The sequence below is a fragment of the Oceanisphaera sp. IT1-181 genome (assembly GCF_033807535.1).
In the GTDB taxonomy this organism is placed as follows: domain Bacteria; phylum Pseudomonadota; class Gammaproteobacteria; order Enterobacterales; family Aeromonadaceae; genus Oceanimonas.
The window spans coordinates 1421209-1536551 of record NZ_CP136856.1; the positions used below are offsets into that span (position 1 = coordinate 1421209).

Below are 115343 nucleotides of genomic sequence, written 5' to 3' on the forward strand. Positions count from 1 at the left end.
CGTTTTAGCCTTCTACGTATGTATTGGTAGTTCAAGGAATTGGGTAAAAACGGCAGGGTGAGAGCGTGAACATATTGTTCTTAGCATACTAAGTTAGTCGTGTATAAAAAATAATCAATTTTGTATAGTGAGGTCATCTTTGTTTATTTTTTGCCCAACACAGTAAATCCAGCAACTAATATTTTATCCAAGTAAGCACAACTCATACTCGCCATTTTTTGCTTTCGACGAACACTGGCTTTCCTTGATGTCTCAGAGCGTATCATGTTGAGTGCTAAGTGACGGATGCTCGCCAGCACTTCAGCCCCATTCTCACGGTAAATGGGGCAGGCATCTTCTTTCATTGACACATCCAACACCCAATGCAGGCTATTTTCGATACCCCAATGCCCACGGACTGCCTTGCCGAAACGGATACTATCGAGCTCTGCTGAGCTGATATAGTAACGATACTCAAGCGAGGATTTACCTGATTTTTCACGACGATAGCCAATAGCCACCCCGATAGTTTTTAGGCCTTTCCAGTCAGGAAACTGGTGCGCTAAATCGCCTGCTGGCAATACATGATATTCTCGGATCTCAGTACGACCGTGCCCCTGCTCAATGTTGATCTTATCGGGGTTTGTGGAGACAGCTATGCTCGCTGATAGGGTTGTTCGCACCGCTTTAAACAACAACTCTTGATTACCTTTTACTGCCAGTAAATAGTCGCCACCTTGGTTGATAATAGTCTTGGCAATGTTGGTCTGACAGCCCATGGCATCAATAGAAATCAAGCATCCCTTGATATCCAACAACTTGAGCAGCGCTGGAATAGCGGTAATTTCGTTCGACTTGGCATTGGTTTTTAATTGGCCCATGACCACGCCATTAGCGGAGGAAAAAGCGCTGACCATATGGATGGTCGATTGTCTATTCTCTCTATCGTAAGAGCCGCGTAGTACCTTGCCATCAATGGCGATAAGCTCACCATCAGTACGGTGTGTTATCGACTGAACCCAGCGAATAAAGCATTGCTGAAACTGAACGGGATCGAGGCGGGAAATCACCCTAGCGATAGTATCGTGAACTGGCACTCCCTCTGGAAATAAGCCCTTTTTTTGAAACCAATTCAGGTGAGCACTCCCAAAGTCTTCGATGTCTTCCCAACCCTCAGCACCAGCGATGACAGCACAAATGGTGAGGAACAATACATCGAATAGCGGATAGATAATTTTGGCTGGTTGGCGAGGGTCGTCTATCTCACCAAAATACTGTGTAAAAGCATCCGTGTTCATCTAGGCTCTCCCAAAAGAGAGTATAAGATCACACTGAGGCGAGCAGGTCAAATATAGCTGAGTTGGCTAAAAAACGTTCGAGATCTTGCCCTGGTAAAAACGGCGAATCATCACTATCAAAAAGAAACAACATTTTCGACAAGTCGCCGATGTAATCATTCACTTTCGTTACTTGATAACAAGCGCGTATCGCTTTTTTTACTCGTGAGAGTAAGTATTCTTCAGCGTCAGTCCAACTCACACTTGAGATTGTTTTACGAGGATTAGTCCCGCCTCTATAAGTGAGAGAGTTGGGGTTGGAAACCTGAAAACTTTTTCCTTTTAATGCTGCAATAGCCTTCGCCCCTGCTTGAATCGTTGACTTACTTGGTTCACCAGACTCAAGACAAATTATTCTTCCCAGGTCATATTGATTAAGAGCCTGACCGCGCAGATACTCAATCTTAGCAGGGAGATATAATTTGTTTGGATACATCTGATACCATTCGATTAGCATTCTCGAACGAGCGCCATATTTCTTGACTTTTTCAATACAATAATGAAAAACATCAATCATAAATTGGAGAACTGGTTTTGCTCCCCACTCAGCACCTTTGCTTCCTTTCTGGGTGATTATCAGCATCTGGTGAACTTTGCTTAGAGCTACAGTTACCTTTTCATCTACGTGAGCACCTACATAATCTTCTACGGTGATATAGTCATCAATACTCATCAACAAAACTTCATTGATCCGTGATGGTGCACAAAGGCTAATGGCAACTACACAGATTGCGAGCTCATCACCGGCGGTCAGTACAGGGGTTCCGTCTTGGTAAGACATATTACCGATCATGGCGTTAAAAGCCTCATTGAAAGCTTCTATCTGATGATCAAGTATCTCTGCTTTGGCATTACTGAGTTCTATGTGTCTCGCATTAATAATAGCGGAAAGTTCAGCTTTAAATTGTGCTTTTCGGAAAAAACCTAAAGTCGTGGTCACTCCTTTTCGGGATAGTAAATGGACGGTCTTTTCTAGTGAGGCTGCATAACGCATAGCACCAGAGGCCCTAACTGGGTTATTTTTAACCATATCGAGCAAGATTTGCTCAAATTGTGCTAGATCTCGGATACCTAGATTAAAGATAGGTTGCGAAAATTCTTTAGCGAATACTCTAAAAGACATGCAAGGGCCATGCATAATTTTAGGCTTCCCAGCCAACACGTACTCAGCTACTAGGCAACGGAAAGTTTCTCGATAGCTCCTATCACAGTTTACTAAATCTGCGAGATGCTCTTTGAAATAGAAGTCGTTCTGAGCGGTTCCATAAAGCTTTTTGATCTGCCACGAATCTGAGTTAAATCTGACCTTCGGAAATCGGAAAGCCATTCGTTTTTTGCAATCATCGAGCCACTCATTGAGTGCCTTGCGCCTTTGAAAACTATCGATCGCGATCAGCGTGTTCATGTCTGCTCCCCTGTATTCATCACTTCTCGATATCGATCAATGGCATTCATCACAACAACGATATGGTTTTTAGCTATCTTTGCTCTCTCAACCATGTGTTGGAATGGTTTGCCGAGCTTACTCATATATTCAATTTCTTGCTCAACGAATCGCAAGTTGATGCCGTGATCAGCGTCCCAGCAGGGATTAAATCTAAAGCAGCTGTAGCATACAATAGGGGCGTTTTCGCAGACAATTTCTTTACCGCATTCGCCAACATCTTCCCACTGATTGCTTTTTGTATCTTCCGTCGTTATGCGCTTCTCTATTATGACTGAATCTGACTTAGACCTAAAATTTAGAAAAGTTGGAAGATGCTCTGTAAAAGCGGGTTGCATCGCTTCTGACAACTCAAACATTAAGCCGTGAAAAGCGATGTCAACATAGTGCTTGCACGTCGTATCGGTTGCGTGTTTAAGCACTGCTTGAATGGTTTTGGCGGAAGCTCCGGTTTGAGCTAGCAGTGTCCCCAGCGTGTGTCTGAGAGTAAAGTTGCCTAAAGTTATCCTACCTCCTAATTTTTTGGCAATTGCCGCCCCATAACCTTGGCCGAATTGTACGGCTCCTCTGTACATGCCAAAATTCTCAATAGCGTATGTATGTCTCCAACTTCCATCTTTATTAAGCTGACGGGCAGGAAAGAGAGCCATTTTTTCCGTATCTCCTTCGGCAACGAGATAACTGTATTTTTCTATCACATGCTGCCGCTGTTTGACTAGCAGCAAGCCCACAGTATCGCTGAGTTTATATCGCGCTTTGTTCGGAATATACTGTCTCGTTTTAGCTGTAACGATATCAATAAAATACTGCTGATGAGTCTCATCAAACTTTAGGTCACTGAGAGTTATCTGACGGTAACTTTCATTACGAGCAAACACCGAAAACGCAAGGTTTACAAACGAGTAGTGCCCGATATCTATCTTCCCCTCTGCATAAGCTGTGTCTAAGCAGTCGAGAGTGTAAGCAACTGCCGCACGATTCATTGCTTTACTTAATATTCGATCAGTGGCCTCTCCATTGCGTCCTTTTTTTGGTCTATGAGTTGGAAAGTCGTCTCTATGCAACCCTCTTGCAAAAATTGGTGAAAAGGGGTTTGAATTAAACATTTGCTTGAGATACCGCAAATGTAAAGTTGAAACCTGTCCTTTAACAGCAGAAAGACAGAGCAAAAACGTTTCGTCGATGATTCCAATTTTGGACTCGAAGTCTGCAGTTTCCATTACTTGTCGGAGACACTTCTGGACACTCCTAGCTTCCGTAGGGATCGTAATTATCTTTACTTGGTTGCAACGTTCAATAATGAAATCTCTCAAATTTATCAAGAAATTATCTGTGTAGCCGCTTGTTAGTTCACTGAAGTCGACATAGGCAGATGTTTTCTTTCGATTTTTAGCTGGGCCTGTCTCACCATGGAAAGTAACTCTAAGGGGGACCTCGGGATCCCACTCAACGACAGTGTTACCGATAATTCTATGCATCATGTTGTCGGTTCGCTTTTTTCTGTTTTAGCTTATCAACTTCGTCCATCAGGCTTTGATGAAACTCAGAAAGCACAACTTGAGCATGATCAGACAACGCTCTGGCGGCATATAGCTCAGGCATATTGCTGTTCATAGTCCACCCAAAACGAAGCTTCATCAGATCCTTGATACGATCGGGTACTTCCATGTATTGACTCGGTTTACTAGCACCACGCTCTTGGGCAAACTCCGAACATTTCTGTGCAAGAAAAAAACTAGCTGCAGAGTGACGCAGAACATATGAGTAAAAGTCGTACTTAGGCTGGTCATGAAAGTATGGGTCGTCATCGACATCTAGTAAGCCCTGCAATGCCAATCGTTTGCCCAGTTTGTTAAAATTTTCTGTAATAGTTGAGCGGTGTTTGATCGGTTCCCCTGTTTGATTGATAAACAAAAAACCTAAGCTCTTATTGGCTAAGCCTTTTATCAAAATCTCCGAACGTTCAGTGTTAATGTAATCCTGAATTGCGCGCACAGTGAAAGGCCACAGTGAAATCATTGTTTCACTAGCGTGGTTGACTTGTGTGCTGGCACCCATTTTTAGCTTCGGTGTGCTGGTGTTTATGCGCTCTGTTCGCTTGTTTCTATTATCTTTGATAACAAGGTGGCCTGAATTCTGTCGGAAGTCAGAAAGCACAATGTTCCCCAATGCACCTGGTCGCAGTCCCTCACATGAAAGCAGAGTCATAGCGCGATCTCTCATAATTGTTCTGGAAGTTTTTCCCTTTTCACTTTGAAAAAGCATCTCAGGGTTAACAAAAACGGCCTCGATAATTTTGAGGTATTTCTCTGTTGGAAGACTTTTAATGGCTAAATGATGATTCTGCTTAGTTCCCCGAACGGCTTTTCTAAGTTGATTAGCTATTTTTTGGTATTCGTATCTCAACTGGTCACGCAAAGCACTCGAGCACACATTTGGATCAAGGAATACCTCAAAGTAGAAGATGAGGTAATTAGCTATATTGTTGAGCCGTTTCTGCGCAGTATTAGGTTCAACCGAATTAGGTAACTCGCTTGGACCTTTTCCAATTTTGGAACTTGAAATAAAAACCAGCTTTTTATTCGTCATAGACTCGATTTCACCAAGGGGTCGGAAACTGAGGTCTATGAGACTCCTGACTTCTCTGTATGTGAGAGCTCTCCCCTCAATTGCTCGGCTGAGCAACTCAATTTTATGTGCAATACAAAATCGATAGAGTATTCGCAGCCCTTGAGCCACTAACTCTCTTGTGTGTGGGTTCGAAAAACAATCAGTCAGATATCTAGTGAACGGATAATGAATAGTCCCGTCATCATGGATTAGAACATAGCTTTTTTTGGCTAAGACAGATCGCATAAAGCACCATAAATGCAAACACCTGAAACCAGTATTAACCACATTTTAAAAAATACAATTTTAAAAATGATAAATTTTAAACTTTCTTAATTAACAAATACTTATGTTATAAAGAGACATTTAGGGGGTAAATGACGTCATTCCATTTCGTATCTATTAAGTTAATTCCATGATCTACGGCCATATCCAGCTGTGCATGGGCATCCGCTTCGGTATTTTGTTCGCCCCAGGTCATGGTGCCTAAGCCAATCAGGCTGACTTTGAGGTCGGTTTGGCCCAGCGGTCGATATTGCATAATGAGTCCTTGTGAGTAAGTAATATTGCATAGTTTATCTGAATTGCGTTGCAAGTTTATCCTTAGAGATTCAAGAATTTTTGCCACGCAAGAACACAGAACCCACGGAAAAATAGTGATCAGATCTGAAAGTTAAGGGCAGCGCCGAGCGCCCGGCGCCCAGCACCAAGCTAAACAAAGAGCGGTGTTTATCTTTATGTCGTCATCCTGACGCACGTCAGGATCTCGATTTAGGTCTTAGTAACTAAAACTCATTAGCAACGGAAGAACACGGAAAAATAGTGATCAGAACTGAAAGTGAAGGGCATAAACACCAAGCTGAACAAAAGGCGGCGTTTATATGTTAGCTCGGCGCTTAGCGCTGTTATTGCTTGTCGCACGTGAACTGCGCCCGTGACTCTCGTAAACAAAGAGTGCTTTTTTCCGTAGCAAAAAAAGTTCTGTTCCACATCAGTTATACCGTTCTACTTAAGAGCTAATTGTATGGTGTGTGCACCTCCCCATTCCCCATTCCCTTTGCCTTATTGCTCTGCGTCCGTGTATTCCGTGGCAAAAATAGGTTTAGGTTAAGAAGTTATGCTTGCTGCCGATACCTTAATAAGCGCAGCTTTAGGCTGCTCACACTTTTTTATGATAGATCACTTCAGATAGGAGTTGGATCATGGCAGTACTTCCCATTACTGGTAGTCAGGCGTCGGCAGCGGTGCGTGTGGATGCTAAGCAAGTGCAGGCCAAAGACAAGCCAGAGCAGAAAGAGCAAAAAGCTGAGTTCACGGCGTCTCGTAGTGAGATGAAAGCGCAATCGAATAAAAATATAGTGGAAGCTATGTTTGGTGGCGGCAAGCAGGGCGATGATAAAGCCATGAATATTCTCTATAGCGAGATCATGAGCACCATTAACGCCGAGTTAGGTGCAGAGCACGCCATTACGCCTAATAAAGTTGCCGGCCAGAGTGATGATTATTGGTCACCAGAAAATACCGCAGGGCGAATTGTGGACGGCGCCTTAGGCTTTTTTGAGACTTTTCAGCGACAAAACAGCAGCATGGGTGAGGAAGAGCAGGTAGAGAAGTTTCTATCGGTGATCACCAAGTCGATTGATAAAGGTTACGGCGAAGCCACCAAGGTATTGGATGGGTTAAAGATATTTGATGGCAGCATTAAAGATAATGCCGAGGCCACCCGCAGCTTAATTGATGACAAGCTAGCGGCCTTTCGTGAAGCCAAGTTAGGCAAAGCAGAGGCTGAGTAAGTAAGACAGGTGAGGGTGAGGCGTAAAGAGTAATAGCGCTAAGCGCCCTGCGCCCAGCTAAAAGGAAACACCGAGATCCTGATGTTCATTAGGAAGACGGCTTAAAAGCAGTGAAGGGTGAAAAATGAGTGGTTAGATTTATCCCTTCACCCTTCACTCTTCACCTTTAGCGTCAGGTGCCGATTATGCCGCCGTCTTGGCGGGTGATCACCATCACGCTGGAGCGGGGCGTATGGCTGCCACCGAGCGGAAAGTGTGAGCCTGCTAAGTCTTCACCTGGGTGTTGTACGCCGACAAATAACGTTTTTTGATCCGGGGTAAAGGCAAGGCCTGTGATCTCACAGGCGATGGGCCCAGTTAAAAAACGCCGCACTTCGCCTGTGGTGGGGTCTGCACATAGCATTTGGTTATTGCCTTGGCCGACAAAATCCCCTTCATTGGAATAATTACCGTCGGTCTGGATCCACAAGCGTCCTGCTTTATCAAAGCCAATGCCATCTGGACTATTAAACATATTGTCGGCGTTAATATTGGCGGAGCCCGCATACAAGTTATCTTGATGAAGAGTCGGGTTGCCGGCCAGCAAGAACAGATCCCAATTAAAGGTGTCATCCGTATGTTGGCCTGAGGTTGGTTGCCAGCGCACAATTTGGCCGTAATGATTTTCGGCTCTGGGGTTAGGGCCGTTGAGTGCTTGATTATCGGCTACGCCGCGATTTTTATTGTTGGTGAGCGTACAAAAAACCATGGGCTCGGTGGGATGCACCGCCACCCATTCTGGTCGGTCCATGGTGGTTGCACCCACTTGGGTGGCCGCTAAACGGGCATGAATTAACACCTCGGCTTGGCTGGTAAAACCGTTTTCGGGCGTAAGACCATGTTCGCCAAAAATAAGCGGTAGCCACTCGCCATCGCCTGCCAGCTCGCCATCTTTATTTTCGCCGCTGTTAAAGCGTGCTACGTATAAGGTGCCTTCATCCAGTAGGTGACGGTTAGCCGCTGCATCATCAGGATTGTATTTATCGCGGCTCACAAAGCGATAGATATGCTCACCGCGTTCGTCATCGCCTAAATACACCACTACATGACCACTTTTATCTATCACCAGCTCGGCGTTTTCGTGTTTGAAACGGCCCAAGGCGGTGCGCTTGACTGGCGTTGAAGTGGGGTCATTAGGGTCAATCTCAACTACCCAACCAAAGCGGTGACACTCGTTAGGGTGTTTGGCGAGATCGAAGCGATCGTCAAACTGATGCCATTGCCAGCCGGCGTCTTTTAGGCCTATACCATAGCGCGCTTGGGCGGGCGTGACAGTGGTGGATGCTGTGCTGCCAAAATAGCCGTTAAAGTTTTCTTCACAGGTTAAATAAGTGCCCCAGGGGGTGAGGCCATTGGCGCAGTTATTAAAGGTGCCGAGCACGCGCTCGCCCTTAGGGTCGGCCTCTGTTTTTAACAGAGCATGGCCTTTGGCGGGGCCATTAATGGCCATGGGCGTATTGGCATGAATGCGGCGATTATATTGGCCGTCTTTTTCAAACTGCCAGCCTTTAGCGCTGTTCTTCAAGGTGAGCACAGAGACGCCTTGTGCCGCTTGGGCTTTTTGTACATCAAGGGCCGTCATCTGTTTGCCAAGGTGTTCAAACATCAATTCGTAATTACAGTATTCGTTATTAACGGCGAGCAGGGCGGTATTTTCGTCAATCGGGAAAAAGCTCATGCCATCGTTATTATCGCCAAACTGACCCAGCTGCTCGGCGGCGCTATTACCACCGCCATCAATAAACTCCGCGACGTTAGAAAACAAAGGATCACCCCAAGAGATCAAGCGCTCAGCTTGATAACCACTGGGCACCACAAAGGTATCGGCGGTGCTGGCTGCCACGGCGCTAAAGCCTAACAAGGGGCTGCTACCGGTCGCGGCGGCGATAGCACGAGACACAGGGGAGACACTAAAGAAGGCGGCGGCACTTAAGGCCGCGGCACCACCTAAAAAGCGGCGGCGACTGAGACTTTTCTCCACCATTTTAGTGAACTCAGGTACCTGTGGCCGAGGGTGGTTTTGTTCATCCTGGTGTTCAAATTGACTCATGATTAATTATCCTTACTGTGCCTGTAAACAGCGTTGAAGTTGTGTACAGGCTAGTCAGCCTTCATGGCAGTTTAATCTCAATTTGATGACAGTTATTTGAAGGTGGTCGTCTCTTAGGTAAAACGTATAAGGCAGGGTTTGGTGTTTTTGTAGTGTGCCCACTTGTTCGGCACGGTCTTGCTGTTGATTTTGATAATTTAAAAATATCCAGCTACGCTGGCCCGGCGAAGTCCTCTTTACCAAAGAGACGGCCGGCTACAGAGACTATTTAGCCTTGGGTTTTGTAGTGTTCGCCTATTGTAGGCAAAGAGTATTCGCCACGGTTTTGATATAGAGCTACATCAGCCACGATAAAACCGCCATAAAAAAGCCCACCCCAACAGTGTTGGGGTGGGCTGGTTAGCTTGAGCTAAGAGGGGATTAATCGTCCCAGTCGTGCTTGCGCCAATGTTTATTACGGTGCTTTTTGTGGTGTTTACGGTCGTAATTACGTTTGTCATGACCATCACCCGTGCGCGCGCCTATGGCCGCACCTGCGCCGCCACCCACACCTGCACCAATTAACTGACCGGTGTGGCCACCCACTTCTTTACCTAGGGCTGCGCCACCTAAGGCACCCACGGCACCGCCTAGCGCGGATTCGTTTTTATTGCCACGATTGGCAGTAGCAGCACCACCCGCAGCACCGCCTAAAGCAGCACCCACTAAGGCACCGGTATCGCCGCCCATTTGGCGACCAATTAAGGTGCCGGCTGCACCGCCCGCACCGCCACCTAAAATGGTGTTTAAATCTTCACCGGCAAATACTGGTGTGGTAGCCAATATAAACGGCAATAAGCCAAAGCTGATAATTTTTTTGTTTAACATAATTCAGTCTCTCTCAGGCTGTTTAACTACCCTCACTATACAAACAGAGTGCGTACTAAAGAAAGCGAATTAAGTGAATGTGCTCTCTCTTTAATGCGAGGTGTTTCTAGTTAAATAATTGTTTTGTATGTGTTTAATGTTGTTTTTAACTGGTTTGGCCACTGTTTCTCACCGTCAGAATTTGACCGCAGCTCATCACTTAATCGCCGACGGCAAATAGTGAGTGCAAATAAGGCGAGATAGGGCTGAGATTTTTACCCCAAAAGCAGCACCTTGGTTTATGTGATGATCCACAAAACTCAGCTATGTTTCAGTGATTTTGGTGTCAATAAATGCAATGAGTTATAGAGCAGGTGGTATTTTAACTACTTATATTGAGGTAAAAACCAGTCTTGCTTTGGTTGCCCATCGCGTAGTACCTACTAGGGTCTGCATAATGGTTGAGGTTCATAAGTAATCAGGAAACCCTAAAATGAGATCCTGACTTTCGTCAGGATGACGGCGTAAAGATAAACGCCAGCCCCGTCCTTACTATAAAAAGTACTTTCAGATCTGATTACTATTTTCCGTGGGTTTCGTGGGTTTCGCGGGTTTCGTTGCAAAAGGCCTTGATCAGTTAGTTTTCCAGATTGGTATAAGCAAAGCAGGAAATGTGGCACAGATTAGCAGCAAGGGCAGGAGAGGTAATCGTAGAATCAATAGCAGTTAGCTTGAGTAAGGTGGGAGTAAGAGCCGTGAACAAATTGAGCTGGGCTAGAAGAGTCGTCCCTGACTCCTGCATGTGGGCGCGATTCGCTTAATCATCCCAGCGTTCGTGGCGCTTTACCCAGTTTTGGCGGCGTTTATGTTCTTGTTTGCGCAAGCGTTGTTGATGCTTAATTTCTTGTTTGCGCATTTTATAATAGTGCTTGCGCTCCGCTTCTCTGCGCTTTCGGTCGTATTTACTTTCGTAACGGTCGTTGTAATAGCGATCGTCATAACGGTCATCATAATCTCGGTCGTTATAACGATCGTAATTCACGTTCTGGCTTTTATGAGTATCACCGGTTCTAGCACCTAAGGCAGAGCCTGCGCCACCGCCCACACCCGCGCCAATCAGCTGACCATTTTGGCCACCCACTTCTTTACCAAGAGCTGCACCACTGATGGCACCCACTGCACCGCCTAACGCGGCTTCATTTTTATTGCCGCGGTTGGCTGTGGCACCGCCGCCTGCAGCGCCACCTATAGCTGCACCTACTAAGGCGCCGGTATCACCGCCCATTTGGCGACCAATAAGGGCACCCGCTGCACCGCCGGCACCGCCACCTAAGATGGTTTTAAGGTCTTCGCCAGCCATTACCGGAGTAGTGGCTAATAGGAAGGGCAATAATGCATAACCAATAATACGTTTTTTCATAATGACAGTCTCTCGGCTGTGTATCTTGAATTCACTATACGAAATTTGGGGGGCAAAGAAAGGGAGAGCCGCCGCTGTAAGCCGACCTGAGAAGCGTCGTTAATCACTAAGTGTTTGATCTTTATAGAACTCAGACTCTATTTAGGCTGTTTTTTATGCGATTAAGCCCGACAGATGCTGACCGTTGCTGAGCGACTTTGCTCAAAACAGTGCCACAGGTAGCGCCTTGCAGCGGTGCCGATATCTCATATTGCAGCAAAGCTATTGCTTTGCGGTAGTCGCGCGCTTTGAGCGCGAAAACCTGCAGAGCAGGTTCTGGTGCACAAGTTCAACCCGATGCGATTCTCTCATTTCTACGTTCAGCGGCCATCAGTGCCGCTGCGCAGCACCAACCAGCTAAAGCAGATTTCTACAAAAGAGGGGAATTTTGTTGAACTTAGAGTTTCCCTCGTTCCCATGCGCAGCAACGCAATGCAGATCCGGTCGCTCTGCGGCGAAGGCTTTAAAAGACAGCTTTTTGTAACTGAAAACCTATCACTTAAATCTTGAACACCCACACTAATGCGCGCAATCCCTGACGGCCATAGCGGGCTAAACGGTCAAAACGGCTTCGCTCTATCGGTAAATATTGTTTATCGACCGCACTTTCGCCGGTGGCTTCGTCAATATCCGGATCGTGAATATAGACAAACTCTTTATCGATGGCGCACACCAATACCCAGTGGGGCGCTTTGCGGCCATCAAGGTGATAGGTACTGATCAGCACCAAGGGTAGGCCACCTTGGTGCAAGCCTTGCTCCAGCTGTTTAAGCGTAAAGTGGTCATAGTTCAGTTCGATATCGGCTTTGGCTATTTGTGCCAAAAACTGCTGATGCACCCGTTCTAAAATCAGTTTCTTTTCGGGGGTGCGTACGCTGTCCACAAACAAGGGGCTGGTTTGATTGAGGATCAATCGTGCTTTAAAGCCGCGCCTAAATGCGGCCAGCGCCAAACCATGGGGGCCACAGCCACCGTGGCCACTGGTCATAAAGATAGTGGTGGCCTCGCGCCACAGCTGCAGCTCTTCGTCTATTTCTGGCTCATAGTCGGGGTTAAGGGCACTAATGGCCATCATTAAGGAGGCGGGGCCACAGCTAAAGTCGGTGGTTTGTCGGTAATAAGGGACACCTTTAGTGCCACTCGCCGGATGATACAGATGCACCCTTTTTTGATAACGCAGGGCCACTTGCAAGTCTTCGTAATAGTTGTGATAAACGCCAAACTGGCGATAGCCCAAGCGCTGATACAGATTTTGCGCCCAAATATTATCGGCTCGCACCTCTAGGCGCATAAACACCGCCCCTTGCTCTTGTGCCGCCAGCTCTGCGGCCTCTACCAGCGCTTGGCCTAAGCCTAAACCACGGGCGTGGGGCGACACGGCAATGGAATAAATACGCGCTAAGCGGGTGTTGCGCCGAAACAGCACTAAAATATAGCCGAGTAATTGCTGGTCTTGCTCGGCGACGAGTAGCTTGTCTTGGGGATGCTCAATAAAGCGTTGAAAACTGCGTCGGCTCATGCGGTCATGCTCAAAGCACAGCTCTTCGAGAGCCACGAGCTCATTGAGTTCGGTTTTTAGTGCGGGGCGGATCTGGGTTGCAGGCATAAGCGCAGACATAAGGCACTCAAAGCATGTGGCGAGTAATTTAAGGTACGATAATTTAGCCTTGTCCGCGAGAATATTTCACTGTGCGGGCAGATATTTATCTATAAAGTCAATTGTTGTTACTTGCGGCATGACGATCAGCCAGCGGCATAGCTTGTGCGGCATAACTAGCGGATGGAATAATGGCTCAACTTATTTTGGTGGTCGATGATGTTAGCGCCTGGGCGCCGTATTTCCCCAGCGAAAATCTGCTGGATTTTGAAAGCTATCTTAAGCAAGCGCCCTTGAAAAATGCACCGCGCACGCGGGTCATTAATCTCTGTAAAAATAACAAGTATTTATCCAATGGTTACTACTGCTCGCTGCTCGCCGAGGCGCGCGATCAAACCGTGATCCCCTCGGTGGCCACCTTAAATAACCTGCGTAACAGCGCGCTGTTTGCCTTTGGCTTTGATGGCGTAAGTGAAGCGCTGTCGGCATTTACCGCAGAGAATGGAAGTAAAAGTGAAGGTAAGAATAAAGGTGAGGGCGAAGGTAAGGATGAGCCGAAAAAGCTGAAGTTTAAAAGCTACTTTGGCCGCAGTCCGTTGCCGGAGTTAGAAGCCTTATGCCGAGAGTTATTTGAACGCCTGCCGTGCCCGGTGCTAGAGCTGACCTTTAAAAAGCGCAGCCGGTGGGAACTGACGGGGCTGGCGACCTTGTCACCCCGCGAGCTAAGTGGCGAGGAAGAAGACCGCTTTGCCGAGGCGCTAGAAGCCTATTCGCGCATTATGTGGCGCAAGCCTAAATCCGTGAAGCGCTATCGCTATGACTTAGCCATGTTAGTGAACCCAGACGAGGCACTGCCGCCCTCAGATGCCAAAGCATTGGCGCGGTTTGTGAAAGCCGGCGAACGATTAGACGTGAATGTGGAGCTTATTACCCGCAAAGATTATCAGCGCTTAGCCGAATACGACGGCCTATTTATTCGCGAAACTACCGCCATCGATCATCATACTTTTCGCTTTGCCCAAAAAGCCGAGCATGAAGGCTTAGTGGTGATGGACTCGCCTACATCGATTCTACGCTGTGCCAATAAAGTATTTTTGGCCGAAAGCTTTACCAAACATGGGGTGCCCATCCCTAAAACGCTGATGGTGAACCCTAAAAATAAAGAGACACCGGCCTTGCTGGAACAAGAATTAGGCTATCCGTTAGTGCTTAAAATACCGGACGGCGCTTTTTCGCGCGGTATTTATAAGGTAGCGGACCGAGCGGCACTCATTGATACCTTGGCTATCTTACGCAATGCTTCGGCCTTGGTATTGGCGCAAGAATTCTTTTTTACCGAGTTTGATTGGCGCATTGGCGTGCTTAACCATCAGGCCATTTTCGCTTGTAAGTATTTTATGGTTAAAGGTCACTGGCAGATTTATCGCCATCACGACAGTGGCAAAGAAGCAGACTCGGGCGGCTTTGTCACCCTGCCCACCTACGAAGCACCCAAGGCAGTATTGAACGCGGCGCTAAAGGCGGTGAAACCCATCGGCGACGGCTTATATGGGGTAGACATTAAAGAAGGCAACGGCCGGGTGGCGGTAATAGAGGTGAACGATAACCCCAATATCGATCACGGCGTAGAAGACGTATTTTTAAAAGATAAGCTCTACGACATCGTTATCGCCGACTTTGTGCGCCGCTTTGAGGCGAGGTGAGGGAAAACAGACGCCTTACGCCGACCGTCTAGTTGTTTGTCGTCCAGCGTTTTAGCCACGAGTCCCGTCCTAGTGAGATTACTTAAATCACCTTGCCATGTTTCATAAAAAAAGCGCCGACTTGCAAAGGTCGGCGCTTTTTATACGTACGGCGTATGGCTTAAAGCGTACGGCTAACCCGCAGGGTTACAAACACTCCCGCTCGCCCCTTTGTAGGGGATCGGGTTTGGTGTCACCTAACTCACAAAAATCCAGCGAGGCGGAATTTAAGCAATAGCGCAAGCCGGTGGGGGCGGGTCCATCGGGGAACACGTGGCCCATGTGGCTGTTGCAGCGCTGGCAGCAAATTTCAACGCGGCGCATGCCGTGGGTCACATCCGTGTACTCGACGATATGATCCGGGTGATAAGGCGCATAAAAGCTGGGCCAGCCGGTGCCGGACTCAAACTTACAGGCCGAAGAAAACAACGGCAAGGCGCACAATTTACACAGATAACTGCCGTCTTTTTCATTGTCGAGCAGGCCACCACAAAAGGGCGCTTCTGTGCCGTGCTGGCGCAAAATACGTTGCTCATCTGGGCTTAATGCGGCAGTGAGTGTGGCAACTTGCTCATCGCTAGGTGGGCTTAAGTCATAAGGGCTTGGAATAATGGCCATGATTACAGATCCTTTTTCAGCCGATGTTTAAAATAATGCTGTACCTTGGCCACTTTTGGCTGGGCAACGGCGGCAATGTAGGGCTGATTTGGGTTTGCCGCTGCATAGTTTTGATGAATGTGCTCGGCCAGATAAAATACAGATAAAGGCTCAAGGCAGGTCACGATAGGGGCACGCACCACGCCGTTGTCTTCCAGCAAGCGAATATAATCCGCAACTAACTGCTGCTCGGCACCACTTTGATAAAATACCGCCGAGCGATACTGGCGGCCCATATCATTGCCTTGCCGATTGAGCTGGGTGGGATCGTGGGCGATACCAAAAAAGACTTTTAATAAGGTGCCTGGGCCTATGATATTACTGTCGTATTTAATGCTGATGGCTTCTGCATGGTCGGTAGCACCACTGCATACCGCATCATAGTTGGCAGTATCTGGGCTACCACCTGCGTAACCGGCGGTGACCTCCAGTACACCTTTGAGCTGGCGATACACGGCTTCTGTGCACCAAAAACAGCCACCGGCTAACACCAAGGTTTGCGGGCCCAAGTTTAAAAATGCGCCATCTTCCGCATCCGGAAAATCATTAGGTAATAGGTTTAGTACCGGATCCGTCATCACATTTCTCCTCATCAAAGTTTAACTACGTTAACATAGCCGCCGCTAGGTCTAAATGGCCTTAAGCCAGAAGCCGCCTGATATTAATAAAGACCGCCTGATGAGCGGCTAAGTTCAGCTTAAGATAAATCGCACTATAAGCAGGCCATGCAAAGACGCTATTTATTGGCTGAAAATAGGGCTTTTGACTGCAAGTTAATTGTTTTGTGAGGCGCATCGGCTGGTCGGTGGCAGTTTATCTGTTTCAAACGGCTCTCTGCTGCTAGGCTAGGCGCATTTTATGCTAAGGATATAAACGTAATGGAACTAGAAATCACCACCTTAGCGCTGCTGGCCGTGGCGGCGCTGTTAGCGGGCTTTATTGATGCGATTGCTGGCGGCGGCGGCTTAATTACCGTACCCGCCTTATTGGCCACCGGCATGCCGCCCACCATGGCACTGGCCACCAATAAACTGCAAAGCTGCTTTGGCTCGTTTTCGGCCACCTTTTATTATTTTCGACGCGGCTTGCTAGATTGGCGCACCATGAAATGGGCGATTGTCTGTACCTTTATTGGCAGCGTGCTGGGCACCATAGGGGTGCAATTGATTGATGCCTCCATTTTACAAAAAGTGCTGCCCTTTTTATTAGGGGCCTTTGCCTTGTACTTTTTGTGCTCGCCAAGGGTAGGGGATGAAGATCGTCAGCAGCGCTTGAGCATAATCCCGTTTGCCTTATTAATCGGCACCGGCATTGGCTTTTATGATGGTTTTTTTGGGCCCGGTACCGGCTCGTTTTTTGCGCTGGCCTTTGTGGCACTGGCCGGATTTAGCCTGAGCAAGGCCACGGCGCACACCAAGTTATTAAATTTCACCTCTAATATTGCCTCGTTATTGTTTTTTATCTTAGGCGGACAAGTGGTGTGGGTGGCCGGTTTATCCATGGCTCTCGGGCAATTTATTGGCGCACGCTTAGGCTCAAAAATGGTGGTGACCCAAGGTACGCGCATTATTAAACCCATGCTGGTGACCGTGTCTTTAGTAATGTCGGTGCACTTGTTATGGCAGCAATACCCTGCTTGGTTTAGCTGGATTAATTTTTAAGCCGTTATTTAGACGTTCATTTTTACATTCATACTTAGGTTCATACATAAGCACTGATATTGAGAGGTCATAAGGGTGACAAATGCTGGCAGCATTAATTAAGCAGCAAAAACGTAAATATCATCTTTGGCTATTCGCGCTCACGGTGGCGCTATTAGGCGCGATTTTACTGAGCCTGCAGCTGGGCGCGGTGGGCGTGGGCATAGAGGCGCTATGGCGACCGGTATCGGCATTGGAGCAACAAGTATTTTGGCAACTCAGACTGCCGCGCACCTTATTGGCGGTGTTAGTGGGCGCCAGTTTGGCGCTGTGCGGTGCTGTGCTGCAGGTGTTACTGCATAATCCTTTGGCGGAGCCGGGCTTAATTGGTATCTCCAGTGGGGCCAGTCTGGCGGCGGTATTAACGCTGTCGTTGTCGGCCTCAATGGGCGTTAGCTTGCCTTATTGGAGCCTATCGCTGGCGGCCTTTGTTGGTGCTTTAATCGTAACTATGTTGCTACTGGCGCTAGCAAGGCGGCGCTTAGGGCCGGGCGCGTTATTATTATTTGGCGTGGCGATTGGTATTTTGGCCAATGCGATCCTGACTTGGCTGTTGTATTTGGCCGACGATGCCTCACTGCGCAGTTTTTTATTTTGGATGATGGGCAGTTTAGGCCATGGCCAGCCGTTATCTTGGTTGTGGTGGTTGCCGGCCATCGGCACCTTGTTGTGGTTAGTGCGCCAAGGTCGGCATTTAGATTTATTGGCGCTGGGTGAGCACAGGGCGCGCTTGTTGGGCTTAAATGTGCGCCGCTTGCAGCCTAAGTTGGTGTTGGCGGTGTGCTTGCTGACCGCTTTTAGCGTAGCCATGGCCGGGCCCATTGGTTTTGTGGGCTTAGTTGTGCCGCATTTATTACGCCTATTGGCGGGTGGCAAACAAGACTTCTTATTACCGGCTTCCATGTTGGCGGGCGCGACTGTGTTGACCTTGGCCGATGTATTGGCGCGCAATCTATTGAGTGTGGGCGAAGTGCCCATAGGGGCGGTGACGGCGACCTTAGGGGCGCCGATTTTTATTTGGTTATTGGTGCGTCGTTATGCTGCTCATTGAACAATTTTCACTGCCCAATCGCGTCGGGCCCATTAGCGGCGAATTTAGCCCTGGGCGCCTAACACTGTTAATTGGCCCCAATGGCAGTGGTAAGTCGAGCTTGCTCGGCGCCATGGCCGGTTTATATCAAGGCGCGGGCGAGATAACACTGGAAGGTGAGCGCTTAAGTGACGTTAGCATTCATGAATTGGCGCGCTATCGCGCCATGTTGGCCCAAGATACGGTATTGCCCCACGGCTTGCTGGGCTATGAGTTATTAGCGCTCGGTGCTGAGCCGGTCGGGGGCGTGACCGAGGCAGTGTGTCTTGTGCTGGCCAAATTAGCCGTGCCGCTGGGCTTAAACAGTTTGTATCAACGCCAATTGAATACGCTGTCTGGCGGTGAGCAACAGCGCTTGCTGATTGCCAGCACCTTATTGCAAGTAGACCCCAGCGTTAATCCCGAGGGCAAGTTGCTGTTATTGGATGAGCCGCTCGCCGGATTAGACTGGCACCATCAGCTGGCGACGTTGCGCTTATTGCGTGAATACGCAGCGCTGGGGCTAACGGTGGTGGCCTCCATTCACGACATAAATCTCGCCTGCCAATATGCGGATGATATTTGGTGTTTGCACCAAGGAACATTAGCGGCACAGGGCGTGCCCGAGGTGATCACCCCAGAGCTGATTGCACAGGTTTTTGAGGTAAAAGTGCGCTTGATAGAGCAAGAGGGCTATCGGTTGCTTTTGGCAGAATAAACTCTCCGTATAATTCTCTGTTTAACAACAGTGGCAGCTACCCAAGACCAAGCTTTTGCAGTCTGCCGCTGTGCTATTCCATCGTTTCATACAGTTTGGCCAGCAGCAGTTGCGTATCAGACCAGCCGAGGCAGGCGTCGGTAATACTTTGACCAAACATCGGCGCTTTACCCTTAACCACGGCTTGTTGGCCGGCTTCGATAAAACTTTCCACCATGATACCGGCAATATGACGGCTACCCGCGCGTAATTGCTGGCAAATATCGTCCACTACTAACAGCTGGCGCTGATGCTGCTTTAGGCTGTTACCATGGCTTACATCCACCACCAAGCGCGCCGGTTTATCGATGTTGGTGAGCGCTTGTGCCGCGTGGGCTAAGCTTGCTGCATCATAATTAGGCGTTTTTCCACCGCGTAAAATTACATGGCCAAAAGGGTTACCGGCGGTTTGATAAATGGTCATTTGGCCGTTTTTATCGGGAGAATAAAAAATATGCCGGTGACTGGCGGCGCGCACCGCATCTAAGGCAATTTGAATATTACCGTCAGTGCCGTTTTTAAATCCTACCGGGCAGGATAAAGCAGACGCCATTTCGCGGTGTATCTGCGATTCGGTAGTGCGCGCGCCAATGGCGCCCCAGCTTATTAAGTCGGCAATATACTGGCCGGTCACCATATCTAAAAACTCGGTGGCAGCGGGCAGCCCCAGCGCGTTAATGTCGCACAATAGCTGGCGCGCCAGTTTAAGGCCGGCATTAACATCAAAGCTGCCATTAAGATGTGGATCGTTGATCAGGCCTTTCCAGCCCACTATGGTGCGCGGCTTTTCAAAGTAGGTGCGCATCACTATGCATAATTTATCGGCGTAGCGTTCGCGCAAGGGCGCCAATTTTTGGGCATAGGCGAGGCCGGCCGCGGGGTCGTGAATAGAGCATGGGCCAATGATCACCAGCAGCTTAGCGCTATCACCGGTTAAAATGGCGGCGATTTCCGTGCGGGCATTAAGCACCGTTTGTGCCATGGCGTCGGTTAGCGGGCAGGCTTGATTGAGCTGTTGTGGGGTGATGAGGGTTGCTAACGCTTGGCTTCTTAGCTCATCGGTCACGGAGGCATTAGGTAAAGGAGTAGGTAAGGACATAGTCTGCTCTGCTGCAAAGTGGGGTGCGTAAGCACTATGTTCTTAACATAACGCAAAGCCGCGGTGCGTTACACCACGGCTTTGCAAAAATTAAGGTCTTGTTGACCTCAAGTCTCTATCCCATTAAGGGTTAGTAAAGCGCTGGCCGGAAATATCAGGGTGATAAATTGGCTGGATAACGTTACCTGCAGGATCCGTAATGTGGAAGCTGCGCGCGCCATCACCGTGGTCGTGGGGGCGGTCCAGCATGGTCACGCCTTGGCTTTTTAGATACAAAAACCACTGCTCCAGCTGCTCTTTGGTGTCGACGATAAAGCCAAAATGATCCAAGCTCTGCACACCACTGGCGGGCACGTCTGAACGGCCTAAAGATAAGTTATCGTTACCACAGGTGAGGTATACCAAGTCTGCGTGGGCGCGGCGCAGCAGCTGCATGCCCATAATGTCGGTATAAAAACGCTCACACTCTTCGAGATTGGGCATGGTGAAAGCGATATGACGCATGCCGTTAAAAGGGCTGGGTCTTTCCATGGCGGGGCTCCTTGTGAGTCAGCTTATGATGGCTGACTTGTCTATTACGGGAAGGTTTGTGTACTATTTGTTGAAATTAAATCACCGAACGGAGTTTACAATGTATTCAATTATTGTCAAAACCAAGCTGAAGCCGGGCAAAACCGATGAATTCTTAGCTGCCATGTTACCCAACGCCGCCGCCTCAGTGCGTGACGAACCCGGCTGTCATACCTTTGATGTGCTGCAAGACCGAGAAGATCCTGAGCTGTTTTGGCTGTATGAAATCTATCAAGACGAAGCCGCACTCGCCGAGCACAAGCTCACTCCGCATTACAAAGCCAGCCGCGCCGTGGTCACCGACCTCATTGCCGAGCAATCTGTGATCCGCGCCGATGTACTAGCGGTAAATCCAAAGCGCTAGGTAAGTGGTGAGGACGTTTAATGTAGAGGCCGCTTGAGCCGGCCGGTTTTGCATAGCAAAACGTCTTAAAAGGTTGCGCCGAAAACCAAACCGAAATTAAATTTAAGTGCCGCTTCGCGCCACCAGCCAGCGGTCGCGGCTTCTACAAATTACCAAGCTTGTAGGTTTGGTTACTTCACTTAACTAATTCCGCCAGCAGGCTTAGACTGTGGTGACGGGCGTTTTGCTCGTAGACATCTGTTACTACCATTAGCTCGTTGGCGCCGGTTTGGGCTAATAGAGCGTTAAGTTTAGCTTTAACTTGTTCTGGCGCACCGATGGCGGCGGCAGATAAAAACTGCTCTACGCCTTGTTGCTCATGGGGCAACCAATGGCCGTCCATGCTAGTGACCGGCGGCACCAAGCTTAAAGACTGGCCTCTAAACAGCGCCAAAATTTTCTGCTGACCGGAAGTGGCTAACAGCTGGGCTTCTTGCTCGGTGTCGGCCACCACTACCGGTACGCCAATAATCACATACGGCTCGGCCAATGTAGCAGAAGGGCGGAAGTTGTTTTTATACAAGTTCACAGCTTCAAGCATCATGCGCGGTGCAAAGTGGGAAGCAAAGGCATAGGGCAGGCCCATTTGTGCGGCCAGTTGGGCGCTAAACAAGCTCGAACCCAGTAGCCAAATGGGCACATTGGTGTCGGCACCGGGAATGGCTTTGAGCTTTTGACCGTGCTGCATGGGCCCCAATAATTGCTGCAGTTGTTCGACTTGCTGAGGAAAGTCTTCTGCATCTTCGGGGCGGCGGTGTAGGGCGCGCATGGTGGCTTGATCACTGCCCGGTGCTCGGCCTAGGCCTAAGTCGATGCGATCTGGATACATAGTGGCCAAGGTGCCAAACTGTTCGGCCACCACTAACGGCGGATGGTTGGGCAACATGATGCCGCCTGAGCCGACTCGAATACTCTGGGTATGACCGGCAATATGGCCGATTAATACCGCAGTGGCAGAGCTGGCAATACCTTCAATATTATGATGTTCGGCCAGCCAAAAGCGCTCAAAACCCAGTTGCTCCACATGTTGCGCCACCGCCACCGATTCACGAATGGCGTCTGCGGTGCTGTATCCTGTGCGGGTGGGCACTAAATCCAACATGGATAACTTGATACCAGAAAGTAAAGATGTACCAGAGAGTAAAGACGGGGTGGGTAAAGACTCAGTAGATGACATGCTAGCCTCGTGTTTGTGCTTATTGGTGATAGTCGATGTTAAGATAGCTACATGTTAGATAACAACATGTTTGACTGCACTTGGCCAATATTGATTGTCTAATATACTGCTGGTATAAAGTAAGGTGCATCTAATATACGGTCTTGCTGATTTTAAAGAGAATAAAAACCATGGATATACTAGCGCAGTTAGCGAGTTGGCAGATAACGCCACCCTTGATTGAACACCCACCTTTATTTACCTGCGATGAAGCGGATAATCTGTTACTGGAACGCCCGGGTACTCGCCTTAAAAATCTATTTTTACGCGATAATTACGGTCGTCGTCATGCGCTTTTATTAACCACACCGCATAAGCAAGTAGACTTAAAAGCGTTATCAAAGCAGCTGGGTTGGTCGCGCATTGGCTTTGCTTCCGCTGAACGTCTAGACAAGTATTTAGGCGTGGAGCCGGGCCATGTGTCTGTGCTGGCCTTAGTGAACGATGCGGGTAATCAAGACGTAGAGCTGTGGTTAGATAATGACTTGGTTGAAGGCGATGACTTTCATTGTCATCCACTGCGCAACACCGCTACCGTTTTGCTCAGTAAAACCGATCTCGCGCACTTTGCCGCGCAAACCGGCCACACGCCGCAGTGGATTGAGGTGCCAGAAAGAGACGAGCGATAGCGTTAAGTTTAACGAGCTCTCGCTCCCGGCTCAGCTGGGAGCGTGTTGAGCGGCTTCATGTTTACCTACCAGACACGTACCTACCAGACACAGGCTTCTCGCAACGGTTTAATGGCTTCGTCTAACCCTGCAATATTAAAAACGGCGGTAGAGGGTTTTTGATTAAAAGGCGTGATCTGAGCCACCATTTTATCCGTCGTTAGCATGGCTTTTAGGGTGTTGATGGGTGACTTGTTAAACGACTTTTGTCTATCAGAGGAGAGGGTCCACTTTGATTTTTTTGCATCATCGTCGCCGATTCTAAGCGTTACCTTGGCTTCGCTGCCTAGGTATATTTGCCAGTCTATGAACATTTCTGTTTTTTCTGAATCGCAGCGTGCCACCAACATGATGGGTTTGCCAAATCGAGAGTTGCCAGAGTCTGCTATCAAAAATATATTGACCGTTTTTGTGTCGTCAATAGGGTCTGTTTTTTTCTCAACCGTCCATTGTCCTATGCCGCCCATTTGAGCTTGATCTGGGTGCGAGCCGCTAAGGTTGTGCGTCTTGGCTAGTTGGTCATAGCATTTGAGTCGGGCGAGATTGCTTTCAATCACTGCGCACTGCTCAATGGCGCTTGAGGGTATTTGCTGGGCCATTGCTGGCGCTGATATGGTGAGTGCTAGCGCGGTCAATATTAGTTTTTTCACTATGTGACTCCTTTTCGTTAAAATTCAGCAGTTTAGAATTTAAGAGTATCACTTCTGTCTAATCGTCACAGCATCACACCTGACAAGCAAGAATAACCGCAGCACATAATGCAACTTAGCGCCGAGCAGCTTACGGCTTTAAACTTAACGCTGCCTACAAGGCCCTTATTTACGCCTGCGGCGTAATGCGAGAACAAGTGTTCGCCTACAAAACTCAACCTGAGATCCTGACGTACGTCAGGATGACGGCTTAACCGCGCGCTCTAATCCTGATTTTACCCATAATGTTTTTTCAGAACTGCGCACTGTTTTTCCGTGTATTCTGCGTTCTTCCGTTGCAAAATAGGGTTGGCCTTATCTCGTTAATTCCCCTCGTAAGTTTTTACCCATTAGGCTGCGTACTTCATCAGGCGTGAGGTTTTTACTGAGTAAATAATGCAGCTTGGTGAGGGCGGCTTCTGTGGTCATATCAAAACCGGACACCACACCGGCGGCTGCCAGTGCTCGGCCAGGGGCATACTCGTGCATATTCACGCTGCCGCGCTGGCACTGAGTAAGGTTAACAATAATCACGCCGCGCGCGCTAGCTTCGGACAATAACTTGAGCATGGCGGGATTTTGGGGGGCATTGCCCACGCCGTAAGACAACAGCAGCAGCGCTTTTACCGGCGGCTGCAATTGGTTGGCCAGCACTTGCGGGCTGATGCCCGGATACAAGGTAACCATAGTGATGGGTTGGTGGGTGATCGCGCTCACGGTCAGAGGTTTGCCGCCGGCTTGGCCCAGTTTTCCGGCCTCTAAGCTGATATTAATACCGGCGTTAAGTAAGGGCGGGAAGTTGGGGGAGTCAAAAGCCTCAAAGCCGTCTGCATGCTCTTTGCTGGCGCGATTGCCGCGGTATAAGCGGTTATTAAAAAATAATCCCACTTCGTTAATGGGAAAGTGTGCCGCTATATAGAGTGCATTTAATAAGTTAGGGCGACCGTCTGTTCTGAGCTTCACCAGCGGAATTTGTGAGCCCGTTACGATCACCGGTTTATCCAAGTCTTCGAGCATAAAAGACAGCGCAGAGGCGGTGAAGGCCATGGTATCTGTGCCATGTAACACCACGAAGCCGTCGTAATCTTGATAGTTGGTTTGAATGTCGTCAGCAATGTGTTGCCAATCGGCGGGAGTCATGTCGGCGGAGTCCATCAGTGGCTGGTATTCGTGCACATGAAAGGCCGGCATTTCTTGATAATGAAACTCGGGCATAGCAGCCAAGCGCTTGGCCATAAAACCCGCCACCGGCGCATAGCCTCTAGGGGATTGTTGCATGCCAATAGTACCGCCAGTGTAGGCGATATAGATGTTCTTTTTCGCCATTAACGTTTACCTCAAGACTAAAGGCTTTTCTGCCACGACTATTTATTATAAGCACGGAAGAACACGAGCGAAGAGCGATGAAAACAGTCAAGGATGAAGAGGACGAAACAAGCCTTAAAAATAGACATGTTTCAGCCCTTATCAATAACATCCCTGTTAGATTTGATTTCTGTTTCCGTGCTGCTCGTAAATAGGTTTAGGGTGAGGGTTTATCTCGTTCTCTTCACCCTAAACCCTTCACCCATTACGACTCGCACCTCACGCTTAGAATCCCTGACACGGCACGCACAATACATACTGACCGCGCACATCGCTAAATTGCCCTAAGCTGCTGACTTCTTGTTGTACAAGCAGGGCTGCTGGGCGCAACGCTTGCGGCAGGGCGGCCATGGCGATGTCGCTAAGAACGGTGGAATCACCCATAAATTGCGCCAGTAACTTGTCTTTCGCAGACATGGGTAGCTTCACCGGCTTAACGTCAAACTCGCCTAAGTTAGCCAGTAATGCGGCCCCCACTAGCGCATCGTCTATACTACCGAGCTCATCTACTAAGCCGAGCTCTAAGGCCATTTGGCCGGTCCACACGTGGCCTTGGGCGACGCGCTCAACTTCGGCTGGCTGCATATCCCGACCCTTGGCCACTATGCTGACAAACTGGCCATAAGTATGCTCAACGCTCATTTGAATCATGTCTTTCACGTGATCCGGCAAGCCGGTGGTGATGCCCGCGCCCACAAAGTCGGTGGTGCCCACACCGTCGGTATTCAGGCCCACTTTTTGCAGTGCTTCTTCAAAGGTTAAAAATAAGCCAAATACGCCAATGGAGCCGGTCAGCGTGGTGGGCGAGGCGTAAATTTTGTCGGCGTCCGCCGCTATCCAATAGCCTCCAGACGCGGCTGTGCTGCCCATAGAAATAACCAGCGGTTTACCGCTTGCTTTAAAGTTAAGCAGGGAGCTGCGAATTTGCTCCGCGGCAAAGGCGCTGCCACCTGGGCTGTCTATGCGCAGCACTAAGGCCTTAATTTGGTCGTCTAAGCGCGCTTCATTAATGAGCTGAGTTAAATGCTCATCATTAATGCTATTGGGCGTGGCAGTCTCCGCAGACATAATGGCGCCGCTGGCGGTGATAATGCCCACCGCAGGAATGGTGCTCGCGGTTTGTTTGGTCGAGATCTGGTGATGATTCAAATAGCTGAGCACGTCTAAGCTCATATATTGATTGGTTTGCTTGTTCCAACCCACTTGCTCGGCCACGGTTTGCAGCATGTCGGAGCGGGTGGCTAAGCGGTCGACCAAACCTTGCTCAAGTGCATATTGTGCAGGATCGCCGTTAACCTTGGCGAAGCGGCTCAGCATTTGCTCTTTGGTAGGGCTAATGTGATCGGTGGGAATATTACGCAGCTTGGCGATATTATCTTGATAATGCTGCCATAGCTGGCCGAGCCATAATTGGGTGTCTTCGCGGCTTTCTTCCGACATATCATCACGAATATAAGGCTCAACAAACGACTTATAAGTGCCAACGCGAAATACATGGGGGGTAATATTAAAGCGCTCAAAGGCGGACTTGTAATGCAGGCGATAGACACCTAAGCCTTGAATAGACACACCACCGGCGGGATTAAGTAAAATCTCATCCGCATGGGCGGCTAAATAATATTGACCTTGAGTGTAGTAATCACCAAGGGCATATACGGTTTTGCCGGAGGTTTTAAATTTTTGTATGGCCGCACCGACTTCATCGAGTTTTGTAATGCTCGACTCCGTCATATTTTGTAATTGCAGCACCAGTGCTTGGATGCGGTCGTCGGTGCGGGCCATATCGAGCGCGGTTTTAATTTGGCTTAAGGTCATGGGCGGGGGAGTGTTATCGCCAGACAGCCATTTTTCAGCCATACGTTTAGGAGAGGCTTGGGCTTCTTGCTCTAGCACAGGTCCGGATAAGGCAAGTGTTAGCGCGGCTTTATCGGGTAAGGGCTGAGTGTTTTCATCGGAGCCAAACAGTATGAATCCAAAGCTGACGATGATTAACAGTAATAAGGTGGTAATCAGTACTCGGATCACATTGAACACTTTGACCAGTGCTCGGAACAGCCATTTAATTTTAGCCCACATAATAATGCCCTAAACGGAATGTTATTTAATTTCAACCATTATGACGGCTGCAGCGCCACAATACTATGCACAAACGCACGCACTACGTACGTACTAAAAGCGCCGCGAATTGGCAATAGCTCTGAGAGTCAGGCGCTATTTTGACGTTTATGGCTCATTTAAAACAAATGTTTGAAAGGCGCGCGGCGATGCATTAGCCTCAAAGAGCCAAATCGGTGCTAGCAGCGGAGGCCGCATGAGTCAGTATCCCCATTTATTAGCTCCCTTAGAGTTAGGTTTTACTCGCCTAAAAAATCGCGTGATCATGGGCTCAATGCACACCGGTCTTGAAGAAGAAAAGGGCGGTTTTCAAAAGTTGGCGGCATTTTATCGGGAACGAGCCCAAGGCGGCGTAGGGCTCATTATTACCGGCGGCATTGCGCCTAATTTTCGTGGCCGCTTAGCGCCTAAAGCCAGCCAACTCAGTTTTAGCTGGCAAGTGAAACGCCACCGCCTATTAACGCAAGCGGTACAGGAAGCGGGCGGTAAAATTGCGCTGCAAATCTTGCATGCGGGGCGCTATGCTTTTCATCCGTTTTCGGTGGCACCCAGCGCCGTCGCTTCTCCCATTACCCCGTTTGCGCCCAGTGCCATGAGTGAACGCCAAATTCGCGGCTGCATTAAAGACTTTGCTCACACTGCTAAATTGGCTCAACAAGCCGGCTACGATGGCGTGGAGATCATGGGCTCTGAAGGTTATCTGATTAACCAATTTATTTGTAACCGAACCAACCAGCGCCCTGATGTTTGGGGCGGCGACAACGAAGGTCGCCAGCGGTTTGCCCTTGAGATAGTGCGCGCAGTGCGAGCCAAGGTGGGGGAGCGGTTTATTATTATCTTTCGTCTATCGATGCTGGATTTAGTGGAAAACGGCTCTACGTTGGATGAAGTGATAATGCTGGGCCAAGCCCTAGAAAAAGCCGGCGTGACCATTATTAATACCGGCATTGGTTGGCATGAATCGCGCATTCCCACCATTGCCACTAGCGTGCCACGCGGCGCCTTTAGTTGGGTGACCGAGCGGGTGAAGCAATCGCTTAGCGTGCCTGTGGTGGCCACGAACCGTATTAATACACCAGAGGTGGCTGAGCATATTTTGTCCTCCGGCCAAGCAGACTTAGTGTGTATGGCGCGGCCTTTTTTAGCGGATGCTGAGTTTGTTAACAAAGCAGCCGTAAACCAAAGCGAGCTGATTAATACCTGTATTGCCTGTAATCAGGCCTGTTTAGACCATGTATTTGCCCAAAAACGCGCCACTTGCTTAGTGAACCCCAGAGCCTGTTATGAAACCGAGTTGGTGGTCACGCCTACTCCTGCGGCCAAGCGCTTAGCGGTAGTGGGGGCGGGCATGGCGGGCTTAAGCTTTGCTTGCCAAGCCGCTGAGCGTGGCCATCAGGTGACCTTGTTTGAGCGAGGGACTGAGATTGGCGGCCAGTTTAATTACGCCAAACAAATCCCCGGTAAAGAAGAATTTGGCGAAACGCTGCGCTATTTTCGCCATCGACTAGCTCAAGCGGGCGTGGAGTTGCGGCTAAATTGCGCGGCAGAGGCTAAAGATTTAACCGACTTTGATGAAGTGATCTTGGCCGCCGGCATAGTGCCGCGCACGCCCAATATTGAAGGCATTGAGCACCCTAAGGTGTTGAGCTATTTGGATGTGTTATGGAGCCAGGCTGCTGTAGGCGATACGGTGGTAGGAAAAAAGATTTTAGGTGAAAAAGTGGCCATTATTGGCGCCGGCGGCATTGGCTTTGATGTGGCGGAGTTTTTAGTGGCCAAGCCAGCATACGAGCAAAAGCAAGAGCAATCACAAGGTTTGCCGCAATGGCTGGCCGAGTGGGGTATAGATACCGATTATCGTAATGCAGGCGGCTTAATGGCACCGCACACTATTACCCCCAGCCGTGAAGTCTGGTTATTACAACGCAAGGCAGATAAACCGGGCAAAGGTTTGGGCAAAACCACCGGTTGGATCCACAGAGCCAGCTTACGGCACCACGGCGTGCATGTGTGGGCAGGCGTTAACTATCTGCGCATCGACGATACGGGCTTGCATATAGAGCGCGATGGCCAAGTACTGTGTTTACCGGTAGATAATGTGATTATTTGTGCCGGTCAGCAGTCTAATCGTGAGCTATTAGGTCCGCTTGAGGCGCTGGGTAAAAAGGTGCATATCATAGGTGGCGCAGACGTCGCCGTAGAGCTAGATGCCAAACGCGCCATTCGCCAAGGCATGGAGTTGGCGTTGGTGATTTAAGTGCGGCTAGCATTAATTTTTGTGTTGTCTTTTGTAGGCGTAAATTTATTCGCGCATTACGCCGCAGGCGTAAATCTTTAAACCCGCCAGCTATGCTGGCCCGCCGAAGTCCTCTTTACCAAAGAGACGGGCGGCTACATAAGACACCAAGTCGAATACTCTTTGTTAAATATGGCGGCTACAAGGGGCGGTGTTTTGCTGAGTGCTTGGCGCTCGGTGCTCGGCGCTGTTATGGTATTGCCTTCAATAATTTTGCTTAAATTTCAAAAGGTGTACACATGGATGCTTTGCAACTGCTATTAAACCGCCACTCTAATCCACGCTTGAATGCACCCGCGCCGGCAGGTGAGCAGTTAGAAAACATATTTAAGGCGGGCCTTCGCGCGCCGGATCATGCGGGTTTAACACCCTGGGAATTTATCGTGTTTGAGGGCGAGCAACGTGCCTTGTTGGGCGAGATTTTAGCCGCCGCCACTCAAGCCAAGGGCGAAGATGCAGACACCATCGACAATGCCCGCCAAGCGCCACTGCGCGCACCCATGGTGATTACCGTGGTGGCCAAAGTGAAACCCCACGATAAGGTGCCGGCGTTAGAGCAACACTTGTCGGCGGGCTGTGCGCTTATGGCCATGCAAATGGCGGCCCAGGCTACGGGCTTTAATGGTGTGTGGCGCACTGGCTGGTTTGCTTTTGATCGCGGCGTACATACGGCGCTGGGGTTGAGCGAGCAAGACCAAATTGTCGGCTTCTTATACTTAGGCACGCCGCAAGTGGCGGTGCGTAAGGTACCTGAGCGCGAAACAGCGCCCTTTGTGCGTTATTTTGGCCAGTAATTAATTGTGAAGGGTGAAAAGTAAATGGTTAAGGGGTAAACATAACACTGAGATGAGATCTTAAAGACTAAAGATTTCTTCGCCACGGAATACACAGCATTCACTGAAAAAACTCGTGAGAGCAATCAACTTAGCTGATGGTTGAGGGCTTCCAAAAAAGATGTGATTTTTCACTCTTATCTTGTCGCTCTACTTCCGTGTATTCCGTGGCAAAAATAGGTTCAGGGTTTGGTGCTCTGTCGTCCTCTTCGCTCTTCACAGGGCTTTTTCTTACTTATGGCTTACTGCTGTCAGTTCCCGCTTATCCCAATAGATAAAAGCGTAGGCTCCCGTCATGCCAAACAGTACGCCTAATAGGCTGCTGGCCAAGATATCGATGGGCCAATGCAAACCTAACAGCAAGCGCGAATAGCATACACCCACCGCCCACACGCTTAAACCGGCAATTAACCACCGAGAGCGGCGGCGATAGGCGAAGAGCAGGCAATAAAAGCTGGCAATGGTCATGGCGGCAATGGAATGACCAGAGGGAAAGGAGTAACTGATTTCATCTTGCCAGTGTAATTTCAACCAATTAGGTATTTCTTCTTCTGAAAAGTCACTCAAACTGTCGGACAGCCACTGTTCACGCGTTAAAGGTAACAGGGCATAAAAACTCTTGCTGTCGGTCAAGCGGCCTTGTTCGGCTAACCAAATCACATAGGGTCGTGGCTCTTTAAAGTATTGCTTAGCCACAGATTTAGTGACGAAGGCACTGCCGAGGGCGGCCATTAAGCAAAAAAAGAACACCACATATTGCCCAGATCGTGGGCGCCAGCCGTATAACGCCACCACGCTTAAGGCGCACAAAATAATGGCAATGCCAATTTTATCGAGGGATAAAGTCATCAGGTAGGCTAACAAAGCCGGAGCTTCATCTAAGTCGAGTAACGGAAACCAATGCCAGTGCCATTGATAACCGAGACTAGCGATAGCCACTGGCAAGATTAATAGCAGCGGTACCAAAAGTAATAAGCGGGGATTCATAAAGTGATTACTACGAAAAAGATTAAGAAGGTTCGGCGATACTAACAAAACCGCGGGGCAATGATAGCTGAAACTTATTTCATTAACGGCTAAAATACCGAGAAAACACCCCGTCACCGAAGAGGACGTCTATGAAATTGCTTGCCGATGAGAATATGCCTTATGTGCAAGAATTGTTTGGTGATTGGGCAGACATTACTACCTGCCCAGGTCGAGACTTGAGCCCTGAACAGTTAATCGATGTGGACGTGTTGTTAGTGCGCTCCATTACGCAGGTAAAAAAGGCGCTGCTGGCCAAAGCGAATCGACTGCGCTTTGTGGGCACCGCTACTATCGGTTGTGACCATATAGACACTGAATTCTTGACGGAGCGCGGCATTGCCTTTGCCAGTGCGCCGGGCTGTAACAAGGTGGCGGTGGGCGATTATGTGTTGGCCGCCTTACTCAAAGTGGCGGCGCATAAAAACTGGCAGCTTAAAGATAAAACGCTGGCGGTGGTGGGCGTGGGCAATACTGGCTCGCAAGTAGTACAGCGAGCGAGAGCGCTGGGTATGAAAGTGCTGTTGTGCGACCCATTTAAAGCGCTGCGCTGTGCTCAAAGCAGTCCGACAGATTTTGTCGATTTGAATCAAGCACTCACCGCCGACATCGTCAGTTTTCATGTGCCGATCACCCGTGGTGGTGCGCATCCCACTTGGCACCTGTTAGATAAAACCCACATTGCCGAGCTTAAGGGCGAGCAAGTGCTGATTAACGCATGTCGCGGCGAAGTGTGGGATAATGCTGCGCTGTTAACTCGCCAGCTGAGTAATGCGCCATTAACGCTGGTGATGGATGTGTGGGAAGATGAGCCAAACGTACTGGCGCCTTTAGTGCCTCATGTGTTGTTGGCCACGCCACATATCGCCGGTTACAGCTTAGAGGGCAAGGCGCGGGGTACTTTTGCCTTATATCAGGCCTTGGCTGAGCTTGAACAGTTAACGCCGACACATTCGTTGTCGCAATTACTGCCAGTACCCGCGTTTACACGCGTTGAGCTAGCAGCCTGCTTGGATCAGTCTTTGCTGGCGCGTTTGGTGGGGCTGGTATACGACATTAGCGTAGATGACGCGGCATTTCGGTCAGCCCTCGGTCAGCCCGGCTTTTTTGACCGCTTGCGTAAGCAGTATCCGGAGCGCCGTGAGTTGGCCTCATTACAATTAGTCTCAGATTCTAAAACCGCAGACACGGCACAGGCGCAGGGATTAGGTTTTAAAGTATAAACGCCTCTAAAGTATAAAAATCGTTAGCGGATCGCGTAAGCTTGAGCATTCAAGCAGTAAATGGCTGAGGCTCTGTTCCTCTTGGCACTGTTTTTTCTACACTCGTTAATATACGTAGGCCATGATGACCCTTAAAGGTGCGGGCACAGCGTCAGGACAAAGGACATAATAAACGTGATAAAACGACTTAAACCCTATCTTGGTGTTGGCTTGGCGGCTTGGGTAGCCAGTAGCGCCGTGTTGGCTCAAGGCGACTTTTATATTGAGCTGCGCGGGCCTGAGTCTGCAGACAGCGCGCAAACCCGTGAGCCGGATCGTCCTGCCGCCGTACCACAAGCCAGCCCGGCTCAGCAAACTCGCCCTATTCAACAAATTGGCACTATACCCGCCCCGGCTGCCACAGCGGCGGGCCAATATGGGCCGGTGCGCAGTACAGATACGCTGTGGACCATAGCCGAAAAATATACGCGCTCGCCGGTAACGGTGCAGCAAACCATGGTGGCCTTGTATCACCTTAATCCGCGCGCCTTTGTGCGTGGTAATATCAATAACTTACAGCGCGGCGTGCAATTACGTCTGCCCACCGCGAGTCAAGCACGCCAGCGTTCGGCCGGCGAAGCGCAAACAGAATTTAGCCGTTTAACGCGCCAAGGCAATCGCCGCGTCGTGCAAGGGGCTACAGCACCAGCCAGACCTCAAGTTGCCGTGGCACAAGTTAGCTCTGTGACGCCTAAACCAGCACCTAAACCGACAGTTCAGCCAGCAGCGCAACCGATAGCCAGTACTAACACGGCGGCACCCACGGCCGCGCGGCCTCCGGTGACTGAGCCCACGCCTGCTGCTAATGGCTTAACTGAGCCTAAGGCGGCGACCAATGGCTTAACTGCGCCCAAAGCGGCACCGATAATCGCCGCAAACAATACCCCCGCCACGCCTGAACAAGCAGAAGATATGGCGTTAAATCGTCTACAGCTGCAATTGATGGACGAGCTGCGTGAGCAGGTGTCCATGTCTAATGAGCAGTTAGCCAGTTTGGCGGATAATAATCAGGCGTTACGCCAACATTTGGCGCAATTAAGCGCCGAAGTGGCCGCGCTTAAAGCCAATACCGATGAGCGATCGAGTCAAGATGTGGCCCCAGAGGCCGAGCCTAAAGGTTGGTTACAAGAGTTGCTGAATAACCCCATTAACTTGGCGCTGATCCTCATCTTACCGGCCTTGTTGTTGCTGGCCTTGTTTACCTTGTGGTGGCGCAATCGTGAGCGTCGCGATCTCGCCGCCCAAGAGCAAGCATTAACTGAAAACAGCATGATAATGGACGATGAGCGGGATGAGTTTGACGACTTGTTTGCCACGGCTGATGACAGTCTCGACGATGAAGCCGATGCCTTTGCCAGCCCTGAGCCCATTGCTGAGCAAGACATAGATGAAGATGCGTTTGCGCGCTTCTTAGAAGAACAGCAACAATTAGAAGAAGCGGAAGCCGGTCGGCAAGTAGAGGTCGAGGCACCACAGCCGGTTGTTGAACCTGAACTCATTCCTGAGCCAGAGCTAACCCCCGAGCTTGAGCCTGAAGTGGATGAAGATCCGTTATTCGAAGATACCTTGTTTGAAGATGAGCAGTTTGAAGATCAAGAATTCGAAGACGAGCCGTTGGAAGATGACATACCTAAAGATATACCGCTTGAAGATCAGCTCTTTGAAGACGAAATACCATTAACGACCACCACTGACTCGCTCAGTAATGAAGAGCTGGACGATTTATTTAATCCGCCCACGACTGCCGAAGCAGCCCCACTAACGGCAGACGTTGCGGAGCAAGCGCCAATTGAGCAGGATGAGCCGCCGGCCCGTTTGGTTGACGACTGGCCCGCTGAATCAATCGCCGACATGGAATCTGAGCTTGAGTCAGCGCCGGATCCTGAACCTTATGTGTCTGTCGACGAGCTGATGGCCGATGCGGAGCGGGGCGAAGGCCCAGATCCAGATCGCGAGCGTAAATTAGATCTGGAGCTAGACGATTATGCCAGCGTGATTGGTCAAGGGCAGGGCGTAGACATTGATATTGATGAAGGTGGCATGAGCGGCCAACTCGACTTGGCCCGCGCTTATCTGGAAATTGACGATATCGACAGCGCCCGTGACCTGCTTAATGAAGCGCTTGAACGCGGCAACGCTGAGCAACAGCGTGATGCGAAGAAGCTATTACAGCGGCTCGATAAACGCGGTTGATGCTCACCGACCCCATTTATGGGGTCGGTATTCAATTTTGTAGATTAACGAGTATAATCGCTCCCTTTAATCCCCTTGGAACTAATTTATGCGCATTGCCCTTGGCATCGAGTATGACGGCAGTCAGTATTTTGGCTGGCAACGGCAACGAGACGTGACCAGTGTGCAAGCTGAGGTAGAAAAAGCCCTATCTAAAGTTGCTAATCATCCAGTGTTGGTACAATGCGCGGGCCGTACCGATACCGGCGTGCATGGCCTCGGCCAAGTGGTGCATTTTGACACCCATGCGGATCGCCAAGCCAGTGCTTGGACCTTAGGCATGAATGCCAATTTACCCAAAGACATTGCCGTGCGCTGGGCTAAGCCCATGCCTGATGATTTTCATGCGCGCTTCAGTGCTACCGCGCGCCGTTATCGCTACATTATTTATAACCACAATATGCGGCCTGCCATTTTGCACAGTGGCGTCAGCCATTATGTGGGCGAGTTAGATGCAGACAAAATGCACGCTGCGGGCCAGTGTTTAGTGGGTGAACACGACTTTACCTCGTTTCGTGCCCTGCAATGCCAATCGCACAGCCCGCACCGCACCATTTTGCATTTAAATGTGCAGCGTTATGGGCATTACGTGGTGTTAGATGTGAAAGCCAATGCGTTTGTACACCATATGGTACGTAACATTGCCGGCACCTTAATTAAGGTGGGCTTAGGTGATGCAGACGAGGCGTGGGTGGGTGAAGTATTGGCGGTGCGCGATCGTAGATTGGCGGGGCACACGGCTAAGGCCGGCGGTTTATATATGGTGGCTGTGGATTATCCTGATGCCTTTGAGGTGCCTAAGCCTGCAGCTGGGCCCTTATGGCTACCAGAGTCCTTGCGCTAAGGCGCAGGGCTTAAGTAGCAGGCCAAGTACACTCAGGGCAAAGGGTACAGTGACACGCGAACAAAACAATTGAGCGGTATAGAGAGCCAAGCTGAGTCGTATAGAAAACTAAACAGCGTCTCTAACCGTCTTCGAAGTGAACTTTTTTACTCACCTTTTTATCAACCTAAAGGCTGATATATGGTTTAATGCCCGCCATCAGATGGTGGGCAGTTGCTGGGAATAAGAAACGCCGGCAACAGTAAGCCAACAGCCTATAGATTAATGATGCAATCAAGCTAAGGATTTCCATGAGCTGGCTAGACAAAATTCTTCCTAAGAATAAAAACATTGGTATTCGTCGTCAGAGCGTCCCAGAAGGGGTGTGGAGCAAATGTGGCAGCTGTGAGCAAGTTTTATACCGTGCCGAGCTCGAACGCCAATTAGAAGTGTGCCCTAAGTGTAATCACCACATGCGCATTGGCGCGCGTTTACGCTTGGATAAATTCCTCGATGCGCAGAACCGCGTAGAATTGGGCGTGGAGTTTGAGCCACAAGATATCTTGAAGTTTAAAGACTCTAAGCGCTATAAAGACCGCATTAGTGCGGCCCAAAAAGCCAGCAATGAAAAAGACGCACTGGTTGCCATGACGGGTACCTTAAAAGGCCTGCCTGTAGCCGTGTGTGCTTTTGAATTCTCCTTTATGGGTGGATCCATGGCATCGGTGGTGGGTGCTCGCTTTATTGAAGCGGTAAATGCCTGTATCGAAGATCGCCGCGCCTTGGTGTGCTTCTCTTCATCTGGCGGCGCGCGCATGCAAGAAGCCTTGTTCTCCTTGATGCAAATGGCCAAAACCAGTGCTGCCTTAAATCGTTTATCAGCAGCAGGTTTGCCATTTATTTCCGTATTAACCGACCCGACCATGGGCGGCGTGTCCGCCAGTTTGGCCATGCTAGGCGACATTAATATTGGCGAGCCTAAAGCGTTAATCGGTTTTGCCGGCCCGCGGGTAATTGAGCAAACCGTACGTGAAAAATTGCCTGAAGGCTTCCAGCGCAGTGAGTTCTTGCTGGAGCACGGTGCCATCGACATGATTGTGGATCGTCGTGAAATGCGCGATACCGTGGCCGGTTTAGTGGGTAAACTGATGAATCTTGAGGCTGCTGAAAGCAAGCCATTAGATCATGAGGCGGTAAAAGTCTAATGAGCCGCATGGTTGAGCCTGAGTCTGTATCTAAGCTTGAGCAGCAGCGCACCTTAGCGGACTGGTTAGTGGTGCTGGAAGGGCTCAATATGGCTCATATTGAGCTGGGTTTAGCGCGCATGTCATTGCTGGCTGAGCGCTTAAACTTGCTCAGTTTGCCAAGCCATGTGATAACCGTTGGTGGCACCAATGGCAAAGGCACCACCTGTGCCTTGCTGGAGTCCATGCTGCGTGCGGGTGGCGTGAGTGTGGGCGTATATTCCTCGCCTCACTTAGTCGATTATCGTGAGCGGGTGCGCATTAACGGTAACAGCCCTGCAGCCGCGGATTTTTGTGACGCCTTTGCAGCGGTAGAAGCAGCGCGGCTTGATGATGAGGGTCGTGAAACGGCACTCACGTATTTTGAGTTCACGACACTGGCGGCACTGTGGCTATTTCGCGCCGCTGCACCCAAGGTGGTGTTATTAGAGGTCGGCTTAGGCGGGCGGTTAGATGCCACTAATGTGGTGGCCTCTGAACAAGCCGTGGTCACCACTATTTCTTTGGATCACACAGACTGGCTAGGCGATGACCGCGAGAGTGTCGGTTTTGAAAAAGCCGGCATTTTTCGACGCGCGAAACCGGCAGTGTGCGGCGATGCCAATCCACCGGCCTCGTTGTTGGCCCATGCGGCCAGCCTTGATACGCCACTGTTTTGCACTGGGCGTGACTACACTTGGTCGTTAGCAGACAAACAGGGGCAAGTTGCCGGCACGACTTGGTCGTTTCATGGCTTAGGCTTGGCATTGGACGATTTGCCCACACCTGCGCTACCGGTGATGAATGCGGCCACCGCTCTTGCGGCGCTGGCCTTATCGCCGTTTGTACTGAGCGAGCAAGCTATTCGTAACGGCTTGATGCAGGCCCAATTAACTGGGCGTTTACAGCAACTTAGCGCACAGTTGTGGGTAGATGTGGCCCATAATCCTGAGTCTGCTGAGTATCTTGCGAGCCAACTCAGCCGCATTAGAAAGTCTGGGCGTTTATTAGGCGTGGTAGGTATGCTTAAAGATAAAGACATTGAACACAGCTTAGCGCCGTTAGCGGACCAACTTGATGGCTGGTATTTAGCCAGCTTGGGGGGGCCACGCGGCGCCAGTGCGGCTGAATTAGCGCAGTGGCAAGCCGGTGCCTGTTTTGATTCTGTGGCTGAGGCTTTGGCTGCGGCAGAAATCGATGCTAATGAGCAAGATGTGATTATTGCGTTCGGCTCTTTTTTTACGGTTGCCGACATTTTGGCGAGCAAAGAGTGGCAATGAAAACGTCAGCAAATAATTAGTTAGCAAACCATGAGTTAGAAATAAGTCAGTTAGTAAAAAAATCGGTGGCAAACAAGCCATAAATTATGCCGGTAGCGGCGTTTAGTGAAGGAGCGGGCTTTGGCCACACAGTTTCAGCAGCGATTAATCGGTACCGTGATCATAGTGGCCATTGGGGTAATTTTTTTACCGGACTTACTGAGCGGTAAAAAACAGCTCGTGCCTGACGAAGCCGTAACCATACCGCTGCGCCCGCAGCTTGATGCGCCTTTGCAAGCCATTACTCCACCGCCTCGCCCAGGCACAGAAGCGGCCGGTAGAGCGGCAGAAGCTGCGCAACAAGTGGCAGCGGCAGCGGAGCAACTGGCGGCTCAGCAAGCGGCTGCACAACAGGCGGGTTTACAGCAATCTGCCCCACAGCAAGCAGCGCCAGCTCAGCCGGTCGCTGAAGTGTGGACCATAGAGCAAACGCAAGAAGCGCCGCCGGTCGCGCCTAAACCCGCACCGCAACCTCAAGCTGTGGTTCAGGCACCGGCACCGCAGCCTAAACCTGCGCCTGTCCCGCAGCCAGCGCCACAGCCAGTGACTAAGCCTGCCCCGCAGCCAGTAGCTCAGCCACGGCTGGTAGCAGGGCAAATACAGCAAATTGAGCCCAGAGTCGTGACGCCACAGCCACAAACTCAACAAGCGGCGCCTCAAGCTCCCGCACAGCCAGCTGGTGCTGCACAAGGTCAATTTGTGGTGCAACTGGGTGCGTTTCGTAATGCGGCAAACGTGAACGCCTTAGTGCAGAAGCTAAGAGCGGCGGGCTATAACGCACAAACTACGCCCAGTACCCCCCGCGAAGGCGAGCTAAACCGCGTTTGGGTGGGTCCTGCGAGTAAGGCTAGCTTAGACCAACAACTGCCCGCATTGCAGCGCCTCACTGGCCTCAATGGCAGTGTAAGGCCTAAGTAGCCAACAGCGCCGAGCGCCAAGCACCAAGAAAAATAAAACCCGAGTCTGTGACACAGACTCGGGTTTTTTGTTTCTGTCGACCAGCGTAGCTGGATGAGTTTAAATATTTACTACAGAAGGACGATATTTTGTAGCCGCCCGTCTCTTTGGTAAAGAGGACTTCGGCGGGCCAGCGTAGCTGGATGTGTTGAAACAACGAGCAAGACAGTGGCGAATACTCTTTAAATAAAACAGGGCCACACTACAAGCTATTTATCTATAACAGGGCACCGATAAAGCGGTGCCTGTCTTTAGCTTGGTGCTAGGCGCTCGGTGTACTTTTAGGGATCTGCTGAGTGATGCAGTGGATATTACCGCCGCCGAGTAAAATCTCGCGCGCTGCTATACCCACGACTTCAAGCTCGGGGAAGATAGTTTCCAGCATGGCTTGGGCTGCACCGTCCGTCTTAGGGTCGAGCAACGGAAAGATTAACCGCTGATTGGTGATTAAAAAATTCACGTAAGAGCCGGCCATGCGCTCACCGGCCACCCTGGGTATGGCGGATCCAGTTTGCACACCGGCGGCTTCTTGCTCTGTGATGTACAAGGGGCCTGGCTGGGGAAGCTTCCAGATTTTAAGCGCACGGCCCTGCGCATCTCGTGCTTCACTCAGCACTTTATACGCGGCTTGTGAACGGGCGTATTGCGGGTCGGCGGCATCGTCCGTCCAGTGCAGTATCACTTCACCGGGGCGGGCAAAGCAGGCCATGTTATCGATGTGACCGTCGGTTTCATCCAGATGCACTCCTAATGGCAGCCAGATAAAATGGGTCACGCCCAAAGACTCAGCCAATACTTGCTCGATGTCGGCTTGGCTTAAATCCGGATTACGGTTTTGATTGAGTAAGCACTCAGCCGTGGTGAGCAGGGTGCCTTCACCGTCCACATGAATCGAGCCGCCTTCTAAGATCAAGGCGTTATCTTGTTGGGTGATGCCAAGCTCACGCAACATGGCACTGGCCATGAGTTGGTCTTGGTCCCATGACTCATACAAGCCTTCTTGCTCGCCACCCCAAGCGTTAAACACCCAGCTAATGCCAGCACGCTCGCCTTGGTTATTCAGCACCACGGTGGGGCCTGTATCCCGAGCCCAAGCATCATCACTGTCGATGGCCACGAGTTTGACGTGTGCGGGCATTATCGCCTTGGCCTTAGGCATGTCTTGCTCAGGCACTGCCATATACACAGGTGTCGCGACCGCTATGGCCTCAGCCAATTTGGCAAAGGTGGCCTGTGCGGGTGCGGCTTGCTCACGCCAGTTATCGGGGCGATGGGGCCAAATCATCCACACCGCCTCTTGTGCTGCCCATTCGCCGGGCATGTAAAAGTTAGCCATTATCGGCCACCTTCGCGTTTGCCGTCTGAGGTCTGCACAGTGTGATACATAGCAGGGCGACGGTCGCGGAACAATCCCCAACTGGCGCGGGTATTCGCAATCTGCTCTAAGTCGAAGCTGTGGACGATAACGCCGCTAGTGGTTTTATCGGCTTGTTGCACCAAGGCGCCTAGTTCGTCGGTAATAAAGGAGGAGCCGTAAAAGGTGGTTTCAAGGCCCTCGATAAACTTACTGTGCTCGGTGCCAATGCGGTTGGACGCTATTACCGGCACCAAATTGGCGGCGGCGTGGCCTTGTTGAGTACGCGTCCAATGCGGCTGGCTGTCGATACTGGCATCTTGGGGCTCGGTGCCAATAGCGGTGGGGAAGAACATTAGTTCTGCACCCATTAACGCCATACTGCGGGCAGTTTCAGGAAACCACTGATCCCAACAAATGGCCACGCCAATTTTGGCATAACGGGTTTGCCAAACTTTAAAGCCGGTGTCGCCGGGCGTGAAAAACTGCTTTTCTTGATAGCCAGGGCCATTCGGAATATGCGTTTTTCGATACAGATCCAACACGCTGCCATCAGCATCGATCACCACCAGTGAGTTATAAAAGGCGGTACCGGCGCGCTCAAAAAAGCTCAATGGCAACACCACGGCCAGCTCTTTAGCCAGCGCTTGAAAATGGCGGATCAGCGGGCTGTTATCCACTTCTTGGGCCAGCGCAAAATGCTCTGGACTTTGGTCGATACAAAAGTAGGGTGCGGCAAAGAGCTCTTGAATAAGAATAATCTGTGCGCCTTGAGCGGCGGCGTCGCGCACTAACTGTTCGGCACGCGCGATATTGTCATCTTGATCCCAGCTACAAGCCATCTGGGTGGCGGCGACACTAACCATTGCCATGTTTAATTCCTCAACGTAATAAATGTGGGCGAGTCGACAAGGAACTTGAAGGCGTTATCACTCCCACCATGGGCGGCCAAGCCATTCCTTTTATTACAACTCAATTTTAAGGCCGCAGTGTGCCTTTAAGGTTGGCATCTCGCAATTAGATAATGCGATTTTTTTGAGTTCAATGGCGAACCAAACCCTCAACATCAAGAAAAAACATCGAACCTAAAGCAGCGTATAGTTTTGCTATTGGGTAAAGGCCGCTTCAGTTGGCCGATCTTGCGTCGCAGAACTAAGAACCTAAAAACAACACTGATATTAAACTTGGTGTTGGTTGATGGTTTCTTGTGCCGCTGCGCGCCACCGGCCAGCTAAAGCGGCCTCTACGGTGCACCAGCGCTCCCCAGTGCTATGCCTTTCTCTAACCAAAAAAGCCGCCAACCCCATGTGGGTTGACGGCTTTTTATATTTTATGTTTAACGGATAGCGTAAAACGTAAAACGTAAGGCGTACAGCTAGCAGTTAAAGCACCATAGCCGCAAACCAACCAAAGGCAATTAAGGGAATGTTGTAATGAATAAAGGTCGGTACGACTGAATCCCAAATATGGTCGTGTTGGCCATCGGCGTTTAAGCCAGAGGTGGGGCCGAGCGTGGAGTCAGAGGCCGGAGAGCCTGCATCGCCCAGCGCGCCTGCCGTGCCAATAATGGCCAATGCCGCCAAGGGCGAAAAGCCCAGCGCCAGACACAAAGGTGCATAAATAGGCGCAATGATGGGAATGGTCGAAAACGAAGAGCCAATGCCCATGGTGATCAGCAAGCCTACGATCAGCATCATTAACGCGGCCAACGGCTTATTGTCGCCCATACTCATTTCCACGGCTTGCACCAAGCTGCCAATACCATCGGTTTCTTTAATCACGGCGGAAAAGCCGGCGGCGGCAATCATAATAAAGCCGATCAACGACATCATCTTCACGCCTTGGGTGAAGGCATCTTGGCTTTCTTTGTATTTAACGACGCCGCCTAGGGTGAATATCACAAAGCCAACCATGGCACCTAAGATAATGGAGTTACTATAAAGCTGTAGGCTCAGGGCACTTAAGATGGCAATGGCGGCCACGAATAAGTGCGGCACGTGAATTTGGATATGCTCTGGTTCGACGGCAACAATTTTGCTTTCGTCGTAGTGGCGTGGTTTGCGGTAGGTAAAAAACAAGGCCACTAACAGGCCTAAAAACATGCCAAATACCGGGATGCCCATGGCAATCGGCAGCATGGACTTAGTCACTTCTACGCCATTTTCCAGCATGTTGGCTAACAATACGGTGTGCAGAAAAATACCGCCAAAGCCCACCGGCAACATCATATAAGTAGCGGTTAAACCAAAGGTCAGCACACAGGCTACGGCGCGGCGGTCAAGCTTGAGCTTCGCCATTACATGCAGCAGCGGCGGGATCAAAATCGGAATAAAGGCGATATGAACCGGCACCAAGTTTTGCGAGGAAACTGCGACCAAGAGTATGGTCGCCAATAGCAAGGCTTTGATCCACAGCATGCGGCCCGCACTGGCGTTTTGACCGAGCGCTTTGATAATTTTAAAGGCCAGCAAGTCGGTAATGCCGGAGCGCGCAATGGCCACGGCAAAAGCGCCCAACATGGCATAGCTCAGGGCGATAGTGGCGCCCCCGCCTAAGCCACCGGCAAAGATATTGGCGGACTCTGTGAGTGATAAACCGCCCACCATGCCGCCGACGATGGCACTTAAGGTAATGGCGATTACCACGTTGATGCGCAGCAAGCTGAGGACCAGCATCAAGCTAACGGCGATAACAACAGGATTCATTGTTTATCCTTAGGGTTTTGTAATTAAAAAGAGATTTAGGGAGCTAGTTTGCGAATTTAGCACTGAATGTCGAGCTTTTTACGCATTTATTGCTTAAATTCGGTGAGAGCCTGTTTAATAGCCGCGTTAACCGTCTAGTTTGTTCGTATTTATGTCCCAATAAGGCTAACCAAATCTCAACACGCACTTTGTTAATGGTACTTTCCTGAAGTGCAGGTATAGCGACATGCTTAGCTTAACGTGCAGCTATGGATCAGTAAATTGCTGATATATTGTGCAAACAAACACTTGTCGTGACTTCTCGTCGTCTCTGCCCTTGGGTTTTGCGTACCGCGCCCATATATTAACTAGTTGAACGACGAGGTTTGTGGCAACTCTATTGCGGCAAATCCATAAGTATATGTACTCACCAAGGAGATAGACATGAGCGTATTGGTAGGCCGTCAGGCCCCTGACTTTACCGCTGCAGCTGTACTGGGCAATGGCGAAATCGTAGAAAACTTCAACCTGAAAGAATTCACCAAAGGCAAAGCGGCGGTATTGTTTTTCTACCCGCTGGACTTTACCTTTGTGTGCCCTTCAGAACTGATCGCCTTTGACGATCGTTTTGAAGAGTTCCAAAAGCGCGGTGTTGAAGTGATCGGCGTGTCCATTGACTCTCAGTTCAGCCACAACGCATGGCGTAACACCAGCGTTGAAAACGGCGGTATTGGCCAGGTTAAATACCCACTGGTTGCCGACATTAAGCACGAAATCTGTAAGGCTTACGACGTTGAGCACCCAGAAGCAGGCGTGGCTTTCCGTGGTTCTTTCTTGATCGATAACAATGGCCAGGTTCGTCACCAAGTAGTGAACGATCTGCCACTGGGTCGTAACATCGACGAAATGCTGCGCATGGTTGACGCACTGCAGTTCCACGAAGAGCACGGCGAAGTGTGCCCGGCACAGTGGGAAAAAGGCAAGCAAGGTATGGAAGCATCTACCGAAGGTGTTGCTAAGTACCTGAGCCAGCACTCGGCTGATCTTAAGCGTTAATTAACGCTTAATGAGCAAGTTTGCTCATTATAAAAAATAAAAATGCCGGCAATGAATTGCCGGCATTTTTGTGTCCGTTATTCAGTTAGTTATTCTTTCCCGCCTCACTAAGCCATTGCTGGCGCGCGCAGCAGCGTCAACAAAGACTGTGCATGCAGGCAAGCATCACGGCCTAGGTCGGTTAAATAGCCGCCGTCATTTAAGGTAATTAAGCCTTTGTCATATAAAGATTTCGCGGCAGCCACCACAGTAGGCTCCGCATCTTTATGCACCTTAATACCCTGTTGTGTGGTGTCTAAGTCAAAATTCAGCAACAAATTAAGTTCGTGTAATGATGAAGACTCATAGCGCATAGGGCATCCCTTAATTTAAGAAAGATTACACCTTAACGTTAGCCTGTTCTTATGGTGACGGCTGCGCTCTGGCTCACAGTTAGCCGTTTATCACTTTCTTTCTCCTGTGACTTGCATCACAGGCTAGAGATGTTGATGATAGGATTTTTCTTTAAACTGACCGAAAAGGACGTTTGTCTTCTATGACCGCTATTTCTAATGCCGCTATTTGTATTGATAGTGCCGAGTTTGCTATTAGTGACCAGCATCAATTGACTATTTCTCAGCTCGAGGTGCAGTCAGGCCAATGTTGGAGCTTTGTGGGGGCGAATGGCAGCGGTAAAACCGCCTTGGCGCGCGCCTTGGCTGGTGAACTCACCTTGCTCAATGGAACGCTGCACAATAGTTTTAACGCCATAGAATGGGTGTCGTTTGAACAGTTGCAAGCCTTGGCGGACAGAGAGCGCGAGCAAGATGAAAGTGACTTGCTGGATTATCAAGACCCTGGGCACACGGCGCGCCAAATAATGCAAGAGCTGGGTGGTGATGCCGAGCAATTAAACACACTGGCCGCGCGCTTTGGTATTAGCGACTTGTTAGATCGCAGCTTTCGACTACTCTCGACCGGCGAAACCCGTAAAGTGCTGTTGTGCCGCGCTTTGTTACAAAACCCGGAGTTGCTGATTTTAGATGAACCCTTCGACGGCTTAGACGTGGACGCCCACGCCGGTTTAATGAGCTTGTTGCAAGAGTTAGTCAGCGCAGGCCAGACCTTGGTACTGATTGTAAACCGCTTAGAAGAGCTGCCGGACTTTAGCGATCAGCTCGGCATTCTCACCGAGTGCGATCTCAGCGTCACGGGCCCACGCACTGAAGTTAGTGCCTCCTTAGAGCTCAGCCAATTGCGCCATTTGGCAAGCCTAGAGGCGACCCAGCAAGCATTGCCACCGGCAGATCCCGATGCAGTACGCCGCCAGCTAGATGCAGACACGCCGCGGATCCAGATGCGAAATATGCAAGTCAGCTATGGGGATAAGCAGATTTTAACCGGCTTAAACTGGCAGGTAGACCCCGGCCAACACTGGCAAGTAATTGGCCCGAACGGCGCCGGTAAATCCACGTTGCTGAGTTTGGTGACCGGCGACCATCCGCAAGGTTACAGCAACGATTTGACCTTATTTGGCCGTCGGCGCGGCAGTGGCGAAAGCATCTGGGACATTAAGCAGCACATCGGTTATGTCAGCACCAGTATGCAGCAAGATTACCGCGTTACGGCCACCCCCAAGGCGGTGATTTTATCCGGATTTTTTGACTCCATTGGCGTGTATCAACAGCCCGTCAGCACTCAATTAGCACTGGCCGAACAATGGCTTAATTTGCTCGGCATGAGACATTTAGCCAATGAGCCGTTTCGCCATCTCTCATATGGCCAGCAGCGCTTGTTATTGATTGCGCGCGCCATGGTAAAGCACCCGCCGATTTTAATTTTGGATGAGCCATTGCAAGGCTTAGACAGCTTTAATCGCCATTGGGTAAAGCGCTGGATTGATTTACTGGTAGCTGAAGGTGGCACTCAACTGTTGTTTGTCTCTCACCATCAGCAAGATGCGCCCAGCTGCATCAGCCATCGTCTCACCTTCGTGCCCGACGGCGACGGTTATCGGTATGATATTACCGAAGCGTAAAGCCGTAAGCGACAAAACCATCAACATCTAAAACTACTTTTTGCCACGGAATACACGGAACGCACGGAACGCACGGAAAAATAGAGATAATAGCGAAAGAGACTAAAAGGTAAGGTTAAAGGTCATTGCTCTTGAGCTGGCTCTCGTAGCAAAAAGTGGTGTGGCAAGGGAGCCTTTAGTTTCGGTTTTGTTATTAGCTGATCGCTTGGTGCTGGGCGCCGAGCGCTGCTTTTCAGGCTTGACCCACAGGCGCGGGCAGGGGAGTATGAGCCACCCTCGTCTGTCGGGACATGAACCGATGTTAAATATGAATTTCTTAGAATCCCTTTCCCTGCCTTATCACGCCGATCACTGGCAACCTTCGCCGGCGAACGGTGTGTGGCGTTATCCCCTTGAGCGAGAGCAAGCTGAAAGTGGCCATGTCACCAGCCTAGTACGCTTTGAGGCCGGCGCGCGCTTTCCTGAGCACCTGCATCCTTTGGGTGAAGAGTTTTGGGTGTTAGAGGGCGTGTTTTCCGACGAAAATGGCGATTATCCAGCCGGCACTTATGCGCGCCATCCACCGGGCAGTCGCCATGGCTCCTTTACAGAGCATGGCTGTACCATTTTTGTCAAACTCAATCAGTTTGCTATTGATGATAACAAGTGGCTAACAGTGTTACCGGAGCAGCAGTTATGGATCAGCGGTTCTGCCGGTTATCGGCGTTTACCGCTCCATCACTATAATGGCGTGCATACCAGCGTGCTGCACTTTCCAGAAGGCGGCACCTTTCCGGCTTGTTGTTATAAAGGTGGATTAGAGCTATTAGTATTAACGGGGAGCCTGACCAACACTGCGTTAGCTGTAAGTGATACGCAAGACTGCACTGAAACCAGTCTTGAAGCTAGCACTGAAAAAAATGACACTTACGAGCGCTTAAGCTGGCTGCGCTTTGCGCCCGGCAGTCAACCGCACTTACAAGTAGCGGCGGATACCCAATTGTGGGTAAGAACGGGGCATCTTTCGCCCGACTAACGTGCTTGGATACAAGGAGCGTGCTCGGCTGAGCCAGCAATAGCTAACAAGATACTTGCAGTTAACCATATACCGAGCATAAAAAAGCCGCAGATTCCTATTGAGTGTGCGGCTTTTTCTTTAACATACTTTTCTGTTGCCTGCTGAGCAGGGCTTATGGCATGCCGTGCTTAGCAAGAGTCTACAGCGACTCGTTATCTTGAGCCGCCGCGGCTGTTGGCGGTTGCGTTACTGCTTCTGCTTCTGTTACTTCAGCGCCGACGGTATCGGTTTCTATGGGGGCCAATGGCCAGCCGCCAAGGGCTTTCCAGCGGTTGACGATTAAGCAAAATAACTCAGTGGTTTTTTGCGTGTCATAGAGTGCGCTGTGTGCTTCTTTACCATCAAATTTCATGCCCGCCGCTTTACAGGCTTTCGCCAGTACGGTTTGTCCCAGAGCCAAACCTGCCAGAGCAGCAGTGTCAAAAGTGGCAAAAGGGTGAAAAGGATTGCGCTTTATATCAGCACGCTCGGCGGCCGCCATCACAAAACCATGATCAAAAGAGGCGTTGTGCGCCACCATAATGGCGCGCTGGCAATTATTGGCTTTTAAACCTTTGCGAATCCCTTTAAAAATTTGATCCAGTGCTTCACGCTCACTCACAGCACCGCGTAGTGCACTGTGCGGATCTATGCCGGTAAAGGCGAGGGCGGCGGGCTCTAGGTTGGCACCTTCAAAGGGAGCTACATGAAAATGAAACGTTTGATCCGGCACTAACCAGCCATTTTTATCCATTTTTAGGGTAATAGCGGCAATTTCAAGCAAGGCATCGGTTTTGGCGTTAAAGCCACCGGTTTCCACGTCGATCACTACCGGGTAGTAGCCACGAAAGCGTTCGTTAAGCTGCGTTAAAGTTGCTGTTGCCGTCATTATTGTCCTAATTCGCCTTAAAACTGGGCCGCTATTATGCCAGATTCGGTGACCATCGTCGCCTATCTCGCCTTAAGTACCCGACTATTAGCGCTAAAATAGCCAAAGTGATGGATAAGTGCGCAAACGATTCACTTTCATTAAAAAAAGATTGCACCCAGCGCGTCGCTTGCCTACTATACGCCTCGCTGAACGGGCAAAGCTTGTTACAGCAGGATTATGAAGAGTGAACATAACACTCTTAAATAAAAATGAGTTATCAGTAAACGATGAGTGAACATGACACTCTTAAATAAAATATGAAATAAAAATTTGGTGAGGTGTCCGAGTGGCTGAAGGAGCTCGCCTGGAAAGCGTGTATACGGCAACGTATCGTGGGTTCGAATCCCACCCTCACCGCCAAATTTATCGAGAAAGCCCCTGTTAGCTAACAGGGGCTTTTTTGTGCCCGCTATTCGCCAATACCCCATTTAAATGACGAGATTGGCAGTAGGTTATTAGGCTGAATATTCGCGTTCAGCGTTATCCGGCGCGCGTGAGCTGGCGACATAGCTGCGTAATAAGGTCACAAACTCCCCGGCTTCGCGATCCAGTGATGACTCGTGGATTAATAAGTCATAACCGTACAAGTCCCGTAAATGGCCCATGCGATGGCCGAGCATGGCGGTAACGCCTTGGTAGTGTTGGCCGTTAAGCGAGCGATACTGACTGTCTTCGATTAACCAATCTTGCAGTTCATGGCGCTCAATGGCGCCATAACGCAGTGCCATCGATAATAAAGGCCGTTGTTCGGTGAGTAAGTGCACCGCTAAGCGGGGCGTCATCAAGGGCAAAAACTCATCATAATCACGAATTTTAAGGCCGATATAAGGCAAGTCGACTAAGTCCAGCCCGCGTGACAGCCTAGGTTGATCAACGCGTACTACATTACTCCAATGTAGGCTCCAACCGCCCACTTTATGATGAAAATGCAGATGCTCCGAGCTCAATGAAAAACTAAATTCGGGCTCGCGCAATTTCAGCACCCCCAGTAAAGCCATGATCATGCCGGCTAAAAACAAAAACACCATCACCAATTGCGCGCGACCATCCAGCCAATAGCCCACGGCCAGCACCGAGGGCATTAACACTAACCCCGCAGCCGTTAACGCCACGCCATTATGTCGAGACATGGGTGCTATGTGTTGCGTTTCACGCCCCTGTTTTGCCACTCGTTCTTCCATCCGCTGTGTTATTAAACTCATGATACACAAGGCTAAGCATATACATAGGCCCTGTGATGGGGAATCTCTGGGCTGCGTGATGATAGTGGAGCTTATGTGAATTAGGGCTTAAGAGATGGGGGGTTGGCAACGACGGCCAGCGCATAACAGTAAGGAGAGTTAAGGCGCTACATTAAGGCTCGGTAGGATTTTTATCGGACAGCTTGATCACTAAGAGATCACAGCCGTCTATGTCGAGAAAACCACTAGAATTAGAAAACAGATGGCCGAAAAAAGGGCGTTCTTGCTGTCGTCCACAAATTAATAAGTCGGCCCCTTGCTGTTTAACGGCGTTTTGTACGGCTTGGCGAATATCGCCATTGGGCAGAGAAATGCTGCTAGCGTTAAACGCCTCTTTTTTCAGCATCTGCATGATCTCATAGCCATTTTCAAGGCGAAGCTTATTTTTAAGCTGGCGTAAGTCCAAGCTTAAACTGCCGGTATAAATGCTGCCAAGCTCGGGCGAGACATGAATAATGTGCAGCTTAGCCTGATGACTTTCGGCCAGTTCTAGCGCCCGCTTTAACAGCGGCTTTTCGCGGGCGTTAAGCTCCAGTGCCAGCAATATATTACGATAGGGCATCATGACCTCCTTGGTTTGGGCGGTCATGTGACCACCGGCTTATAACCAGGTTGTTGCTAACAGAATCACTATTAGGCCTGTCACCATTAAATGCAAGAACAGTATTGCCCCAACACCATGTGTTTCCAGCCTACAGATTTTAATTCACTTAAGTGGCTGCTTAAACCAAAGCCGCTATGGCCAGTGGGCTAATAACACTAAGCGACGCTAGCATCATCACGCGGGTGAGCTTAGTGATCACCGCATTTTGCGCCACTTAGGAGTATGGTCGCGCCCGTATAAATGCCCCTAGCTTCTGGACTGAGGCACCAATTTTTTTGATTAAGATGGTAGATGATAGCGCTGAACTCAGCATAAAAACCGTGTTAATATTGGCCAATATTGGAGACTATTTTATGATTTTCATGCTAATCCTCGCCGGCTTAACGTGTGGCGGGCTCTGTTATGTAGGCGCACTTTACAGTGCATTACCGCCACGGCGTTGGGCGTTATTGGGCGCGGTATTTGGTCCAACTATTTTTCCGCTATTGATGGCTAAGCGGCGCTGGTCACTGGTGAGTGTCCGGGGCTTGAATGACGACTTATTTCTTGCGTAATTTACGCTTGAAGTTCTAAGCACAGTAGCCTTAAGCACTCGTAGTCTTAGGTATGAATGCGTTGAGTTAATACGTGCTTCGCAAATATTGGGGTAGCTGGCGGATGGAAATAGTACAAGAAGTCTTCTGGGAATTACTGGGCGATTTGGCCACTCCCGCACTGTTTGTGGCAGGCTTTATCGGCTTGGCAGTGGTGAGCTGTGTGGTGCTGATGAAGCTTGAAAAAAAGCGCCATAACTAATTTGATCTTCGCATTCTTTGATTGAGATCATAAAACTAGCCAAGTAAAGGGCGTAGGCTGAACTTGCTTTGCGATGGTTCAGCGTCGCTGACGGTGTTTTCAGCTAGGCCGCTGTATTTTTAATTAAGTATCGGGCTGAGCCTTAAACAGTTTTATGTTATGCACCTAATATGAGTTTTTAACTGGCCGCTTGGCCAGTTTTTTTTGCTTTATTTCTTGCTGCGCGACTAAGTCGTAACCAAATCGAAACCCAAGAGTCACCAAAGCGTCACATCACTATTCTAGAATATTGTTCCCCTTTACGCAGACGAGTCTGGCTATACTGCTAACTATACTAAAGAGTCACTGAAGCTTGTCATGCACCCTTGATGTCGCTGTGGGCTTTGGCATAGCGAGCTTTGGCATAATGAACTTATTTCGTTAGGTCGATAAATTTTTTTGTAGTGTTTTTTCAGTGTTTTTTGCAGCAATTTCGGGAGCTTGGCCGCCAGAGCAGACTCAATGAGCCGCAAACCGTGAGCCAGCTCCTTGAGCCAAACCCGATGCGGGGGTATGATGCCCGCCGTTGAAAAGGCGGGTTCGCCGGAAAGTGAGGTGGAGATGAATATCTTTGTCATGCGCCATGGTCAAGCAGCGCCAGAAGCATCTACTGATGCGTTACGATCGCTGACCGAGCAAGGAAGAGACGAAGTTAGTTTAATGGCGCACTGGTTAGCGCCCCAAGTCACACTGTTCGATCTGGTACTGGTCAGTCCTTATGTGCGTGCCCAGCAAACGTGGCTGCAGTTATCGAAAGACATACCGAGCTTGCACGTAGAAACCTGCGACCAGCTGACACCCAGTTGCGACGCGGACTTGGCTGCTAGCCTAATACTGGCTTACGGTGACAGGTATCCAAACGGCAATATCTTGATCGTCAGCCATATGCCCTTGGTGGGGTATTTAGTCGAAAGCCTGTGCAGTGGCATAATGGCGCCTATTTTCGTGACCTCAGGCATCGCCAAAGTGACGGTAAATAAAGGTGCGGGCGGCATGCTGGCGTGGCTAGAAGGCCCACACAATATTCAGGCTCATTACAGGCCCACTTTTCAAGCATTGAGATCATTAGGATAGCCGCAGGATTAGCGGTAGCAGACACCTCATCGCAACAGCAAGGAGTGCTAAATGCGTATATTTCAGAAGTATCAGCCGTTATTAGTGGCGAAACATGTAAAGGGATTTTTCAGCGGGCGGGTATATATTCAGGGCCGCGGCGATTTTAGTTACGCCAAAGGCATGCTCATTATGCCGGACGACGCTAAGCCAGAGCACCAAGACACGGTGCAGGAAATCAACCAGCTGATCGCCGAACTGCAAGCCAACGCCATGGCAGCTTAGCCCCAGCGTTACGCCGTACGCGATAGACTGAAGCCGTTAACACCAAACACCAAACACCGAGCCTGAGCTCGGTGTTTTTGTATCTGTACGCCACAAATCAATACGTCATAAATAAAAACGAACAGGATTAAGGGCGAGATCCTGACGTGCGTCAGGAAGACAGCGGGAAAGAAAGTTTTACGTAGCAAAACTAAAACAAGCTGCCGTGCCTTAATCTCTCTATCTTAAACACGGGCATCTACAAACATAGCCTAAATCAGAGCCGCTACGCGCCACCAGCCAGCTAAAGCGGCTTCTACAAAAAACAGCGCCTGTGTTTAGGTTGCCGAGCCTGCATAATTGGATGATTTAACGCACTACATGAGAAAGTGGCGTATTTTATCTTATTCTTGGCGCTTAATTGTTAAATCTCTATCCTTAACAGCACCAGCAAAGCGGCATCGCCGCCCCAGGCGCGGGTGGCTTGGTGAAACGCCAATACTTGCGGGTGCTGCACCAACCACATGGGCAGGCGTTGTTTTAAAATATTCTTACCGTGGCCATGCATGATGGACACACACTGCACGTGCTGGCGCTTAGCAGCCAACAATAGCGCTGATAACTCGTTTTTGGCTTGTTCTTGCGTTAAGCCGTGTAAGTCTAAAAAAAACTCAGGCACATAGTCGCCTCGGCGCAGTTTTTTTAGCTCATAGGCTGAGGTATCGGGCTCGCGATAGCGCGTGGGGCCTTCTTGATCTAAATAAGGTTCATAAACATCAGAAAAAGGGTGCGCTTGCGCCCTGTCTTTGCGTACCATTTGTCGCTGGGCTTTTACCTTGACCGGTGCCCGATGCGGAATTATGGTATCCTGCTTTATTTTGCGGACACCCTGCACCGCTGCTTTAAAGAGCGCTTGATCGTCGTCTTCTGGGAAAGGAGAGGGGGTCATGGTAATTGGTTCCGTGGTCTCTGAATATTTAAAAATAGCTATCTTAGCGAGGCGGAGGGGTTTTGGACACGCTTATTAATGAAGAAGCGCTCATAGAGCTGCATACAATAGGGGACTGGCTACGTTTTTCCGTCAGCCATTTTCAACAAGCCGGCTTGTTTTATGGCCACGGCACCGACAACGATTGGGACGAAGCCGTACAGCTGATACTGCCTTTGTTGCACCTGCCACAAGGTTGCCCGCCACAAATCCAAAATGCCCGCTTACTGACCAGTGAGCGCAAACTACTGCTGGACGCACTAAAAGTGCGAGTCGAGCAGCGCATTCCTACGCCTTATATTACCCATACCGCTTGGTTTGCAGGTTTCGAGTTTTATGTGGATGAGCGGGTGTTGATCCCTCGCTCGCCCATTGCAGAACTGATCGATGGCCGTTTTGCGCCTTGGTTGGCCCTAGAGCCTAAGCGTATTTTAGATATGTGTACCGGCTCTGGCTGTATTGCCATCGCCTTGGCGCACAGTTTCCCGGATGCAGAAGTGGATGCACTGGATATTTCTCGCGATGCACTGGATGTGGCGGAAATCAATATCCAAAACCACGGCCTTGAGCAGCAAGTGACGCCTATTGAGTCCGACATTTTCTCGGCACTGCCTAAAGGCGATAAATACGACTTGATGGTGGTGAATCCGCCCTACGTCGACGAAGAAGACATGAGCGACTTGCCGGAAGAGTTTCAGCATGAGCCGGAATTGGCGTTGGCCTCTGGCTTTGATGGTTTGGACTTTACTCGCCGTTTATTGGCCGAGGCCTGCGACTTCTTATCAGAAGATGGCCTGCTCGTGCTGGAAGTGGGCAACAGCCAAATCCATATGGAAGAGGCGTATCCTGAGTTGCCGCTCACCTGGATAGAGTTTGAAAAGGGTGGCCATGGCGTGTGCGTGATCAGCCGCCGCGATCTGGTGCCTTTTCAAGCGCAGTTTTAATAATTATTAAAGGAAATCACTATGGCAGGGAACAGTATTGGTACTCTTTTTCGCGTTTCAACCTTTGGTGAAAGCCACGGGATTGCCTTAGGCGCAGTCGTGGACGGTGTACCGCCCGGTATTGAACTATGCGAAGCGGACTTACAGCAAGATCTCGACCGTCGTAAGCCCGGCACCTCGCGCTTTACCACCCAAAGACGTGAAGCCGACGAAGTGCGCATTTTAAGCGGCGTATTTGAAGGCAAAACCACCGGCACTTCGATTGGCCTCTTGATTGAAAATACCGATCAGCGCTCTAAAGATTATTCCGATATTAAAGACCTGTTTCGCCCGGGGCACGCGGACTATACCTATCACCAAAAATACGGCATTCGTGATTATCGCGGTGGCGGTCGCTCCTCGGCTCGCGAAACCGCGATGCGCGTGGCGGCCGGTGCTATCGCTAAAAAGGTGTTGGCGAAATACGGCGTGTCCATTTTTGGTCATCTTACGCAGCTCGGCCCGATTAACGCCGAAGCCTTCGATAAAAGCGTGATTGAAACTAATCCGTTCTTTTTTGCCGATGCGGGCAAACTGGAAGAGCTAGATCAGTACATGCGCGACTTGAAAAAAGAAGGCAACTCCATTGGTGCCAAAATTCAGGTGGTGGCGCAAGGCGTACCCGTTGGGTTAGGCGAGCCGGTATTTGACCGCTTAGATGCAGACATTGCCCATGCGTTAATGAGCATTAACGCGGTAAAAGGCGTCGAAATTGGGGATGGTTTTGCAGTAGTCGAGCAAAAAGGCTCTGAGCACCGTGACGAAATGCAGCCCGATGGTTTTGCTAGCAACCATGCCGGCGGCATCTTGGGTGGCATTTCTAGCGGCCAAGACATAGTGGCCAGCATAGCGCTGAAACCCACTTCCAGCATTATGGTGCCCGGCAATACCATTAACACTACCGGCGAAGCGGCCGAATTAGTGACCCGTGGCCGCCACGATCCGTGTGTGGGTATTCGTGCGGTACCTATCGCCGAAGCCATGTTGGCCATCGTATTACTGGATCATCTGTTGATGCACCGCGGCCAAAACGCCGAAGTGTTTACACTGACGCCTAAGCTCACTTAAAACAGACGCCCAAGCTCACTTAAAACAAGAGTGAACTTAGTGAGTGTCATCCGTTATCAACGGAGCTAGATTGGCTTAACCCAAGCGGCAGGGTAGAATAACGGTCCTTAATTGAGGGCCGTTTTTTTTATGTCATTTTGCTACTCTGATCTCATTTCCCTGTTTAACCAATGTTTTGCCGCCAGTTACAATACGCGCCTTGAGTTGAGCGACGGCGAGCCTATTTATTTGCCAGCCGACAGCCAGATTGATCATCACCGCATCTTGTTTGCTCATGGCTTTTTTGCCAGTGCGCTGCATGAAGTAGCGCACTGGCTGTTAGCCGGTGACGCACGTCGCTTACAAGAAGATTATGGCTACTGGTATTGCCCCGATGGTCGAGATGGCGAGCAACAAAGCCAGTTTGAAGGCGTAGAAGTGAAGCCCCAAGCCATTGAATGGGCATTATCACTGTGTTGCGGCTTTAATTTTAATGTCAGCTGCGACAACTTAAACGGCAGCGTTGAGCCAGACCGCCATGCCTTTAAAGTGCGAGTGCAAGAGCAAGCGCTGCATTATGTAAAGCTGGGCTTTCCCGAGCGCGTCCAGACCTTAATGCAGGCATTAGCGAAGCACTATGGTCAAGCTTTACCAACGGCGGCCAGTTTTAGCTTGTGAGTGGTGGGTAAAGACGGGAACAGATTGGAATGGGGTACTCCTCACATCTTACTCTTCACCCCTCACGTTTAGTTTTCAACGAGGCATATGTTCAAAATTGGCTTGATTATCAATCCGCTGGCGGGGCTCGGCGGCAGTGTTGGCCTTAAGGGCAGCGACGACTTGGCCGCTCAAGCGCTCGCTTTGGGTGCCGAGCCGCGGGCCTTGCAACGCACAGCGTTGGCGCTGGCCGAGCTCGCGGCAGTGCATGAACACTTTACGGTGTTAACCGCAGCCGGCGACATGGGCGAAACCGTCTGCCAGGCGCTGAATTTATCCTATCAAGTGTGTTATCACCCCGAAAGCGGACTTACTACGGCAAACGATACAAAAGCGGCCGTGAACCAGCTAGTTGCGCAGGACATAGATTTATTGTTGTTTGCCGGAGGAGATGGCACGGCACGGGATGTGTGTGCCGTAGTACCTAAAAATCTGTGCGTGTTAGGCATACCGGCAGGTGTTAAAATTCACTCCGGTGTGTATGGCGTGACGCCGGCGGCCACCGGTCGCTTACTGGCCAAGCTTATTGCGGGCGAACCGGTGAGCTTACGGTCCGCTGAGGTGATGGACATAGACGAAACGGCGTTTCGAGCAGGTCTAGTGCAGGCCAAACGCTACGGTGACATGCTGGTACCCAATGATTTAAGCTATGTGCAGGCGGTAAAAGCGTCGGGCGTGGAGTCTGATGAACTGGTGCTGCTTGATATTGCCGATGACATTGTCGAGCGTATGCAAGAAGCGCCGGACCATTACTATATTATGGGCTCAGGCAGCACGGTGGCGGCAGTGATGGCTCGACTTGGGCTACCTAATACCTTGCTTGGTGTGGATCTCGTGCATCAGCAGCAGGTAGTGGCGAGTGATTTGGATGCACAGCGTTTATATCAACTGATCCATGATAAGCCTACTAAATTGGTGATCACCTTAATTGGAGGTCAGGGTCATATTTTTGGCCGAGGCAATCAACAGCTTAGCCCACAGGTGATACGTGCCGTAGGGCAAGAGAATATCTGGCTATTGGCGACTAAACGTAAGCTTAATGCGCTGCAAGGTCGCCCGTTGCGAGTAGACACGAACGATCCACAATTAGACCAAGCATTGAGCGGGTTAATGCGTGTGATCACAGGCTTTAATGATGAAGTTTTGGTGCGGGTGGCAAACCCGGAATTTGAGGCGTAATAAATGAATATTTTTGAATTTGAACGACAGCTGTTAGCTGAAATTGACGACAATATCGCCACCGCAACCGACGATCAGCTGTTTGCCGGCGGTTACTTGCGCGGCCACATTACCTTATCGGTGGCTGAGTGTGACATTGACGGTCGCACCCATTTGCGTGACGTTAAAGCGCGCGTAAATCGCAGCCTGCATGATGCCATCATGGCCGGCGAGCTGAATGAACAAGATCAAGCGCTGGTAGAAGGATTTTGGGCGGATCTTATCAGCAAAGTTGAAACGACCAGCATGGCGCAATAATCGCCTTCGGGTAGTGTAGACTGATCAGCTATCAAAAAAGCACCGGACCATTAGGCTCGGTGCTTTTTTTGTTTTTCTGTGTGGCTTTAGCGGCCCTCATGTTTCCACGTGAATTTTAAAGAAATCCTGCTTCGCTAACAATAAAAAGGAGCCCTTCGGCTCCTTTGTCTTTTACGGTTCAGGGCTGATATTACTTAGCCGTGAATAATGCCACGCTTACGTAACTCGCTGATGACTAAGTCTGCTGCTGCGTCAGCACTCAGATTAGCTGCATCCAAGTGGATTTCTGGCGCTGCTGGGCGCTCATAAGCGGAGTCGATGCCGGTGAAGTTCTTTAACTCGCCGCTACGGGCTTTCTTATACAAGCCTTTCACGTCGCGCTCTTCAGCCACGGCTAACGGGGTATCGACAAACACTTCGATAAACTCGCCTTCCGCCAACTGCTCACGCGCCATACGGCGCTCGGCGGTAAAGGGCGAGATAAAGGCGGTGAGTACGATTAAGCCTGCATCCACCATCAACTTAGACACTTCGCCAATACGGCGAATGTTCTCTACGCGATCTGCATCGGTAAAGCCCAAGTCTTTGTTTAAGCCGTGACGCACGTTATCGCCGTCCAGCAGGTAGGTGTGACTACCCAGAGCATGCAGCTTTTTCTCTACCAAGTTGGCAATGGTCGACTTGCCGGCACCGGATAAACCGGTAAACCACAACACACTCGGCGTTTGGCCTTTGGCCTGCGCACGCACTGCTTTATTCACATCCACATGCTGATAGTGAATGTTTTGGCTGCGGCGCAGTGCAAAGTGCAGCATGCCGGCGGCCACGGTGGTGTTGTTTAAGCGGTCGATTAAGATAAAACCGCCGGTGTCTTTGTTGGTCTGGTAATCATCAAAGGCAATGGCGCGGTCTAAGTTGATATTACAGACCGCAATGCCGTTCAGCTCCAGCTGCTTGGCCGCCGTGTGCTCCAGGGTATTGACGTTGACCTGATATTTGATATCGGTCACGCTGGCGGTCACGGTTTGGGTGCCAATTTTCAGCAGGTAAGGGCGGCCCGGTAGCAGGGCGTCTTCACTCATCCACACTATGGTGCTTTCAAACTGATCGGCAGTCTCGGCTGGTGCCTCGGCGATGGAGATCACGTCGCCGCGCGAGATATCAATTTCATCTTTTAGCGTTAAGGTAATGGACTGGCCGGCGACGGCTTGCTCAAGATCGCCAGAATAAGTCACGATACGTGTCACTTCACTTTCTTTGCCCGAAGGCTGCACCCGAATACGATCACCCGGCTTAACGACGCCACTGGTAATGGTGCCGGAGAAACCGCGAAAGTCTAAGTTAGGGCGGTTTACCCACTGCACGGGTAAGCGAAACGGTGCCTGTTGCATACGGGTGTCATCAATTTCGACCGTCTCTAAGAAATTCATTAGAGACTCACCATGATACTGAGGCTTAGCGTACCAAGTCATGCGTGGGCTGGCTTCAACTATGTTATCGCCTTTAAACGCTGACAACGGAATATAGGTGACGTTCTGCAAGCCCAGTTGCTCAGCAAAAGCGGCGTATTCGGCTTGGATCTCATCAAAGCGTGCTTGAGAATAATCCACCAAGTCCATCTTGTTGATGGCGACGATAATATGGCGAATACCCAAAAGCGACATCAAATAACTGTGACGGCGGGTTTGCGTCAAAATGCCTTTACGGGCATCGACCATTAGAATGGCGGCGTCTGCGGTAGACGCGCCGGTCACCATGTTACGGGTGTATTGCTCGTGGCCGGGGGTATCAGCGACGATAAACTTACGCTTATCGGTGGAGAAGAAGCGATACGCCACGTCTATGGTAATGCCTTGCTCACGCTCGGCGGCTAAGCCATCCACTAACAGTGCGAAGTCGATGTCTTCGCCTTGGGTACCCCATTTCTTGGAGTCCGCTTCCATGGCCGCTAACTGGTCTTCAAACAGCATCTTGGATTCAAACAGCAAGCGCCCAATCAGGGTACTCTTACCGTCGTCCACACTGCCGCAGGTGATAAAGCGCAACAAACTCTTTTGCTCGTGCGCCTTCAAATATTCTTCAATATCCGTTTCAATCAGAGATGATAAATTCATGTTTTTTCCTTCGGAGCGGTACGCTGTACGCCGTAAGCCGACCGTTTTAAAAGCTAACTGTCGGTGCTCTGTTCATTGTCTAAACTCGTAATTAGACCGTGTAACATGGCCGAAATATCACGAGTTTCTTGTAACCATTGCCGGCCTGATAGCTCGTTGATGTACCCAACATCTATACCTATATAAATTTGGGTGCGCAATTCGGCGCATGAGCCACGAGCTATTACCAGAAAATGGCGTTTGTCTTTATATGAGAAGCGAGACATCCCTTCCGCAATATTACTGGGTATGGAGAGTCCAGAACGGGTTATTTGGCTATGAAAACCAAAGTCCTTCAATTCTCTTAATCCCTTATATAGCTCTGCCGATAATCGCGCAGAAAGCTTCCATACTCGTAACTTCTCAAAATTCATACTGTTCTCCCGAACTGCTTTACGTATAGCGTAAAGCGTAGGGCTTACAGCGGGTTATTTCGTGTTTAGAAATAACCTTCTTGTTTTTTCTTCTCCATGGACGCAGCAGAGTCGTGATCTATCATGCGGCCTTGGCGCTCTGAGGTTTTAGTCAGTAGCATTTCTTGAATAATTTCCGGCAAGGTGGTGGCTTCTGACTCCACAGCTCCCGTTAACGGATAACAGCCTAGGGTTCTAAAGCGCACATTCTTGATCATGGGCACTTCGCCTTCTTTTAACGGCATGCGCTCGTCATCAACCATGATCAAGGTACCGTCGCGCTCTACTACCGGGCGGGGGGCCGCAAGGTACAAAGGCACAATCGGAATGTTTTCTAAATGGATGTACTGCCAGATGTCCAGCTCGGTCCAGTTTGAAATTGGGAATACGCGAATCGACTCACCTTTGTGCTTACGCGCGTTATAGAGCTTCCACAATTCAGGGCGCTGATTTTTCGGATCCCAACGATGTTGCTCGGTACGGAATGAGAAAATACGCTCTTTAGCACGAGATTTTTCTTCATCACGGCGTGCACCACCAAAGGCGGCATCAAAACCATACTGATCTAACGCCTGCTTTAAGCCTTCGGTTTTGGTGATATCCGTATGGATAGCCGAGCCGTGGGTGAAAGGGTTAATGTCTTTCTCAATCGCTTCTGGGTTGATGTGCGTCAGCAACTCAAGGCCGAGCTTCTCTACCATTTGGTCACGAAAGGTATACATTTCGCGAAACTTCCAGCGCGTATCCACATGTAGCAAAGGAAAAGGCGGCAAAGAAGGATAAAAGGCTTTCATCGCCAAGTGCAGCATAACGGCGCTGTCTTTGCCGATGGAATACAACATTACAGGATTGTCGGCCTCAGCCACCACTTCCCGCATAATGTGAATACTTTCGGCTTCAAGCCGTTGTAGGTGCGTTAGATTCATTAGTGATTCCGCTCTCAATTATGGATTATGCTAATAACCAAATGTTATAGATGATCTATGTATCAAGTTTATTTGATATATAGGTACAATGATAGCCCTGCTAAAGAGCGAGTGGTTATATATGACAGCATATTGGGTATTAGCATCGATTGGCGTGCTGTTGGCTTTGCTGATCCAAGGTCGCGTGGCGCCTGCAGTCTTGTTTACATCGTGGGCGGTCGGTTTCGTACTGCTCGGCATTACCGAGCAGCAAGCCTTGCTTAATAGTTTCTCGAATTCCGCACTCATGACCTTAGTGGTATTGATGCTGGTGTCTTTGGCGCTGGAGCGCTCGCCGCTGCTAGACCGACTTTCTGATGCCTTATTAAAAGGCCGCGAGTCCATGGCCAGCCTGCGCTTAATGGGTGTGACCGCTTTTATGTCGGCGTTTTTAAATAACACCGCAGTGGTGGGCTCTTTGCTGGGCGTGATCTCTCGCCAGCGCTATATCCCTGCTTCACGCTTACTGATCCCGCTCTCTTATGCGTCTATTCTTGGCGGCATTACTACTTTGGTGGGCACCTCCACTAATTTGGTAGTGAATTCCTTTGTGATCAACGCTGGATTGCCGCCATTGGGCATGTTCCAGTTTACGTTAGTCGGACTGCCGGTGGCGCTAATTTGTATTGTTGGGTTGATGTTTAGCGCGCGTTTATTACCGAAGAACCGGGTGCTGGATCAAGAGATAGCGCAGTCTTACTTTCTAGAAGCACAGGTGATGGCAGGCTCGTCATTGATTGGCAATAGTATTGAAGATAACCAACTGCGTAACTTGGATGGCTTGTTCTTGCTGGAAATCGTGCGTCACGACCGCTTATTAAGCCCTGTCACCCCAGAAGAAGTGATTGAAGAGAATGATGTGCTGGTGTTTACCGGTGAAGTAGAAAAGGTACAAACGCTGCAGCGATTTTCCGGTCTGCAACTGTTTGGTACTCAAGCCGACCGTTTACTGGCATCAAACTTAGTGGAAGTGGTAATAAGCCATGAGTCGGAGTTGCCAAAACGGACCTTGCGGGAAGTGGACTTTAGAACCTTGTTTAATGCCGGTGTGGTGGGCATTCGTCGTGGTAAGCGCCGCTTAACCGGTCAATTGGGTCACATACCGCTGCGCGTGGGTGATAGCTTATTATTAGCCGTGGGCCCTGATTTTAAAGAACAGCGCAACATAGACCGTAACTTTCACATCCTCAGTGGCAGCTTACAAAGACCTAAGCTCGCCATCCAACAAAGCTTATTGGCTTTTATTGGTTTTGGCGCTGTGATTGCATTATCAGCCTTCAATCTAGTGCCGTTACTAAATGGCCTGCTGATGCTGCTGGCGCTATTACTGGTGACTAAAGTGCTGACGCTCAGCGAGTTACGCCGGCGCTTTCCGTTTGAATTGTGGCTGATTATTGGCTCGGCGCTCACCGTGGCCAAGGCATTAGAAAGTTCAGGCGGAGCGCAATTGGTGGCCGATGCGGTGCGCAGTGTGTGCAGTGGCTATGGAGTGTACGGTGCTTTTATTGGCGTGTTTTTTATCACCCTTATTTTAACGGAAGTGGTGACCAATAATGCGGCGGCGGCCTTGGTGTTTCCTATCGGCTTATCCACCGCAACCGCCTTTGGTGCCGATCCCATGCCCTTTATTATGGCGGTGGCCTTTGGTGCCAGCGCCTGTTTTATTATTCCGATTGGTTATCAAACACACTTGATGGTGTATTCACCTGGGCGTTACCGTATGGTAGATTACTTTAAAGTCGGCTTGCCGGTGAGCATCTTGTACTCAGCGAGTGTGCTTACGCTGGTGCCCATGGTATTCCCGTTCTAATGCTTAAATGTGCCCATGAGACCGGTATTTGGTCTCATTATTTGCTGGTTGATTAATAAAGCCGCAATCAGTTTACAGGGCATTGCAATCAGGCCCAGCTTTGGTAAACTGGCTTTTCTATGGTGACCCCGTTGGTCCTCTCGCATCAGAATCTTGTTTACTAGGCCAGGCCCGGAAGGGAGCAACCAAAGCAGGAACCTCCGAGTGCCGGGATGTGGCTGGCGGGCGTCACCACCCAAATTTAGTTTTTTTTGTCGCTTTCACCATAAGTTGACATATCTTCAGTAATATCTGACATAAATTGCATCATAAGCTGACATAGCCTACCTTTGTAGTAACAAAACTACATCCAAGGTGGTTTTTATGTATCGGCGTCGATTGAAGCACTCACGAGTCAAAAATCTTTTTCGCTTCGCAAGCGGCTATGTTTGAGTTAATCGTTGAAAGCTATACTTGAATCAGTCACCTCGTGGGAGGCAAAAAGATGAAAAGTACAGGTTTCGCCAAACTTAAACGCCAACTGACTGAACTCCAGCCTCGGCAGCGGCATGAACTGCTGATACTGCTTCAGCAACCAGACTCGTTTCCCGAGCTCATTGCTCGACTAGAAGAACTCACTGCTTCACACCCAACATGCCCTCATTGCCGCGATGATGCTCCCTATAAGTGGGGAAGCATGAATGGTAGACAGCGTTACCGCTGCCGGGCTTGCAAGAAGACATTTACCTCTCTGACCGGCACGCCACTTGCTGGGCTTCGAATGGCTGAGCGGTGGTTGGAATATGCGGAGCAGATGATGGAATCCACAACACTTCGCAAAGCCGCCAAAAAGTGTCAGATAAACTTAGGTACATCATTCAGGTGGCGACACCGCTTTCTGCAACTGGTTGATTATACTAAGTCTTCTGAGCTGGGCGGTATCGTCGAAGCCGATGAAACGTTTATACGTGAATCCTTCAAAGGCAAGCGGGATCTCAGTAAGAGAAAACCTCGCCGCCGTGGTAGCGATAAGAAAAACATTAAGTGGGTCAAAGTGATGGTACTGCGCGACCGCAACCACAACGAAGCCGACTTTGTAATGAAACGCTTTACGCTCAGAAAGCTGGAACGCTGCCTGCTGCCGCGATTACGGTCTGGCGCTGTGCTCTGTAGCGATGGCCATCTTAACTACGAGGCGTTGGCAGCCAAACATCACTTGCTTCACAAGCCGGTTAACAGCAGTGTCGGTCAGCGGGTACGTGAAGAGATATTCCATATCCAGGGTGTGAATGCTTATCACAGTCGACTAAAGCAATGGATAATGCGTTTTCATGGTGTCGCCACCAAGTACCTTCATCGTTACCTTGGTTGGTTCAGGTGGTTTGAGCATACTAGGAAAGCTGATGCTCAACCTATTGATTTTATATGGCAATGTGCGGTTCAGCCGCGTTTTCAACAACTAAAGCGAACATAGCCGGATAGGCAGCTGAGAAAACGAAGAGTGCCTGATAGAAAGTAGGCGTTAAGTGTACTGCCGGATAGGCAGCTGAGAAATTAGTATCGGTCAATACTGGCACTGAAAACCCGTGTACTGCCGGATAGGCAGCTGAGAAATTAACCGGAAAGTGGAGTACCCGAGTCATAACGTGTACTGCCGAATAGGCAGTTGAGATTAGGTCAGGAAGAGAACAACCAAAACAAGAAGTAAAACTCTGCCGAAAAAGGCAGTCGCCCCTAAAGAGTCCAGTTTGAATTGGATTCTTTAGGGGCTTTTTTATGAAGTAAAATATTCTATCACTTGATGTACTGTAGTATATCTACACTGCAACATCACAACTTAAAAATTATATCTGCTAGAAACAATGCGTTACTCAGTGTATTTTTCTGGTTTGTGTGTACGTGCATTCTGTGGATGACATGACGCAACTTCCTATTAAAATGAGGAATTCTCTAAGATAAAAAACATGATGATTCTGCTTTCTGAGTTAATCTTCGTGTCGCGATTCGCGCCAACCAGAACGATAAATTGGATAGTACTGCTCGCCAAAAATCCGAGAAAATGTCTTGTTTGTCGCTACCATTTCTGATTTTGCATTCATTAACAAGTGCGTGGGTTAGTCTTGTTTAATACCACAATATGCATAATTTGTTTTACTTGGCCACCAAACATCGTCACGGTGGTTACGGCATCTTTTGCCGCACATCCTCAATTGCTTGAACATTGAAGAGATTACGAGCTGCATTTGAATTTTTTCACTGGCTTTTTTTCGATATGCTCTTAAGAAGCTCATCTTTATATTTTTTTCATCCCATTGAAATTATACTGAATGTCCCCATATATCGTAATCGATTCTGTGGAGGCACTATGGGCGACTCTAAAAAACAATTCAAAATATTATCTCTAAACGGTGGTGGGGTCCGAGGTTTATTTTCGGTTACCATTCTAGCGGAATTGGAGCGAGTTCTGGCTGAACGGCACAATAATCCAGATTTAGCCATCGGTAACTACTTTGACATGATCACCGGTGTCTCAATTGGAGGGATAATTGCTGTTGCTTTGGCTGATGGTCAGAAGGCGAGAGACTTGCAAATCAAGTTCCACAATGCAGCTCCAAATATTTTTCCGCGCCGGAGTTGGGTACCTAATTATGCTCGCAGCATATACCAGTTAGGTAGATTATTGCTGAAGCCCCTCTACAAGGCTAACGACCTAGAAAACGCAGTAGCTGATATCGTTGGAACCGGTAAGACGGTGAGGTCGCTAAAGCGACGGCTACTCATCCCGACGGTTAATCTGAGTACAGGTCGTCCTTTGTTCATCAAAACCTGCCATAACTCCCAGTTCACCCGTGATGATCGATTCACTTTGATAGATGTAGCCATGGCTACATCTGCTGCCCCTACCTACTTCTTGCCTCATTACATTGAGTGGCAAAGTGCTTACTTTGCCGATGGTGGCTTATTGGCAAACAACCCATCATTCGTCGCCTACCATGAAGCGCTGAACTATCTTGATGACGAGGAGTTTAAGGACATAACACCAAGTGATATCAAAATCCTTAATATAGGAACTCTCTCCAACGATTTTTGTGTTAATCCCAATAATATTTCTAGATGGTTCCCTGGATATTTTGGCCTGTGGGGGGGCGGGAAAGCGCTCATTGAGACCGTGATGTCTTCCTCGCAGAAAATGCATGGATTCATGGCTAGTAAAGCGCTGAATCGCGAAGGCATGCGTCCCTGTTATTTCTCGCTAGATGAAACCGTGCCAGATCAACAGGCACGAGTCATCTCGCTAGACAATGCTAGCGAAGAGTCATTGAAAGCACTTGTCGCTTGGGGAAATTCTGTGGCCACTACTGCTACCGGTAACAAAACTCTTATCGATACCTTCTTTAGTATGGAGGCTCCAGCCTTCATTCACCCTGCCGACAGTAAGGAAGCGTTAGAATGAAATGGTCAGCACATTTATATCTTACTAATACCAATGATGGGCTCATGAAAAGGTTGGAGCCTACTCGTACCGACAATAGCTCTCTCGAGAAGTTTAAGACGATGATCAGAATGCGGACAAAGGCCGTATTTACAGAAGCACAAGAGATCGTCAAAACGCTGAGCAGTAGTTCTCGGAGTTCTATGAGTATCCAATTCGTAGAAAGTGAAGTTAGGAAAACCCGCCTGAGCTACCTTGACAGTGAGGATGTCCAGCGAATAGTGACACTGCTCTTTGACATGAGTGATGACGCACGCAGAGCTTTCTTAGATACAGAGCCAAGGTTTTGGGTTCAAGGAAGCTATAAGTATAAGACACTAAATAAGCCATACCATACGCCTCCACAGCAGATGGATATTGATGACGGCACATACATGCCTATGGAAATGTTCAAAGAACAACCGCTAGTCGGCCATGAACTTCTCTTGCTGCTGGTCGATGCATCATTAGCATCTTTGGCAGGAGAAAATTCCGGGTGGAAAGCATTGAAGAAGCCTACTTGTGGCCGCATTGTCATTGAAGAAATGAATTTGCACGTAGACGTTCCTATGTATGCGATTCCAAAAGAGAAATTTTTAACACGCGAAGTGGCGAAAAGTTTAACAATGGACTCTGTGGTTGGGATTGAAAGTATTTTCACAGAGTCAGCCAAACAGGAACTTGATGATGATAGCGTCTACTTAGCTGTCAGAGGGAACGATAAATGGATGAAATCAGACCCAGAAACCGTTGCACATTGGTTTAAGCTCGCGGTAAAACGGCACAAGGAACCGATGCGGCAGATCTGTCGCTACCTGAAGGCGTGGAGAGATGTGCAGTGGAAATCCCCTGAGTTATCCTCCATTGCTCTTATGAAATGTGTTGTTGACATCTTTGATAATACGGCCATGCCGGACACAGAAGATCATGGGGAGTTTTTGTTGACGGTTACAGAACAGTTGGCCACTAAGTTGAAGGAAGGAATCGCGAGTCCTGACACCTCCGATCAGGGGCGCTTGCTGTTTCCTAAAGAGAACATGGATAAAGACACTGTTCAGAACATTATCGCGACAGCAGATAACCTGCATAAAGATTTCGATCGAGCTCTTAAAAGGGCTTCTACAAAGAGTGAAGTACTGAAAATTCTAAACGGACTTTTCGGTGACAGCGTTGTGAGTGAGGATCTTATTAAGCCTTGGGTTTCTATGCCGGCATACCAAAAACCACGGCAGCTGCAACGGGAAATTCAAATGAATGATTCAATGACGAGTGCTTGACTGTGTCTATCCATAATTTGTTACTACGCAGCGGCTTTCGATATGTCGAGAGCCGCTACATTACAGGCTTGCCTATTACCCTGCCGAAAGAATGTACTGTCTATACCAAGACTTACAAGACACAGGCCGGTGCATTTGATATTGCCGTTGTAGGGCCAGGAGAGGATCTCAGCTGTTTGCCGGAGACGTACGTTATCAAGCGACCTGTACACTTGATCGGCTTAGCCCTACCTCACATCAGTAGTTTTCAAAGGTTATGCTTAGTGAACCAAGACACTGCCGATTGGGATCCTCAATATCCACCCGCAGTGATTTCCTTGTTAGACAGCCTTATCCAGAAAGCATTAGACAATGCTGTAACCGTTGGTTATCAACGACAAGCAGAGTTTCAGACCGAGTTTGTGAATTACTGGAGTGGAGCCGTAGATGCTTATATCTATGCCGATGCCGGCGGGCTTCTAGGGTCAAAACTCTCATACAGGTTGCTGAAAGCGGTAACTTCGGCTGATGGACGAACAGATAACGAATATGTGGTCTTTAGCGATGTTACACAAAGGGATAACTGGTTTAGGCTACGAGGGGAAGACCCAGCTTTGGGGAGCGATGGCGATGTTACCATTGTCAGAGTTAATAACACTAAGATAGCACCAAATAAATGGCCACCTCAATCTCTTAGTGAGGTCTTTGACTGGTTAAAATCTGCAGATCTCCCTGCTCATGACTCGTTGGCCAAGGGAATACTCACCAACCTCACCAAGGACAGGCAAATGGTGTTGTTCGATATATCGAACGAAGGCATCATCGGCTTTGAAGTCCGCTTTAGCTCAGTCACCAAGAAGGCTTTGAAACACCATGCTATAAAACGCCCCAATTCTGGGGGAAGTAAACACAAGCAGAAGCAGAAGCAGAAGCTTAGTTCTACACTCCCGATGCTAAGATCAAAATCCGCAACGACTGCATTCTTCCGTTTTAACGTCAGCTCGATAAGTAACCAAGAGCTTCAACGACGTAACCGGCCTGTTTCCATTGATCTTGAGAACAAGAAAATCTTAATAATTGGCTGCGGTACCGTAGGTGGCTTTGCCTCTCAGTTGCTTATTAAGGCAGGTGCAGGGCGTGGTAATATCGGTAGGCTAGTTTTCTGTGACGGTGATTTTCTGTCGCCAAGCAATCTGAGTCGGCATGCTCTCCCGGCTACCTATATCGGCTGGAACAAAGCCGAGGCTTTAAGCGACCTAATAAAACGTGACTGTTTGGACAGCCCAAAGATTGATGTCAAACCATATCGTTTAGAAATGAATGAAGGTAATATTTGTGGTTATGATATTGTGATTGACGCTACTGGTCATGCACCAACAGGCAAAATGCTCAGTTACTTGGCGCGGGCCTCGACTCAACGTCCTCCTTTCATTATCCACGGCTATAACGATGCTTATGGGCAGGCATCTGTTGTTATGATCGATAACGGGCTAGCCTGCTATGAATGCGCTAAGCGCCTCGTGACTCTGAACGAAACCGATAGACCTATCGCTCCCCATCGTATTTCGTGCGGTAGCATTTTTACCCCCTATGATGCTAGCGTCAGCATGATTACAGCCGCACTCATTCAAGAGGCAGCACTGAGTACACTTCAGGAAAGACTCCCTTGGACCTATGCTCAGCACTCGACAGGTAATGCCATACATCATAAGCGCCGAAGGCTTAGTAAATTTGGAGAATGTCGTGTTTGTACCTGACGCCAAGGCAGAATTGATCTTGAGCAATCCAGCCGGTGGATTAATTGTCGTTGAGACTGCCGTACTCCAAACCTTACATAAATACCGGCAATTACACCATAGACAGTCTGAACAAGGAGGAGTGTTTGTTGGAGAGGTGCGGTCACCTCACATTATAATAACTCATGTTTCTGAACCAGGTCCCTACGACCGAGCATCGCGCTTTGGCTTCGTTCGTAAGAAGCAACATCACCAAACCATGGTTGACCAACTTTGGCGAACATCAGGAGGCTATCTTACCTATTTAGGTGAGTGGCACACCCATCCTGAATCTAATCCTTTGCCTTCTGCCACAGACCTTTCAAGTTGGCACAAGGGCTTATCTCATACCAGACCCTCCATTGTAGCTATCATTGGTCAGAATACTGACTGGTGGGGCTACTGTGAAAATGGCTGCTGTGAAGCATTGAAGAGCGAATCACTTTAAGGGAAGGAGTGGTATCTAAAAAATGATTTAGTTTTAGTGGGCGTTGTTTCCTAAATAAGGGAACTATCTGACTCTCCCGTGATCCGATCTCTCAAGAGACGGACTCAGGAGCAGACAGATGGGTAAGGCGCGACACAACATCAGCAATTGGCGGCAGTACAATCGGGCCTTAATTAATCGTGGCTCACTCACTTTTTGGGTGGATGAACAGGCCATCCAGCAGTGGTATAGCGAACATCATGGCCGTCGAGGCCGCAGTTTCCACTACAGCGACAGCGCTATCGAAACTGCGTTAATGCTCAAAACCTTCTTTGGCTTGCCGTTTCGAGCACTAGAAGGCTTTATCAATTCCATTTTTCAGTTGATGGATGTCCCGCTCACCTCGCCAGGATACAGCTGTCTTTGCAAGCGAGCGCAAACCGTGGAGATACACTATCGCTTACCGAGCAAAGGGGCCGTCACGCATCTGGTCATCGACTCGACTGGCCTCAAAGTCTGTGGTGAAGGCGAATGGAAACAGCGCAAGCATGGCAAGAGTCAACGCCGTATCTGGCGTAAGTTACACCTCGCGGTCGATGCGCATACTCACGAAATCATTGCCGCCGAAGTGAGTCTGGAAAGTGTGGCTGATAGCGAAGTACTGCCCACCTTACTCAATCCACTGCGTCGCCGTTTACATCAAGTGTCTGCCGATGGTGCTTATGACACGCGTAATTGCCATCGATTTCTGCTCAGAAAAGGCAGCATTGCCACCATTCCACCGCGTAAAAATGCCGGTTACTGGGAGGATGGTCATCCAAGAAATGATGCCGTTGCTGCGCTGAAATCAGGTCAACTGGCGGAGTGGAAAGCGGCATCAGGCTACCATCAACGTTCATTATCAGAGACAGCGATGTCTCGATACAAACAGCTACTGAGCCCGACCCTGAGCCTACGTAAATACAACGGCCAAGTCGGTGAGGTCTTGGCCGGAGTCAAGGTAATGAACAAAGTCATCGGGCTAGGTATGCCTGTTCGTCAGCCCCTCAGTTAAAGCAGCGAAGCCTTGGGAGAGTAGTTACCTTTACTCTGATTTAGGAAACAACGCCGTTTCAGTGCCAACTCTAGTGGACCTGCAGAGCCAATTTGGTGCTCCTGTAATAGAATACTATCTGTACAGATTGGCAAAAGTTAACTTTATACTGATACATTATGTCAGCTTATGCTGTAATTCTATGTCACTTTATGCTGAAAAGTCCTCTGTAACTTACTAATTTTTGGATCTACTTTATGTCAACTTATGGTGAAAGCGACATTTTTCGGCTCTGCCTGGGAAAAGCTCTGCAATATCAATTAGTTACCATCTTTTTAAAAAGCATCCCTAGTTTATGCAAGCGATAGCAACTCAAGCTATACCCTAACGCTCGTTCTATAAAAATCTTGATATGTTATCCCGACCAGCACCACTCTTCTAATATACATGCGCTCACTCGCGATAACGGGAGCAGTGCTAAAATCTCAACACTTCTCCCTGTTTACTGCAGACTATCAGCTCGCAGCACAGTCACATCCAGCATGACTGCAGCCTTTGCCTTCGGAGCACTCTTGACAACAAAATATGCCGGTTGCTGTTTTGAAATGGGTTTCATCATCGGCAACTTTGCAGTTGCATCCTTCAGCTGCGCACTGATAGGTGCCATCGGCACTGACATTAGCCATATTTGTTACTCCGCTTGTTTGTAAATCGTAAGTTGCAACCTATGATATGAGCAGCGTCATACTGTTTTTATAGCGACAGCAAACTTATCGATTAAATAACTAACTTAAAATGAGTCTCTAAAAAGGCCCAGTAGGGCCTTTTAGTTTTACAGGGGCGAGCTACCACTTATATTTATGGGTCTTTTCCCAGTCGGAAACTTGCTTTTCAGCTTCATCTTGAGCAATGCCAACACGCTCTTGTACTTTGCCTACCAGCTGTTCGCGTTTTCCGTCAATGACATCAATGTCATCATCGGTTAGTTTTCCCCATTGCTCTTTCACTTTTCCTTTAAACTGCTTCCAGTTGCCTTTAGCGATGTCTTCGTTCATAACAAGATCCTCTGAAAGGGGAGTGAGTGCCGTAGCACAGATAAAAGTATAGTTATGTTTCTGGGAAAAACATTGCCGTATTAAATCTCTTCATCAAGGTGGCTGCAGACCCGCATCCGGAACCCACATCCAAGCGCATTCCTTGCGCACTACTAAAAACTCAAACCCTCTCCAATGGTTATGCCATAGGCTAGATGTTGCTCGCTCAACGTTTTTTCGTCACTTCCTCAGTGATGCAGGCAACTCCCGTCGCGGCGGTCAGCGCTGTTCTTGAATTTCATCCTTTCTTCTACTTGAATACAGATAAACGATGCGCTGTTTTAGGGCTGTAGTCAGTTTTAGAGGTGCGAGCTGACTCGGATTTCTACATTAGAATCAATGATGATTAGGTCATGCAGAATAAAATGTACGCGTTCGTGAGGTGAGTCTAAACTTAAATTATTTTAGTATATGGCTGATCATTGTTAGGGAGGAGAAGACATACAGGTACTCATTTACACCTTAGGTAATAGGAAATATTAGCAAGAGGTTAATTTCTTTGATAAGAATTATCTTATGTTAAAAAGGAGACTACCATGCGCTCAATTCTTCTCTGGTTAATCGGAATTCCGATCCCCATCATTATTCTTTTAGCGATATTTCTGAATTAAGTGGGATGTGTACCTAACATCCTGATGCCTAAAAAACAAACTAACAACGGAGCTTGCCATGCTTAAAAGCGAACTTGTATCAGACAACACTTTACAGCCTCATCTGATTGGGGAGTCACCGCGCTCGGCAGTATCTTGGGGTGCAATTATAGCCGGGACTCTGATTGGGGCAGCGTTAACCATAACACTCGTCACTGGAGGTACAGGTTTAGGTCTCTTATCCATATCACCTTGGAAAAACGATGGGGCATCAGGCAGTGCTCTCGCCATAAGCACCATTATCTGGCTGCTTGTTACGCAAGTTATCGCTTACGGCGTTGCCGGCTATGTGACAGGGCGCTTAAGAACGAAGTGGACCAATGTGATAGGTGATGAGGTTTATTTTAGAGATACGGCGCATGGATTCACGATGTGGGCACTAAGCTCGGTGGTGGGCTTTGTGTTATTAAGCTCCGCTGCCGCTTCTCTCGTTTCTGGTACCGCACAAACGGGTGCCACATTAGCGGGGGCAGGCGCAGGCGCCGCCACTGCAGTAGCGGGAGCGGCGGCGAATAACAATGATGACATGTTATCTTTAGACTATTTTACCGACACTTTGTTACGACCTAAAGAGCCCGCGTTGTCTTACAGTCAAAACGATAACCGTAAAGAAATCACTACCATCTTGACCCGTAGCTTTGCGCAAGGCGAGATGACAACGGATGATGAAAACTACGTAGTGGGTGTTATTGCACAGCGTGCTGGCATCAGTGAAATGGAGGCCAGAGAGCGCTTACAGCAAGTAACAGAAAATGCTAAACAAGCGGCAGCAGAGCTAGAAGCTCAAGTGCGTGAAGCGGCCGATGAAGCACGAAAAGCCGCTGCAATATTTTCACTGTGGGCCTTTGCTTCTCTGTTATTGGGAGCCTTTGTCGCCAGCTACGCAGCGACCCTTGGCGGTAGATCAAGATACTGATAAGTTAAACCTTACTAAAATACGAGAATCTTGATTAAACGCTGCTTATGAAATAAGCAGCGTTTTTTTTGGTTAAGGTAGCTGTAGTTGGATGTTCTTACCGTGCAGTACAGCTTGAATAACACTTTAGTGTTAACCATTTAGTAACCTCTTGCCGTCACCATTGATAACAGGTTTGCCAGAATAGATGAGGCGCTCGCTGGCGCACCTAATCCTGCCCCTGATCCTTATGAAACGAGCTACCTATGTAGCTGCCTAAATTATCTAAGTAACTAAGCGTCCGTGATGCTCTGCAGGCAGAGTTGTAGGGCTATGGCTGTGTCTTCGGCCTAGAAATGACGGTATTTGCTTCGGAAAGGGTTAGCTAGCACGTTCCTAATCGGAGGTAATAGTTGCTGGAATAAATGCTACCCAAGTCACACTTCTCACCATCAAGACAAACACTTAGCTAACAAGCCGTTGACATGGTTAGGCCGTTTCTCTATAAATGTTACCTAACATGTTAGTTGGCATGTTTGATTGTGTGGTGTTTAGTTACTCCGAATTTAACACTCGAATTTAACAAGGAATGGTCATATGAAGCACATCAATAAAGCTATTTTTACAATCTCTGCCCTTGCTGTTTCAGTGTCTGCTCACTCTTTAGAGTTGCGCCTAGGACATACCGGAGCGCCGACGCATCATTATCAAACGATAAGTGAAGAGTTCGCAAAAGAAGTGAATGATAAAACGAATGGAGAGCTCACCGTAGTTGTATATCCATCAGATCAATTAGGGAATCAATTGGAGTCAACCGAAGGTGTGATGATCGGAACACACGATATGGTGCTGTCTTCAGATACAGTGCTTTCTAACTGGTTCCCTGATATGGCGGTTTTGAATCTGCCATTTCTACTTAATTCAGGCTCTGATTACCTCAAGGTTGTTAATAGTGAAGTAGGGAAGCATCTAGAAAGCCAAGTAGAAACTCAGGGTGCAGTGGTTCTTGGTTGGTGGGAAAATGGCATCCGTCATGTAACAAACTCTAAAAAGCCAATTGAAAAGCCTGAAGATTTAAAAGGTCTTAAGATCCGAGTTCCAGAAGGTGAGATCTATGTTGATACCTTTAAAGCATTAGGTGCGGGTCCTACTGTCCTATCTTTTGGTGAGCTTTATTCGGCACTGCAATTAAAAACTGTAGATGGTCAAGAGAACCCGGTTGCGCATATCGTTACGCAAAATTTTAATGAAGTACAAGATTATGCTTCTAAAACTGGGCATATTCATATGGGCTCTCCATTGCTTATCAATAAAGGTCTGTTAGAGAGAATACCTGAAGAACACAGAAATACACTTGTTGAAGTCGCCCGTAGTTTTGGCCAAAAACACGTAACACTCGTAGAAGAACTTGAAGCTAAGCAGTGGAAAGAGCTTGAAGAGAAAGGCATGAAAATTAATGAAGTTGATACCGCTCCTTTTAGAATGAGTGTGCAAAGTGTATATGACAAAACAGAAAGTAAAGTTACGCCTGGTCTAATCAGTAAAGTTGAAGCGTTACTCGGTAATTAAATTTACTAAGGCTGCTCGTTGTGCAGCCTTACTTTTACATGGAAGCTTATTATGTCAAAGCGCAACGTTGTAGATATTTTTTTTGAATGGGTGACTATACTCGCCATTGCTTTAGTTATGTTTTTAGTGTTACTACAGGTTTTTTACCGCTATGCATTAAATGATCCTATCGGTTGGACGCAAGAAATATCCGTGTTTTGTACCATGATTGTGGTTATGCTGGGTGCGGCAATCGCATTCAAGCGCGGCGATCATATATCAATTTCATTTTTCGTAGAGCTGTTTCCTGTTAAAGTTCAAAAAGTAATAACAATCATCGCTAATTTGATAACAATTATATTCTTAGGAACCTTGTCCTATCAAAGTTGGTTGTTATCTAAAAGAGCCATGATGCAAGTTTCACCGACCTCAGGCATACCTCTGGGATATATTATCCTTTTCGTTACTGTTGGCACTGCTTTATCTGCCTTTTATTTGATACCTCAATTGTTTAATCCGAAGTTACATAGAACAGAAGATGAAGCCTTGTCTGAAATTAATATAGAAAAGTAAATATATATAAAATAAGGGTATTTATATGCTAACAATACTAGGCTTGAGTCTGTTAGGGTTTTTGTTAATTGGGGTTCCGGTTGCAATTGCATTGGGTGCTTCTTCAATGCTGGCGGTTGCGTTGGCAAGTCATGTACCGCTGCTAGTTATCGCTCAAAAAGTATTCCAAGGAATGAATAACTTTTCATTTTTAGCTATACCGTTGTTTTTACTTGCGGGAAGCTTAATGTCTGAAGCTAAAATTTCAGAACGATTAGTCGCATTAGCAAACTTGATGCTTGGGCGCTATCCCGGAGGGCTTGCAAACGTAGCGACCACTTCATCTGCTTTTTTTGGTTCTATTTCTGGCTCGGCCCCCGCTACTACAGCGGCGGTTGGCTCAGTAATGATCCCATCAATGGTCAAACGTGGTTATCGGCCAGAAGATGCGGCCGCAACGGTAGCTGCATCAGGGGCGTTAGGTTTAATAATACCCCCAAGCTTAACCATGGTTATTTATGGAGTAATATCAGGCGTCTCCATTGGTCAGTTGTTTATTAATGGCATACTGCCTGGCATCATGCTTACTTGTGCATTGATGAGCTTAAACTACTTCTTAGCTAAGCGTAAGCATCGTAAAAACAATACCGTACAGGAAGTGGTTGAAGACAAAGGGAAAGCTAAAGAAATTATACGCAGCAGTTTATTGGCTTTGTTAATGCCAGTAATTATTGTGGTAGGTATTTACTCTGGGGTCTTTACAGCAACTGAATCTGCTGCAGTTGCATGTTTGTATGGTCTGTTATTAGGTGTGTTTGTTTATCGCACCTTATCTTGGAAAGGCTTGTTCAAAGCATTTAAAAGCACAGTAACTAATACGGCTGTTATTATGTTCTTAATGGCTTGTGCTAATGCACTGGCTTACGTTATTACTGCTGAAAGAGTGCCACAACAATTTGCAATGTGGATAGTAGGCGTGACGGATAACCCTGCTTATGTAATGTTACTTATGCTGTGTTTGTTATTGGTCGTGGGTACCTTTTTAGACAACGTATCAGCACTTGTGCTGCTAGTGCCGACACTGATGAGTATCACAGCTGCGGTTAATATAGATCCGTTATACTTTGGTGTATTTGCAATTATCGCGTTAGCGGTAGGTCAGTTTACGCCCCCGGTAGGACTAAATTTATTTATAGCCGCTAATATAGCGAAACAAAAAGTTGAAACAGTCTCCATAGCCGTTTTACCTTACTTGTTTGTCTATATCGCCATGCTGTTACTGTTTGTTTTTGTACCTAGTCTACTTGTATTTACACAATGGTTTTAAAGGTGATTTATGACGAATAATATAAAGTTACTCTCAACAGGTGGAACGATAGCGAGTACCCAATCTGAGGACAACAGAAGTAAATCTGGCGAGTTAACAGGGCAAGACTTAGTCGGTAAGCTATGTTTGCCAAGCACTATCAATGTGCATACGGAATCTGTGTTTCAAAAGCCAAGTAATGCTTTGACCTTTAATGATATATTGTCGTTAAGAGAAAAAATAATAGCGATAGATAAAGATAAGAAGCATACAGGTATAGTGATCACACATGGTACAGATACTCTAGAAGATACGGCTTTTTTTCTACAAGCGAGTTTGCCACCTTTAGATACGGTTGTGGTCATTACCGGCTCACAAAGAGCACCACAATTAGAAGGAACGGATGCCTATAAGAACTTAATGGCAGCTATTATCGCTGCCTCATCAGAAAAGTTAAAAAAGCTAGGTGTGTTGGTTGTATTTAATGACTCCATATACAGCGCTAATCATATTAGAAAGGTGAATAGTTTTCAGGTGAATGGCTTTGATAGTCCTGGCTTTGGTCATTTAGGCTACGTGAGTGAAAATAATGTGCACTTATTACAACGCCCTGAATTACCGAAGCCGTTTACACCCGTAACCGCATTACCGAGGGTCGATATTATAGTTGGTTGCCTAGAAGCCAGTCCTCAGCAGCTGATCAGCTCAGCTGAGTCTGGAGCTAGCGGAATAATTTTAGAGGGTATAGGTAAAGGTCACGTACCTCCTAGCTGGATCCCGGTAGTTGAGAAGCTTGTTAAAGAGGGAATAAAGTTTGTTGTGGTAACAGGATCATTAATGGGCTCTTTAGAGCCAACCTATGATTTTGATGGTTGCCTCAAAGACTTACTCGATTTAGGCGTGATCCCTGTATCAGACATGTCAGCTCGAAAAGCACGGATAAGATTAATGTTAGCGCTAGCATCAGAAGATGTGGAGCAATCACTATTAACCATGGAAATAAGTCGCTAATAAGACTAAGTGATCACTGTAAAATTAGAACGTTAATTTTAGGGAGTGCATATTTTTAATACTATGATCGGGAATAAGGTGAACCCTAACTGGTTCCTGATCATAGTAAACCTGCGGATGTAAAGTTTATTATTTAACCATGCACATGAACAGCAAATTAATGCAGAGCTATTTTTGATAGTTAAACATCTCATTGCTTAGTTATTTGGCATCTTCTCTCAATATTTTTATAATCTCATTTGTGTAAAAGATGCACGATAAATCTGACCTTGAGTACAGATTTTTTGATTGTTGATACTACGGATGATCAGCTTCTCAATTTGTGAGTCAGAGTACATGAAAAAGGTACGGCAAAGTTTTTCATTATGCTATGATCCTAAGTCTGATGTTACAGTTTAGGGTGAAGATAAAGCTAAGTATGATTTGGCTTGTCAATATATTATGAAAATAACCGCTGCTACTTCTTTAAATGGATTTAAAACGGTAAATGAGCCTGATACGATTAGTTTATTTCGGTATCGGCCAACTGTTGAGATGGCTCCTATTCTTATCGAGTTTTTGATGGTTTATCACTATGACTGAAAAACCTACCTCACTTGCTGATCAGGCCTTTAATTCCATCCGAGAATTATTGCGCGATAATATCATTAAAGCTGGTCAACTTATCTCCATGTCATTCTTGTCTGAATTGATTGGCCTTCCTTTAGCTCCAGTACGAGAAGCGGTACAAAAGGCCTCTGCACTAGGGTTAATGAAATCAATCCCTAAAAGAGGGGTTCTTATCATAGATGCCGATAGTGATCATGTTGTAGAGTGCCTAGTTATTAGACAGATTTGGGATAAAGAAGGTGCCAGAGTCTTAACTCGAACACCAGATAAAGAGTATATAAAAAAACTTATTGTTAGGCATCAAGCTGTTATAGAGCAAGCGATTAATTCTGAAATAAGTTTAGCGTTACAAAAAGAAGCGACATCTCTTGATTGGGAGATGCATGAGCTTCTATCCTCTAGTATTAATAATGCTGAAATAGACAGGCTCTATGCGATCAATAGAGATAGAATTACCATAATGTTCAATGCAAAGCCGATACACCCAGTACGCTTGGTCCCTGCTTTTAATGAGCATATAGCCATAATGTTAGCGATAATAGAAGAAGATGAACAAAAGGTAATGGACCTACTGGATTACCATTACCAACAAATATTCAGATGGCTTGAAATATAATATTTCTGTATTAATACTGTGCAGTTTTAAGTTTGAGATATGTTTGTATAAAGTAGGAGCAGTATCAAGGTGCAGGGAGCGATAAAGAATAAGGGCTGCTTTTTATCCACTGTGTTATTCATTAATAAACCATTGCGTTGTGCTTGGCTGGTCGGCGCTGTTATTTTATTAACCGGCTGTGCCAGCATGAGCAAGCAAGAGTGTTTAACGGCCAACTGGCTAGACCAAGGTTTTCGTGATGGCCGCAGCGGCCAGCCTTTAACTCGCATTGTTGATCATCGCCAAGCTTGCACCAAAGTCGGCGTAATACCCAAGGATACGCTTTATTTTCAGGGTCGTGACCAAGGCATTGTACATTATTGTACGTCTGAAAATGGGCTAGCAGTAGGGCGCCAAGGTCACCCTTATCGCAATGCTTGTCCTGCCGCATTAGAGCACAAATTTTTAGTCTCTTATAAGCAAGGAAAGCAACTTTATGAGGCAGAGCAGCGTATAGAAGCACTCAGCCAAGACACGCATCAGTTAGAGCTGTTATTAAGAGATGAAGACGACCGAGAGCAGCGTCGCTACTTACGCCATCATATCCGAGGTCTGGACTGGGAACTGCAACGCGCCCGTGATGAGCAGCGCTATCTTGAGCGAAACTTAGAGAGGGACGTAGACAGCAACCTAGAACGAAATGTGGGTTACTGAATCAGTAGGGCGCCTGTGGGCGCTGTTGCAGTTCTTGAGCGTGAGGGCTAGATTGTCTACAATAGTTCACTTTTTACTTATGGCAGATCAAACATGAACGACACTACCTCGCTCCCCGCTTTACCGGATCGTCTTTCGGGTAACCCTCGTAGCCCACACCATGTGGCAGAGATTTTTGAGCACAACATCGGTATTCGGATCAACGGCAAAGAGCGTACGGATGTCGAAGAATATTGCATCAGTGAAGGCTGGGTCAAAATATCTTCGTCTAAAGCATTAGACCGTCGCGGCCAACCTTTGTTGATAACGTTAAAAGGCACGGTTGAAGCTTATTATCTTTAAGCTGTCTTAATGATTATTGCTGCTTAGCGAGGGACAGCCTACTGCCGAATTGGTGTATGATTTGGCGTATGAGCTGTCGCATGAGTTAGTGTAATAGTTGAATAATTTCAACGCAATTCACGCCCTCTCCCTAAAAAATAAAGCTCAACAGGGTCTAGATAAATCTAGGCCGGTATCGGTTTCTGACCAAAAGTTGATGTTAAATTGAGCATCATCACTTAACTCTACACGGTGCCAATATTGGGGCGGACTAACAGCAAACTGCCCCGCGTGGATCACCACCGTTTTTTCGGGCGCTGTGGTGGCTTCATTGGCGAATCCGTAAAAGGTGACCGTGCCTTGCATCACACAAATTTGACCAAACACGCATTGGTATCAATGAACCCAATACTGATTGATGATGAGTTTGTATTCTGCACCGTGCCAGGCAGTTTGGCTCAGTATTTGGAGTTAGCCCCAGTGGCGAGCTTTGTTGAAGCTGAAGGACTCACGCTGGTGGTTAGCAAAGCTGCTGCGCTAAAAGCGGATTTAAGCTTTGACAGCTCGTTTCGCCAAATTACGCTCACGGTGCACTCCAGTTTAGCTGCGGTGGGGCTAACGGCTGCGGTATCTACCCAACTCGCATCTAAGGGCATCAGTGCCAATGTGATAGCGGCCTTTTATCACGATCATATCTTTGTTCCCGCCGCGAGCGCAGAGGCGGCGTTGTCAGCAATCCAAGAGCTCAGCGCCTAGCTATTTTTCATCAGGCGAAAATAAGCTCCAAATGAGTTATTTAGTTATTGCTTCGAGCGCCGAGCTTGAACCTGAGTTGTTATTGGCGACAGAAAACCACTGAAATTGGCAGTTATCTTGCTGCTAACCATGTAGAATGCGCCGTTCAATGATCATTCAGCCGTTGAGTGCTGAATGCAGCGTTATAGCAAATCCCAGTAGGAACTCCATGAAAAAGACATTCGCTTTAGCTCACCCTAAATTACCACTTGCGCGCAGGGTAGACTCTATTAAGCATGAAATAAAAAAATACCTTAAGAGAGAGCGTAACAAGACCCTGCCTAGCGGCATGAACTACTGGGCGTTTGATTGCCGTTTTGGTGCATCAGCTGAGACTGCGACTGATGTTTTCCCTTCTGAAATCAATAAGCACATTGATACAGTAGTGGCGCAAGAGTTGCCTGAGTTCTATGTAGAGATACTGGCCAGAGCCTGTAAGCATGACCCTCGCTCGATTGCGACCTCTGCGGATGACCAAGCGTAAGTAGCAGGCTCATGCCTGATTACGTCATGCTTAGTGAGTTAATGCTTGAGCAAGGCTGAGTGTGACTGCTTGTGAACGGTGTAAAACGGCGTAAGAAGAGCTCTGTTTCTCTTTCGCCGTTTTTGCTCACTGCTTGCCGTGAGTGATTGAATATCCTTGACCTGCAATTTTATCCCCCCACGGCGGTTTTCAACCCAGTTAAATCTTTATACAGCTAAAAATAGCATTGCCAGAAGACCTATCCCACGGCACTATTTTTTCATAATCATGCTCAAAAATATGAACCTCGAAGTATGGCGTTAATAGTGCGGTTAGCTCATCGAAGCTCACGGCTACCATGGGGTGCTCGTTATGCCACACTTGCGCTTCTTCGCCGGTGGTTTTGCCAATGCTAAGCTGCAGTGATTGTTTGTCGCCAGTTCCGGGATAATGCCACCCCGAACGAAACGTAAAGACACTGGTGTCTTGGGTTGCTGTGTGACTTACAAAGAGTTCGTTATCAATTTTGTGCTTGTCGACCACGTTAAAGCAGAATACGCCCTGTGTTTTTAACGCGCTATGTACACTGGCTATGCATTGTTTGAGTTTATTAATACCATCGTTGTAATGAATGGAATATAAGAAGCAGGTAATCAGGTCTACCGGCTCCGCAATCTTAAACTCACTCATGTTTTGCAAAGAAAATTGTGCTTCAGGGCAGCGCAGTTGTGCGATATCTAACATAGGTTGGTTAAGGTCAAGACCATTGCTTTGATAACCAAAATCAATGAAATGCCGCACGTGTGGGCCCGTACCACAAGCTAAATCCAGATGGGTGTTACCCCCGTTGCCAAAAATTTGCTGCAGCCGATTAATGCTGCTGCTTTGTGCCCGATAATCGATATCGAGACACATTAAATCGTAATAACCTGACAAGTCGGTATAGAGTGCGTTGGCGGACATCTTGGCCTATTTTTTGCAAAGATATTTTGGGGTGGCGCATAGTAAACTAATCGGCCTGCTTTGCAAGATACATAGGGGCTGGCGCAAGTTTTGAAGATGAGGAAACAGATGCGTTTAAGATCAAAGGCATCGCTGACATCATTGATGTGTGGGATCCTTATTAAGTGGCATAAAGGTCAACAGACTCTAGGCCGAATGGCGAGGTTGAAGGTTCGCAGTTGAGTCATCACTGCCCTTAATCGTCAAAAGTGATATCCTGTTTCACACAAATACCAGATACAGACAGAGCGTACTCGTAAAAATTATGATTGATAACCAACACTACTTAGCAGGTAGCCTGTGAAGACACCCAAACGCCTACAACCTCTCGTTGAAGAGGGGTTGATCGATGAAGTTATTAGCCGCCTCATGAGCGGCAAAGAAGCCGATGTGTTCGTGGTCCGCTGTGGTGAGCATATTCGCTGTGCGAAAGTGTATAAAGATGCGATAAAGCGCAGCTTTAAAAAAGCGGCGCAATACCAAGAAGGGCGCCAAGTGCGCAGCGGCCGTGAAGCCCGCGCTATGGCCAAGCGTTCAAAATTTGGCCGTGAGCAAGAAGAAAAGATTTGGCAAAATGCCGAAGTGGATGCGCTGTCTCGTTTAGCCCGCGCCGGTGTGCGCGTACCTGAAACCTTTGGCTGCATCGATGGCGTCTTGCTGATGGAGCTGGTGACCGACGACACCGGCGATGTGGCACCACGGCTTAATGACGTGAGCATGTCACAAGAGCAAGCGATGGAAGATCACGGCGTTATGATGCACTACATCAAGCTAATGCTGTGTGAGGGCATTATTCACGGTGATTTGTCAGAATTTAATGTGCTGGTGGATGCCTATGGTCCGGTAGTCATTGACTTACCCCAGGCGGTGAATGCGGCCGCCAATAACAGTGCCAAAGCCATGTTTTTGCGGGATGTGAATAACATGCGCCGCTATTACGGAGACTTTGTACCCGCCTTAATGCATACCCAATATGGCAAAGAGATGTGGGCGCTGTATGAAGAGGGTAATTTAACGCCTAACTCAACGCTGAGTGGCGAATTTGAAGACTCAGGTGATGATGCGGACGTGGGCTCAGTGCTTGATGAAATCAATGCGGCCATGGAAGAGGAGTTTGAGCGCCGTGATCGGGTACGAGACGCTGAACAAGGCGACTAGTGAGTCCAAGTTAAAATGCTTAAGTTACAAATGCTTAAGTTAAGGCGCTCAAGATAAGATGCGTCTGGCTGGGCCTTAATCGTACCCAGCCATAGGGCATAACGTTAAATCATGTCACTGATGAGTCACTATGTTTAATGAGTTCAGGTTTAAAAGAGTCTTGCTTGGCGCCATGGCCATCTTCGCGTTAGCGGCCTGTAAAGAGCCGGCCGCAGCCAAAGAGCAGGCTATTAACATCGACCAAGAGCAGCTTTGCGAAGTGCAGAACTGGCAGAAAGACGCCACGGCTTTAGCCTGTAAAGCGGGCCAAAAAGTCCTGTTTCTGCCTTCCACCTTCGGTAATGAACAACTGCCGGTCTTGTTTGCAGCGGTCAATTGCGACCATCGCTTTAGCATTGCCCTGACTCAGGGCGGCGTTGCTTGTATTTATACCCCGCTCAAGATGACGGCAGCAGAAGCGCGAGACGCCATCGGTAAAGATGAAATTATTAAATAAGTGCTTGTCCGAAACATATTTTATTTAACGCGCCTTATTTTTAATAAGTAATGCTGCGGAACTAACGTGGATTTTGTCGTTACAGGCTCTTAAAGATTCAATACTCCTTGGCCACTGTCTTAGCGCTTGGTTTTGACCTTGTAGATACTCTGTTGGGCGTCAATAATTTATATCCAGCTACGCTGGTCCGGCAAATAAATTTCCGACTACTAAGTGCCTATCTTTTGTAGGGTGGCCGTCTCTTCGGCGAAGAGGACTTCGCCACGGTTTTCTATGTGCCCTTAAAACATCCTGCTTCGCAGGACCGGCGAATAAATTCCCGGCTACAAAGTGCCTATCTTTTGTAGGTGCAAATTTATTCAGCACGGTTTGTATTATCCCTAAACCTTAAAAATAACCAGCTACGCTGGCCCGGCGAAGTCCTCTTTACCAAAGAGACGGCCGGCTATAAGGTCTGCCGAAGGGCTAAGTTACAGATTTTTCGTTTTAATAATGTAGTGATTGCGTTGGTGTCTGGGCACCTGTGAACTGGGCAGCGCCGTGGGGCTAACGGTAATGCCAAGTTGCTGCATTTTTTGACGCGAGCCTGCCAATAACGGATGCCAACTCGCTAATGGCTCGCCTTTATGCAGGCGGCGATAGGCGCAGGAGTCGGGTAGCCAACTATATTCAGCAACATTTTCTGCGGTTAGCGGATGACAGTGGGGCACTTTGCTAAGGCGATGCTCATAATCACTGCAACGACTGCTGCTGACATCCAACAATTCACAGCTGATATTAAAGACAGTCACTTGATGCTCATCCACGTGGCGCACTAAGCAGCACTGACCGCAGCCATCGCATAAGGCTTCCCATTCTTTAGTGTTTAATTCAGCTAGCTTATAGCGCTCCCAAAACTTTTCCCGCACGTTTTGACTCTTTTATCTGCTTAATGGTTCGCCTATTAAACGATACTTGGCGAAGTTAAGCCAATTTTCGGGAGTTACCGCCATTTTTACGGCCGTTTGGCGATGTTCTCTCCGAAAGATGTGCAAATGCCTCACTTATTCGAAGACATTAACGCTCAGTGCCTTCATGGCTTTCTGCACTTACCTGTTGGCTAGGGATGGCGGGCTTAACCCCTGGGAAGCGTGCTGATGCATAACGCACCACGAGCACGGCGATGGCTAATAATAAAATAGCGCCAGAGATATATACCACACCCATATCGGGGGCATCGTGGTGTGAAATATCTGAAATCATCATTCTTGTTAAGGCGGTAATGGCCACGTAAATCAAAAAACGCACTGGCATATGGTTGGTTTTAAAGTAAATGCCTACCATGGCGCCTAACTCAAGATAGATAAACAGTAATAAAATATCATCGATGGAGGCGGATCCTTTAGCCAGCATATCGAGAGCGGCCAGCGTACCGGCCCATGCTGTCATGCCGCCGATGGCAAATAGCGCCAGATAGTGAAAAATTTCAACCAAGAGGTTGCCTGTTGACTCGGCATGCTGGTGTATATTGCTGCGCCATCTATTCGCTTGGCTTTGTTTCATGGTAAAAAGTCCTAAAGGTATGTGCTGCGTCTTTTAGCGGCGCGTACTGGCTGCCATTATTGGGTTGTCCACTATGAGATTTTACGAGAGTGTCACTGCTTTATATTTAAGCGCTAATGTTATCACTCTTACCACCTTTAATTGCGTTGGAGCTGAAACAGATTGAAGATAAGTCACCGTCATTATTAAGTATTCACAGGTTTAGAGAAAGGAACAAGCCAATGAACAGCAGCAAACGAGTAACAATGGCCGGGGCACTGCTGGCGCTAACGCTCACTGCCTGTGGCCACCCACCCACGGCAGAAGAGCAATTGGCGGTGGCCCTTGCGGAGTTTACCGAGCAAGCTGATCTTGAATATCAGCATGCCTTTATGGACTTAAATCATGATGGTGTAGAGGATGCGCTGGTGTTATTAGCGGGCAGTGACTGGTGTGGCTCAGGGGGATGCGCGCTGTTGGTGTTAAAGGGCCAAGTGCTGGGACAACAAGCCGAAGGGTCAAGCTTTGAAGTTATCTCGAGAAGCACGGTGACGCGCCCACCCATTCGTGTTGGAAAATCCGAAAGTGAAGGCTGGCAGAACTTAATCGTGCACAGTGACGGCGCCGAAAAATTACTGCAGTTTGATGGCAATCGTTATCCGCCCAATCCGTCGATGCAGCCGAGTGCTACTCCCGAACAACTGGATGGCGCTAATATTCTATTGCCGTAAACAGGTAGTGCCGTAAATATGCGCTGCCGCAAATGTGTATTATTAGATGGCAGCCAGTGAGCAGTCAGCTAGATGCGCTTTTTACAAGGATGAATAATAAATGAACACCACCGCTTTGCTTAATAAAGACACAGCTAGTACAGATGCCGTATTAAGGGCCATCGCGCATATGCCCACCGCCAGTCTTGAAGTCTTAATGGATAACGAGTTTGCGCGCAGCTTAACTGATGCAGACTTTATGCGCATTGCCGTGTTTTTGGCACAAAAAAGCCTGCTGGAAGGCGGCTGCCCAATAGGTGCGGTAATAGTCAATAATGCGACCAAGCAGATAGTTGGCAAAGGGCACAATACCTTGGTGCAAGACAACCACCCCTATAACCACGGTGAAACGGCCGCGATCAAAGATGCGGGGCGCCTCGATTTTAGCCAGACTACGCTCTACACCAGCCTAAGCCCTTGTGTGGTGTGTGCGACCTTGCTTTATATGCGTGGCTTTAGCCGCGTGGTGGTGGGCGACATGACCAATGCCTCGGGTACGGAAACCGTGTTGCAAGAAAAAGGCGTGAAAGTAGAGGTATTAGAAGACGCTGACGGGGTGGCCCAATACGCGCGCTTTCGCCAAGAGAATCCCGAGCAAGACTTAGAAGACTGGCAAGGGCTGAGTGCGGTGCCACACCTTCCTTAGTTTTCAAGACACTGATGAGTAATCGGCTACAGTCTTAGCTAAGGGCTGTGGCTTATTATTGACGATAAAGCTCTTTGCCCATCCGCGCTATTGACTCTAGAAGCGAATGACTTATGGCCAGCGAAGAAGCTAAGTTTACCGTGCTGCTCAAATATGGCAGTTTTGAGGTACGCGAGTATGCACCGCATGTGGTGGCAAAAACATGGGTTGAGGGCGAATTCAGTAATATCGGCAGGCAAGCCTTTGGCCGCTTATTTAAGTATATTTCTGGCCATAATCACTACTTGCAAAAAATTCCCATGACCTCGCCAGTGGTCCAGCAAGCAGAAAACCAGCACTCAGAAAGCCAGCCAGTAAATGGCATTTGGCAGGTGAGCTTTATGATGCCTGCGGGTTCGCGCCTCGACACTTTGCCAGTACCGAAAGATCATCACGTTCTCTTACAGCCAGTCTCGGCACAAAAAATGGCTGCGGTGCGCTATTCGGGCTCTTGGTCTGAACAAGCCTATCTTGAGCATAAACAGTCGTTACAAGCATGGTTGCAAACGCAAGTCTACCAAACAACGGGTGAGGCCATGTGGGCCCGTTATAACCCACCTTTTACGCTGTGGTTTTTGCGCCGCAACGAAGTGTTAATCCCCATTACTCGACTCTGTGAATAAGCTCGCGATTCTGTTTTCATTCAGATGGGCTTAAACCATGACCTGCACGTCAGCCGAGTTTGGCATAAAGAGTTGGCCGTTAACCATGACCTACACTGGTACAGAGCTATGCATTGCCGATGTTATTTTCTATTCCCGATAGAGATGATGCTGTAGCAATAACCACACTTTTAACAATGCACGCTGGGTAGAGCAGAAGAGCGGTTGACGAACTGCTACTGGGTAAGGAGCTCCGTTGTTGGTCATGGGCTGAATATAAAATGGAATTTATTAAAGCGAGGTATGCCATGAAATTAATATGCAGTTGGCTGTTATCCACGTCAATCGCACTCTCCAGCAGCCTAGCTTGGGCAGAGGGTAAAACCATGATAGTGCTGGATGCGTCTGGCTCTATGTGGGGCCAAATTAACGGCCAGCCTAAGTTGCAGATTGCCCGTGATGCTTTGGCCATCGTGCTCGGTGATGTGCCTGCTGATATGGAATTGGGCTTAATCCCCTACGGCCACCGAGAAAAAGGCAACTGTAACGATATTGAAGTGGTAGTCAAGCCTGCTGCAGGAACGGGGCCGGCCATTAATCTGGCTGCGGCTAACATGAAGTTTCTTGGTAAAACACCCTTGTCTGCGGCGGTGCTCAAAGCGGCAGAAGAGCTAGCTTACACCGAAGAAAAAGCCACCGTGATCTTGATTACCGATGGCCTAGAAAATTGCCAAGCCGACCCCTGTGCCGTGGGCGCCGAGTTAGCCAAGCAAGGCATTGATTTTACCGCACACGTGGTGGGATTTGATTTAACCGATGCCCAAGGTAAGCAGGTGGCGTGTTTAGCAGAAAATACCGGTGGTCGATATTTCGCTGCCACTAATGCAGATGAGCTACGCGATGCACTGTTAAATACCGTCGTGGTCACGCCCGAAAAAACAGCCGAGGTAGCGCCGCTGGTATTACCGGAGGCAAGCTTGGATCCTGATAAGAGCGTGGCCATAGGGGCAGATATCACTGTGAGTTGGACAGGGCCCAATGGCGAGCATGATTATATTGACTTGGTGCCACTGGATTATAAAAAGACCCACGGTGAACTGGCATATACCTATACCAAAGCAGGCTCGCCGCTCACCGTGCGCGCGGCGGGTAAACCGGGCGCTTATCAAGTGCGCTATCTTTGGCGGGGCGTTGATAATCAACGCCATGTGTTGGCAACCGAAACCCTTGAGCTTACCGATACGGATGTGGCCTTAATTGCGCCAGATAACGTGCAAGCCGGTGGCAGTATTCCTATCCAATGGAAGGGGCCTGCGCATAAAGATGATTACCTCGATTTGGTACCGGATGGTGTCACGCGCACCAGCGGTGAGCTTGCTTATGTGTATGTTACCGCTGAATCTGAGCCAGAGCTTGAGTTACGCGCGCCTACCAAACCTGGCGTTTATCACATTCGCTATATCCTCAAAGGCTCAGATAAAAAACGGGTCTTGCACAGTATTCCCATTACCGTGCTGCCCGCCCAGGCGAGCGTCTCGGCGCCGAAGCAGGTAACTGCGGGCTCGATATTGCCGATTTTTTGGACCGGGCCTGCCGGTAAAGATGACTATGTAGATATAGTCGCGAGTGATCATAAGCGTATAGGCGGCGAGATCACCTATTTTTATACCCGAGACTCAGCAGATGGTGAGTCTCATGAGCTTAAGGTGCCGACCAAAGCGGGTGATTATTTAGTGCGTTATATCTTGCGCGGTGCGGGTGCCGACAGTGTGTTGGCCAAGCAACCCTTTAGTGTGACAGCCGCTGAGGCCAAAGTGTCAGTGCCCTTAAGCGTGGCCGCAGGCTCAGTCATAGCCGTGGACTGGGCCGGGCCCGCCGGTAAAGATGACTATGTAGACATAGTACCGAGCGATCATAAGCGTATAGGCGGGGAGCTGACGTATTTTTATACGCGGGATGCAGTAGATGATGAGCCGAGTGAGCTTAAGGCGCCGTCTAAAGCCGGAGAGTATCAAGTGCGCTATATTTTGCGTGGCTCCGGCAGCGGCGTGGTACTGGCCAAACAAGCTTTTAGCGTTACTAAGCCAGACGCGACTGTGGCCGTATCCCGCAGTGTACTTGCGGGTTCTACTCTTGACGTGACATGGACCGGCCCTGCTGGCCATGACGATTATGTAGATATAGTGGCCATTGACCATAAACGCATTGGCGGAGAATTGGCGTATTTTTATACACGAGATGCGGTGGATGATGAGCCGGGCCAGCTTAAAGCCCCAGCTAAAGCGGGAGAGTACCAAGTGCGTTATATCTTACGCGGATCCGGCAGTGGTGTGGTACTGGCCAAGCAAGCGTTTACGGTGGTAGATAACTGATTCGTTCCTGATTACCCACAAAGCTCAGCCATGTTTCAGTGAATTCAGTACCAATGAACTCAATAGGTTACAGGGAGATACCCGTCTCTTCGGCGAAGAGGGCTTCGGCACGGCTTTGGTTTTATTCCTAAACCACACAAACAGCCAGCGGAGCTGGCCAGCCGAATAAATTGGCTGCTACAAGTGCCAGACCCTTGGCCTTGGAGCCAACCGGGCAGTGAGAAACGAACAAACCGAAACAGGGTGCATTATGGCTGAGGTTCATACGTAATCAGGTATTCGTTTGAGGGGTGCTTTGCGTTGTTGAGGGTAACAAACTTATTTGTTTGAACTTAAGCATTAAAAAAGGGGCAGCCAAGTGGCTGCCCCTGTTCATTATCTACTGATTTAAATCTGGATATAAGCTTACTGTTTCTGGACCAGCGCCGTACCCACGCCGTGGCGCTTAGACTCACTGACTGCGGTTACAGTACCGTCAGCGTTAAAGACGATGCCATTGGCGGCGCCTATTTGGTCGGTCTCGGTAAATTTATGGCCCTTGGCTGCTAGCGCCTTGGCTTGCTCGCTATTAGGAAAGGCCAACATAGTTTCTACCAAAGTAGTGTCGCCATTGCGCTGGCTTAAGCGCGGCGCGTCTACGGCTTCACTCAGTGACATGCCTAAATCAATGTGATTGACCATGGTTTGCAGCACGGTAGTGATAATAGTGGAGCCACCGGGTGAGCCGATGGTAAAGGCGGGTTTGTTGTCTTTCAGCACTATAGTGGGGCTCATGCTGGAGCGAGGGCGCTTAAAGGCTTCTGCCACGTTAGGGTGGGGCGCACTAAAGTCAAAGTCGGTCATCTCGTTATTCAGCAAGAAGCCGCGTCCGGGCACCACTATGCCGCTGCCACCCCAATCTTCGATGGTAAAGGTATAGGCCACCACATTACCCTCGCGGTCTGAAACAGCTAAGTGTGTGGTATGCAAGGTCTCTGGGCTTAAAGTGGCGCTCGCTGGGCGCAGTGGCACAGAGGGGTCTTCTTGATACACAAAAGGATCCCCGGGCTCGCTCTTGTTCAGCGCTTGACCGCTCATCAACTTGGCGCGGTGCTTGGCATAGTCTTTAGACAGCAAACCTAGGGTAGGTACATCCGTATATTCACTGTCGGCGACATACGCATTGCGATCCGCAAAGGCGAGGCGAGAGGCTTGTAAATATAAGTGCTCCACCTCTGCCCGTGGCAGGTTAGCTAAATCAAAGGTCTCCAGCATATTAAGCGCTTGGGCGATGGCAATACCCCCACTGGAGGGCGGCGCCATACCGTACACATCATAACCGCGGTAGGTGGAGTGAATGGGTTGGCGGATCCGCACTTCGTAATCTTTAAGATCGTTCAAGCTCATTTTGCCTGAGAGCACTTGCGTACCCTCGGTCACCGGCGGTTGATTAACGGCGGCTACTATCTCTTGGGCTATATCCCCTTCATAAAATGCCTTAGCGCCGCCCTTGGTCAGTAGTCGATAAGTATTGGCTAAGTCTGGGTTACTGAAGTGGGTGCCAACGGCATGGGCTTTACCGTCAGTTAAATACAGCTTTTTGGCGCTCTCAAAGCGAGCAAATTTTTTCTCGTTAATTTGGCTGATGCGGTGAAAGTTTTCGCTGACGGCAAAGCCGTCGTTGGCCACCTTGATGGCGGGTGCTAATAGCTGCTCAAAATTCATGGTGCCATAGCGAGTGAGGGCTTCTTGCCAGCCTAATACTGTGCCGGGCACGCCCACTGAAATGCCATTGGGCACTGCTGCTTCCCATTCCAGCGCCACACCATCGGCTAAAAATACCGAAGGGTTAAAGTAGGCGGGCGCGGTTTCTCGGTGATCGATGCTGATCACCTTGTCGTCTTTAGCGGAGTAAATCAGCATAAAGCCGCCACCGCCGATGCCGCAACTAAAGGGGTCGGTAACGCCCAGTGTGGCGGCTGCTGCCACTGCTGCATCGATGGCGTTGCCACCTTTATCTAAAATCTGCAGTGCGGCCTGGCTGGCTTGTTCCGATACGGTGGCCACAGCACCGCCATGGCCGGTACTCACGGCGGGGGCGGCATATAACTGAAAACAACTGAGTAACAAAGCCGTTGCGAGGGCGGGTCGAAAGTCCTTTTTCATGTTTAACTCTCCTTGAACTATCAGCTGAACGCACACCTTTGCATGCGCTACATGAGTCATAACGTGTCACGCGTCTATCAGCGCCAAGCCTAATAATGAGTGGTTAATAGCAACAGATTAACCGTGACTGCTTAACAGTGAGCAGCTCACACTGCCCAAGCGCTGGCGGTGACCGAACAAAAAGCAGTGTAATGGTTATTGTTCGCCGCTTGCTGAGTCAGAGTGCAAAAGTGTGGCTAACCTCTCGCATTGGTCGTTGTACATCTGGCCAAGGTGCGCTCAAGCTTGCATGATAAGACTAATAAACATCGAATAGCAGCGGGAGTTGATGATGCAAATAAAAATAGGGCTGTTAGTAGTCGCGGCACTCGCTTTAGTCGGCTGCTTTGATAATAGCGGCGGGCCGCAAGTAAGCCAAAACGAGGAAGCGGGCTTAGCGAACCCTGCAGTCACTGCCGAGTTTCCGGGTTGCTCAAATGACTGGTACCAGCAAGTAGACAGCCAGGTTGTTACGGGTGATGGGCAAGGTCATGGGCCCGACTTAGGCTCCAGTGAATGGCGCTCTGTGGTGGAATTTAAGTTGGGTATTCGCGGCGACAGTGCTTTAGCGGACTTGAACAGTGAAGAGTGGTGTCATTATATTGATACCCATTATATTCACGATGGTGATTGATAGAGTCAGACGCTGAGGTTCTCCGATGCACAATATGTTCGAAAATATCCCGGCCGATTTAACTCACGAGCACTTTTTAGACTTGCTCAATACACCAAATGTACGCATTGAGCGGATCCTGTCTAAAGGGCATAGCTCACCTGAGCAGGGTTGGTATGACCAAGAGCAAGATGAGTGGGTGTTGGTGCTGCAAGGCGAGGGCAGTTTAGTGTTTGCCGATGGCCAAGTTGTGACGCTTAACGTCGGCGATTTTTTGCATATTCCTGCTCATACCTTGCATAAAGTTACCCATCCTAAGCCTGATGATCTTACCGTGTGGCTGGCTATTTTCTTTCAACATGCCGATAGTTCTTAGAACATACAGCAGTGCTGGCCGCTAAAAAGGAAAATTTACGGCCTATTTACGGCCTAATAGTCATAAAGTATGCAATATACTGAAACCAGTAACACAACATGAAAGGAAGCGTGAATGGAGTTACTGTTTCTGGGTACGTCTGCGGGCACGCCCACTAAAAGCCGTAATGTAACAGGGTTGGCGTTAAGAAAGGTCGACGCTAAACCTTGGATATTAGTGGATTGCGGGGAAGCGACGCAGCATCGTATTCTGCGTGCACCTATATCATTACATCGCTTACAAGCAATTTGTATTACCCATTTACATGGCGATCACTGCTACGGCTTGCCGGGGTTGTTGGCCAGTGCCAGCCTAATGGGGCGCACGGCACCACTCACCATTATTGGGCCTAAAGAGTTACCAGAATGGTTGCGAATTACGCTGCAGCTTACTCAGGTTACCTTGGGTTATGAGCTGGATTTTATTGATGTGGCCAGTTTAACGGCCCCAGTGGCGCTGGACGATTTTTTGGTTTCAGCGATACCACTGTCGCATCGGGTGGCGTGCTTTGCTTATCAGTTTGTAGAAACGGTTGTGTTGCGCAAACTTGATAAGGCTAAGTTATTGGCGGACGACATTGAATCAGGCGAGGTCTGGGGGCAGTTGCTGCGCGGTGAAACCGCCACTTTGCCTGATGGGCGCATTATTAACGGTGAGCGTAGTAGTGATGAATATCTGTTGCCGACACGCCCCCCCTATACAGTGATTATTGCTGGCGATAATGATAATCCCGCTTTGCTGGCACACTGCGCACAATCGGCGCAGCTGCTGGTTCATGAAGCCACCTATACCCAAGATATTGCCGATAAAGTGGGCGCCGAAGCGCAGCATAGCTCGGCGAAAATGATTGCCGAATTTGCCCAAGCGGTGGCCTTGCCTAACTTAATACTCACGCACTTTAGCCCTCGTTATAGAAATGGCGGTAAAGGACATACCATTAATGAAATCGAGCAAGAAGCGAGGCAGTACTACAGCGGCACCTTGTTTTTGGCTCAAGATCTCGCGCTGTATCACTTGGATAATTCAGGCAAGCTGAGTAAACGCGACGCTAGCGGCTAGCGAACCAAGGTGACTTAATCGGCATAGGTTAATGGTGGATACGGATATGGCAGATTCTTTCTTAACGCAACTGGGTATTCAATATCCGATTATTCAAGCGCCTATGGCGGGTACGGCGACGGTGGCGTTAGCGGCGGCGGTGTCTAATGCGGGGGGGCTTGGCTCCTTAGGCTTAGGCGCAAGCGATGTAGGGCAAGCGCGCCAGCAAATCCGTGAGCTTAAGCAGGCCACGGCTGGGCCTTTTAATGTGAACTTTTTCTGTCATCAAGCACCTCTCGACGACCCTGCTCGCAATCAACAGTGGTTGAACGTGCTGGCGCCTTACTTTACTGAGTTTGGTGCGCATGTGCCTACTGACATAGCGCCTGCATACCCGAGCTTTAATGATAATCCCGACCTGCTCGCCATGCTGTTGAGTGAACGGCCTGCGGTAGTGAGCTTTCATTTTGGTTTGCCGAGTCAAGCCAGTATTGAGGCGCTGCAAACGGCGGGCATAAAATTGTTAGGCTGTGCGACTAATGTCGATGAAGCACACGCCATTATTGAGGCTGGGCTTGATGGCATTATTGCTCAAGGCATTGAAGCGGGCGGCCATAGAGGCGTCTTTGATTCGGCACAAGATCCAGAGCTGGGCCTGTTCGGTTTATTACAGTTATTAACACCCCAGTGTTCGCTGCCCATTATTGCCGCCGGCGGCATTATGAATGGGCAGGGTATTAGGCAGGTATTAAACTTAGGCGCCAGTGCTGCGCAATTAGGCACGGCTTTCATCTTATGTCCAGAGTCGAATGCCAGTCAGGATTATCGTGCCCATTTGGGCAGTGCCAAGGCGTACCATACGGGTATTACGACGATGATTTCTGGACGACCGGCGCGGGGGCTCGCTAATCGCTGGCATCAAGAGCTTGGCGTGTATGGTGCCAAATTGGCCGCTTATCCGACGGCCTACAGCGCGGCAAAAGCCTTACATCTGGCGGCCAGCCAACGGGGTTGCCATGACTTTTCTGCCTATTGGGCCGGACAAGGGGCGCCGTTAGCCCGCGCCTTACCCGCAGCTGAATTAATGAAAGCTTTAATCGTAGAGTTAGCGCGCGGCGAATAAGAGAAGCGGTAGCAGATTGAAAGTTGAGGCTTTTAAGCGAGCGTAAAGGGATAGGTGCCTAGCACTAGGTAGAGCAGGCTGCTTTGAATAATTTATACCAATCGAAGTAAAAATATGTTCTATCTCGTCCTTTTGGTAAAGAGGACTTCAGCACGTTTTTTGTTTTTACTTTGTAGCCGTCAACTTGTTCGACGGGCCAGCTTCGCTGGCTATTTTAAAACATAAAACCGTGGCGAATAAATTGCCACACTACAAAAAACAGTCTTGCGAAGCAGGATGGTATGATCAGTTAGATTTCCAGAATGGTATTAGATAGTTCTTGCTAGCCAGCAATCAGCAACGAAAGATTGCACTCTTTAGCTGTGCTAAAGAGTGCAATAAAAGGAGCAGTAAAGTCGTCTCGTTAAGCTGAGTTAACGGCAACCTAGCTCAAAGCCCGCTGCCTCTACTTAGCCAAGGTGATTACTCTGCCGGTTCGCTCACGATATGAGTACCTGCCTGGCCGCCTAATAATGCCAAGGCTTCAGACAAACGACCAATGGCACTAAAACCGCCAGACTCGGCAAAACTGCACGCGGCCTTGATTTTTGGCCCCATGGATCCTGCAGGAAGGTTGAGCGCTATGCTCTCAGCCACCGTGAGTGTGCTTAACGGCTTAGCGTCTGGGGTACCAAAGCCATGGTATACGGCTTCAACATCCGTCAGTAGCAAGAGCGCATCGGCGCCAAGCTGCTTAGCTAAAAATGCCGTAGAGAGGTCTTTATCAATCACAGCTTCAATGCCTTGCAAGCCGTTATTGGCATCACGCACCACCGGAATACCGCCGCCGCCGTTGCAGATGACCACTACGTTTTTTTCCACCAACAATTGAATTACGCCTAAATCAGGAATATCCAAGGGTTGAGGAGAGGCCACCACACGACGCCATTTATTGCCATCTTGGGCAATCTGCCAGCCGGCTTTAGCGGCGCGTTCTTCGGCTTCTTCTTGGCTGTATACGGGACCAATAAACTTAGTGGGCGTTAAAAAAGCGGGGTCTGCGGCATCCACTACCACTTGCGTCAGCAAGGTGGCAATCGGGCGGCTGTTCTGCAAGGCATTTTCTAGCTCTTGTTCAACCAAGTAGCCAATCATGCCTGCAGTTTGTGCACCCAACACATCAAGTGGATAGCTTTCTGCGGCGTTATAGGCTTCTGCTTGCAAGGACAACAAGCCCACTTGTGGGCCATTACCATGAGTGATCACCAGCTGATGGCCGGCTTTAACAATTTGGGCCAAAGCAAGCGCGGCCACTTTTACGTTCTCGCGCTGTACTTGAGCCGTCAGCGGCTCACCGCGCTGTAATAAGGCATTACCGCCTAGTGCTGCTACAACTAACATAATTAAGGTCTTAAATTTGGCCACATCAGGAATGCTGATGTGGATAGGACTTTTTGCTTGAGAAGTCACCGGCCTAAGCCTGCGCTCAAACAGCTCTAATAATGATGCGCATCACGGATCGAGTCAGTGAGGGCTGGCTGTTTTACTACCCAAGTCGGTTCGAGATAACCCAAACGGCTTGGATGCCGCCGCGCATTCTACTCATTTAGCTCAATAAAAGCAGCAAATTCTGCCTTTTGTAATGAAGAGTAAAGCCAAAAAAGACAGGGTATGGGTGCTTGCTAGCCAGAGGCGGAAATGGTTGCACATTTTTTGAATGCCGAGTGCGTATTTTGCGCCAGAATTCCGCCCCACTAGGGTTTTCATTTCCCTAAAGATCGTAACAACTAACGCTCATTTTCATTTACCTTACATAAATTTCAAATAACTCATTATTAAGTGTGTTTTTTATCTTCGGGTGAAGGTTGTTTCGGTGTGCTTGGAGTCTTTTGTAATGATCTTGTGAATGGACGTAATCGGCAACGAAAGAGCAGGGCGCGGTGGCAGAGCACATTAATGACTCGGCGCACTTGATTTTAGACAGTGTCGCCAGTATTTACCATAATGCAGAGTAACAACTGGAAGCGATCAAGGTGCAGCAGACGCGCGCCGAGCAGTTACGCAGTTTGGTGACGCAATTTAAGGTGTAATACTTTCAGTGACCCTAATGGGTGAGGGGTAAGGCGAGAGGTAAAAAAACGCCAAGCCTTCGGCGAGTACCCAAACACCTTCACACCTTGTGTGAGGGTGTTTTTTGTTTGAAGACGTCGTTATTTTTAGAGTGGGGCAGGCGGCAGGTTTTTTGGCGCGTTTAATCAAAAGTTGCGGATGTGCTAATATAGCGGGCTGTCAGCCAGACTGACGTGGCTAATTGATATGAGGAGATGGGCTTGTTTAGCGAATTTATTCTTAATGATGGTGCTGAATTTAACTCAGATCTCAATGTACCTTTTGTGCCCTCTGATGAGCTTATCGTCGAGAGTATGCTCGACTTAGCGGGAGTAACGAGCCACGATTTTCTCTACGATTTAGGCTCGGGAGACGGCCGTATTGTGGTGTCCGCCGCCATGGGACGAGATACGCGCGGCGTGGGTATCGATATGGATCCGCTGCGCTTAGACGAAGCTCGTGAGTTTGCCGCCTCCATGGGCATGGATCACTTGGTCGAGTTTATTGAAGACGATTTTTTTAACGCCGACATCAGTCGTGCCACCGTGGTCACTATGTATTTGCTGCAAAGCATTAACCTTTTGTTGCGACCCAAGCTCTTAACCGAGCTAAAGCCCGGCACGCGCATCGTATCGAATTCGTTTGATATGGGTGAATGGGAGCCAGACGACCGCTGCTTTGCGGCGGGTTCACATATTTATAAGTGGGTGATACCGGCTAACGTAGCGGGAGTTTGGCAATGGCACACCCAAGATAATCAACAATACAAAATCGCACTCAGTCAGACGTTTCAGCGCATTAGCGCTAAAGCGTGGATGAATGGAGAGCCAGTTGAGGTTATCGCTACGGACTTGTGTGGTAGCCGTTTAATGCTGACATTAGGCGATGCAGATAACGCACGCACTTTTTATTGGCGCTTAGTGGGCGAACAGTTGCAAGCACGAGCGGGCGAAACCGGATATGTGAGTGCCACACTTATCTAACGGAGGTTTTTGCTCGGCCAAGCGTCACTAATGCCACGCCGCTGCCAATTAATAACGCGCCCAGTAATAACCCTTGAGGTGGCGCCTCACCTTGCAATAACACGGCAATAGGCACACCTACGACTGCCCCCACCGCACCCAGCAAACTCAAGAGCACGGGGCCACCGATTTTTTGTAGCGTAAATAACAACAAAAATTGGCCAGAAAAGACCAAGGCTTGAGCGCCAATCAAGGCTAAGGGCAGGGCTTTTTCTTGCGGTAAGCGCAAAGGTAAGTCAGTTAATAAACCGGTCGCCAATAGCATGATGGCTGCCGCAAGCAACATGCCGGGCGCTAACGCCGCGGCCGCCACCCCCGGCGGCCAGCGCAAAGTACGATAAAGATTACCAATGGCCAGTAACACCGGACCCAGCAACGCCACTAAAATCCAAAAATTGTCCGCATTAGATGCGCTTAGCTTATTGATGGCTAATACGCCCGCACCCGCTAAGGCGGCCACCACTCCAGTGGCCCGCAAAATATTAAAGCGCTCCATCCCTAATGCCAACGCGCCCACATAAGTGAGTAAGGGCGGCAGGGCAATAATGAGTGCCACAAAGCCAGCACCCACGTGAGGCACGGCAGAAAAGAAAATAAAGTTAGAGCCTGCCACTCCCACCAACGCCGATACGCCATAGTATTCTAAGGTGCGTCGGGTAAAGGGCGGTAGGGTATTGCGCAGGGTGGCGATACCCAACAAAATAATGGCGGCAGCACTAATGGACCAGGTTAAAAACGCCAAGGGTGCCAGTGCCAATTCTCCGGCCAATTTGGCCAAGTTAGTCGACAAACCCAGCAAAGCACCACCACATAACAAGCATAATAAAGGAGTTAACCAAGCTTTCTGTGCAGTGTGAGAGATCGTAATCTCAGGGGGCATGCGCTTCCTTATTAAAAGTTCCCGGTAGCAAGTTAAGGTAATAAAAACATTACCTTAATATTAAATCAACCTATGTGTTGAGCTCGGGTGTTGAGTACGAGAGTTGAGTACGAGTGTAGAGCTCGAATAATAAACCCGAGAGTGAGCAGTAAGCCGCTCGTGGCATGCCACTGAAGCCTGTGCAGTACTGAGCCGTTCACAGGCCTACCATACAAGACTCAATGAGTAGTGTTACTGAGCCGCGCTCACCACCTGCTGCTCGGCTAACAGATCGGTAAACACCAAACCATCACGCGTCACCACCTCCCCGACTTGCACCCGAAGTTTATGTTTGAACAGGGGGCCGTCAAACACAAAGGTATGGTACTCACCGTTTTCGCCGCAGGGGTCGACGCCCTCGGGTAGGGCAGCTAAGACGGCAGTGCTGAGCTCTGCACCGGCAAAGTGCGGCGGTACTTTTTTAGGATCCAAGCAGGTGATTAAGGCGCGTAAGCCGGCATTAAACATATCTTGCGGTAATAGGTGTGTGGCCAGCCCCCACAGTGGGAATATCGCTTCCATTCCCGCCTCTGTTAGCTGCTTTTCCCGAAAGTTTCGTACATCTTCCAGCAGTATGTCGCCGAAGGCCATGGCGGTAATGCCTTGCGCTTTAGCGTCATCCACAAAGGTTTGCATCAATTGGCTATATTGCTCATTGGTACAAGGGTTAGGCAGGCGAATAATGTCTAGCGGTAAGCCCAGACTGTGTGCTTGTTGCTGTACTAATTCAACCCGCACCCCGTGCATGCTCACTCGCTCAAACTCATCATTAACAGTGGTAAATAATCCCACTACTTCAAACGCAGGGTTTTGTTGCAAACAATACAAGGCCCACGCGCTGTCTTTGCCACTGCTCCAAGACATTAATATTTTCTTTCCTATACGTTCCTTCTTTTATTGGTGGCCCGCACAGTGAAATTCACATTGGCTGGCCCTCTTTAGGGCGTTTGTTGAGGCGGCTATCGCTTCCTTGAACAGTCGCCTCATTGAACAAGGTCGTTGCGAGTCTGCATGTTCACTTAGCATTGTCACTTATTTTACTTTGCAGCAGGAGAGAAAATTTAAGCTTGACTAGGCTTTACTTGCAGTATTAAAGACCACGCAGGGTTTCTTGAACTTCTCAGTAAAGAAACCATACTCAAAAACGTAATATGCATCCAACATGAAACAATAGGATTCATTATGACGCCTACCATAGCAGTCTTGCTGATCATTACATTTTTGCTGTCCACTGTGGGTTTGCTGCTATTGATTTGGTCAATTGCCACCAATCAATTTAGTCAAAGCCAAGCGGCAGCGCGGACCATTTTTACCCCCGGAGAAGAAGGACACAGTGAAGACCCCGCGTTAGAAAGTACGCCGGCTTTTTTGGGCGACAATCAAGAACAACACCAAGCGGTAACATCGCGCTGGATAGCCGACCATTCATCCAAAACGGCGGTGCTCACTTGGCTAACCTCGGCTGTGGTGTGGTTATTAATAGGCTCCTTATATGGCCTCTTCTCCTCTATCAAGATGCATTATCCTGAATTTTTAGCCGATAGCCCATGGTGGACCTTTGGCCGTATCCGACCGATGCACTTGAACGCCGTGACTTATGGTTGGGCGTCGATGGCGGGCATTGGAGTGGTATTATTTTTAATCCCCAGACTATTCAAAACTTCTTTGCATGGGGCTAAGTATGCGGTGACGGGCGCCGTTATCTGGAACATCGGCATGATTTTAGGAATTGGCGCCATTAATATGGGGCTCTCCGATGGTCAAGAGTGGCTGGAGTTTCCTTGGCAAATCGATATCTTGTTCGTGATTGCCGGCGGGCTTTGTGCCGTTCCCTTATTGGTGACCTGTGCTCGGCGAAAGGTTCAACATCTGTATGTGACCAGCTGGTATTTTCTCGCAGCTTTAGTGTGGTTCCCCTTCTTATTTTTGATTGCTAATGCGCCTTATTTATTCCCCGGTGCGACCGGTGCCACCGTTAACTGGTGGTTTGCTCATAACGTACTGGGTTTATGGGTGACGCCGTTAGGCCTAGGCACCGCGTATTACCTGATCCCTAAAATTTTGGGGCGTCCGATTTATTCCTACAAATTGTCGCTGATTGGTTTTTGGTCTTTGGCGTTATTTTACAGCCAAGTGGGAATTCATCACCTGATTGGCGGGCCTATCCCCACTTGGTTGGTGACCTTGTCTATTGTGCACAGTGTCATGATGTCGATTCCGGTCATTACCGTGGCCATTAACCACCACGGCACCATGTGGGGGCATTTTTCACGACTTAAAGATTCGCCTACATTGCGCTTTGTCTGGATAGGTGCACTTATGTATACCTTCTCTTCCTTGCAAGGCTCTATGGAAGCGCTACGCAGCATCAACGTTATTACCCACTTTACCCATTACACGGTGGCGCATGCGCACTTAGGTATGTATGCATTTTTAAGCTTTATCTTGTTTGGCGCTGTGTATTTCATTATGCCCCGGTTAACCGATTGGGAATGGCCATGGCGACGCATGATCAGCTTGCATTTCTGGCTAGTGGCCATCGGGTTCTTGATCTACTTTGTGGCACTAACTGCGGCCGGTTGGTTGCAAGGGGTGGCTTTATTAGATGCTAAAACGCCGTTCCTGGAAATTGTACAGATGACGATTCCTTACCTACAAGGCCGTACCGTGGGCGGTACTATGATGGTCTTGGGTCATGTGGTGTTTGCCGTACACTTCTTTGCGATGCTGAAACACCGCGGTAGCGTTAAAAATGAGCCGACTCTGTTCCGCGTTAATGCCAAGGAGGTCTCATCATGAAACGTGCTCTCGCAATCATGATAGGGGCGGCCTTTATTTTACTGCTAGCCACCTTAACCTTAGTGGTGCTGCCCTATATCCAAATGTCGACTGAGGCAGTGCCGCCAGATCTAAAACCTTATACGGAGCAAGAGCTGGTGGGTCGTCAGTCTTATATCGCCAATGGCTGTGTGTATTGCCATAGCCAACAGCCCCGAGATCCCAGCTTTGCAACCGGTGACCGAGACCGCGGCTGGGGGCGTCCAGGTGTGCCGGGGGATTATACGTACGACAGACCGCATTTGCTGGGTACCATGCGTACCGGTCCGGATTTATTTAACATCGCGGCCCGCCAACCCAGTGAAGACTGGCACCTGATCCATTTGTATAACCCACAAGCGGTGATGAAGGGCAGTATTATGCCTCCCTATCGCTTCTTGTTCCTCCAAGTAGATAAAGCGCGACCTGAGGATAAAGTTGTGAATATGCCGCCGCCTTATGGTCCAGAGTCGGGTCAAATAGTGGCCACCGATGAAGCCATGGCATTAGTAGCTTATCTACTGTCGCTAGACCATACCTATCCGGCTCCCACTTTGCCACAACCTGCACCGCAGCCATTAGAGCCAGCCTCCGAGCAAGCTACAGAGCAAACCCAGACAGATAAGGAGTAGATGATGAGTCAAAAAGAACATCGCGCGCAACGCCGTGAAGCTCCCGAGCCAGAAGAAGGCGATCGCGGAGTCCCTAAAATCGTCATCGCTTGGATAGTGGTACTGCTTTTCTGGGGGGTGGGCTATTACGTTTGGCAAATTGGTAAGCCCATGTTGGGCGGTGATAGCCGCAGTGTCCCTGTACAAGTGGTGGCCAATACCGAAGGAGGAGCAAGCAGCATTGATGGCGGGGCTATTTACAGTGCTCAGTGCAGTGCTTGTCACCAAGCCAGTGGGCTGGGTATTCCGGGTGCCTTCCCGCCGTTAGCGGGCAGTGAGTGGCTGTTGGCGGATCCGGCCATTGCAGTGTCTATCGTACATGATGGTTTACAAGGTGCAATTGAAGTGGCCGGTGTGAGCTACGCGGGTGTGATGCCGCCCTTTGGCGCTACCTTGTCTAGCGCTGACATTGCGGCGGTATTAACCCATGTCAGAAGCGAGTGGGGCAATGCGGCAACCCCAGTAGAGGCTTTGCTAGTGGATGAGCACGTGGAGCGCTTTGGTGAGCGCGGGCCTTGGTCAGAAGAGGAGCTAATAGACGTCTTTGGAAAACCCTAACCTGATGGCTGCCACGGCGTATTTATCGGTCGACGTAGCAAGCGATACCCAGCAAGCACATACTCAACCAAGTATGATCTTGATGGTAGAAGGCATGCGCTGTGCAAGCTGCGCCATCGCGGTGGAAGCCCGATTAAAGAAACAGCTTAATGTAAGCGACGCGGCGGTTAACTTTTCCGCAGACATCGCCATGATCAGCTGGCAGGGTGATAAACCAGATATCAAGCTGCTCAAGCGCGCCGTGGCACGTTTGGGTTATCAATTACATACCTCTCTTTGCCCGGAACGTAGTGCGCTGCAAGCCGAAAAAATGCGCAAGCAATTGCAGCTGCGCCTTGCGGTGGCGGTGGTATTTGGTATGTGGAGCATGATGCCGGCCATCTTGCTTTATCTCGCGCCAATGGGCGCAGTTGAACCCGAATTAATGTGGCCGCTGGCCTTAGCCAGCGGCTTGTTTGCCGTTCCTGTGTTGCTCTATTCGGGCAGCCATTTTTATCGGGTGGGTTGGCGTACGCTAATAGCGGGCTCGCCGGGGCTAGACAGCCTGATCACCTTAGCGGTGTGGGCGGCGGTGCTGATTTCAGTGTGGCAACTTTACCAAGGTTCAGCACACGTTTATTTTGATGCGGCTGTGATGCTTATTACCTTTCAGTTAGTGGCGCGCTTGCTCGATACCAGCGTGCGCCGTCGCGCCTCTGAAGTGGTTCGCCGTTACTTTCAAGATATGCCTGACAAGGTAGCGGTGCTGGATGACGCGGGTAATAGTAATCAGCAGCCAGCCAGCAGTGTGCGCTTAGGCCAGCGCATTATATTAATGAGCGGCGAGCAGCTGGCGCTGGATGGCGTGGTACAAAGCGGCGCCGGTCAGGCGGATTTATCACTTCTCACCGGTGAGCACGAACCGCAAACGCTGATTGCGGGTGATGAGTTGCTGGCGGGCTGCAACCTGATAGAAGGTGAGCTTACGTTAATCGTCACCGCTACGGTGGGGGAGCGGCGTATTGACCGCCTCTCGCATTCCATCAGCAAGGTATTAAGCCGTAAGCCGGCGCTGCAACAATTAACGGATCGTATCGCGCGATTATTAATCCCCATTATATTAGTGGCCGCTGGCTTGGCGGTGCTACTGGCCTGGTTTCAAGGAGCAGATCTTACCTCGGCCATTGGCCGTGGAGTGGCGGTGCTCATCGTCAGTTGCCCCTGCGCCTTGAGTTTGGCCATTCCCTTGGTGATCACCATGGGCCATGCACGCATGATTAATACCGGCATTATCTTACGGGATCCGGCGGCATTAGAGACGGCCGCCGACGTGAAAGTAGTGGTGTTTGATAAAACCGGCACCTTAACCACGGACACCCCCAGCATTAAACAGCTATTGCCTGCCTCAGGTTGGAGCGAACAAGACTTGCTGCAATTGGGGCTGAATATTTTGTATCAAGGCGCGCATCCCGTCGCCAAAGGGTTGTTTGCAAGCCTGTCCGAAACAGCCATGGCCGAGCAAGTCACGCCTAATACGCAGGGTGAGAGGGAAACTATTGTTGGCCAAGGTACCTGCTGGTGCGGTGATCACGGCACCGCCTTGGCGGGACGTGCTACTTGGCTGGCCGCACAAGGTATTAGCATGCCTGAGCTGATTGATTCGGGCATGCAGGTGCACTTGGCTTTTCAAGGTCAATATGCGGGCAGCATCAGTTTTCAAGAAACCCTGCGGCTAGAGGCTTTGCCCACCATCACCGCCTTGCAGCAGCAAGGCTATACCATCTATTTGCTCAGCGGTGACACCAAACAAGCCTGTCATGACTTGGCCTCAAGGCTGGGTATTGCCGCCGCACATGTCTTGTATGAGCGCAGCCCTGAGCAAAAGCATTGCTTTATTGAGGCGCTCGAGCGCAAAGCCAAGGTGGCATTTGTAGGGGATGGCCTCAATGATGGGCTGGCATTGGCCGGTGCTGGATTGGGAATTGCTGTGGGGCAGGCTAACTCGGCCACCGGCATGGCGGCCGCCGTGTACTTACCAGATGGCGTGCAACAGGTGCCTACTACGCTAAAGTTGGCTAAGCGAGCGCAAAAATTGATGTATGAGAACTTATTTTGGGCGTTAGCGTACAACAGCTGCGTGATCCCACTGGCGATTTTTGGCTGGATCCATCCGGTGATTGCCGCCGTCGCCATGTCGTTGAGCAGCTTATGTGTGCTACTCAACAGCGTGCGCATGCAAGGCAAAGCACCCTTTAAAACAGAACATACAAGGGTGAAGAGTGAGACGTAAAATCGACCGTTATTTTTTATATAAGAGTGTTCGGCGTGCCAGCGTAGCTGGAGAGTTTAAGTCATAACTAAAACCGTGCTGAATTATCATTACACTATTTTGTAAAATAAATTGGTCAGATTAATCAACTTTTTGGAGGTCATGTGTGTTGTGATTAGGAGAATCCAACACCTAGACCCAACTTGCGAATTTTTTTGTAGTGTGTCGCTTTAGCTGGCACTCCCGTCTCAGCGGGAATTTTAAAGTATCCTGCTTCGCAGGACCCACAGCTAAAGCGTGGGACTACAAGTACTGTGTCTATCTTTGTAACTCGTGGCAATTTCCGCTCGCTTTCCGTTTGAACAGGCCGCTTTTTTTATTTGGATTGGTATTACATCAAAGCTAACATGTTTGTTTCTAGCTGAACGCAGAGCAGGGCACGAACCCTTATCTCAAATGTCAGAAAGCAAACAGCCAGCGCTATGGCTGACTGTTTGCTGTGCTTATTACACTTCTACTGATGCGTTAGGTGGGTAGATGATTAGAAATTATAACCCATACCTACAGTGTATTCCCAGCTGCCGTTAGAGGAGTTGTCTTGGGCACTATTTTTGCTATCAAACAAGAAGCCATATTCAGCACGAGCTTGTACGAAGGTAGAAGGCAGTACGTAGTACTTAGCACCTAATTCCAAACCTGCGACACCCGTGTTTTTGGCGTGGTTATAGTATTTAACACCTAAGTTAGCACCCACGAATGGACGGAACTGGTTCTGACCAAAGTGATAATCGATATAACCTCTGGTGCCACCTGACCAGTTATCATTACCGTTATCTACTGCACCCCAAGCTACGCTTTGACGAACACCGGCGACGGTTTGGTCATTAATATACCAACCCATATCACCAGACAAACCCATGCCACCGTTATCGAAGTTCTTATCGCTTTCACCAGAACCACTGATGGAGAACTCACGATCGCCTTCTTTAGGACCCACACCCTGATAATTACCTTGTGCCTGTGACAGTGTAGGGACTAATAAAGCGCTCACACAAACTGCCAAAGAAAGCTTTTTGAATGTTTTCATGGAAAAAATCCTCATATCAACTAACAGGTTTTATCGTAAAAAATAGGGTGTACAACATGCGACTCAAACACAAGTTGCTATGATGAACATTGTCTCACCTGTTGAGACACACCCGTTGCGATCACCATCTAGGTTTAAGCATTCGGAGCCCGAATGTCAAACTAGGAACCAAAGAAAAGTCTGTTAGCTAGCAAGTTTTAACTATTTATTACTCTCTCCTCTGTTAAATAAAGGGTGAAAATAGCACAGACTTAAAACAGTGAATGAGTTGGTTATGTCGCCAAATGAGTGCGTTGAGAGGGTTATCTTAAAGTCTAGTCGCTGTCATTAGTTTCGCCAGTTTTAATAGTAAAGGAGGCAAAACCACCTAAAAAAATCAGTAATCAGCCGTTTAGTTACTCGCGACGCAAGGTGACGCGAGTTCATGCATATAAACGGGGGCGGGCAAGAACATGAGCAAGCTCAAATAGGTGTAAAGGGCTGCGCTGTGGATATATTTCACCCACAACTGATAAGCCAAGCTGGCAACGCTTAGACTCGTAACGGTAGCGCTAAGTCTTTATTATCCCCACTAGGTTTGGCATCAGGCTCGGTCTTCACATGCTGGCGCTGATAGGAAATAGCTTAGTTAGCGATAAACGATGAAATTTTAAAGTATCTGCTGTTGGCTTGTAATCATGGCTTTGAAGACGAAATACAAAATTAAGGCCGGCTCAAGCATTGAGGTGTTGAATGAATTGTCGGCATTGGTGGGCGTAAAAAATAGCTAAGGAGTAAGGTTTTGGTTTATGTTAAACGTCTGCATAAGGTGCTGGGGCTGCTAATGTTATTGCCCATATTAGGCTGGGTGGTGACGGGAGCCTTGTTTTTTATTAAGCCCGGTTATCAGGCCGCCTTCGCACCGTTAACGGTGAAAACTTATCCGTTAGATGCAGAGTTACGTATTCAGCCCGCGAATGATTGGCAAGAGCTGACTCTGTTGCACACCGTCTTGGGCCATCACTTATTGGTGAAACAGCAAGATAAGCTACTGCATTTAGACGCTATGAGTTTGGAGCCTTTTACGCCCACGCTTGAGCAGACCACTTTGTTAGTCAATGAAGCCATTGCCGAAAACCCTGAGCGTTATGGGCGTTTGACCGAGTGGGACGGCAGCCAAGGACTAACCAGCACGGGCGTGGTGATCAACCTTGATTGGCAGCGGCTGACATTACGCCAGTTAGGCCCTGACACTCAGTGGATCAATAGCTGGTATAAAATACATTATTTACAATGGACGCCCTTTAAAGCCGTGAATGATGTGTTAGGTATAGTGGGCTTAGGTTTGTTATTGCTGCTCAGCCTGTGCGGCGGTGGGTTATATTTGCGTCATCAATGGCATTTAACGCCTTCAGATAAAGATTAAGTCATTTGGCCGCTATATTGAAGACGTGCGAAAGTTAAATGAGCTAGCACCAATACAAGGACGTATTCCATGGCGACATCAAGTTTTACTTTATTGTGGGAACAGTTTCAGGAAAGTTTACAAGATACCAGTAATGCCTTGGGCATGAGTGGTTTGAACTGGCAAGAGCTGATGGTGGCAGGGATTGGGCAGCTATTGGTGTCGCTAATGATACTGCTGCTATTTGGTGTTTTTTACTGGTTGCTGGCCAACTTGCTTAAGCTAGTGTTGGGCCGAACCCGCTATGGCGAAAAACCCTTTATTGCCGCCAAAAGGGTGCTGCGTTATTTAATCGGTTTGGCGGTGATCATTGCGATATTGGCACAATATAATGCCTCCGACGCCGTGCTAAAAGGCGCGGCTCGCGCAGGGCTAATGGCATTGGCTTTTTATGTGTTATGGCTATTGTTATCGCGAGGGTTAACTTCCAACTTATCGCGGCATCATATTGACTCGTCGCTAGAGCAATTGTGTAAAAACACCTTGTCGGTGGCCTTGATTGCCATGGGCACCATCACAGTATTGGCGCAGTTTGGTTTTGATGTGCTGTCGATTGTAGCGGGTTTAGGGATAGTGGGCATTGCCGTCGGTTTTGCTGCGCAGTCGACTTTGGCCAACTTTATCGCAGGCATTACCTTACTGATTGAGCGGCCGTTTCGCATCGGCGATTGGGTAAAAATTCACGGCGAAGAAGGCAAGGTGATCCGCATTGCCTTTCGCACCACTTGGCTGCGCACCCGCGATAATGTGTTTACCATGATCCCTAATGAAAGAGTGGCCACCTCAGATATTATTAATTTCAGTGTCGAAGGGCCCACGCGAATTCGCATTCCTCTGGGCATTGCCTATAAAGAGTCGGTTGCCCATGCCCGAGAGGTGATCATGCCCTTGCTGTCGGCCCATCCTATGGTGATCACCAATGAGCAAATGCAGTCACGGCTACAGTTGCGTGAGCTGGCTGACTCGTCCTTGAATCTCAGTGCTCAGGTGTGGGTGCACGCGAAAGACATAGAAGTAAAAGGCCGCATTTCTTGTGAGTTGTTAGAGACCATCAAGCAGGCGCTGGATGACGCCAACATTGAAATGCCGTTTCCGCATTTGCAGTTGTTTATTGATGAAGCGAAAGGATTGGAGCCCTGGCTTAACCCAGAATTGAAACGATCCGCAGCCGCTCCTAAGCCTGATGCAGAGCACTAAGAGTACAGTACCGAGAGAGGGCGCAGTGCCACGCGCTGCGCCGGTTTTATTGTGTTGCTGGTATAGAGTGTTGCTTGGTCTGCATATAGTGCTGTAGGCGCTCTTGTTGCTCGGTGGTGAGTACCAAGCCCAGCTTAGAGCGGCGCCACAAGATATCATCGGCAGTATAGGCCCACTCAACCTTAATTAAATAATCCACTTCTTTTTGACTTAAGCCGCCACCAAAATCTGTGCCCAGTGCCCCAAACTCGCTGCAACCATGTAGAAAATGATGGCAAAGCGTGCCGTAACTGCGAGCAAAGCGCGCCAGCGTCGCTGACGGTAACCAAGGATATTGGCTTGCCAGCTCAATGATGAGCGAGGGTTGTGAGCTAAAATGGCCGCCAGGTAACTTGGCGGTGCCGGTCCACGGGCCTTTAATGTGCTTGAAGAAGGGACTAATGGCGTCAGTAGCGGCCTCAGCCAGCAGCCGATAGGTGGTGAGCTTGCCGCCAAATACCGATAACAGCGGCGCTTCACCAATCGGAGCATCCAAGCTAAAGGTGTAATCGCGAGTCGCCTTTTGTGCCTGACCTTGGTGCTTCTCTGGTTGTGTACTTGCAGCGGGGGCGTTATCCGCTTTCTCATGGTCCGTATGCTCATCAGCCAGCTGTTCATCATCCAAGAGCGGCCGCACCCCTGAATAGCGCCACACCACATCTTGGGCACTAATTTGGTGTTTAAAATGTTCATTCACCACTTGGCACAAATAGTCAATTTCAGCGTCGCTTATCTCGACCTCGCGCGGGTCGCCGTGATAATCCACATCCGTGGTGCCGATCAAGGAGAACTGCTGCTCATAGGGCGTCACGAATACGATGCGCTGATCGCTGTTTTGTAAGATATAGGCTTCGGGCTCGTCGTGGATGCGCGGCACTATAATATGGCTGCCTTTCACCAACCGCAGTTGTTTAGGCGCAGGCAGGGCAATCACCTCATCAAACAAGGAGCTCGCCCAAGGGCCGGCGGCATTGACTAAGGCGCGGCAGTGATAGGTTTGCAGGGCGCCGTTGTCGGTGTTTTGCAGCGTTACTTGCCAAATGCCGCCTCGGCGTTCGGCCTTAATGCAGCGGGTGCGGGGTTTTATTTCGGCACCTTGTTGTTTTGCCGCCATGGCGCACAATACCACTAAGCGCGCATCATCTACCCAGCCATCTGAATACTCAAAGCCACGGCTAATACTGCTGACGAGCGGGCTATCAGCGTTAAAGCGAATGGCGTTAGAGCCAGCTAGGCGTTTACGTTTGGCTAAGTTGTCGTATAAAAACAAGCCAATGCGCAGCATCCAGCCCGGGCGTAAGTGCGGTTGATGGGGCAGGCGAAAACGCAGTGGCCACATAATGTGTGGCGCATTGTTGAGTAGCCGCTCTCGTTCGGCCAACGCTTTTTTTACTAAGCAAAACTCATACTGCTCTAAGTAACGTAAACCACCGTGAATCAGCTTGCTGCTCGCCGATGACGTCGCCGAGGCAAGATCATGGCTTTCGCACAGCGCTACTTTTAGGCCACGGCCCGCCGCATCCATGGCGATGCCGACGCCGTTCACGCCGCCGCCAATAACGAGTACATCTACTTCTGTAATGCCTGCAGGCATAGTTTTTCCTTAACACATTTTAAGATGCGGCGTCCGCTTTACTCTTCACCTTTTACGCTTCACCATTTCAATTAATCCACTAAATTAATCAATCCACCCAATGTCGAGAGCGGCTGACCGCTTTTTGCCAGTCTTGATAGAGCGCTTCACGTTGGGCTTGCTTCATATTGGGCGTGAAGCCTTGTGCGGTTGAGATTAGCTTGGCAAGCTGCGCGGTATCTTGCCACACACCGACCGCTAAACCCGCTAAAAATGCCGCGCCCAAGGCGGTAGTTTCCAGCACTGTGGGCCGAATTACCTCGATATGGCTGATATCGGCCTGAAACTGCATTAATACTTTATTAGCACAGGCGCCGCCGTCGACCTTAAGCTCACTCAAGGTCACCCCCGCATCTTGTTGCATGGCATCTAATACGTCGCGACTTTGGTAGGCGATGGCTTCTAATGCTGCTCGAATAATGTGATTGCGATTAGCACCGCGGCTTAAGCCTATCAAGGTGCCGCGCGCATACGGATCCCAATAGGGTGCCCCTAAACCCGTGAAGGCCGGCACTAAATACACGCCATTGGTGTCGCCCACTTTAGCGGCAAAATAGGCGGTGTCTTCGGCTGAGCGAATTAAGCCCAGCTCATCGCGCAGCCACTGAATAATGGCGCCGCCCATAAATACCGAGCCTTCTAGCGCATAATTCACTTCGCCTTGTGGGCCAATGGCCAACGTGGTCAGCAGGCCGAACTGGGAATTCACCTTTTGTTGGCCGGTATTCATCAGCAAGAAACAGCCGGTGCCATAGGTATTTTTAGCCATGCCTTTGTGCACACACAATTGGCCAAACAAAGCCGCTTGTTGATCGCCGGCCACGCCGGCAATGGCCACCTTGCCGCCTTGACTGCCGCCTAATTGCACATGTCCATAAACATCACCAGAGGCTTTTACTTCTGGCAACAAAGACTTAGGAATATCCAGCGCCGCTAATAAAGTGTCATCCCACTGCAAGGTATTAATGTTAAATAACATGGTGCGCGAGGCATTAGTGTAGTCGGTGGCGTGCACGCGGCCTTCGGTCAACTTCCAGACAAGCCAAGTATCTATGGTGCCAAACAGTAGTTCGCCGCGTTCTGCTTGCTCACGAGCACCGGCCACGTTATCGAGCAGCCATTTTATTTTGGTGCCTGAAAAGTAGGCATCAATCACAAGCCCAGTGTTTTCTTTTACATAGTCGCTCAAACCTTGTTTGGTGAGTTGCTCACAGATTTCGGCGGTACGGCGACATTGCCAGACAATGGCATTATGAATGGGACGGCCGGTGCGCTTATTCCAAATAACCGTGGTTTCACGCTGATTAGTGATACCAATGGCGGCAATCTGTGCCGGTTTAATGCCGGTTTTGGCTAACACCTCCGTTAGGGTGGCACGCTGGCTGGCCCAAATCTCCATAGCATCGTGCTCTACCCAGCCCGTTTGTGGGTAAATCTGACCAAACTCCCGCTGGGCGCTGCCCTGTACTTGGGCTTGATCATCAAAAATAATGGCCCGCGATGAGGTGGTGCCTTGATCGAGTGCTATCACATAACGAGGTTGAGTAGACATAAATACTCCTGTTAGCCAATACAAGTTGAACACCAATAACCCGTGATCAGTTAATAACCCGGTACCCACGATTGGCAGCGTGGCGGCAACGCTGGCCGATAGGGTGTGCGGCTGCCACCGCCGCTGAGGGCGCCGGTTTTATCTTTGAGCCAGCTATGCAACTCGCGGTCACATCCGGTGCCTGCCGGCACGGGCGCTTGCGGCACACAGTGAATGTCTGCTTTAGGGCACTGCAAACGCACATGAAAATGGCCGGAATGGCCATACCAAGGCCGCAGTCGGTTAAGCCAAGGCGCATCCCCATAGGTATGGCACATGGCCTGCTTGATTAAAGGATGCACAAAAATGCGACTCACGCGCTCATCTTGGGCCGCCAACGCAATCAATTGGCGCTGCTGGTCTTGAAAGTGACTGTTGAGGATATAAAGCTTGTGGTTGACCATATCAATTTCCGGCACTTGCTCAAGCTGGCTGGTGCTTGCGGGCTTGGGTGGCGTGCGCAGCCAAATGTCTGCATCCAAACCGGTTTGATGACTGCGATGACCAAAGTTAAAGGGACCACCACGCTGCATCGCTATGTCCGCCACCAGCATGGGCGGTAACTTGGCGCGCTCGACTTTTTTACCCAGCGTCTGTAAATAATCGATTAATACTGGCTGACCATAAAAGCGTTCGCGACTGGCGCGGATCACATGAAAGCCCACGCCGGTCCCCGGCAGTGCTTGGCCATTAAATTGACAACCGGCCGCATAGCCGCCCACGGCTTCGGCACTCGCCATGTGCGGCGCTAATCCAGCGATCAAGGCCAGCCAAACCGCGCCTTTCCATTTGCTCATAGGTTCTCCTGGCCTTAGGGCCACGTTAAATGGTGAGTTATCGACTCACTGAAAAACCGCTGGGGATGCACGTCGTCAGTGACATACAGATACCTGATTACGTATGAACCTCAGCCATAATGCACCCTGTTTCGGTTTGTTCTTTGTAGCTGCCCCGTCTCTTTAATAAAGAGGGCTTCGGCAGGCCAGCTCTGCTGGCTGTTACTGAGGCTTAGATTTACCTGATTACTTATGAACCTCAGCTATTATGCGCCCTGTTTCAGTTTGTTATTTTGTAGCTGCCGGTCTGGCTCCAAGGTCAAATGGTCTGGGTTTTGTAGCAGCCAATTCATTCGGCTGGCCAGCTTTGCTGGCTGTTACTGAGGTTTAGATTTAAACCCAAACACCAAACCGGGCCGAAGTCCTCTTCGCCGAAGAGACGGGCCCCTACAAGATCAAAATACCAAACTGAGCCTCATATTCTTCACCGAAGAGGCGGTACCTACCTGTAACCTATTGAATTCATTGGTGCTGAGTTTTCTGAAACATGGCTGAGCTTTGTGGGTAATCAGGTACAGATAAATGAGCCGCCCAATCTAAAAATATGATTCATATGATGACCTTACAATAAAACGCATGGTTAGGCTTTGTTTTGTCGCCTTGTTTTATCAGCTTTGTTTAACGGTTTTGTTTGGTGACGCTGAGCGGCGAGTTTACCGTTAAAAACGGACACTGGTGATTGCCATTTTTTGTTAAGCGTGAGATCTAAACGCGCCAGCGAGCAGGCTAGGTTTGGGCTGAACAGAGACCTTTATTTATGCAGGTGCATTTTTTTGCTAGGGTAGGGCACTTTTTGCCAGATGGAAGATGTTATGTCAGTGCAGCGCTTACCCCTAGAGCAGGTATTAGCACGACCGTTAAACTTTGTATTAGCCCCGCCTGCCATGCGGTTTTATATGACTCATAGCCTAGCATTATTGGCGAGTCTGGCGGTGGTGATTTGGGCCTTATTTGATGGCCAAGTGTTGGCTGGGCAAGAGTTAGATGGCCAAGCCAGCTTTGGCTTAATCCACTGGGTAGGCGTAATTTTTGGCGGCATATTATTGTTGATCAGCCTATGGCCGCCCAGCTGGAACCGCAAGTTGCTGATCAATCTAGCTTTTGACGAACAGCAATTGTATCTGGTGAATGGCCTTACCCAAGAAGCCGTGACAGTGCCGCGTGAACGGGTGCGGGCCGTCAATCACAACAAATTGCCGGGCCACGACGGCGCTATTATTGCCTTTACCTTAGATCTCACCTTAGACGACACTGAGCTGGCGCTGATCCAAGACACGCTAGATGCCAAAGTAGAAGAGCGCTTTCAGCTTGATGATAATGGCTATCGCTTTGGTTTTGTGGCGAACTGGCAACGCAGGCGTGCCTTGCTCGCCACCATAGCCGTGCTGGCGCCAGCAGTGGTAATCCCAGAGCCGGTGGATGAAGATGAAGACGACGATGATTGGGGGTAAATAAATAGGTGAGGAGTGAGGCGTAAAATGTGAAGGGTCACTGATTTAGCCCCCTCACTCTATGCCGTCCTGCCGGGCTTGCCCCGGTATCTCGCTCTTGCTCTTTCCCCTTGCCGTCATACTGTATATGGCTCCGGTATCTCGCACGTATCACTAAAGCTAAACCGAGATCCTGATGTGCATCAGGATGACAGCGAAACAATAAGCCGCACCACCGTCATACCGGGCTTGCCCCGGTATCTCGCACTTAGCCCTTACTATTAAAAAAACGAGATCCTGAATCGAGTTCAGGAAGACGGCATAAAGACAGACACCGAACTTGTAGAGGCCACTTTAGTCGGCCGGTTTTGCGTAGCAAAACGTCACACTAGATTCAGTATCGGAAAGGCAGCATAAAAAAACACCGCCCTGATATGGGGCGGTGTTTTTGGTTGAAAGCCCTGTTGCATAGGGCCGGCCGGCTGAAG

102 protein-coding genes, 1 tRNA gene, 1 other RNA gene and 2 pseudogenes are annotated in these 115343 nt (G+C 49.1%); 64 read left to right on the forward strand and 42 right to left on the reverse strand.

Going from position 1 to position 115343, the window contains the following annotated elements:
- Positions 1-143: 143 nt before the first annotated feature.
- From R0134_RS06475 to R0134_RS06495, 5 genes are all read right to left on the reverse strand, one after another.
- Complete coding sequence (locus R0134_RS06475) at positions 144-1277, reverse strand: ISAs1 family transposase (protein ID WP_319781770.1); 1134 nt, start codon at positions 1275-1277, stop codon at positions 144-146.
- 28 nt (positions 1278-1305) lie between these two features.
- A complete protein-coding gene (locus R0134_RS06480) occupies positions 1306-2721 on the reverse strand; it encodes a hypothetical protein (RefSeq protein WP_319783990.1) in 1416 nt (471 codons plus the stop codon).
- A complete protein-coding gene (locus R0134_RS06485; RefSeq protein ID WP_319783991.1) occupies positions 2718-3980 on the reverse strand; it encodes a tyrosine-type recombinase/integrase in 1263 nt (420 codons plus the stop codon). Before R0134_RS06485 ends, R0134_RS06480 begins: the two co-directional genes overlap by 4 nt.
- A 250-nt stretch (positions 3981-4230) precedes the next feature.
- Positions 4231-5349, reverse strand: a complete 1119-nt coding sequence (locus R0134_RS06490) for a hypothetical protein (RefSeq protein WP_319783992.1) — start codon at positions 5347-5349, stop codon at positions 4231-4233.
- A gap of 373 nt (positions 5350-5722) precedes the next feature.
- Complete coding sequence (locus R0134_RS06495) at positions 5723-5911, reverse strand: aldo/keto reductase (RefSeq protein WP_319783993.1); 189 nt, start codon at positions 5909-5911, stop codon at positions 5723-5725.
- 661 nt (positions 5912-6572) lie between these two features.
- On the opposite strand from R0134_RS06495, the gene R0134_RS06500 reads away from it, so the two are divergent.
- A complete protein-coding gene (locus tag R0134_RS06500; RefSeq protein WP_319783994.1) occupies positions 6573-7163 on the forward strand; it encodes a DUF5610 domain-containing protein in 591 nt (196 codons plus the stop codon).
- Between the two features lie 172 nt (positions 7164-7335).
- On the opposite strand, the gene R0134_RS06505 is transcribed toward R0134_RS06500, so the two are convergent.
- The 4 genes and pseudogenes from R0134_RS06505 to R0134_RS06520 all read right to left on the reverse strand — a co-directional run bounded on the left by R0134_RS06505 (position 7336) and on the right by R0134_RS06520 (position 13175).
- Positions 7336-9252: a PhoX family phosphatase gene (locus tag R0134_RS06505; protein ID WP_319783995.1), complete on the reverse strand. Its 1917-nt coding sequence runs from the start codon at positions 9250-9252 to the stop codon at positions 7336-7338.
- A 420-nt stretch (positions 9253-9672) separates the two neighbouring features.
- The gene (locus R0134_RS06510; protein WP_413641431.1) at positions 9673-10119 is read right to left on the reverse strand and encodes a hypothetical protein; all 447 of its coding nucleotides are present in this window, start codon (positions 10117-10119) and stop codon (positions 9673-9675) included.
- A 931-nt stretch (positions 10120-11050) separates the two neighbouring features.
- A pseudogene (locus R0134_RS06515) lies at positions 11051-11518 on the reverse strand (hypothetical protein); the annotation flags it as partial.
- Positions 11519-12056: 538 nt separating this feature from the next.
- Positions 12057-13175, reverse strand: coding sequence for a GNAT family N-acetyltransferase/peptidase C39 family protein (locus R0134_RS06520; protein ID WP_319783996.1), 1119 nt, complete (start codon positions 13173-13175; stop codon positions 12057-12059).
- 170 nt (positions 13176-13345) lie between these two features.
- On the opposite strand from R0134_RS06520, the gene R0134_RS06525 reads away from it, so the two are divergent.
- The gene (locus tag R0134_RS06525) at positions 13346-14857 is read left to right on the forward strand and encodes a RimK family protein (protein ID WP_319783997.1); all 1512 of its coding nucleotides are present in this window, start codon (positions 13346-13348) and stop codon (positions 14855-14857) included.
- Between the two features lie 186 nt (positions 14858-15043).
- Here R0134_RS06525 and msrB read toward each other — a convergent pair whose 3' ends face one another.
- Positions 15044-15514: a peptide-methionine (R)-S-oxide reductase MsrB gene (gene msrB, locus R0134_RS06530; RefSeq protein ID WP_319783998.1), complete on the reverse strand. Its 471-nt coding sequence runs from the start codon at positions 15512-15514 to the stop codon at positions 15044-15046.
- Positions 15515-15516: 2 nt separating this feature from the next.
- On the reverse strand, positions 15517-16131 hold the full coding sequence (msrA, locus tag R0134_RS06535) for a peptide-methionine (S)-S-oxide reductase MsrA (protein ID WP_319783999.1): 615 nt from the start codon (positions 16129-16131) through the stop codon (positions 15517-15519).
- Positions 16132-16431: 300 nt separating this feature from the next.
- On the opposite strand from msrA, the gene R0134_RS06540 reads away from it, so the two are divergent.
- The 3 genes from R0134_RS06540 (at position 16432) to R0134_RS06550 (ending at position 19040) form a co-directional block, all read left to right on the forward strand.
- Positions 16432-17214 (forward strand): TSUP family transporter, encoded by a 783-nt coding sequence (locus tag R0134_RS06540; protein ID WP_319784000.1) that lies wholly within the window; start codon positions 16432-16434, stop codon positions 17212-17214.
- 82 nt (positions 17215-17296) lie between these two features.
- A complete protein-coding gene (btuC, locus tag R0134_RS06545; RefSeq protein ID WP_319784001.1) occupies positions 17297-18304 on the forward strand; it encodes a vitamin B12 ABC transporter permease BtuC in 1008 nt (335 codons plus the stop codon).
- Positions 18291-19040 carry an ATP-binding cassette domain-containing protein gene (locus R0134_RS06550; protein WP_319784002.1) on the forward strand — a complete coding sequence of 250 codons (750 nt, stop codon included), beginning with the start codon at positions 18291-18293 and terminating at the stop codon, positions 19038-19040. Before btuC ends, R0134_RS06550 begins: the two co-directional genes overlap by 14 nt.
- A 73-nt stretch (positions 19041-19113) precedes the next feature.
- Here R0134_RS06550 and R0134_RS06555 read toward each other — a convergent pair whose 3' ends face one another.
- Complete coding sequence (locus R0134_RS06555) at positions 19114-20178, reverse strand: 3-deoxy-7-phosphoheptulonate synthase (protein WP_319784003.1); 1065 nt, start codon at positions 20176-20178, stop codon at positions 19114-19116.
- 123 nt (positions 20179-20301) lie between these two features.
- Positions 20302-20709, reverse strand: a complete 408-nt coding sequence (locus tag R0134_RS06560; RefSeq protein ID WP_319784004.1) for a VOC family protein — start codon at positions 20707-20709, stop codon at positions 20302-20304.
- Between the two features lie 100 nt (positions 20710-20809).
- Between R0134_RS06560 and R0134_RS06565 the strand changes: the two genes are divergently transcribed.
- Complete coding sequence (locus tag R0134_RS06565; RefSeq protein ID WP_319784005.1) at positions 20810-21112, forward strand: putative quinol monooxygenase; 303 nt, start codon at positions 20810-20812, stop codon at positions 21110-21112.
- A 175-nt stretch (positions 21113-21287) separates the two neighbouring features.
- Here the strand turns inward: R0134_RS06565 and R0134_RS06570 are convergent, their stop codons facing one another.
- A complete protein-coding gene (locus R0134_RS06570) occupies positions 21288-22328 on the reverse strand; it encodes an LLM class flavin-dependent oxidoreductase (protein ID WP_413641432.1) in 1041 nt (346 codons plus the stop codon).
- Between the two features lie 170 nt (positions 22329-22498).
- On the opposite strand from R0134_RS06570, the gene R0134_RS06575 reads away from it, so the two are divergent.
- Complete coding sequence (locus R0134_RS06575; RefSeq protein ID WP_319784006.1) at positions 22499-22996, forward strand: prolyl-tRNA synthetase associated domain-containing protein; 498 nt, start codon at positions 22499-22501, stop codon at positions 22994-22996.
- Positions 22997-23076: 80 nt separating this feature from the next.
- Here R0134_RS06575 and R0134_RS06580 read toward each other — a convergent pair whose 3' ends face one another.
- The 3 genes from R0134_RS06580 to sppA all read right to left on the reverse strand — a co-directional run bounded on the left by R0134_RS06580 (position 23077) and on the right by sppA (position 27165).
- Positions 23077-23634 (reverse strand): type VI secretion system-associated protein TagO, encoded by a 558-nt coding sequence (locus R0134_RS06580; protein ID WP_319784007.1) that lies wholly within the window; start codon positions 23632-23634, stop codon positions 23077-23079.
- A 405-nt stretch (positions 23635-24039) separates the two neighbouring features.
- Positions 24040-25050 carry an asparaginase gene (gene ansA / locus R0134_RS06585; protein WP_319784008.1) on the reverse strand — a complete coding sequence of 337 codons (1011 nt, stop codon included), beginning with the start codon at positions 25048-25050 and terminating at the stop codon, positions 24040-24042.
- Positions 25051-25314: 264 nt separating this feature from the next.
- The gene (sppA, locus tag R0134_RS06590; protein WP_319784009.1) at positions 25315-27165 is read right to left on the reverse strand and encodes a signal peptide peptidase SppA; all 1851 of its coding nucleotides are present in this window, start codon (positions 27163-27165) and stop codon (positions 25315-25317) included.
- A gap of 235 nt (positions 27166-27400) precedes the next feature.
- On the opposite strand from sppA, the gene R0134_RS06595 reads away from it, so the two are divergent.
- Positions 27401-29461 carry an NADPH-dependent 2,4-dienoyl-CoA reductase gene (locus R0134_RS06595; RefSeq protein WP_319784010.1) on the forward strand — a complete coding sequence of 687 codons (2061 nt, stop codon included), beginning with the start codon at positions 27401-27403 and terminating at the stop codon, positions 29459-29461.
- Between the two features lie 278 nt (positions 29462-29739).
- On the forward strand, positions 29740-30294 hold the full coding sequence (locus R0134_RS06600; protein WP_319784011.1) for an NAD(P)H nitroreductase: 555 nt from the start codon (positions 29740-29742) through the stop codon (positions 30292-30294).
- A gap of 270 nt (positions 30295-30564) precedes the next feature.
- On the opposite strand, the gene R0134_RS06605 is transcribed toward R0134_RS06600, so the two are convergent.
- Entirely contained in the window at positions 30565-31320 is a 756-nt protein-coding gene (locus R0134_RS06605; protein ID WP_319784012.1) for a phosphatase PAP2 family protein, read from the reverse strand.
- A 131-nt stretch (positions 31321-31451) separates the two neighbouring features.
- Between R0134_RS06605 and R0134_RS06610 the strand changes: the two genes are divergently transcribed.
- The 6 genes from R0134_RS06610 to R0134_RS06635 all read left to right on the forward strand — a co-directional run bounded on the left by R0134_RS06610 (position 31452) and on the right by R0134_RS06635 (position 39136).
- Complete coding sequence (locus tag R0134_RS06610; RefSeq protein ID WP_319784013.1) at positions 31452-32582, forward strand: 4-phosphoerythronate dehydrogenase; 1131 nt, start codon at positions 31452-31454, stop codon at positions 32580-32582.
- Between the two features lie 174 nt (positions 32583-32756).
- A complete protein-coding gene (locus R0134_RS06615; RefSeq protein ID WP_319784014.1) occupies positions 32757-34814 on the forward strand; it encodes a FimV/HubP family polar landmark protein in 2058 nt (685 codons plus the stop codon).
- 88 nt (positions 34815-34902) lie between these two features.
- The gene (gene truA / locus R0134_RS06620; RefSeq protein WP_319784015.1) at positions 34903-35697 is read left to right on the forward strand and encodes a tRNA pseudouridine(38-40) synthase TruA; all 795 of its coding nucleotides are present in this window, start codon (positions 34903-34905) and stop codon (positions 35695-35697) included.
- A gap of 290 nt (positions 35698-35987) precedes the next feature.
- Positions 35988-36881 (forward strand): acetyl-CoA carboxylase, carboxyltransferase subunit beta, encoded by an 894-nt coding sequence (accD, locus tag R0134_RS06625; protein WP_319784016.1) that lies wholly within the window; start codon positions 35988-35990, stop codon positions 36879-36881.
- Complete coding sequence (gene folC, locus R0134_RS06630) at positions 36881-38179, forward strand: bifunctional tetrahydrofolate synthase/dihydrofolate synthase (RefSeq protein WP_319784017.1); 1299 nt, start codon at positions 36881-36883, stop codon at positions 38177-38179. Before accD ends, folC begins: the two co-directional genes overlap by 1 nt.
- A gap of 120 nt (positions 38180-38299) precedes the next feature.
- The gene (locus tag R0134_RS06635) at positions 38300-39136 is read left to right on the forward strand and encodes an SPOR domain-containing protein (RefSeq protein WP_319784018.1); all 837 of its coding nucleotides are present in this window, start codon (positions 38300-38302) and stop codon (positions 39134-39136) included.
- A 301-nt stretch (positions 39137-39437) separates the two neighbouring features.
- Here R0134_RS06635 and aguA read toward each other — a convergent pair whose 3' ends face one another.
- From aguA to R0134_RS06650, 3 genes are all read right to left on the reverse strand, one after another.
- Positions 39438-40511, reverse strand: a complete 1074-nt coding sequence (gene aguA / locus R0134_RS06640; protein ID WP_319784019.1) for an agmatine deiminase — start codon at positions 40509-40511, stop codon at positions 39438-39440.
- A complete protein-coding gene (aguB, locus tag R0134_RS06645) occupies positions 40511-41401 on the reverse strand; it encodes an N-carbamoylputrescine amidase (protein ID WP_319784020.1) in 891 nt (296 codons plus the stop codon). The genes aguA and aguB overlap by 1 nt, the downstream gene beginning before the upstream one ends.
- Positions 41402-41911: 510 nt before the next feature.
- Complete coding sequence (locus R0134_RS06650) at positions 41912-43234, reverse strand: Na+/H+ antiporter family protein (protein ID WP_319784021.1); 1323 nt, start codon at positions 43232-43234, stop codon at positions 41912-41914.
- A gap of 423 nt (positions 43235-43657) precedes the next feature.
- On the opposite strand from R0134_RS06650, the gene R0134_RS06655 reads away from it, so the two are divergent.
- Positions 43658-44269 (forward strand): peroxiredoxin C, encoded by a 612-nt coding sequence (locus R0134_RS06655; protein ID WP_319784022.1) that lies wholly within the window; start codon positions 43658-43660, stop codon positions 44267-44269.
- Positions 44270-44376: 107 nt separating this feature from the next.
- Here R0134_RS06655 and R0134_RS06660 read toward each other — a convergent pair whose 3' ends face one another.
- Complete coding sequence (locus R0134_RS06660) at positions 44377-44622, reverse strand: TIGR02647 family protein (RefSeq protein ID WP_319784023.1); 246 nt, start codon at positions 44620-44622, stop codon at positions 44377-44379.
- 182 nt (positions 44623-44804) lie between these two features.
- On the opposite strand from R0134_RS06660, the gene modF reads away from it, so the two are divergent.
- Both modF and R0134_RS06670 read left to right on the forward strand, forming a co-directional pair.
- Complete coding sequence (gene modF, locus R0134_RS06665; RefSeq protein ID WP_319784024.1) at positions 44805-46286, forward strand: molybdate ABC transporter ATP-binding protein ModF; 1482 nt, start codon at positions 44805-44807, stop codon at positions 46284-46286.
- A 298-nt stretch (positions 46287-46584) separates the two neighbouring features.
- Complete coding sequence (locus R0134_RS06670) at positions 46585-47301, forward strand: cupin domain-containing protein (RefSeq protein WP_319784025.1); 717 nt, start codon at positions 46585-46587, stop codon at positions 47299-47301.
- A 181-nt stretch (positions 47302-47482) separates the two neighbouring features.
- Here the strand turns inward: R0134_RS06670 and rnt are convergent, their stop codons facing one another.
- Positions 47483-48211 (reverse strand): ribonuclease T, encoded by a 729-nt coding sequence (gene rnt / locus R0134_RS06675; protein ID WP_319784026.1) that lies wholly within the window; start codon positions 48209-48211, stop codon positions 47483-47485.
- 314 nt (positions 48212-48525) lie between these two features.
- Between rnt and R0134_RS06680 the strand changes: the two genes are divergently transcribed.
- Positions 48526-48613 (forward strand) — tRNA-Ser (locus tag R0134_RS06680).
- Positions 48614-48708: 95 nt separating this feature from the next.
- Here R0134_RS06680 and R0134_RS06685 read toward each other — a convergent pair.
- Positions 48709-49455: a DUF2982 domain-containing protein gene (locus R0134_RS06685; protein WP_319784027.1), complete on the reverse strand. Its 747-nt coding sequence runs from the start codon at positions 49453-49455 to the stop codon at positions 48709-48711.
- 151 nt (positions 49456-49606) lie between these two features.
- Entirely contained in the window at positions 49607-50083 is a 477-nt protein-coding gene (locus tag R0134_RS06690; RefSeq protein ID WP_319784028.1) for a universal stress protein, read from the reverse strand.
- Between the two features lie 368 nt (positions 50084-50451).
- On the opposite strand from R0134_RS06690, the gene R0134_RS06695 reads away from it, so the two are divergent.
- The 4 genes from R0134_RS06695 (at position 50452) to R0134_RS06710 (ending at position 52270) form a co-directional block, all read left to right on the forward strand.
- Positions 50452-50652 (forward strand): hypothetical protein, encoded by a 201-nt coding sequence (locus R0134_RS06695; RefSeq protein WP_319784029.1) that lies wholly within the window; start codon positions 50452-50454, stop codon positions 50650-50652.
- A 103-nt stretch (positions 50653-50755) separates the two neighbouring features.
- Entirely contained in the window at positions 50756-50893 is a 138-nt protein-coding gene (locus tag R0134_RS06700; protein ID WP_151898817.1) for a TIGR02808 family protein, read from the forward strand.
- Positions 50894-51445: 552 nt separating this feature from the next.
- Positions 51446-52006 carry a phosphohistidine phosphatase SixA gene (sixA, locus tag R0134_RS06705; protein ID WP_319784030.1) on the forward strand — a complete coding sequence of 187 codons (561 nt, stop codon included), beginning with the start codon at positions 51446-51448 and terminating at the stop codon, positions 52004-52006.
- 51 nt (positions 52007-52057) lie between these two features.
- Positions 52058-52270, forward strand: coding sequence for a DUF1107 domain-containing protein (locus R0134_RS06710; RefSeq protein WP_319784031.1), 213 nt, complete (start codon positions 52058-52060; stop codon positions 52268-52270).
- A 403-nt stretch (positions 52271-52673) separates the two neighbouring features.
- On the opposite strand, the gene smrB is transcribed toward R0134_RS06710, so the two are convergent.
- Positions 52674-53198 carry an endonuclease SmrB gene (smrB, locus tag R0134_RS06715; RefSeq protein WP_319784032.1) on the reverse strand — a complete coding sequence of 175 codons (525 nt, stop codon included), beginning with the start codon at positions 53196-53198 and terminating at the stop codon, positions 52674-52676.
- A 62-nt stretch (positions 53199-53260) separates the two neighbouring features.
- Here smrB and prmB point away from each other — a divergent pair, with 62 nt between their 5' ends.
- The 5 genes from prmB (at position 53261) to R0134_RS06740 (ending at position 57460) form a co-directional block, all read left to right on the forward strand.
- Complete coding sequence (prmB, locus tag R0134_RS06720) at positions 53261-54181, forward strand: 50S ribosomal protein L3 N(5)-glutamine methyltransferase (protein ID WP_319784033.1); 921 nt, start codon at positions 53261-53263, stop codon at positions 54179-54181.
- A 21-nt stretch (positions 54182-54202) separates the two neighbouring features.
- On the forward strand, positions 54203-55288 hold the full coding sequence (gene aroC / locus R0134_RS06725) for a chorismate synthase (protein WP_319784034.1): 1086 nt from the start codon (positions 54203-54205) through the stop codon (positions 55286-55288).
- Positions 55289-55417: 129 nt separating this feature from the next.
- Positions 55418-55945: an elongation factor P hydroxylase gene (locus R0134_RS06730; protein WP_319784035.1), complete on the forward strand. Its 528-nt coding sequence runs from the start codon at positions 55418-55420 to the stop codon at positions 55943-55945.
- An 87-nt stretch (positions 55946-56032) separates the two neighbouring features.
- Positions 56033-57163 carry an ATP-NAD kinase family protein gene (locus R0134_RS06735; RefSeq protein ID WP_319784036.1) on the forward strand — a complete coding sequence of 377 codons (1131 nt, stop codon included), beginning with the start codon at positions 56033-56035 and terminating at the stop codon, positions 57161-57163.
- A 3-nt stretch (positions 57164-57166) separates the two neighbouring features.
- Positions 57167-57460, forward strand: coding sequence for a YfcL family protein (locus R0134_RS06740; protein ID WP_319784037.1), 294 nt, complete (start codon positions 57167-57169; stop codon positions 57458-57460).
- Positions 57461-57654: 194 nt separating this feature from the next.
- On the opposite strand, the gene cysN is transcribed toward R0134_RS06740, so the two are convergent.
- From cysN to cysD, 3 genes are all read right to left on the reverse strand, one after another.
- A complete protein-coding gene (gene cysN / locus R0134_RS06745; protein ID WP_319784038.1) occupies positions 57655-59574 on the reverse strand; it encodes a sulfate adenylyltransferase subunit CysN in 1920 nt (639 codons plus the stop codon).
- A 53-nt stretch (positions 59575-59627) separates the two neighbouring features.
- The gene (locus tag R0134_RS06750; protein ID WP_319784039.1) at positions 59628-59987 is read right to left on the reverse strand and encodes a four helix bundle protein; all 360 of its coding nucleotides are present in this window, start codon (positions 59985-59987) and stop codon (positions 59628-59630) included.
- A gap of 65 nt (positions 59988-60052) precedes the next feature.
- Positions 60053-60952: a sulfate adenylyltransferase subunit CysD gene (gene cysD / locus R0134_RS06755; RefSeq protein ID WP_319784040.1), complete on the reverse strand. Its 900-nt coding sequence runs from the start codon at positions 60950-60952 to the stop codon at positions 60053-60055.
- Positions 60953-61073: 121 nt separating this feature from the next.
- Between cysD and R0134_RS06760 the strand changes: the two genes are divergently transcribed.
- The 8 genes from R0134_RS06760 to R0134_RS06795 all read left to right on the forward strand — a co-directional run bounded on the left by R0134_RS06760 (position 61074) and on the right by R0134_RS06795 (position 70764).
- Positions 61074-62801: an SLC13 family permease gene (locus tag R0134_RS06760; protein WP_319784041.1), complete on the forward strand. Its 1728-nt coding sequence runs from the start codon at positions 61074-61076 to the stop codon at positions 62799-62801.
- 129 nt (positions 62802-62930) lie between these two features.
- Positions 62931-63028: signal recognition particle sRNA small type (gene ffs, locus R0134_RS06765), an RNA gene on the forward strand.
- A 257-nt stretch (positions 63029-63285) separates the two neighbouring features.
- Positions 63286-64254: an IS1595 family transposase gene (locus tag R0134_RS06770; protein WP_319781742.1), complete on the forward strand. Its 969-nt coding sequence runs from the start codon at positions 63286-63288 to the stop codon at positions 64252-64254.
- An 891-nt stretch (positions 64255-65145) separates the two neighbouring features.
- Positions 65146-66234 carry a CBASS cGAMP-activated phospholipase gene (locus tag R0134_RS06775; RefSeq protein WP_319784042.1) on the forward strand — a complete coding sequence of 363 codons (1089 nt, stop codon included), beginning with the start codon at positions 65146-65148 and terminating at the stop codon, positions 66232-66234.
- Positions 66231-67529 carry a CBASS cGAMP synthase gene (locus R0134_RS06780; protein ID WP_319784043.1) on the forward strand — a complete coding sequence of 433 codons (1299 nt, stop codon included), beginning with the start codon at positions 66231-66233 and terminating at the stop codon, positions 67527-67529. Before R0134_RS06775 ends, R0134_RS06780 begins: the two co-directional genes overlap by 4 nt.
- A 2-nt stretch (positions 67530-67531) precedes the next feature.
- Positions 67532-69265: a ThiF family adenylyltransferase gene (locus R0134_RS06785; RefSeq protein WP_319784044.1), complete on the forward strand. Its 1734-nt coding sequence runs from the start codon at positions 67532-67534 to the stop codon at positions 69263-69265.
- A complete protein-coding gene (locus tag R0134_RS06790; protein WP_319784045.1) occupies positions 69252-69731 on the forward strand; it encodes a Mov34/MPN/PAD-1 family protein in 480 nt (159 codons plus the stop codon). The genes R0134_RS06785 and R0134_RS06790 overlap by 14 nt, the downstream gene beginning before the upstream one ends.
- A 118-nt stretch (positions 69732-69849) precedes the next feature.
- Positions 69850-70764 carry an IS5 family transposase gene (locus R0134_RS06795; protein ID WP_319784046.1) on the forward strand — a complete coding sequence of 305 codons (915 nt, stop codon included), beginning with the start codon at positions 69850-69852 and terminating at the stop codon, positions 70762-70764.
- Between the two features lie 824 nt (positions 70765-71588).
- Here R0134_RS06795 and R0134_RS06800 read toward each other — a convergent pair.
- A complete protein-coding gene (locus tag R0134_RS06800) occupies positions 71589-71798 on the reverse strand; it encodes a CsbD family protein (protein ID WP_087038405.1) in 210 nt (69 codons plus the stop codon).
- A 1059-nt stretch (positions 71799-72857) separates the two neighbouring features.
- Here R0134_RS06800 and R0134_RS06805 point away from each other — a divergent pair.
- The 8 genes from R0134_RS06805 to R0134_RS06840 all read left to right on the forward strand — a co-directional run bounded on the left by R0134_RS06805 (position 72858) and on the right by R0134_RS06840 (position 80059).
- On the forward strand, positions 72858-73403 hold the full coding sequence (locus tag R0134_RS06805) for a hypothetical protein (protein ID WP_319784047.1): 546 nt from the start codon (positions 72858-72860) through the stop codon (positions 73401-73403).
- A 576-nt stretch (positions 73404-73979) separates the two neighbouring features.
- A complete protein-coding gene (locus R0134_RS06810) occupies positions 73980-74951 on the forward strand; it encodes a TRAP transporter substrate-binding protein (RefSeq protein WP_319784048.1) in 972 nt (323 codons plus the stop codon).
- 51 nt (positions 74952-75002) lie between these two features.
- Entirely contained in the window at positions 75003-75503 is a 501-nt protein-coding gene (locus R0134_RS06815; protein WP_319784049.1) for a TRAP transporter small permease, read from the forward strand.
- Positions 75504-75528: 25 nt separating this feature from the next.
- A complete protein-coding gene (locus tag R0134_RS06820; RefSeq protein ID WP_319784050.1) occupies positions 75529-76809 on the forward strand; it encodes a TRAP transporter large permease in 1281 nt (426 codons plus the stop codon).
- Between the two features lie 9 nt (positions 76810-76818).
- A complete protein-coding gene (locus tag R0134_RS06825) occupies positions 76819-77799 on the forward strand; it encodes an asparaginase (protein WP_319784051.1) in 981 nt (326 codons plus the stop codon).
- Positions 77800-78373: 574 nt separating this feature from the next.
- Positions 78374-79024: a GntR family transcriptional regulator gene (locus tag R0134_RS06830; protein ID WP_319784052.1), complete on the forward strand. Its 651-nt coding sequence runs from the start codon at positions 78374-78376 to the stop codon at positions 79022-79024.
- 69 nt (positions 79025-79093) lie between these two features.
- A complete protein-coding gene (locus R0134_RS06835) occupies positions 79094-79717 on the forward strand; it encodes a DUF2799 domain-containing protein (RefSeq protein ID WP_319784053.1) in 624 nt (207 codons plus the stop codon).
- Positions 79718-79810: 93 nt separating this feature from the next.
- Complete coding sequence (locus R0134_RS06840) at positions 79811-80059, forward strand: DUF3297 family protein (RefSeq protein ID WP_319784054.1); 249 nt, start codon at positions 79811-79813, stop codon at positions 80057-80059.
- 144 nt (positions 80060-80203) lie between these two features.
- Here the strand turns inward: R0134_RS06840 and R0134_RS06845 are convergent.
- Positions 80204-80425 (reverse strand): annotated as a pseudogene (locus tag R0134_RS06845) (DUF1971 domain-containing protein); the annotation flags it as partial.
- 12 nt (positions 80426-80437) lie between these two features.
- Here R0134_RS06845 and R0134_RS06850 point away from each other — a divergent pair.
- Both R0134_RS06850 and R0134_RS06855 read left to right on the forward strand, forming a co-directional pair.
- Positions 80438-80794, forward strand: a complete 357-nt coding sequence (locus R0134_RS06850; protein ID WP_319784055.1) for an ACT domain-containing protein — start codon at positions 80438-80440, stop codon at positions 80792-80794.
- 208 nt (positions 80795-81002) lie between these two features.
- Positions 81003-81317: a DUF6172 family protein gene (locus tag R0134_RS06855; protein ID WP_319784056.1), complete on the forward strand. Its 315-nt coding sequence runs from the start codon at positions 81003-81005 to the stop codon at positions 81315-81317.
- A 198-nt stretch (positions 81318-81515) separates the two neighbouring features.
- Here the strand turns inward: R0134_RS06855 and R0134_RS06860 are convergent, their stop codons facing one another.
- Positions 81516-82259: a class I SAM-dependent methyltransferase gene (locus tag R0134_RS06860; protein WP_319784057.1), complete on the reverse strand. Its 744-nt coding sequence runs from the start codon at positions 82257-82259 to the stop codon at positions 81516-81518.
- Between the two features lie 339 nt (positions 82260-82598).
- Between R0134_RS06860 and R0134_RS06865 the strand changes: the two genes are divergently transcribed.
- Together R0134_RS06865 and R0134_RS06870 are read left to right on the forward strand one after the other, a co-directional pair.
- Entirely contained in the window at positions 82599-83456 is an 858-nt protein-coding gene (locus R0134_RS06865; RefSeq protein ID WP_319784058.1) for a PA4780 family RIO1-like protein kinase, read from the forward strand.
- Positions 83457-83586: 130 nt separating this feature from the next.
- Positions 83587-83952 (forward strand): hypothetical protein, encoded by a 366-nt coding sequence (locus tag R0134_RS06870; RefSeq protein WP_319784059.1) that lies wholly within the window; start codon positions 83587-83589, stop codon positions 83950-83952.
- Positions 83953-84422: 470 nt separating this feature from the next.
- Here R0134_RS06870 and R0134_RS06875 read toward each other — a convergent pair whose 3' ends face one another.
- Both R0134_RS06875 and R0134_RS06880 read right to left on the reverse strand, forming a co-directional pair.
- On the reverse strand, positions 84423-84860 hold the full coding sequence (locus R0134_RS06875; RefSeq protein WP_319784060.1) for a YcgN family cysteine cluster protein: 438 nt from the start codon (positions 84858-84860) through the stop codon (positions 84423-84425).
- A 148-nt stretch (positions 84861-85008) separates the two neighbouring features.
- Positions 85009-85494 (reverse strand): phosphate-starvation-inducible protein PsiE, encoded by a 486-nt coding sequence (locus R0134_RS06880; protein WP_319784061.1) that lies wholly within the window; start codon positions 85492-85494, stop codon positions 85009-85011.
- A gap of 221 nt (positions 85495-85715) precedes the next feature.
- On the opposite strand from R0134_RS06880, the gene R0134_RS06885 reads away from it, so the two are divergent.
- From R0134_RS06885 to R0134_RS06900, 4 genes are all read left to right on the forward strand, one after another.
- Positions 85716-86204, forward strand: coding sequence for a hypothetical protein (locus R0134_RS06885; protein ID WP_319784062.1), 489 nt, complete (start codon positions 85716-85718; stop codon positions 86202-86204).
- Positions 86205-86304: 100 nt separating this feature from the next.
- Complete coding sequence (locus tag R0134_RS06890) at positions 86305-86889, forward strand: nucleoside deaminase (RefSeq protein ID WP_319784063.1); 585 nt, start codon at positions 86305-86307, stop codon at positions 86887-86889.
- A 113-nt stretch (positions 86890-87002) separates the two neighbouring features.
- A complete protein-coding gene (locus R0134_RS06895) occupies positions 87003-87551 on the forward strand; it encodes a heme-binding protein (protein WP_319784064.1) in 549 nt (182 codons plus the stop codon).
- A gap of 287 nt (positions 87552-87838) precedes the next feature.
- Complete coding sequence (locus R0134_RS06900) at positions 87839-89902, forward strand: vWA domain-containing protein (RefSeq protein WP_319784065.1); 2064 nt, start codon at positions 87839-87841, stop codon at positions 89900-89902.
- Positions 89903-90307: 405 nt separating this feature from the next.
- On the opposite strand, the gene ggt is transcribed toward R0134_RS06900, so the two are convergent.
- Positions 90308-92047 (reverse strand): gamma-glutamyltransferase, encoded by a 1740-nt coding sequence (gene ggt / locus R0134_RS06905; protein ID WP_319784066.1) that lies wholly within the window; start codon positions 92045-92047, stop codon positions 90308-90310.
- A gap of 328 nt (positions 92048-92375) precedes the next feature.
- Here ggt and R0134_RS06910 point away from each other — a divergent pair, with 328 nt between their 5' ends.
- The 4 genes from R0134_RS06910 to R0134_RS06925 all read left to right on the forward strand — a co-directional run bounded on the left by R0134_RS06910 (position 92376) and on the right by R0134_RS06925 (position 95275).
- Entirely contained in the window at positions 92376-92720 is a 345-nt protein-coding gene (locus R0134_RS06910) for a hypothetical protein (protein WP_319784067.1), read from the forward strand.
- 25 nt (positions 92721-92745) lie between these two features.
- The gene (locus R0134_RS06915; RefSeq protein ID WP_319784068.1) at positions 92746-93075 is read left to right on the forward strand and encodes a cupin domain-containing protein; all 330 of its coding nucleotides are present in this window, start codon (positions 92746-92748) and stop codon (positions 93073-93075) included.
- Between the two features lie 114 nt (positions 93076-93189).
- Positions 93190-94173 (forward strand): ribonuclease Z, encoded by a 984-nt coding sequence (locus R0134_RS06920; RefSeq protein ID WP_319784069.1) that lies wholly within the window; start codon positions 93190-93192, stop codon positions 94171-94173.
- A gap of 46 nt (positions 94174-94219) precedes the next feature.
- Positions 94220-95275 carry an NAD(P)H-dependent flavin oxidoreductase gene (locus R0134_RS06925; protein ID WP_319784070.1) on the forward strand — a complete coding sequence of 352 codons (1056 nt, stop codon included), beginning with the start codon at positions 94220-94222 and terminating at the stop codon, positions 95273-95275.
- 462 nt (positions 95276-95737) lie between these two features.
- Here R0134_RS06925 and arcC read toward each other — a convergent pair whose 3' ends face one another.
- Entirely contained in the window at positions 95738-96655 is a 918-nt protein-coding gene (arcC, locus tag R0134_RS06930; RefSeq protein ID WP_319784071.1) for a carbamate kinase, read from the reverse strand.
- 929 nt (positions 96656-97584) lie between these two features.
- Between arcC and R0134_RS06935 the strand changes: the two genes are divergently transcribed.
- Positions 97585-98346 (forward strand): class I SAM-dependent methyltransferase, encoded by a 762-nt coding sequence (locus R0134_RS06935; RefSeq protein ID WP_319784072.1) that lies wholly within the window; start codon positions 97585-97587, stop codon positions 98344-98346.
- Here R0134_RS06935 and R0134_RS06940 read toward each other — a convergent pair.
- Both R0134_RS06940 and R0134_RS06945 read right to left on the reverse strand, forming a co-directional pair.
- On the reverse strand, positions 98339-99265 hold the full coding sequence (locus R0134_RS06940; RefSeq protein ID WP_319784073.1) for a DMT family transporter: 927 nt from the start codon (positions 99263-99265) through the stop codon (positions 98339-98341). The genes R0134_RS06935 and R0134_RS06940 overlap by 8 nt on opposite strands.
- Positions 99266-99496: 231 nt before the next feature.
- Complete coding sequence (locus R0134_RS06945) at positions 99497-100168, reverse strand: ATP-binding protein (protein WP_319784074.1); 672 nt, start codon at positions 100166-100168, stop codon at positions 99497-99499.
- 318 nt (positions 100169-100486) lie between these two features.
- On the opposite strand from R0134_RS06945, the gene R0134_RS06950 reads away from it, so the two are divergent.
- Genes R0134_RS06950 through R0134_RS06965 form a run of 4 tightly spaced genes read left to right on the forward strand, consistent with a single transcriptional unit; the run spans position 100487 to position 105619 of the window.
- Positions 100487-102103: a cbb3-type cytochrome c oxidase subunit I gene (locus R0134_RS06950; RefSeq protein ID WP_319784075.1), complete on the forward strand. Its 1617-nt coding sequence runs from the start codon at positions 100487-100489 to the stop codon at positions 102101-102103.
- Positions 102100-102753 (forward strand): cbb3-type cytochrome c oxidase subunit II, encoded by a 654-nt coding sequence (locus tag R0134_RS06955; RefSeq protein WP_319784076.1) that lies wholly within the window; start codon positions 102100-102102, stop codon positions 102751-102753. The genes R0134_RS06950 and R0134_RS06955 overlap by 4 nt, the downstream gene beginning before the upstream one ends.
- Positions 102754-103350, forward strand: a complete 597-nt coding sequence (locus R0134_RS06960) for a cytochrome c (RefSeq protein WP_319784077.1) — start codon at positions 102754-102756, stop codon at positions 103348-103350.
- Entirely contained in the window at positions 103337-105619 is a 2283-nt protein-coding gene (locus R0134_RS06965; RefSeq protein ID WP_319784078.1) for a cation-translocating P-type ATPase, read from the forward strand. Before R0134_RS06960 ends, R0134_RS06965 begins: the two co-directional genes overlap by 14 nt.
- 520 nt (positions 105620-106139) lie before the next feature.
- On the opposite strand, the gene R0134_RS06970 is transcribed toward R0134_RS06965, so the two are convergent.
- A complete protein-coding gene (locus tag R0134_RS06970; RefSeq protein ID WP_319784079.1) occupies positions 106140-106685 on the reverse strand; it encodes a hypothetical protein in 546 nt (181 codons plus the stop codon).
- Positions 106686-107466: 781 nt separating this feature from the next.
- On the opposite strand from R0134_RS06970, the gene R0134_RS06975 reads away from it, so the two are divergent.
- Positions 107467-108090, forward strand: coding sequence for a hypothetical protein (locus tag R0134_RS06975; RefSeq protein WP_319784080.1), 624 nt, complete (start codon positions 107467-107469; stop codon positions 108088-108090).
- Positions 108091-108159: 69 nt separating this feature from the next.
- The gene (locus R0134_RS06980; RefSeq protein ID WP_319784081.1) at positions 108160-109326 is read left to right on the forward strand and encodes a mechanosensitive ion channel family protein; all 1167 of its coding nucleotides are present in this window, start codon (positions 108160-108162) and stop codon (positions 109324-109326) included.
- A 46-nt stretch (positions 109327-109372) separates the two neighbouring features.
- On the opposite strand, the gene glpD is transcribed toward R0134_RS06980, so the two are convergent.
- From glpD to mepA, 3 genes are all read right to left on the reverse strand, one after another.
- A complete protein-coding gene (glpD, locus tag R0134_RS06985) occupies positions 109373-110959 on the reverse strand; it encodes a glycerol-3-phosphate dehydrogenase (protein WP_413641435.1) in 1587 nt (528 codons plus the stop codon).
- A gap of 88 nt (positions 110960-111047) precedes the next feature.
- On the reverse strand, positions 111048-112550 hold the full coding sequence (gene glpK, locus R0134_RS06990; protein WP_319784082.1) for a glycerol kinase GlpK: 1503 nt from the start codon (positions 112548-112550) through the stop codon (positions 111048-111050).
- Positions 112551-112600: 50 nt separating this feature from the next.
- Positions 112601-113329, reverse strand: coding sequence for a penicillin-insensitive murein endopeptidase (gene mepA / locus R0134_RS06995; protein WP_413641452.1), 729 nt, complete (start codon positions 113327-113329; stop codon positions 112601-112603).
- 908 nt (positions 113330-114237) lie between these two features.
- On the opposite strand from mepA, the gene R0134_RS07000 reads away from it, so the two are divergent.
- Entirely contained in the window at positions 114238-114876 is a 639-nt protein-coding gene (locus R0134_RS07000; protein WP_319784084.1) for a hypothetical protein, read from the forward strand.
- Positions 114877-115343: the final 467 nt, after the last annotated feature.

Bases quoted from the DNA above. Each gene is read 5' to 3' on its own strand.
- R0134_RS06960 (WP_319784077.1), top strand. From the start codon at position 102,754: ATGATGAGTCAAAAAGAACATCGCGCGCAACGCCGTGAAGCTCCCGAG.
- R0134_RS06700 (WP_151898817.1), top strand. From the start codon at position 50,756: ATGGAAATAGTACAAGAAGTCTTCTGGGAATTACTGGGCGATTTGGCC.
- R0134_RS06575 (WP_319784006.1), top strand. From the start codon at position 22,499: ATGGATATACTAGCGCAGTTAGCGAGTTGGCAGATAACGCCACCCTTG.
- R0134_RS06980 (WP_319784081.1), top strand. From the start codon at position 108,160: ATGGCGACATCAAGTTTTACTTTATTGTGGGAACAGTTTCAGGAAAGT.
- R0134_RS06800 (WP_087038405.1), bottom strand. From the start codon at position 71,798: ATGAACGAAGACATCGCTAAAGGCAACTGGAAGCAGTTTAAAGGAAAA.
- R0134_RS06735 (WP_319784036.1), top strand. From the start codon at position 56,033: ATGTTCAAAATTGGCTTGATTATCAATCCGCTGGCGGGGCTCGGCGGC.
- R0134_RS06695 (WP_319784029.1), top strand. From the start codon at position 50,452: ATGATTTTCATGCTAATCCTCGCCGGCTTAACGTGTGGCGGGCTCTGT.
- R0134_RS06915 (WP_319784068.1), top strand. From the start codon at position 92,746: ATGCACAATATGTTCGAAAATATCCCGGCCGATTTAACTCACGAGCAC.
- mepA (WP_413641452.1), bottom strand. From the start codon at position 113,329: ATGGCGAGTGCCGAAGCCGTGGGCGGCTATGCGGCCGGTTGTCAATTT.
- R0134_RS06815 (WP_319784049.1), top strand. From the start codon at position 75,003: ATGTCAAAGCGCAACGTTGTAGATATTTTTTTTGAATGGGTGACTATA.
- R0134_RS06760 (WP_319784041.1), top strand. From the start codon at position 61,074: ATGACAGCATATTGGGTATTAGCATCGATTGGCGTGCTGTTGGCTTTG.
- glpD (WP_413641435.1), bottom strand. From the start codon at position 110,959: ATGCCTGCAGGCATTACAGAAGTAGATGTACTCGTTATTGGCGGCGGC.
- R0134_RS06655 (WP_319784022.1), top strand. From the start codon at position 43,658: ATGAGCGTATTGGTAGGCCGTCAGGCCCCTGACTTTACCGCTGCAGCT.
- R0134_RS06595 (WP_319784010.1), top strand. From the start codon at position 27,401: ATGAGTCAGTATCCCCATTTATTAGCTCCCTTAGAGTTAGGTTTTACT.
- R0134_RS06925 (WP_319784070.1), top strand. From the start codon at position 94,220: ATGGCAGATTCTTTCTTAACGCAACTGGGTATTCAATATCCGATTATT.
- accD (WP_319784016.1), top strand. From the start codon at position 35,988: ATGAGCTGGCTAGACAAAATTCTTCCTAAGAATAAAAACATTGGTATT.
- R0134_RS06950 (WP_319784075.1), top strand. From the start codon at position 100,487: ATGACGCCTACCATAGCAGTCTTGCTGATCATTACATTTTTGCTGTCC.
- R0134_RS06920 (WP_319784069.1), top strand. From the start codon at position 93,190: ATGGAGTTACTGTTTCTGGGTACGTCTGCGGGCACGCCCACTAAAAGC.
- sixA (WP_319784030.1), top strand. From the start codon at position 51,446: ATGATGCCCGCCGTTGAAAAGGCGGGTTCGCCGGAAAGTGAGGTGGAG.
- R0134_RS06505 (WP_319783995.1), bottom strand. From the start codon at position 9,252: ATGAGTCAATTTGAACACCAGGATGAACAAAACCACCCTCGGCCACAG.
- folC (WP_319784017.1), top strand. From the start codon at position 36,881: ATGAGCCGCATGGTTGAGCCTGAGTCTGTATCTAAGCTTGAGCAGCAG.
- msrA (WP_319783999.1), bottom strand. From the start codon at position 16,131: ATGACGGATCCGGTACTAAACCTATTACCTAATGATTTTCCGGATGCG.
- R0134_RS07000 (WP_319784084.1), top strand. From the start codon at position 114,238: ATGTCAGTGCAGCGCTTACCCCTAGAGCAGGTATTAGCACGACCGTTA.
- R0134_RS06970 (WP_319784079.1), bottom strand. From the start codon at position 106,685: ATGAAAACATTCAAAAAGCTTTCTTTGGCAGTTTGTGTGAGCGCTTTA.
- R0134_RS06580 (WP_319784007.1), bottom strand. From the start codon at position 23,634: ATGGCCCAGCAAATACCCTCAAGCGCCATTGAGCAGTGCGCAGTGATT.
- R0134_RS06560 (WP_319784004.1), bottom strand. From the start codon at position 20,709: ATGGAAAGACCCAGCCCTTTTAACGGCATGCGTCATATCGCTTTCACC.
- R0134_RS06780 (WP_319784043.1), top strand. From the start codon at position 66,231: ATGAAATGGTCAGCACATTTATATCTTACTAATACCAATGATGGGCTC.
- R0134_RS06880 (WP_319784061.1), bottom strand. From the start codon at position 85,494: ATGAAACAAAGCCAAGCGAATAGATGGCGCAGCAATATACACCAGCAT.
- cysN (WP_319784038.1), bottom strand. From the start codon at position 59,574: ATGAATTTATCATCTCTGATTGAAACGGATATTGAAGAATATTTGAAG.
- R0134_RS06870 (WP_319784059.1), top strand. From the start codon at position 83,587: ATGTTTAATGAGTTCAGGTTTAAAAGAGTCTTGCTTGGCGCCATGGCC.
- R0134_RS06955 (WP_319784076.1), top strand. From the start codon at position 102,100: ATGAAACGTGCTCTCGCAATCATGATAGGGGCGGCCTTTATTTTACTG.
- cysD (WP_319784040.1), bottom strand. From the start codon at position 60,952: ATGAATCTAACGCACCTACAACGGCTTGAAGCCGAAAGTATTCACATT.
- R0134_RS06730 (WP_319784035.1), top strand. From the start codon at position 55,418: ATGTCATTTTGCTACTCTGATCTCATTTCCCTGTTTAACCAATGTTTT.
- R0134_RS06605 (WP_319784012.1), bottom strand. From the start codon at position 31,320: ATGAATCCCCGCTTATTACTTTTGGTACCGCTGCTATTAATCTTGCCA.
- R0134_RS06660 (WP_319784023.1), bottom strand. From the start codon at position 44,622: ATGCGCTATGAGTCTTCATCATTACACGAACTTAATTTGTTGCTGAAT.
- glpK (WP_319784082.1), bottom strand. From the start codon at position 112,550: ATGTCTACTCAACCTCGTTATGTGATAGCACTCGATCAAGGCACCACC.
- R0134_RS06940 (WP_319784073.1), bottom strand. From the start codon at position 99,265: ATGCCCCCTGAGATTACGATCTCTCACACTGCACAGAAAGCTTGGTTA.
- R0134_RS06910 (WP_319784067.1), top strand. From the start codon at position 92,376: ATGATGCAAATAAAAATAGGGCTGTTAGTAGTCGCGGCACTCGCTTTA.
- btuC (WP_319784001.1), top strand. From the start codon at position 17,297: ATGCTGGCAGCATTAATTAAGCAGCAAAAACGTAAATATCATCTTTGG.
- aguA (WP_319784019.1), bottom strand. From the start codon at position 40,511: ATGGCTAACTTTTACATGCCCGGCGAATGGGCAGCACAAGAGGCGGTG.
- R0134_RS06500 (WP_319783994.1), top strand. From the start codon at position 6,573: ATGGCAGTACTTCCCATTACTGGTAGTCAGGCGTCGGCAGCGGTGCGT.
- R0134_RS06670 (WP_319784025.1), top strand. From the start codon at position 46,585: ATGTTAAATATGAATTTCTTAGAATCCCTTTCCCTGCCTTATCACGCC.
- R0134_RS06830 (WP_319784052.1), top strand. From the start codon at position 78,374: ATGACTGAAAAACCTACCTCACTTGCTGATCAGGCCTTTAATTCCATC.
- R0134_RS06840 (WP_319784054.1), top strand. From the start codon at position 79,811: ATGAACGACACTACCTCGCTCCCCGCTTTACCGGATCGTCTTTCGGGT.
- R0134_RS06540 (WP_319784000.1), top strand. From the start codon at position 16,432: ATGGAACTAGAAATCACCACCTTAGCGCTGCTGGCCGTGGCGGCGCTG.
- R0134_RS06900 (WP_319784065.1), top strand. From the start codon at position 87,839: ATGAAATTAATATGCAGTTGGCTGTTATCCACGTCAATCGCACTCTCC.
- R0134_RS06475 (WP_319781770.1), bottom strand. From the start codon at position 1,277: ATGAACACGGATGCTTTTACACAGTATTTTGGTGAGATAGACGACCCT.
- R0134_RS06555 (WP_319784003.1), bottom strand. From the start codon at position 20,178: ATGTCCTTACCTACTCCTTTACCTAATGCCTCCGTGACCGATGAGCTA.
- msrB (WP_319783998.1), bottom strand. From the start codon at position 15,514: ATGGCCATTATTCCAAGCCCTTATGACTTAAGCCCACCTAGCGATGAG.
- R0134_RS06825 (WP_319784051.1), top strand. From the start codon at position 76,819: ATGACGAATAATATAAAGTTACTCTCAACAGGTGGAACGATAGCGAGT.
- R0134_RS06550 (WP_319784002.1), top strand. From the start codon at position 18,291: ATGCTGCTCATTGAACAATTTTCACTGCCCAATCGCGTCGGGCCCATT.
- aguB (WP_319784020.1), bottom strand. From the start codon at position 41,401: ATGGCAATGGTTAGTGTCGCCGCCACCCAGATGGCTTGTAGCTGGGAT.
- R0134_RS06485 (WP_319783991.1), bottom strand. From the start codon at position 3,980: ATGGAAACTGCAGACTTCGAGTCCAAAATTGGAATCATCGACGAAACG.
- R0134_RS06805 (WP_319784047.1), top strand. From the start codon at position 72,858: ATGTGGGCACTAAGCTCGGTGGTGGGCTTTGTGTTATTAAGCTCCGCT.
- R0134_RS06685 (WP_319784027.1), bottom strand. From the start codon at position 49,455: ATGAGTTTAATAACACAGCGGATGGAAGAACGAGTGGCAAAACAGGGG.
- R0134_RS06600 (WP_319784011.1), top strand. From the start codon at position 29,740: ATGGATGCTTTGCAACTGCTATTAAACCGCCACTCTAATCCACGCTTG.
- R0134_RS06810 (WP_319784048.1), top strand. From the start codon at position 73,980: ATGAAGCACATCAATAAAGCTATTTTTACAATCTCTGCCCTTGCTGTT.
- R0134_RS06525 (WP_319783997.1), top strand. From the start codon at position 13,346: ATGGCTCAACTTATTTTGGTGGTCGATGATGTTAGCGCCTGGGCGCCG.
- R0134_RS06480 (WP_319783990.1), bottom strand. From the start codon at position 2,721: ATGAACACGCTGATCGCGATCGATAGTTTTCAAAGGCGCAAGGCACTC.
- R0134_RS06750 (WP_319784039.1), bottom strand. From the start codon at position 59,987: ATGAATTTTGAGAAGTTACGAGTATGGAAGCTTTCTGCGCGATTATCG.
- R0134_RS06740 (WP_319784037.1), top strand. From the start codon at position 57,167: ATGAATATTTTTGAATTTGAACGACAGCTGTTAGCTGAAATTGACGAC.
- R0134_RS06895 (WP_319784064.1), top strand. From the start codon at position 87,003: ATGGCCAGCGAAGAAGCTAAGTTTACCGTGCTGCTCAAATATGGCAGT.
- R0134_RS06495 (WP_319783993.1), bottom strand. From the start codon at position 5,911: ATGCAATATCGACCGCTGGGCCAAACCGACCTCAAAGTCAGCCTGATT.
- R0134_RS06860 (WP_319784057.1), bottom strand. From the start codon at position 82,259: ATGTCCGCCAACGCACTCTATACCGACTTGTCAGGTTATTACGATTTA.
- aroC (WP_319784034.1), top strand. From the start codon at position 54,203: ATGGCAGGGAACAGTATTGGTACTCTTTTTCGCGTTTCAACCTTTGGT.
- R0134_RS06520 (WP_319783996.1), bottom strand. From the start codon at position 13,175: ATGTCTGCGCTTATGCCTGCAACCCAGATCCGCCCCGCACTAAAAACC.
- truA (WP_319784015.1), top strand. From the start codon at position 34,903: ATGCGCATTGCCCTTGGCATCGAGTATGACGGCAGTCAGTATTTTGGC.
- R0134_RS06855 (WP_319784056.1), top strand. From the start codon at position 81,003: ATGAAAAAGACATTCGCTTTAGCTCACCCTAAATTACCACTTGCGCGC.
- smrB (WP_319784032.1), bottom strand. From the start codon at position 53,198: ATGACCCCCTCTCCTTTCCCAGAAGACGACGATCAAGCGCTCTTTAAA.
- R0134_RS06885 (WP_319784062.1), top strand. From the start codon at position 85,716: ATGAACAGCAGCAAACGAGTAACAATGGCCGGGGCACTGCTGGCGCTA.
- R0134_RS06690 (WP_319784028.1), bottom strand. From the start codon at position 50,083: ATGACCGCCCAAACCAAGGAGGTCATGATGCCCTATCGTAATATATTG.
- R0134_RS06795 (WP_319784046.1), top strand. From the start codon at position 69,850: ATGGGTAAGGCGCGACACAACATCAGCAATTGGCGGCAGTACAATCGG.
- R0134_RS06650 (WP_319784021.1), bottom strand. From the start codon at position 43,234: ATGAATCCTGTTGTTATCGCCGTTAGCTTGATGCTGGTCCTCAGCTTG.
- R0134_RS06775 (WP_319784042.1), top strand. From the start codon at position 65,146: ATGGGCGACTCTAAAAAACAATTCAAAATATTATCTCTAAACGGTGGT.
- modF (WP_319784024.1), top strand. From the start codon at position 44,805: ATGACCGCTATTTCTAATGCCGCTATTTGTATTGATAGTGCCGAGTTT.
- ggt (WP_319784066.1), bottom strand. From the start codon at position 92,047: ATGAAAAAGGACTTTCGACCCGCCCTCGCAACGGCTTTGTTACTCAGT.
- R0134_RS06710 (WP_319784031.1), top strand. From the start codon at position 52,058: ATGCGTATATTTCAGAAGTATCAGCCGTTATTAGTGGCGAAACATGTA.
- sppA (WP_319784009.1), bottom strand. From the start codon at position 27,165: ATGTGGGCTAAAATTAAATGGCTGTTCCGAGCACTGGTCAAAGTGTTC.
- R0134_RS06890 (WP_319784063.1), top strand. From the start codon at position 86,305: ATGAACACCACCGCTTTGCTTAATAAAGACACAGCTAGTACAGATGCC.
- R0134_RS06565 (WP_319784005.1), top strand. From the start codon at position 20,810: ATGTATTCAATTATTGTCAAAACCAAGCTGAAGCCGGGCAAAACCGAT.
- rnt (WP_319784026.1), bottom strand. From the start codon at position 48,211: ATGACGGCAACAGCAACTTTAACGCAGCTTAACGAACGCTTTCGTGGC.
- R0134_RS06490 (WP_319783992.1), bottom strand. From the start codon at position 5,349: ATGACGAATAAAAAGCTGGTTTTTATTTCAAGTTCCAAAATTGGAAAA.
- arcC (WP_319784071.1), bottom strand. From the start codon at position 96,655: ATGTTAGTTGTAGCAGCACTAGGCGGTAATGCCTTATTACAGCGCGGT.
- R0134_RS06770 (WP_319781742.1), top strand. From the start codon at position 63,286: ATGAAAAGTACAGGTTTCGCCAAACTTAAACGCCAACTGACTGAACTC.
- R0134_RS06820 (WP_319784050.1), top strand. From the start codon at position 75,529: ATGCTAACAATACTAGGCTTGAGTCTGTTAGGGTTTTTGTTAATTGGG.
- ansA (WP_319784008.1), bottom strand. From the start codon at position 25,050: ATGGCGAAAAAGAACATCTATATCGCCTACACTGGCGGTACTATTGGC.
- R0134_RS06610 (WP_319784013.1), top strand. From the start codon at position 31,452: ATGAAATTGCTTGCCGATGAGAATATGCCTTATGTGCAAGAATTGTTT.
- R0134_RS06945 (WP_319784074.1), bottom strand. From the start codon at position 100,168: ATGTCTTGGAGCAGTGGCAAAGACAGCGCGTGGGCCTTGTATTGTTTG.
- R0134_RS06850 (WP_319784055.1), top strand. From the start codon at position 80,438: ATGAACCCAATACTGATTGATGATGAGTTTGTATTCTGCACCGTGCCA.
- R0134_RS06510 (WP_413641431.1), bottom strand. From the start codon at position 10,119: ATGTTAAACAAAAAAATTATCAGCTTTGGCTTATTGCCGTTTATATTG.
- R0134_RS06570 (WP_413641432.1), bottom strand. From the start codon at position 22,328: ATGTCATCTACTGAGTCTTTACCCACCCCGTCTTTACTCTCTGGTACA.